This is a genomic window from Methylotuvimicrobium buryatense 5G, assembly GCF_000341735.1.
GTDB classification, from domain to species: domain Bacteria; phylum Pseudomonadota; class Gammaproteobacteria; order Methylococcales; family Methylomonadaceae; genus Methylotuvimicrobium; species Methylotuvimicrobium buryatense.
Map to the genome: position 1 here is coordinate 2692205 of NZ_KB455575.1, position 115343 is coordinate 2807547.

Annotated in this window: 106 protein-coding genes, 1 tRNA gene, 2 rRNA genes, 1 pseudogene and 1 riboswitch (1 of these 111 cut by a window edge); of the genes and pseudogenes, 61 read left to right on the plus strand and 49 right to left on the minus strand. The window is 48.4% G+C overall.

Features of this window, described 5'->3' with window-relative positions; genetic code table 11:
- Nucleotides 1–932, minus strand: the 5' portion of a protein-coding gene (locus METBU_RS0112010) for a leucyl aminopeptidase (protein ID WP_017840858.1). The gene continues 568 nt to the left of window position 1, outside the view; only the first 932 of its 1500 coding nucleotides appear in the window; its start codon is at nt 930–932; the stop codon falls past the left edge of the window.
- A gap of 208 nt (nt 933–1140) precedes the next feature.
- Between METBU_RS0112010 and lptF the strand changes: the two genes are divergently transcribed.
- Nucleotides 1141–2277, plus strand: coding sequence for an LPS export ABC transporter permease LptF (gene lptF / locus METBU_RS0112015; RefSeq protein ID WP_026130184.1), 1137 nt, complete (start codon nt 1141–1143; stop codon nt 2275–2277).
- Nucleotides 2274–3341 (plus strand): LPS export ABC transporter permease LptG, encoded by a 1068-nt coding sequence (gene lptG / locus METBU_RS0112020; RefSeq protein WP_017840860.1) that lies wholly within the window; start codon nt 2274–2276, stop codon nt 3339–3341. The genes lptF and lptG overlap by 4 nt, the downstream gene beginning before the upstream one ends.
- A 266-nt stretch (nt 3342–3607) precedes the next feature.
- On the opposite strand, the gene METBU_RS24030 is transcribed toward lptG, so the two are convergent.
- Both METBU_RS24030 and METBU_RS0112030 read right to left on the minus strand, forming a co-directional pair.
- Nucleotides 3608–4060 carry an RDD family protein gene (locus METBU_RS24030; RefSeq protein ID WP_026130185.1) on the minus strand — a complete coding sequence of 151 codons (453 nt, stop codon included), beginning with the start codon at nt 4058–4060 and terminating at the stop codon, nt 3608–3610.
- 4 nt (nt 4061–4064) lie between these two features.
- Nucleotides 4065–4244: a hypothetical protein gene (locus METBU_RS0112030; protein ID WP_017840862.1), complete on the minus strand. Its 180-nt coding sequence runs from the start codon at nt 4242–4244 to the stop codon at nt 4065–4067.
- 697 nt (nt 4245–4941) lie between these two features.
- On the opposite strand from METBU_RS0112030, the gene pcnB reads away from it, so the two are divergent.
- The 5 genes from pcnB (at nt 4942) to panD (ending at nt 9011) form a co-directional block, all read left to right on the plus strand.
- The gene (gene pcnB / locus METBU_RS0112035) at nt 4942–6186 is read left to right on the plus strand and encodes a polynucleotide adenylyltransferase PcnB (RefSeq protein WP_017840863.1); all 1245 of its coding nucleotides are present in this window, start codon (nt 4942–4944) and stop codon (nt 6184–6186) included.
- A gap of 14 nt (nt 6187–6200) precedes the next feature.
- Complete coding sequence (gene folK / locus METBU_RS0112040; RefSeq protein WP_017840864.1) at nt 6201–6701, plus strand: 2-amino-4-hydroxy-6-hydroxymethyldihydropteridine diphosphokinase; 501 nt, start codon at nt 6201–6203, stop codon at nt 6699–6701.
- Nucleotides 6702–7520 carry a 3-methyl-2-oxobutanoate hydroxymethyltransferase gene (gene panB, locus METBU_RS0112045; RefSeq protein ID WP_026130187.1) on the plus strand — a complete coding sequence of 273 codons (819 nt, stop codon included), beginning with the start codon at nt 6702–6704 and terminating at the stop codon, nt 7518–7520.
- Between the two features lie 2 nt (nt 7521–7522).
- Nucleotides 7523–8374 carry a pantoate--beta-alanine ligase gene (gene panC, locus METBU_RS0112050; protein ID WP_026130188.1) on the plus strand — a complete coding sequence of 284 codons (852 nt, stop codon included), beginning with the start codon at nt 7523–7525 and terminating at the stop codon, nt 8372–8374.
- Between the two features lie 256 nt (nt 8375–8630).
- Nucleotides 8631–9011, plus strand: a complete 381-nt coding sequence (panD, locus tag METBU_RS0112055; protein ID WP_026130189.1) for an aspartate 1-decarboxylase — start codon at nt 8631–8633, stop codon at nt 9009–9011.
- Between the two features lie 300 nt (nt 9012–9311).
- Here the strand turns inward: panD and fliW are convergent, their stop codons facing one another.
- The 4 genes from fliW to METBU_RS0112075 all read right to left on the minus strand — a co-directional run bounded on the left by fliW (nt 9312) and on the right by METBU_RS0112075 (nt 12221).
- Nucleotides 9312–9773 (minus strand): flagellar assembly protein FliW, encoded by a 462-nt coding sequence (fliW, locus tag METBU_RS0112060; RefSeq protein WP_017840868.1) that lies wholly within the window; start codon nt 9771–9773, stop codon nt 9312–9314.
- Nucleotides 9774–10140: 367 nt separating this feature from the next.
- On the minus strand, nt 10141–10392 hold the full coding sequence (locus tag METBU_RS0112065; protein ID WP_017840869.1) for a hypothetical protein: 252 nt from the start codon (nt 10390–10392) through the stop codon (nt 10141–10143).
- A gap of 375 nt (nt 10393–10767) precedes the next feature.
- Nucleotides 10768–11634 (minus strand): vWA domain-containing protein, encoded by an 867-nt coding sequence (locus METBU_RS0112070; RefSeq protein ID WP_017840870.1) that lies wholly within the window; start codon nt 11632–11634, stop codon nt 10768–10770.
- A complete protein-coding gene (locus METBU_RS0112075; protein WP_017840871.1) occupies nt 11634–12221 on the minus strand; it encodes a hypothetical protein in 588 nt (195 codons plus the stop codon). The genes METBU_RS0112070 and METBU_RS0112075 overlap by 1 nt, the downstream gene beginning before the upstream one ends.
- Nucleotides 12222–12608: 387 nt before the next feature.
- Here METBU_RS0112075 and METBU_RS28570 point away from each other — a divergent pair, with 387 nt between their 5' ends.
- From METBU_RS28570 to METBU_RS0112095, 4 genes are all read left to right on the plus strand, one after another.
- The gene (locus METBU_RS28570) at nt 12609–12770 is read left to right on the plus strand and encodes a hypothetical protein (RefSeq protein WP_017840872.1); all 162 of its coding nucleotides are present in this window, start codon (nt 12609–12611) and stop codon (nt 12768–12770) included.
- A complete protein-coding gene (locus METBU_RS0112085; RefSeq protein ID WP_017840873.1) occupies nt 12767–13636 on the plus strand; it encodes a 5-bromo-4-chloroindolyl phosphate hydrolysis family protein in 870 nt (289 codons plus the stop codon). The genes METBU_RS28570 and METBU_RS0112085 overlap by 4 nt, the downstream gene beginning before the upstream one ends.
- Nucleotides 13637–13663: 27 nt before the next feature.
- Nucleotides 13664–14794, plus strand: a complete 1131-nt coding sequence (locus METBU_RS0112090) for a toxic anion resistance protein (protein ID WP_017840874.1) — start codon at nt 13664–13666, stop codon at nt 14792–14794.
- Between the two features lie 205 nt (nt 14795–14999).
- Complete coding sequence (locus METBU_RS0112095; protein WP_017840875.1) at nt 15000–15200, plus strand: hypothetical protein; 201 nt, start codon at nt 15000–15002, stop codon at nt 15198–15200.
- A 732-nt stretch (nt 15201–15932) separates the two neighbouring features.
- Here the strand turns inward: METBU_RS0112095 and METBU_RS0112105 are convergent.
- Nucleotides 15933–16358 (minus strand): BLUF domain-containing protein, encoded by a 426-nt coding sequence (locus METBU_RS0112105; protein WP_017840877.1) that lies wholly within the window; start codon nt 16356–16358, stop codon nt 15933–15935.
- A gap of 261 nt (nt 16359–16619) precedes the next feature.
- A complete protein-coding gene (gene thiC, locus METBU_RS0112110) occupies nt 16620–18488 on the minus strand; it encodes a phosphomethylpyrimidine synthase ThiC (protein ID WP_017840878.1) in 1869 nt (622 codons plus the stop codon).
- 28 nt (nt 18489–18516) lie between these two features.
- Nucleotides 18517–18616: riboswitch (TPP riboswitch) on the minus strand.
- Nucleotides 18617–18962: 346 nt separating this feature from the next.
- Here thiC and METBU_RS0112115 point away from each other — a divergent pair.
- The 5 genes from METBU_RS0112115 (at nt 18963) to METBU_RS0112140 (ending at nt 22907) form a co-directional block, all read left to right on the plus strand.
- Nucleotides 18963–20540, plus strand: a complete 1578-nt coding sequence (locus tag METBU_RS0112115) for an inorganic phosphate transporter (protein WP_017840879.1) — start codon at nt 18963–18965, stop codon at nt 20538–20540.
- Nucleotides 20541–20834: 294 nt separating this feature from the next.
- Complete coding sequence (gene minC, locus METBU_RS0112125) at nt 20835–21578, plus strand: septum site-determining protein MinC (protein ID WP_026130191.1); 744 nt, start codon at nt 20835–20837, stop codon at nt 21576–21578.
- Between the two features lie 27 nt (nt 21579–21605).
- Nucleotides 21606–22418: a septum site-determining protein MinD gene (minD, locus tag METBU_RS0112130; RefSeq protein ID WP_026130192.1), complete on the plus strand. Its 813-nt coding sequence runs from the start codon at nt 21606–21608 to the stop codon at nt 22416–22418.
- Nucleotides 22418–22684 carry a cell division topological specificity factor MinE gene (gene minE, locus METBU_RS0112135; protein ID WP_017840883.1) on the plus strand — a complete coding sequence of 89 codons (267 nt, stop codon included), beginning with the start codon at nt 22418–22420 and terminating at the stop codon, nt 22682–22684. The genes minD and minE overlap by 1 nt, the downstream gene beginning before the upstream one ends.
- Before the next feature lie 19 nt (nt 22685–22703).
- The gene (locus METBU_RS0112140; RefSeq protein WP_017840884.1) at nt 22704–22907 is read left to right on the plus strand and encodes a winged helix-turn-helix domain-containing protein; all 204 of its coding nucleotides are present in this window, start codon (nt 22704–22706) and stop codon (nt 22905–22907) included.
- Between the two features lie 127 nt (nt 22908–23034).
- Here the strand turns inward: METBU_RS0112140 and rapZ are convergent, their stop codons facing one another.
- The 9 genes from rapZ to METBU_RS0112185 all read right to left on the minus strand — a co-directional run bounded on the left by rapZ (nt 23035) and on the right by METBU_RS0112185 (nt 30275).
- Nucleotides 23035–23892: an RNase adapter RapZ gene (gene rapZ / locus METBU_RS0112145; RefSeq protein ID WP_017840885.1), complete on the minus strand. Its 858-nt coding sequence runs from the start codon at nt 23890–23892 to the stop codon at nt 23035–23037.
- 94 nt (nt 23893–23986) lie between these two features.
- Nucleotides 23987–24277, minus strand: a complete 291-nt coding sequence (gene hpf, locus METBU_RS0112150; RefSeq protein WP_017840886.1) for a ribosome hibernation-promoting factor, HPF/YfiA family — start codon at nt 24275–24277, stop codon at nt 23987–23989.
- 40 nt (nt 24278–24317) lie between these two features.
- The gene (locus METBU_RS0112155) at nt 24318–25763 is read right to left on the minus strand and encodes an RNA polymerase factor sigma-54 (protein WP_017840887.1); all 1446 of its coding nucleotides are present in this window, start codon (nt 25761–25763) and stop codon (nt 24318–24320) included.
- Between the two features lie 196 nt (nt 25764–25959).
- Entirely contained in the window at nt 25960–26685 is a 726-nt protein-coding gene (gene lptB / locus METBU_RS0112160) for an LPS export ABC transporter ATP-binding protein (protein ID WP_017840888.1), read from the minus strand.
- 7 nt (nt 26686–26692) lie between these two features.
- Nucleotides 26693–27205, minus strand: coding sequence for a lipopolysaccharide transport periplasmic protein LptA (gene lptA / locus METBU_RS0112165; protein WP_017840889.1), 513 nt, complete (start codon nt 27203–27205; stop codon nt 26693–26695).
- Nucleotides 27192–27761 carry an LPS export ABC transporter periplasmic protein LptC gene (gene lptC, locus METBU_RS0112170; protein ID WP_017840890.1) on the minus strand — a complete coding sequence of 190 codons (570 nt, stop codon included), beginning with the start codon at nt 27759–27761 and terminating at the stop codon, nt 27192–27194. Before lptC ends, lptA begins: the two co-directional genes overlap by 14 nt.
- 3 nt (nt 27762–27764) lie before the next feature.
- Nucleotides 27765–28289: a 3-deoxy-manno-octulosonate-8-phosphatase KdsC gene (kdsC, locus tag METBU_RS0112175; RefSeq protein ID WP_017840891.1), complete on the minus strand. Its 525-nt coding sequence runs from the start codon at nt 28287–28289 to the stop codon at nt 27765–27767.
- A gap of 16 nt (nt 28290–28305) precedes the next feature.
- The gene (locus tag METBU_RS0112180; protein WP_017840892.1) at nt 28306–29283 is read right to left on the minus strand and encodes a KpsF/GutQ family sugar-phosphate isomerase; all 978 of its coding nucleotides are present in this window, start codon (nt 29281–29283) and stop codon (nt 28306–28308) included.
- Between the two features lie 26 nt (nt 29284–29309).
- Nucleotides 29310–30275, minus strand: coding sequence for a calcium/sodium antiporter (locus tag METBU_RS0112185; RefSeq protein ID WP_017840893.1), 966 nt, complete (start codon nt 30273–30275; stop codon nt 29310–29312).
- A 359-nt stretch (nt 30276–30634) separates the two neighbouring features.
- Here METBU_RS0112185 and METBU_RS0112190 point away from each other — a divergent pair.
- From METBU_RS0112190 to METBU_RS0112255, 13 genes and pseudogenes are all read left to right on the plus strand, one after another.
- Nucleotides 30635–31441, plus strand: a pseudogene (locus tag METBU_RS0112190) (ABC transporter ATP-binding protein); the annotation flags it as partial.
- A 154-nt stretch (nt 31442–31595) separates the two neighbouring features.
- Nucleotides 31596–32378, plus strand: coding sequence for a lipid asymmetry maintenance ABC transporter permease subunit MlaE (gene mlaE, locus METBU_RS0112195; protein WP_017840895.1), 783 nt, complete (start codon nt 31596–31598; stop codon nt 32376–32378).
- Between the two features lies 1 nt (nt 32379).
- On the plus strand, nt 32380–32841 hold the full coding sequence (gene mlaD, locus METBU_RS0112200; protein WP_014147141.1) for an outer membrane lipid asymmetry maintenance protein MlaD: 462 nt from the start codon (nt 32380–32382) through the stop codon (nt 32839–32841).
- Nucleotides 32842–32844: 3 nt separating this feature from the next.
- Nucleotides 32845–33159 carry an STAS domain-containing protein gene (locus METBU_RS0112205; RefSeq protein ID WP_017840896.1) on the plus strand — a complete coding sequence of 105 codons (315 nt, stop codon included), beginning with the start codon at nt 32845–32847 and terminating at the stop codon, nt 33157–33159.
- Nucleotides 33160–33192: 33 nt separating this feature from the next.
- Nucleotides 33193–34458 carry a UDP-N-acetylglucosamine 1-carboxyvinyltransferase gene (murA, locus tag METBU_RS0112210; RefSeq protein WP_017840897.1) on the plus strand — a complete coding sequence of 422 codons (1266 nt, stop codon included), beginning with the start codon at nt 33193–33195 and terminating at the stop codon, nt 34456–34458.
- 9 nt (nt 34459–34467) lie between these two features.
- On the plus strand, nt 34468–35094 hold the full coding sequence (gene hisG / locus METBU_RS0112215) for an ATP phosphoribosyltransferase (protein WP_017840898.1): 627 nt from the start codon (nt 34468–34470) through the stop codon (nt 35092–35094).
- Nucleotides 35095–35098: 4 nt separating this feature from the next.
- Nucleotides 35099–36406, plus strand: coding sequence for a histidinol dehydrogenase (gene hisD / locus METBU_RS0112220; RefSeq protein WP_017840899.1), 1308 nt, complete (start codon nt 35099–35101; stop codon nt 36404–36406).
- 310 nt (nt 36407–36716) lie between these two features.
- Nucleotides 36717–37814 carry a histidinol-phosphate transaminase gene (gene hisC / locus METBU_RS0112230; protein ID WP_017840900.1) on the plus strand — a complete coding sequence of 366 codons (1098 nt, stop codon included), beginning with the start codon at nt 36717–36719 and terminating at the stop codon, nt 37812–37814.
- A 351-nt stretch (nt 37815–38165) separates the two neighbouring features.
- Nucleotides 38166–38765, plus strand: coding sequence for a ubiquinol-cytochrome c reductase iron-sulfur subunit (petA, locus tag METBU_RS0112235; protein WP_017840901.1), 600 nt, complete (start codon nt 38166–38168; stop codon nt 38763–38765).
- Nucleotides 38762–40150, plus strand: coding sequence for a cytochrome b (locus METBU_RS0112240; RefSeq protein WP_017840902.1), 1389 nt, complete (start codon nt 38762–38764; stop codon nt 40148–40150). The genes petA and METBU_RS0112240 overlap by 4 nt, the downstream gene beginning before the upstream one ends.
- A gap of 2 nt (nt 40151–40152) precedes the next feature.
- Nucleotides 40153–40875: a cytochrome c1 gene (locus tag METBU_RS0112245; protein ID WP_017840903.1), complete on the plus strand. Its 723-nt coding sequence runs from the start codon at nt 40153–40155 to the stop codon at nt 40873–40875.
- 163 nt (nt 40876–41038) lie between these two features.
- Nucleotides 41039–41644, plus strand: a complete 606-nt coding sequence (locus METBU_RS0112250; RefSeq protein ID WP_083877712.1) for a glutathione S-transferase N-terminal domain-containing protein — start codon at nt 41039–41041, stop codon at nt 41642–41644.
- Nucleotides 41641–42018, plus strand: coding sequence for a ClpXP protease specificity-enhancing factor (locus METBU_RS0112255; protein WP_017840905.1), 378 nt, complete (start codon nt 41641–41643; stop codon nt 42016–42018). The genes METBU_RS0112250 and METBU_RS0112255 overlap by 4 nt, the downstream gene beginning before the upstream one ends.
- Nucleotides 42019–42617: 599 nt before the next feature.
- Here METBU_RS0112255 and METBU_RS0112260 read toward each other — a convergent pair.
- Nucleotides 42618–42947 carry a DUF1820 family protein gene (locus tag METBU_RS0112260; protein WP_017840906.1) on the minus strand — a complete coding sequence of 110 codons (330 nt, stop codon included), beginning with the start codon at nt 42945–42947 and terminating at the stop codon, nt 42618–42620.
- Between the two features lie 393 nt (nt 42948–43340).
- Between METBU_RS0112260 and METBU_RS0112270 the strand changes: the two genes are divergently transcribed.
- On the plus strand, nt 43341–43784 hold the full coding sequence (locus METBU_RS0112270; RefSeq protein ID WP_017840908.1) for a YtoQ family protein: 444 nt from the start codon (nt 43341–43343) through the stop codon (nt 43782–43784).
- A 70-nt stretch (nt 43785–43854) separates the two neighbouring features.
- On the opposite strand, the gene METBU_RS0112275 is transcribed toward METBU_RS0112270, so the two are convergent.
- The 6 genes from METBU_RS0112275 to METBU_RS0112300 form a co-directional block, all read right to left on the minus strand.
- On the minus strand, nt 43855–44649 hold the full coding sequence (locus tag METBU_RS0112275; protein WP_017840909.1) for an ABC transporter permease: 795 nt from the start codon (nt 44647–44649) through the stop codon (nt 43855–43857).
- Nucleotides 44636–45298 carry an ABC transporter ATP-binding protein gene (locus METBU_RS0112280; RefSeq protein ID WP_017840910.1) on the minus strand — a complete coding sequence of 221 codons (663 nt, stop codon included), beginning with the start codon at nt 45296–45298 and terminating at the stop codon, nt 44636–44638. Before METBU_RS0112280 ends, METBU_RS0112275 begins: the two co-directional genes overlap by 14 nt.
- Nucleotides 45299–45955: 657 nt before the next feature.
- Complete coding sequence (locus METBU_RS0112285) at nt 45956–47911, minus strand: alpha-amylase family glycosyl hydrolase (protein WP_017840911.1); 1956 nt, start codon at nt 47909–47911, stop codon at nt 45956–45958.
- Between the two features lie 251 nt (nt 47912–48162).
- On the minus strand, nt 48163–49050 hold the full coding sequence (locus METBU_RS0112290; RefSeq protein WP_017840912.1) for a PfkB family carbohydrate kinase: 888 nt from the start codon (nt 49048–49050) through the stop codon (nt 48163–48165).
- Nucleotides 49043–49891 (minus strand): HAD-IIB family hydrolase, encoded by an 849-nt coding sequence (locus tag METBU_RS0112295; protein WP_017840913.1) that lies wholly within the window; start codon nt 49889–49891, stop codon nt 49043–49045. Before METBU_RS0112295 ends, METBU_RS0112290 begins: the two co-directional genes overlap by 8 nt.
- 18 nt (nt 49892–49909) lie before the next feature.
- Nucleotides 49910–52030 (minus strand): HAD family hydrolase, encoded by a 2121-nt coding sequence (locus tag METBU_RS0112300; protein ID WP_017840914.1) that lies wholly within the window; start codon nt 52028–52030, stop codon nt 49910–49912.
- 268 nt (nt 52031–52298) lie between these two features.
- Here METBU_RS0112300 and METBU_RS0112305 point away from each other — a divergent pair, with 268 nt between their 5' ends.
- Nucleotides 52299–52688, plus strand: coding sequence for a hypothetical protein (locus METBU_RS0112305; RefSeq protein WP_017840915.1), 390 nt, complete (start codon nt 52299–52301; stop codon nt 52686–52688).
- A 229-nt stretch (nt 52689–52917) separates the two neighbouring features.
- Here the strand turns inward: METBU_RS0112305 and yidD are convergent, their stop codons facing one another.
- On the minus strand, nt 52918–53172 hold the full coding sequence (yidD, locus tag METBU_RS26340; RefSeq protein WP_175421656.1) for a membrane protein insertion efficiency factor YidD: 255 nt from the start codon (nt 53170–53172) through the stop codon (nt 52918–52920).
- Between the two features lie 117 nt (nt 53173–53289).
- On the minus strand, nt 53290–53979 hold the full coding sequence (locus METBU_RS0112310) for a Crp/Fnr family transcriptional regulator (protein WP_017840916.1): 690 nt from the start codon (nt 53977–53979) through the stop codon (nt 53290–53292).
- 94 nt (nt 53980–54073) lie between these two features.
- Here METBU_RS0112310 and hcp point away from each other — a divergent pair, with 94 nt between their 5' ends.
- Together hcp and METBU_RS0112320 are read left to right on the plus strand one after the other, a co-directional pair.
- Nucleotides 54074–55738 carry a hydroxylamine reductase gene (gene hcp / locus METBU_RS0112315; protein ID WP_017840917.1) on the plus strand — a complete coding sequence of 555 codons (1665 nt, stop codon included), beginning with the start codon at nt 54074–54076 and terminating at the stop codon, nt 55736–55738.
- Nucleotides 55739–55761: 23 nt separating this feature from the next.
- On the plus strand, nt 55762–56787 hold the full coding sequence (locus METBU_RS0112320; RefSeq protein ID WP_026130194.1) for a 2Fe-2S iron-sulfur cluster binding domain-containing protein: 1026 nt from the start codon (nt 55762–55764) through the stop codon (nt 56785–56787).
- A gap of 422 nt (nt 56788–57209) precedes the next feature.
- Here the strand turns inward: METBU_RS0112320 and METBU_RS0112325 are convergent, their stop codons facing one another.
- Both METBU_RS0112325 and METBU_RS0112330 read right to left on the minus strand, forming a co-directional pair.
- On the minus strand, nt 57210–58844 hold the full coding sequence (locus METBU_RS0112325) for an ABC-F family ATPase (protein ID WP_017840919.1): 1635 nt from the start codon (nt 58842–58844) through the stop codon (nt 57210–57212).
- A gap of 429 nt (nt 58845–59273) precedes the next feature.
- Nucleotides 59274–60203 carry an Rpn family recombination-promoting nuclease/putative transposase gene (locus METBU_RS0112330; RefSeq protein ID WP_017840920.1) on the minus strand — a complete coding sequence of 310 codons (930 nt, stop codon included), beginning with the start codon at nt 60201–60203 and terminating at the stop codon, nt 59274–59276.
- A 565-nt stretch (nt 60204–60768) separates the two neighbouring features.
- Between METBU_RS0112330 and METBU_RS0112335 the strand changes: the two genes are divergently transcribed.
- The gene (locus METBU_RS0112335) at nt 60769–61332 is read left to right on the plus strand and encodes a hypothetical protein (protein ID WP_017840921.1); all 564 of its coding nucleotides are present in this window, start codon (nt 60769–60771) and stop codon (nt 61330–61332) included.
- A gap of 319 nt (nt 61333–61651) precedes the next feature.
- On the opposite strand, the gene METBU_RS0112340 is transcribed toward METBU_RS0112335, so the two are convergent.
- The gene (locus tag METBU_RS0112340) at nt 61652–66817 is read right to left on the minus strand and encodes a RecQ family ATP-dependent DNA helicase (protein ID WP_017840922.1); all 5166 of its coding nucleotides are present in this window, start codon (nt 66815–66817) and stop codon (nt 61652–61654) included.
- Nucleotides 66818–67316: 499 nt separating this feature from the next.
- On the opposite strand from METBU_RS0112340, the gene METBU_RS0112350 reads away from it, so the two are divergent.
- Nucleotides 67317–68186, plus strand: a complete 870-nt coding sequence (locus tag METBU_RS0112350; protein ID WP_017840924.1) for an EamA family transporter — start codon at nt 67317–67319, stop codon at nt 68184–68186.
- 58 nt (nt 68187–68244) lie between these two features.
- Here METBU_RS0112350 and METBU_RS0112355 read toward each other — a convergent pair whose 3' ends face one another.
- The 3 genes from METBU_RS0112355 to METBU_RS0112365 all read right to left on the minus strand — a co-directional run bounded on the left by METBU_RS0112355 (nt 68245) and on the right by METBU_RS0112365 (nt 70470).
- On the minus strand, nt 68245–69258 hold the full coding sequence (locus tag METBU_RS0112355; protein ID WP_017840925.1) for a quinone-dependent dihydroorotate dehydrogenase: 1014 nt from the start codon (nt 69256–69258) through the stop codon (nt 68245–68247).
- Between the two features lie 119 nt (nt 69259–69377).
- A complete protein-coding gene (locus METBU_RS0112360) occupies nt 69378–69926 on the minus strand; it encodes a cytochrome b (RefSeq protein WP_017840926.1) in 549 nt (182 codons plus the stop codon).
- Between the two features lie 334 nt (nt 69927–70260).
- Entirely contained in the window at nt 70261–70470 is a 210-nt protein-coding gene (locus METBU_RS0112365) for a hypothetical protein (protein WP_014147102.1), read from the minus strand.
- Nucleotides 70471–70873: 403 nt separating this feature from the next.
- Between METBU_RS0112365 and pqqA the strand changes: the two genes are divergently transcribed.
- From pqqA to pqqE, 6 genes are all read left to right on the plus strand, one after another.
- Complete coding sequence (pqqA, locus tag METBU_RS26350; RefSeq protein WP_006892363.1) at nt 70874–70948, plus strand: pyrroloquinoline quinone precursor peptide PqqA; 75 nt, start codon at nt 70874–70876, stop codon at nt 70946–70948.
- 200 nt (nt 70949–71148) lie between these two features.
- The gene (pqqB, locus tag METBU_RS0112370; RefSeq protein WP_017840927.1) at nt 71149–72063 is read left to right on the plus strand and encodes a pyrroloquinoline quinone biosynthesis protein PqqB; all 915 of its coding nucleotides are present in this window, start codon (nt 71149–71151) and stop codon (nt 72061–72063) included.
- A gap of 22 nt (nt 72064–72085) precedes the next feature.
- The gene (gene pqqC / locus METBU_RS0112375) at nt 72086–72817 is read left to right on the plus strand and encodes a pyrroloquinoline-quinone synthase PqqC (protein WP_017840928.1); all 732 of its coding nucleotides are present in this window, start codon (nt 72086–72088) and stop codon (nt 72815–72817) included.
- 31 nt (nt 72818–72848) lie between these two features.
- Nucleotides 72849–73409: a Uma2 family endonuclease gene (locus METBU_RS24035; RefSeq protein ID WP_017840929.1), complete on the plus strand. Its 561-nt coding sequence runs from the start codon at nt 72849–72851 to the stop codon at nt 73407–73409.
- A gap of 85 nt (nt 73410–73494) precedes the next feature.
- Nucleotides 73495–73767 (plus strand): pyrroloquinoline quinone biosynthesis peptide chaperone PqqD, encoded by a 273-nt coding sequence (gene pqqD, locus METBU_RS0112385; RefSeq protein WP_014147097.1) that lies wholly within the window; start codon nt 73495–73497, stop codon nt 73765–73767.
- On the plus strand, nt 73745–74872 hold the full coding sequence (gene pqqE / locus METBU_RS0112390) for a pyrroloquinoline quinone biosynthesis protein PqqE (protein ID WP_017840930.1): 1128 nt from the start codon (nt 73745–73747) through the stop codon (nt 74870–74872). Before pqqD ends, pqqE begins: the two co-directional genes overlap by 23 nt.
- Before the next feature lie 277 nt (nt 74873–75149).
- Here pqqE and METBU_RS0112395 read toward each other — a convergent pair whose 3' ends face one another.
- From METBU_RS0112395 to METBU_RS0112410, 4 genes are all read right to left on the minus strand, one after another.
- Nucleotides 75150–75725, minus strand: a complete 576-nt coding sequence (locus METBU_RS0112395) for a UbiX family flavin prenyltransferase (RefSeq protein ID WP_017840931.1) — start codon at nt 75723–75725, stop codon at nt 75150–75152.
- Nucleotides 75726–75729: 4 nt separating this feature from the next.
- A complete protein-coding gene (pip, locus tag METBU_RS0112400; RefSeq protein WP_017840932.1) occupies nt 75730–76686 on the minus strand; it encodes a prolyl aminopeptidase in 957 nt (318 codons plus the stop codon).
- Nucleotides 76687–77120: 434 nt separating this feature from the next.
- Nucleotides 77121–77468, minus strand: a complete 348-nt coding sequence (locus tag METBU_RS24040) for a type II toxin-antitoxin system VapC family toxin (protein WP_017840935.1) — start codon at nt 77466–77468, stop codon at nt 77121–77123.
- Between the two features lie 140 nt (nt 77469–77608).
- The gene (locus tag METBU_RS0112410; RefSeq protein ID WP_017840936.1) at nt 77609–78487 is read right to left on the minus strand and encodes a porin family protein; all 879 of its coding nucleotides are present in this window, start codon (nt 78485–78487) and stop codon (nt 77609–77611) included.
- A 914-nt stretch (nt 78488–79401) separates the two neighbouring features.
- Here METBU_RS0112410 and METBU_RS0112415 point away from each other — a divergent pair.
- A complete protein-coding gene (locus METBU_RS0112415) occupies nt 79402–80496 on the plus strand; it encodes an NAD(P)/FAD-dependent oxidoreductase (protein ID WP_017840937.1) in 1095 nt (364 codons plus the stop codon).
- A 346-nt stretch (nt 80497–80842) separates the two neighbouring features.
- Here METBU_RS0112415 and dmeF read toward each other — a convergent pair whose 3' ends face one another.
- The 5 genes from dmeF to METBU_RS0112445 form a co-directional block, all read right to left on the minus strand.
- Complete coding sequence (gene dmeF, locus METBU_RS0112420) at nt 80843–81760, minus strand: CDF family Co(II)/Ni(II) efflux transporter DmeF (protein ID WP_017840938.1); 918 nt, start codon at nt 81758–81760, stop codon at nt 80843–80845.
- Nucleotides 81761–82007: 247 nt separating this feature from the next.
- Entirely contained in the window at nt 82008–82703 is a 696-nt protein-coding gene (locus tag METBU_RS0112425; protein ID WP_017840939.1) for an OmpA family protein, read from the minus strand.
- Nucleotides 82704–82776: 73 nt separating this feature from the next.
- Nucleotides 82777–83190: an exosortase system-associated protein, TIGR04073 family gene (locus tag METBU_RS0112430; protein ID WP_017840940.1), complete on the minus strand. Its 414-nt coding sequence runs from the start codon at nt 83188–83190 to the stop codon at nt 82777–82779.
- Nucleotides 83191–83736: 546 nt separating this feature from the next.
- Nucleotides 83737–84231 (minus strand): hypothetical protein, encoded by a 495-nt coding sequence (locus METBU_RS0112440; RefSeq protein WP_017840942.1) that lies wholly within the window; start codon nt 84229–84231, stop codon nt 83737–83739.
- A 29-nt stretch (nt 84232–84260) separates the two neighbouring features.
- Entirely contained in the window at nt 84261–85649 is a 1389-nt protein-coding gene (locus tag METBU_RS0112445) for a P-loop NTPase family protein (protein WP_017840943.1), read from the minus strand.
- 864 nt (nt 85650–86513) lie between these two features.
- Here METBU_RS0112445 and METBU_RS0112450 point away from each other — a divergent pair.
- A complete protein-coding gene (locus tag METBU_RS0112450) occupies nt 86514–86921 on the plus strand; it encodes a hypothetical protein (RefSeq protein ID WP_017840944.1) in 408 nt (135 codons plus the stop codon).
- A gap of 252 nt (nt 86922–87173) precedes the next feature.
- On the opposite strand, the gene nadB is transcribed toward METBU_RS0112450, so the two are convergent.
- Nucleotides 87174–88775 carry an L-aspartate oxidase gene (gene nadB / locus METBU_RS0112455; RefSeq protein ID WP_017840945.1) on the minus strand — a complete coding sequence of 534 codons (1602 nt, stop codon included), beginning with the start codon at nt 88773–88775 and terminating at the stop codon, nt 87174–87176.
- Between the two features lie 180 nt (nt 88776–88955).
- On the opposite strand from nadB, the gene rpoE reads away from it, so the two are divergent.
- From rpoE to METBU_RS0112515, 12 genes are all read left to right on the plus strand, one after another.
- Nucleotides 88956–89546 carry an RNA polymerase sigma factor RpoE gene (rpoE, locus tag METBU_RS0112460; protein ID WP_014147080.1) on the plus strand — a complete coding sequence of 197 codons (591 nt, stop codon included), beginning with the start codon at nt 88956–88958 and terminating at the stop codon, nt 89544–89546.
- 12 nt (nt 89547–89558) lie between these two features.
- On the plus strand, nt 89559–90113 hold the full coding sequence (locus METBU_RS0112465) for a sigma-E factor negative regulatory protein (RefSeq protein WP_017840946.1): 555 nt from the start codon (nt 89559–89561) through the stop codon (nt 90111–90113).
- 4 nt (nt 90114–90117) lie between these two features.
- Nucleotides 90118–91080, plus strand: a complete 963-nt coding sequence (locus METBU_RS0112470; RefSeq protein WP_017840947.1) for a MucB/RseB C-terminal domain-containing protein — start codon at nt 90118–90120, stop codon at nt 91078–91080.
- 244 nt (nt 91081–91324) lie between these two features.
- Complete coding sequence (locus tag METBU_RS0112475) at nt 91325–92722, plus strand: DegQ family serine endoprotease (RefSeq protein WP_017840948.1); 1398 nt, start codon at nt 91325–91327, stop codon at nt 92720–92722.
- 2 nt (nt 92723–92724) lie between these two features.
- Nucleotides 92725–94524: a translation elongation factor 4 gene (gene lepA, locus METBU_RS0112480; RefSeq protein WP_017840949.1), complete on the plus strand. Its 1800-nt coding sequence runs from the start codon at nt 92725–92727 to the stop codon at nt 94522–94524.
- Between the two features lie 48 nt (nt 94525–94572).
- Nucleotides 94573–95349: a signal peptidase I gene (gene lepB, locus METBU_RS0112485; protein WP_017840950.1), complete on the plus strand. Its 777-nt coding sequence runs from the start codon at nt 94573–94575 to the stop codon at nt 95347–95349.
- A 32-nt stretch (nt 95350–95381) separates the two neighbouring features.
- Nucleotides 95382–95759 carry a DUF4845 domain-containing protein gene (locus METBU_RS0112490; RefSeq protein ID WP_017840951.1) on the plus strand — a complete coding sequence of 126 codons (378 nt, stop codon included), beginning with the start codon at nt 95382–95384 and terminating at the stop codon, nt 95757–95759.
- Nucleotides 95756–96439 (plus strand): ribonuclease III, encoded by a 684-nt coding sequence (gene rnc / locus METBU_RS0112495; RefSeq protein ID WP_026130199.1) that lies wholly within the window; start codon nt 95756–95758, stop codon nt 96437–96439. Before METBU_RS0112490 ends, rnc begins: the two co-directional genes overlap by 4 nt.
- The gene (gene era / locus METBU_RS0112500; protein WP_017840953.1) at nt 96436–97317 is read left to right on the plus strand and encodes a GTPase Era; all 882 of its coding nucleotides are present in this window, start codon (nt 96436–96438) and stop codon (nt 97315–97317) included. Before rnc ends, era begins: the two co-directional genes overlap by 4 nt.
- Nucleotides 97310–98020 (plus strand): DNA repair protein RecO, encoded by a 711-nt coding sequence (gene recO / locus METBU_RS0112505; RefSeq protein ID WP_017840954.1) that lies wholly within the window; start codon nt 97310–97312, stop codon nt 98018–98020. Before era ends, recO begins: the two co-directional genes overlap by 8 nt.
- Nucleotides 98017–98772 (plus strand): pyridoxine 5'-phosphate synthase, encoded by a 756-nt coding sequence (gene pdxJ / locus METBU_RS0112510; protein ID WP_017840955.1) that lies wholly within the window; start codon nt 98017–98019, stop codon nt 98770–98772. The genes recO and pdxJ overlap by 4 nt, the downstream gene beginning before the upstream one ends.
- 3 nt (nt 98773–98775) lie before the next feature.
- Nucleotides 98776–99513, plus strand: coding sequence for a PP2C family protein-serine/threonine phosphatase (locus tag METBU_RS0112515; protein ID WP_017840956.1), 738 nt, complete (start codon nt 98776–98778; stop codon nt 99511–99513).
- 207 nt (nt 99514–99720) lie between these two features.
- Here the strand turns inward: METBU_RS0112515 and METBU_RS0112520 are convergent, their stop codons facing one another.
- The 3 genes from METBU_RS0112520 to pyrF all read right to left on the minus strand — a co-directional run bounded on the left by METBU_RS0112520 (nt 99721) and on the right by pyrF (nt 102565).
- On the minus strand, nt 99721–100695 hold the full coding sequence (locus METBU_RS0112520) for a sigma-54 interaction domain-containing protein (protein WP_026130200.1): 975 nt from the start codon (nt 100693–100695) through the stop codon (nt 99721–99723).
- A gap of 18 nt (nt 100696–100713) precedes the next feature.
- Nucleotides 100714–101430, minus strand: coding sequence for a sulfite exporter TauE/SafE family protein (locus METBU_RS0112525; RefSeq protein ID WP_026130201.1), 717 nt, complete (start codon nt 101428–101430; stop codon nt 100714–100716).
- 409 nt (nt 101431–101839) lie between these two features.
- On the minus strand, nt 101840–102565 hold the full coding sequence (pyrF, locus tag METBU_RS0112530; protein ID WP_017840959.1) for an orotidine-5'-phosphate decarboxylase: 726 nt from the start codon (nt 102563–102565) through the stop codon (nt 101840–101842).
- 152 nt (nt 102566–102717) lie between these two features.
- On the opposite strand from pyrF, the gene METBU_RS0112535 reads away from it, so the two are divergent.
- The 6 genes from METBU_RS0112535 (at nt 102718) to METBU_RS0112565 (ending at nt 110453) form a co-directional block, all read left to right on the plus strand.
- The gene (locus METBU_RS0112535; RefSeq protein WP_017840960.1) at nt 102718–103641 is read left to right on the plus strand and encodes an AEC family transporter; all 924 of its coding nucleotides are present in this window, start codon (nt 102718–102720) and stop codon (nt 103639–103641) included.
- An 8-nt stretch (nt 103642–103649) separates the two neighbouring features.
- A complete protein-coding gene (locus tag METBU_RS0112540) occupies nt 103650–104876 on the plus strand; it encodes a competence/damage-inducible protein A (protein ID WP_017840961.1) in 1227 nt (408 codons plus the stop codon).
- A 4-nt stretch (nt 104877–104880) separates the two neighbouring features.
- Nucleotides 104881–106773 (plus strand): ATP-binding cassette domain-containing protein, encoded by a 1893-nt coding sequence (locus METBU_RS0112545; protein WP_017840962.1) that lies wholly within the window; start codon nt 104881–104883, stop codon nt 106771–106773.
- 75 nt (nt 106774–106848) lie between these two features.
- A tRNA-Ser gene (locus tag METBU_RS0112550) sits at nt 106849–106936 on the plus strand.
- A gap of 514 nt (nt 106937–107450) precedes the next feature.
- Nucleotides 107451–109577, plus strand: a complete 2127-nt coding sequence (locus METBU_RS0112560) for an AAA family ATPase (RefSeq protein WP_017840963.1) — start codon at nt 107451–107453, stop codon at nt 109575–109577.
- Between the two features lie 135 nt (nt 109578–109712).
- Nucleotides 109713–110453, plus strand: coding sequence for a hypothetical protein (locus tag METBU_RS0112565; RefSeq protein ID WP_017840964.1), 741 nt, complete (start codon nt 109713–109715; stop codon nt 110451–110453).
- A 120-nt stretch (nt 110454–110573) separates the two neighbouring features.
- Here METBU_RS0112565 and METBU_RS0112570 read toward each other — a convergent pair whose 3' ends face one another.
- The 3 genes from METBU_RS0112570 to METBU_RS0112585 all read right to left on the minus strand — a co-directional run bounded on the left by METBU_RS0112570 (nt 110574) and on the right by METBU_RS0112585 (nt 115043).
- Nucleotides 110574–111335: a helix-turn-helix transcriptional regulator gene (locus tag METBU_RS0112570; protein WP_017840965.1), complete on the minus strand. Its 762-nt coding sequence runs from the start codon at nt 111333–111335 to the stop codon at nt 110574–110576.
- A 404-nt stretch (nt 111336–111739) separates the two neighbouring features.
- Nucleotides 111740–111855, minus strand: a 5S ribosomal RNA gene (gene rrf / locus METBU_RS0112575).
- Between the two features lie 292 nt (nt 111856–112147).
- Nucleotides 112148–115043, minus strand: a 23S ribosomal RNA gene (locus METBU_RS0112585).
- Nucleotides 115044–115343 lie beyond the last annotated feature (300 nt).

Sequence of the window (115343 nt, forward strand, 5' to 3'; positions counted from 1 at the left end):
TTCAACGGCAACTGCATTTCCGCGGCGGCCTGCAAGGTTGCTAGAACGCTCGCGCCTCCGCACATATCGTATTTCATTTCATCCATGCCGAGCCCCGGTTTCAACGAAATCCCGCCGGCATCGAAGGTCAAGCCTTTTCCTATTAACACGATCGGTTTTCCGTGTTTTTCGCCGCCCTGATAATTGAGCACGATTAACTTGGCCGGCTGACGACTCCCCCGAGACACGGACAACAATGCCCCCATGCCCAACTTTTCCATATCCGCTTCTTCCAATATTTCCACGCTCATCGAAGCAAATCGTTCGGCAATGCTTTGCGCTTGCTCGGCCAGATAAGTCGGCGTGCAAATATTTCCCGGCAAATCCGCTAGTTGTTTAGCCAATGAAACACCGCCGGCAATGGCTTGTCCTTGTTTTAAACCGGATTGGGCCTCAGCTTGTTGATTCTCGGAAACCACAATACTGATACGATCGGTTTTAAATTCGTTCTCGATAACCGTCTTGCAATGCTTGAATTGATATAAGGCATCGTCGAAAACTTCGATAATCTGACGCGTTTTCCAAGCCAAGTCTCTATCTTTGACATCGATTTCGACCAGCGTGCAGGCCGCCGATTTCAATCCCGAATCACGGATGGTTTTTATCGCGGCGGCCAGCGCATTACGATAATTCTTACCGTTCATTTCATCGGGCTTGCCAAGGCCGACCAACAGCACGCGCGCGAAAGAAGTATCCGGCAACCAGTTAATCAACGCGGTTTCGCCAATTTTTCCTTTGCAATCGCCTCGCTCGATGAATCGGCTGATCAGGCTTTGCGAGCACTCGTTTATATAAGACGCAGAAGGGGTAAGTGCTAGATTTTCATAAAGACCGACAATAACACAATCGGTTTGCAGCTTGTCTAACGGAAGGCTTTCTATAGAATAGTCCATAATGTGCGGTGTCTAGATTTAAGTGTCATAATTTTAATCCATAAGCTTAAAGCAGTTGAGAGCGCTTTCGAGCATATTTCGGTAATAATGGATTATACAGCAAGCAATTTTTCTACAAAGTGGAAAATGGCCTGAGTTACAAGGGTTTTGCCTATCTGCGTAAGAGTAGGTTTCGACCGGTATTTAGATATTTTTTGGAGCGGTTTTTTTGAATACAGATTGGAATAATGGATACAAGTCGCGTCATAGACCGATAATCACGGTATTGGACAAAATGATCGTGGCCGATTTAACGCGGACATTAACGGCGGTACTGTCGGTTATCGTGGTGATCATTGTCAGTCGACGTTTCATCAGAATACTTGAAAAGGCAATCGAAGGAGCCATTTCGAACAAAACGCTGCTGAATATTCTTGGCTTAAAAATGATCGAGGCCTCGATTGCCTTTTTACCGGCCGCTTTTTTTATGGCGGTATTGATGGTGGTTGGGCGGATGTACCGAGACCAGGAAATGTCGGCGATATTTTCCGCCGGCGGCGGAGCCGGATCTATTTATCGTTCGGTATTTATCATGGCATTTCCGCTTGCTGTGATCGCGACCGGCTTGTCTATGTATGTGGGACCCTGGGCCGAAACCCTCACTAAGGAAATGATGTTCGAGGACGAAAAATCGGCCGATATAAGAGGCATAGCTGCAGGACGTTTCAGCGAGTACCAACATGGCGACCTGGTTTTTTATGTCGAACAAATCGGCGACGACGACAAAATGCAGCAAGTTTTCGTGCAGCACCGAAAAGCCGGACAGACCGCCATCATCGGCTCAGAAACAGGGCGCTTCGATAACCTGGAAGGCGGACTGTATCTGATTCTGGAGCGGGGCCGAAGAGTCTTAGGAAAGCCTGGAGAAGCCAACTATACGATAGAAGAATTCGCCGAATATGCGGTCAGGTTGGAAGAAAGAAACCGTGCGCTTGTGCTAGACCTAGAAGCCATTCCGACCAAGGAACTGTGGAGAACCAAAGCCCCTAGTGAGTTGGCCGAATTACACCGGCGACTCAGCATACCTACCGGCATTGTTTTTTTAGCGCTTCTTGCGGTGCCTTTGGCACAAATCTCCCCGAGGGGCGGCGTTTACGGCAATATGTTCGTGGCATTTTTAATATATTTCAGTTACGGCAACCTAACTCGCATCAATCATAGTTGGCTGGTCAAAGAAAAAATACCGTTATGGTTCGGTGGAATTTGGGTCGATTTAGTCTTATCAATACTAGCTATTGCACTACTGGTTAGACTTTATAGTTGGCGTTATGTCCTTATCAAATTTCAGGAAAAGGTAAAATTGTGAATGTATTGACCGGCTATATCGTCAGAGAAGTATTGAAGGGTTCTTTCATCGCACTGATCTTGCTACTGACGCTATTTAATTTATTTACTTTTACCGACGAATTAAAATCCTTGGGCAAAGGCAGCTATGGGTTACAGGAGATTTTTAAGTATCTTGCGCTAACCAGCCCAAGAGTTCTCTACGAATTGATCCCCTCTTCGGCCTTATTGGGCAGCTTGTTTGTGTTAGGCGCGATGGGCAATAACCGCGAATTGATCGCGATGCGGGCATCCGGCGTTTCAGTGCTTGGCATCGTCAGATCGGTCATGCTGGCGGGTGCTATCCTGGCGGTTTTTGCCGTGGCGGTCGGCGAGTTTATCGCTCCTGCTTCCGAACGAAATGCACGCATACTGAAAATGAGCGCCCTAAACAGAGACTTCATCGTACAAAGCCGATACGGCTTATGGTTACGCGAAGGATCGAAATTCATCAATGTCCGCGAAATCAAGGATAATGGCGATCTTAGCGAAATCCATATTTACGACCTGGACGAACGGAATTTTTTGCAAACGGCCATAACTGCAAATAAAGCAGTTTTTCAACAAGATAAGCAATGGCTATTGAAGAACATCGAGCAAAGCAGCATTTCCACAGAACAAGTTTCGACAGCGCAAGTCGAAAGCCGTTCATGGAAGTCCTCGATCGATCCCAAGTTGTTAAATGTCGTCGTCGTTAAACCTGAGAATCTATCCCTATATGACCTTGCGCTTTATATCGATTTTTTAAAGGGTAATAAACAAAAATCCGAAACATTCGAATTAGCGTTTTGGGGTCGAGTCGTGAATCCGTTTGTGACTTTCGTGATGCTGCTGGTAGCAACGCCGTTTGTCATAGGCGTCAGGCGCGGCGTCAGCACCGGCAGTCGAATGATGATCGGTATTATTATCGGCATGAGTTTCAATATCATCGATAAAATTACCGGTCATGTAAGCTTGATCTACCATTTAAACCCGGCACTCATGTCGGTATTACCGAGTGCCGTAGTGTTTTCATTGGCGCTGTATGCGGTCAGAAAGGTAAGATAATGCGCTTTGGTCAAACGCAATCCTTACTGTGAAAGTTCGTAGATATAGACCCTTTATCTAATTTTTCGATATACGGCGCTCGACAGAGCGAATGCCGGTTCCGGAGAGGGTGCGGTTGCTCGACCGACAGGCGTCGGCGGCAGGGAAAGCCGCCGTCGAGCCTACAGGGATGTATTCACGGCGTCCTGTCGGGCGAGTGGCCGTACCCTCCCCACCAGAGAACTTTCATTTGCCGGGGCGATGGCCAGGCCTTCATGAACGTTAAGTTAAGGCTTCGGGGCGAAAAAAACCGCCGTTCGCGACAACCGGTCGTGCCATGCCCGGTTGTCTCTATCAAATATCACCCAAATATAACCCAACCCTAAAACACTCCAGGACAGTATTGCGCCAATGAATCGGATCGATGCCTGCGTCCAGGTGATGGGTTGACGGTCTTCGGCAAGGATTTTGAGCTTCCAGGCTTTAAGACCCAAGGTTTGCCCGCCATGCGTCCAAAACCAGCCGTAAAAAAAATAGCTAATCAGGACTAGATAGGCGTGAAAATAGAGATTATCCGAAGCGAATGCTTCGCCATGATTGAAAAGAAGACCTACGGCAGTAGCCGCAAAAAGAACCGCCAGTAAAAGCAAACCATCGTAAAGCAGCGCCGCGATGCGGCGAAAAAAACCGGCTGGACTTATCTCGGTGCAGCCGGTTTTTTGGACTGTGTCGCCGAAAATAACGTTATTCCTTGAACAGCGCTAGTTTTTGACCGAAATACATACTCATTGCAGTTAACGCACCGAGCATTAACAATGAAAATATAAAAGGCGGTCTGTGAAACAGCAAAATTGTCAAGTCCGTTACAAAAAGGCTGGTTAATAAAGGCCTGTCGATTAAGCCGCTGATGATCTTTTTGAACATGAAATACCTCAATGCTGTTTAAGTTTTGTGAACAAGAACTGTTTGTCTGGAAAAAGCGCCAATCCTAGTATTGCCGTTGTATTTACAACAAAATACTAACGCAACTCATTGTTGGTCGAAATTCTACTATATTCAAAAGGGGAAAGTAAAAAGAATCGTGTCGATTGAGCTTGAATTGCTTCAAATGATATGATTACGCCATAGATCTGTTTTCGTTCGGAAACGGCGAACAGTCTTCATAATAAAACACATAAAAACATGCCAGCAATTCCCAATTTGGGGATCAAAAAGGGTGTGGGGTATGCTTGGCGAGGATGTCGGCAGCAGGGGCAGATTTTTGCTCCTGTAAAATCTGCATTCACGCCATCCTTGGCGCTTAGCTGCCGCCAAGCCCCCATGGATGGGTTTTCGGCGTTCCTCGACAGACATACCTCACACCCTAAGATCGGCGAAAATGCTCAAACTGGGAATTGCTGAGAACATGCACTAACAGGACGACGGTTCCCGTAAAAAGTTAACTCGTTATAAGCTACCAAGGACAAAGGCCATTTTAAACTTTTTTAAAAAAATCATTTCCTCGAGCACCGGGACTCCATCAATACCGGCGAAGGATGACAATCCTTCACATCCGGAAGTACCCAGGATTTATTCTCGTTCCGAGCACAATATCTCAAGATCGCAAATCAGCGAGAATGCCTTGAAAGTGCTATACCGACTCAAAAAGTCCGGCTTCGAAGCTTATCTGGTTGGCGGTTGTGTACGAGACCTATTATTAGGCCGTGAGCCTAAGGACTTCGATGTTGTAACCGACGCCCATCCCGACCAAGTGCGTAAAATTTTCCGCAACTGCCGACTGATCGGCCGACGCTTTCGCTTGGCCCATGTGCATTTCGGGCGAGAAATCATTGAAGTTGCAACATTTCGAGGCAATGCCGGAGATGTACCGGACGACGACCTATTACTCAACGATGAAGGCAGATTGTTACGCGATAATATCTACGGCACGATTGAGGAGGATGTCTGGCGACGCGACTTTACGGTCAATTCGCTCTATTACAATATTCGGGATTTTTCGGTCACCGATTACGTCGGCGGCATGGCCGATCATACCACCGGGACGTTGCGCTTAATCGGCGACCCTGAAACCCGCTATCGGGAAGACCCGGTACGCATGTTAAGAGCGATTCGGTTTGCCGTTAAACTCGGCTTTACCTTGCATCGTGACTGTGAAAAGCCGATAGCCGACCTTGCCGAGCTTCTTTATAACATTCCTCCCGCTCGTTTATTCGACGAGTCAATGAAGCTTTTTCTATCAGGCCATGCCTTACAAACTTTTGAAATGCTTCGTCATTACGGCTTATTTCAAATCTTGTTCCCAGCGGTCGAACGCAGCTTGTCCGTCGAAGATCAAGGTTTTCCAAGGCTCTTTCTAATCAGAGCATTGGAAAACTCCGACGCCCGAGTCGCCGAAGGCAAAACCGTTACCGCCTACTTTTTATTTGCGGCATTTTTATGGGACGCGGTAAAAACGTATGCCGAAGAGCAAATGGAAAAAGGCGTTCCGGAAAATATCGCCTTTCAAGTCGCCGCCAACGAACTGATTGCCGAGCAAGTTAAGCGCGTTTCGTTACCGCGCCAGATTAGCTTAGCCATGCGCGAAGTATGGAGTCTACAGCCCAGATTTGCACGCAGACAAGGCTCAAGACCCTATCGCTTGTTAAGCCATCCAAGATTCAGAGCGGCTTACGATTTTTTATTGTTGCGCATTGAAACAGAAGGCGTAAACCCTGAGCTCGGCGAATGGTGGACTCAATTTCAAGCTGCCGGCGAAGCCGAACAAAAAAGAATGACACAGTCGGCACAAAAATCGGAGCGCAAACCGCTTAAGCGTCGACGACCTCGATCCAATAAACCGCGTAACGCCGACACCACCAAAGACTAAGATTTTTAGCCACTATGACCAATAACAACGACTTCGTAACGGCCTTTATCGGTCTGGGCAGCAATCTCGACCATCCTGCCGAGCAACTAATGACCGCTAGACAAACCATCGCGGCATTACCGAATATAAAGGAAACCGGCTTTTCGAGCCTTTACCGTAACCCGCCGATGGGCCCCCAGGATCAACCCGATTATGTCAACGCGGCGATGGCAATTGAAACAACATTGCCGGCCATCGATTTACTTCGCCAATTACAAGCCGTGGAACAGTCTCAAGGACGAACTCGAACAGGCAAACGCTGGGGAGCTAGAACACTGGATCTTGACCTTTTGCTTTATGGGGACCGGCAAATTGAAGTTCCCGACCTAACCGTTCCTCATATCGGTATCGCCGAACGCGCTTTTGTTTTATATCCCTTATATGAAATCGCGCCGGATCTATCGATTCCGGGACTCGGTAAACTGACCGATTTAGTCGCGAAATGCCCCAAAAACGACCTACATCGATTATCCTAAGTGAATAACTATTCTTCCGCTTCTCTAACCAAACCATTGACTATCACCGACCTTCAGTCGATGAAGCAGCGCGGCGAAAAAATCAGTTGCTTGACTGCTTACGATGCCAGCTTCAGCGCGCTGCTCGATAAAGCCGGCATCGATATCCTCCTGGTCGGAGACTCGTTGGGCATGGTCATACAAGGCCAATCGACGACAGTTCCGACCAGCATCGAAGACATGGTTTATCATGCCGCTTGCGTGGTTCGCGGTCGACAGCGGGCGTTCGTGATAGCCGATATGCCTTTTATGAGCTACGCCGGCAAGGAACAAGCAGCCGAAAACGCCGCTCGCTTAATGCAAACCGGCGGCGTGCAAATGGTCAAATTGGAGGGCCCGAAAATCGAACTGATCGAATTTTTATCCGAGAACGGAGTCCCCGTCTGCGGGCATTTGGGCTTGCTTCCGCAATCGATCAATCGCCTAGGCGGCTACAAAATACAAGGGCGCGAACGATCCGCGGCCGATCAAATGATCGCCGATGCCTGCCGCCTGGAAAAAGCCGGTGCGGCATTATTGGTGCTCGAATGCGTCCCGGCGATCCTGGCCGAAGAAATCGCCCGGCAACTGACGATTCCGGTAATCGGTATCGGCGCCGGAGCCGATTGCGACGGACAAGTCCTGGTACTTTACGATATTTTAGATATCGGCATCGCCAAGCGGCCTCGTTTTTCTAAAAACTTCATGCAAGATGCCTCCAGCATCGAAATGGCCATAAAAAATTTTCATGAAGCCGTCAAGCAAGGCACCTTTCCAAGCGAAGAGCACAGCTTCCAATGAGCCTGTCGACAGTCACAACAATCGAAGCATTACGCGACACACTAAAACCGTGGCGAAAAGCCGGCAACTCCGTGGCCTTTGTACCGACGATGGGCAATTTACACGATGGGCATTTACAATTGGTTGAAAAAGCCAAGGAATGCGCAGATAAGGTGGTAGTCAGCCTTTTTGTCAATCCGACGCAATTCGGTGTCGGCGAGGATTTTGACCACTATCCCAGAACCGAATCGGAAGACGCTAAAAAACTTGATGCCATCGGCACCGACCTGCTTTTTTTGCCTTCGGTCTCGGAAATTTATCCTATAAATCACAGAACTTCGATCTCCGTATCCGGGTTATCGGACTTACATTGCGGTAAAACAAGAGTCGGCCACTTCGACGGCGTCGCGACTATCGTTTGCAAGCTATTCAACATCGTGCAACCGGATCTGGCATTCTTCGGCGAAAAGGATTTTCAACAACTGACCTTAATCCGAGCATTGGTTAGAGACCTGAACATTCCGGTCGAAATTCGCGGCATCGAAACGGTTAGAGAAGACGACGGCTTGGCAATGAGTTCGCGCAACGGCTACCTATCAGCGGATGAAAGACTTGCCGCTCCTGCCCTTTATCGTTCATTATGCCAGGCGCGCGATCGGATTTTAGCGGGCGAACAAAACTACCCAGCACTGGAAAAAAGGGCTATGCTGTCATTGCGGGAAGCCGGCTTACAACCCGAGTATTTTTCGGTATGCCGCCAGTCGAGTTTAATGCCGGCCAGTACTAATGACATGGAGTTGGTGATACTTGCGGCAGCAAGACTGGGAAAAACCCGCCTGATCGATAATGTTTATTTTTCAAAAACGCCATTATGACCGCGGGCAATCTTCAAGCGATATTTTTATACTTCGCGCGGCCACATTTTCGGCTTTTATGGCAATGCTATTTTGTTCGGTAGCAAGGCGCGAAAACAGGCGCATAGCAAGCTATGTAACTGTTTTCGCAACGTAGGTACCGGACAAAAGAGCGCGTTAAAAAACCGAAAATGTGGCCGCGCGAAGTATAAGTTGAAGAGCACTCTCTATTAAGAGATAATGCCCGGTTTCTAAAAGAATTTATCTTGTAAATAGTATGCAAACTACAATGCTTAAAGCCAAGCTACACAGAGCGACCGTAACCTACTCCGAATTAGGTTACGAAGGTTCTTGCGCGATCGATAGCGATATTTTGGATCGAGCCGGCATTAGGGAGTATGAGCAGATTCAAATCTACAATATCAACAACGGCGAGCGCTTTACAACCTACGCAATCAAAGCGGAGGCCGGATCGCGCATTTTCTCGGTTAATGGTGCGGCGGCTCGTTTAGCCTGTCCAGGCGACATCATCATCGTTTGCGCCTATGCCATCCTGGACCAGCAAGAGCTAGCTGATTACAAGCCAACCTTGCTCTATTTCAACGATAAAAACGAAATTATTCGTTCCAGTCACATCATTCCTATTCAGTCGGCTTAAGTTTTTAGCCCTCGCCATCCGGCCGCCCCTATTAGGGCGCGACCGGACAAGACAACCCCGCAGCATAGCGTTGAACACTTCAAATGATTCTCTTTACCCTCCAACATTTCGCGCGAATGAAAATTCGATCATAGGCACAAATTATTGAAGTTGCTTTATCTTAAAAAGAGCAACTGGCATATGCTGTAAACCGTTCGTGCTAAGCTAAGTCGAAGCATGAAGGATCTACAACACTTTCACCAAATTAGTAAAGCCTCAAACCATCCTTTTTAGGTTTATAGCGACAGGTTAAAGCCTTATCTAGGCTTCCGAAAAGTCGATTTCATGATTTTTTTCGGTCAATGTGATAATTTGCTCGACCTGAACCAATACTTTTTGAATACCTTTTCTCGAATTGACATTGATCAGAATCGGCGATTTGATCGAACCTTTGATAGTAGGCTTACCCGACTCTTCGTCATTCTCGTCGGTGTGCAATAGAATCAATACCGCCAATTCGTCCGGATTACTCAACTCAAGCAAGGCTTGCTCTTCGTCAGTCAAAATAAAACTGTAATTGATATTGAAGTCGACAGGATTAGCCGCGGAAAACGTCAAATCTTCGTCATCGACGGATTGCAGCCAAAAAATAATCGGATTATCTTCCTGATGGAAAAGCTTAAACCGGGTTTGATCTTCAAAACCGGGAATGCCTTTGGGAAAAACAATGATAGTATCGGGATCGACGCGTTGTTCGCCGAGAAATTTTGATTTGATTTCCATGATTATTGCCTGTTGAATTTAAAATAGCTTTTTAAGTATAGACCGCTCTGTCGATTAACCGGTAATAAACGAAAACATCGCAGCAATTCCGAACCTAAAGATAAAAAAGGGTACGGGGTGTGCTTGGCGAGGATGTCGGCGACGGGACAGATTCTTGCTCCTCGGCAATTGCTGAGTTACATTGCTGTAATGAATGCAGAAAATGCAGGAGCATTTTTCTGCCCTGCATTGCCCTAATACACGCCATCCACTGGCGCTTAGTTGCCGCCCCCACAGGGAGGGTTTACGGCGTTCCTCGACAAACATACCCCGCACCCTGAATACGGCAAAATTTCTCAAACTGGGAATTGCCGAAAACTTCGCGCCTTTATTTTTGATAGTTTTCGTAATAGTCTTTTTGAGCATCATAAATAAAGCTGTCGGTTCCGTCGCGGATGCCATACATTAAATCATAAACGCCTCGCTCGGTATCCCTGATAAATGTATGGATATTGCTAAAAAACCCGACCGCCTGCTCCCGATCAGGCAAACTGCCTGCAGACTCGCCCCGATGATTACCGGTACAGCCGGAATTGACCGCGCTTAGCAAAATCATTATCAATCCGATTATGGGTTTCATACAATTCTCCGACAGTTTGTTATTACCAAGCAATAACAAAGCCAAATAAAAACAAACCTTATAACCTATTGATAAAAATAATAATCCTCATCACAAACAGAAAGAACGCCAACTTTTCGTCATCTGACTATCCCCGCTTTTTCTTTTTAGCTCCCGTCCGATACCGGCTGACGCCACCCCAAATGAGGCGCCGAACAGGTAAGGATTTGGTTATAAATAACTTCCCTATTATTTGATTTAGGGTAGGCGGGTTCGGTAACTCGATTGACAGGTGTCGGCGGCAGGGAAAGCCGCCGTCAAGCCTACAAGGATGTATTTACGGCGCCCTGTCAAGCGAGTTACCGAACCAGCCAGAAATCCCATGATTTCAATAAGTTATTTGTCACGAAATCCTAAATTAGGACCGCTAAAAATCATCAATGCGATGAGAGCCAAGATCCAGCTTAATTCGTAGCGAACCACTTGCTGTTGACGAAGATCGACGGCCCGCAATGCCCGGCTAAGCTGCTCCGGCGTTTCCAGATGATGATAGTGCAGGCCTGTAATTCCCGCCAAGCGCTGCAGAACCTGTTCTTGAACCGACGTCAAATACTCTCCCGATGAAACCTGCCCTTTGCGAATACGCCTATCTGCTTCATCGACTTGCCAATAGCCGGTTTGAATATTGTTTTGGTCGTATTTAGGAATCGGAACCGGCAATAGATTACCGACCCCGACCAACAAGCCTCTAACCTTGCCTCTCTCAAGCAGAAATCTCGGCTCTTTGACAGACTCAGGCGTTTGCTGCCCATCGGTAAAAAAAACCAGGCTGGGACTCGAGTCGATTTTTGCGGCTTCGCGAAGACTCGTATATAAGCCCCTAGCGATATGACTATCCGCAGCCCAAGCCATGCGCCAATCGATTTTCATTAAACTTTCTTCAATGACCGAGTAGTGCTCGCACACTTCGAGCGGCTCGAACAACAAAAAACTATTTTTTGTGGTAAACAGACCCAAACCCACATGCGATTGACAAGGCAAAGCCGAAATCACCGTTTTCAGGCTCTCCTTAACAAAGGAAAGACGGTCCGACGGCATGTCGTCGACATGGTAATCGCGCGCATTCATGCTTTGCGTGATATCAATGACAAAAATCAGATTATAGCTGTCCTTGCGAAGCGGAATAGTCGGTTTCAACAAAGCAAGTACCAGCAAGACAGCGGGCAACATCAACAACCAAAGGCGCTTATCCTTAAGCAGCATTAAGGCCCGCCTTCCGGTATACCCGGCATAATCGCATGCACGCTACTTTTATGACCTTGCCAGTCGGCTTTTTCCGCTTCCTTGGCAGGCGGACGAATGCGCAGAGCGAATTCAAGATTGTAGCGCGCCTGCCAATGCTCAGGCTCGACCGCTAATACCTGCTTAAAGGCCTGCTCGGCCAGATCCAGCAAAGTATTGATTTGTCCATATTCCCAAACGCCCTTGGCATTCCATAACTTGGCCGCCTGCTGCAAATAAATAGTGCCCATGTTATATTTAACGTCGACACGAAAATCGGTATCGACAAGCGGCTCTATTTGTAAATAAAGCCGCAAGGCTTGTTGAAAATCCCCTTCCCTATTGAGTTCAACGGCTTTGGCAAAAATCACTTCGGGCGGCAAATTGTCGCCGGCAAGGGCAATCGTGTCAGGTTGTCGAATCATCGCATTGAACTTCATCAGCTGTTGCAATTCAGTGAGTTCGCGCACAGACCATGCCGCTAACACAAGCAACAGCAACCAAGCACCTACCGGGTGATAGGAATTCCAAAGCGTTATTTTTTTCGGCCGTTTAAATATCTGCATCATTTGCTTGTCAATTCGATATCGGCGGTATGCATATCGTAGATCAAAATTCGGCACAGGGGTGCCCGTCAAAGGACGCCGTGAATACGTCCATGTAGATACTCTATGCCAGCTCCATGCTGGCAAAGCCTTTGCGAGCGCCACGGATGGCGTGTATTAGGGCAATGCAGGAGCAATTGCCGAGGAGCAAAATCGACCGAACACCCCGGCGCCTCCTTAGGCACTGCCGAAATTTGAAGTGCGAAAGGTATACCTTTTTTTCGGCATTCTACTGTACATTTAGGGTTTGAAAAACCGCTAAATCGGCGGACCGTCAAAAGCCTGGCAAAGACTCGCGGAAATCTAATATACCGCGGAGTTTGTCAGCAACTTACCGGCTAAGTTAAACTGATGCCGTTTACCCATGCGGAGTCGCTGTTCATGTCAGGTTTCTTCAGAAAATTACTCGGATTCGTGTTGCTGCTGACAACAATAGGCTTGGCAACGTGTCAATCGATGCTGAAAGCCGAACCGCTATTCGATCAACTGATGCTGTCGCAGTCCAAACAATGACGCAAAGCCAAAACTTTCGAAAGCCCAAGCGCTTTACCTCGGACTCCTTGCAAAAATATTCACCAAGGGGCTTGCTGCTCTATTTTTTGCCGATCGCACTGCTGCCGGCAGTCGTGATTGCGCTGGCCAAAGGCAATTTGACCGCGATCCTCGTTAACGCCACGGCTTATACCTTGTATCTATTCTCGGCCTGGTGCTTGCGCAAAGGATTTCAAGCCGAAGCGCGCCTTCGACAAAGACCGATGACCCCTCCGACGAAGTATCCATTAAAATTGCTTGCCGCTATCATTACAGCATTGACGACAGGCATGATTGCCTGGCTCGGCGCACGGCAAACCTTGCCGGTCGCAGCAGCATACGCAGGGGGAGCGTTTTTGGGCATGTTTTTAAGTTACGGTTTCGACCCCAAAGCCAAAAGCACACAAGGCGCTCAGGGCTATTCGGGCGAAGAACTCGGAAAAGCGCTTGCCGAATCCCACGCCATGATCCGGCGTATCGAGCAAGCCGGCAGTAAAATCCGCAATCACGAATTCAATAACCGCATCGAACGAATCTGCGAAATCGCCGACAACATAATCGCCCAAATCGAAGCCGATCCCCGCGATTTTCGAAGGGCCCGAAAGTTTCTCAATGTCTATCTCGACGGCACGATGCAAGTTACCGAAGGTTATGCCAAAACGCATAGTCAACTCCAACTCGGCCAACTAGAACCCGCCCAATTGGAACAAAGCTTTCGCAATGTTCTCGAAACGATCGAAACCTCGTTTCTGGAACAACAGCAAAAACTGCTTGAAGACGACATTTTCGATCTCGATGTCAAAATCGAGGTATTGACCGCGCAACTCAAACGGGAAGGCATACTGTAATGCTTTCTGACAACCCAGGTACCCCCCATGACTGATCAACCCTTATCTACAGCGACTGTAACAGAATCGAACGAGCCGATCCCCGGAATATCGACAGACATCATTTCCTATCAAGCCGCCCCGCCGGAAAAACGGGAACAAGTCGAACAATTGCTACAAGAAATCGACATAAACGACACGCATTCGATACTGTTCTTCGGCAGCAAGGCCCAAGAACAACTGACATCGATTTCCGACCGCATGCTCGACGGCGTCAAAAACAAAGACATCGGCCCGGCCGGCAACGACCTCAATGAAATGGTCGCGATCCTGCGTGGCTTCGATGTCGACGATCTCGATCCGAACAAAAAACCGAGTTTTATGGCAAAACTCTTCGGCAAAGCCAAGCCGGTCGTCAAGTTTTTGCAGCAATACGAAGAAGTCCGTAAACAAATCGATACGATCAGCGACAAGCTGGAAAGACATAAAACCGAACTACTCACCGACATCACATCGCTCGACCGGCTCTATCAAGCCAATCTGGAATACTTTCACACGCTCGAGGATTATATCGCCGCCGGCGGAGAACAATTACGCAGGCTCGATGAGGAAATCATTCCGCAGCGGCAACAACAAGCCGAAGCCGGACAAGAAATCATCGCCGCGCAACAACTGCGCGACCTGCGCTCGGCCCGCGACGATCTCGAACGCCGCGTTCACGACCTACGCCTAACCCGCCAGGTTTCGATGCAAAGCCTACCCAGCATCCGCCTGGTACAAGAGAACGATAAAGGCCTAGTCAGCAAAATCAGCTCGACGCTGGTCAACACAGTACCTTTATGGCGTCAACAATTGGCGACGGCCGTCACCATATTCCGCTCGTCTCAAGCCGCGCAGACCGTTAAAGCGGCGACCGATTTGACCAACGACTTACTAACCGCCAACGCCGAAACGCTCAAGCAAGCCAACGCCGAAACGCGCAAACAAATCGAACGCGGCGTATTCGATATTGAAACGATCAAACAAGCCAATCGCACGCTGATCGAGACGATCGAAGAAAGCCTACAAATTGCCGATCAAGGCAAAAAAATGCGCAGCGAAGCGGTCGTTCAACTGCAGGAATGCGAAGATGAACTACGCAAAACGCTCAGCTCTGCTCAGAGCAAGACGGCGAGTTGAGTATTTACACTTGGATTTAGTCATAAATATACCCGTCGTAGATCAAAATTCGGCGCCTGGGTGTCCGCCAAAGGACGCCGTGAATACGTATGTAGGCTCTATGCCAGCACCATGCTGGCAAAGCCTTTGTCGGACACCCAGGCGCCTCCTCTAGCACTGCCCTAATTTGAAATGCGAAAGGTATAACATCGCGGATTCAAGAAGAATGAATACGCAAAGCCCGATTATTATTGACCAGACTGAAAACGGACAACCCTGCATTGAAATCAGGTTCAATAAAAAAACTTTATGGTTAAGCTTATTGCAAATCGCTGAACTGTTTGAACGGGACAAATCGGTAATTTCTCGGCACTTTAAAAACATTTTCGATGCCGGCGAACTCGATAAAATTTCTGTTGGCCGATAACAAAACCCTTTCATCGCATTTTGACCGAAGGCGTCTATGCGTTTTATACCGCCGTCGTCAACAGCGCCTGGGAATTGATCAGCAATTCCCAATTTGGAGATCAAAAAGGGTGTGGGGTATGCTTGGCGAGGATGTCGGCAGCGGGACAGATCTTTGCTCCTGCAAAATCTGCATTCACGCCATCCTTGGCGCTTAGCTGCCGCCAAGCCCCCATGGATGGGTTTACGGCGTTCCTCGACAGGCATACCCCACACCCTAAAATCGGCGAAACTGCTCAAACTGGGAATTGCTGGGGACTTGATACGGCAAGACAAACTACTGGGAACGCCTCGATCGATTGAACGATCTAGGAAAGTATTCGAGCTAAACTAAAAGTGATCGTCAATCGGGCTTTAGCGGCAATACGACTATCAACCGGATATGCAATTATTAGCGACCGAAACGATGTTGAAGCAGGCGTAAATGGTTGCGAATGAGCTGTGCGCGCCTTGATCTATTTTTGAGCATCTGAACATATACCCTCGTAGATCAAAATTCGGCACCAGGTTGCTCGTCAAAGGACGCCTTGAAACGGCTATGTAGACTCTATGCCAGCGCCATGCTGGCAAAGCCTTTGCCGAGCACCCCAGCGCCTCCTAAGGCAATGCCGAAATTTGAAGTACGAAAGCTATAAAAGTGTGGCAACGAACCTGGTTCATGCGGGAAAAGTGTCTATCATTCTCAATAGATCCACTAGAACAAGGTTTCATTTTTGAACATTTCCAACAAGCGCTCAATCTCCCCGGATGCTCCTGCCAAGGAATTAGGCGTTGATTGTTCCCAAAAGTCGAAGCTGCCGTCAAGGCTTTCTATATCTTCATCGCTAACTTTATTAAAGCCCATCGTCCAATCTGAAAAAGCACGCTCTTTAATTTGCTTCTTGTAAATTAACGATACCTTTTGGTGCCTTGAATCTTCTTTAATGCGGTTAAACGAGTCCAGCACGACTTTTTCCTCGCCTTCCAATATTTGAATAAAGAAAGGATCAAGGTGAAGCAACATGCCGGTAATATTTAATTTTTTATTTTTTTCTCTTGATTTTTTTAGCAAGGCTTTCAAGTCTTCATCGGACATTTCCTGACTTGAAACGCTGGTATAAACCAAACAATAAAGCGGCATTAACAATTCTCGCTACAACTTAACGCATCAAACAAGTGGCGAGTTTAACCCAGGAATCTTCTCATTGCCAGGCATTCCCTTATTTAAAGTATGGATTGGTGTCTCAAAATCATTGACATATGCCGCTACCGCCCACGGTCCTCTGTGGGCTTCATACCTTTGTTGCCGAGAAAAGCTCGGCATGCATTCCTATGCTGGAGCGCGGGGGCGAGGAAACTTATACCGAACGCCATCCTTGGCGTTCGCATGTGTTTTCGACGCTTAAACTTCGTGATAGATAGCCGCGCCTTCTTCAAGAAACTCCTTGGATTTTTCTTCCATTCCCAATAAAAGGGCCTCCTCTTCTTTCACTCCTTTTTGAGCCGCGTAGTCGCGCACATCCTGACTGATTTTCATCGAACAAAAATGCGGTCCGCACATCGAACAGAAATGGGCAATCTTGGCCGACTGTTTCGGCAACGTTTCGTCATGGAACTCGCGCGCGCGCTCGGGATCAAGGCCTATGTTGAATTGATCTTCCCAGCGGAATTCGAAGCGGGCTTTCGACATTGCATTGTCGCGTGCTTGAGCGCCCGGATGCCCCTTAGCTAAATCAGCGGCGTGCGCGGCAATTTTGTAAGTCACGATACCTTCGCGGACATCCTGTTTGTTAGGCAAACCCAAATGTTCTTTTTGCGTAACGTAACATAGCATCGCACAACCGTACCAACCAATGTTCGCGGCACCGATCGCCGAGGTAATATGGTCGTAGCCTGGCGCGATATCGGTCGTTAGCGGTCCCAAGGTATAGAATGGGGCTTCATGACAGTCCTCAAGCTGTTTTTCCATATTGATCTTGACCATATGCAACGGCACATGGCCCGGCCCTTCGATCATCGTCTGTACGTCATGCTTCCATGCGACCTTAGTCAATTCGCCCAAGGTTTCCAATTCGGCGAACTGCGCTTCGTCGTTGGCGTCGTAAATCGACCCGGGGCGTAAACCGTCACCTAACGAAAAGGAAACATCGTAGGCTTTCATGATTTCGCAGATTTCCTCGAAGTTGGTATAGAGGAAGCTTTCGGTATGATGTGCCAAGCACCATTTGGCCATGATGGAACCGCCGCGAGACACAATCCCGGTCATACGTTTGGCGGTCAACGGCACATGCTGCAACCGCACGCCGGCATGTATCGTGAAATAATCGACACCTTGCTCGGCTTGCTCTATCAGCGTGTCGCGGTAAATTTCCCAAGTCAGCTCCTCTGCCTTGCCGTCAACTTTTTCCAGTGCCTGGTAAATCGGCACGGTACCGATCGGCACCGGCGAGTTACGCAAGATCCATTCGCGGGTTTCATGGATGTTCTTACCGGTCGACAAATCCATGATCGTGTCGCCGCCCCAGCGAATGCCCCAAAGCATTTTTTCGACCTCTTCCTCTATCGACGAAGTTACCGCCGAATTACCGAGGTTGCCATTGATCTTGACCAGGAAATTGCGTCCAATAATCATCGGCTCCAATTCCGGGTGGTTGATATTGGCTGGAATGATCGCCCGACCGCGCGCCACTTCGTCACGTACGAATTCCGGCGTAATCACATCGGGAATCGATGCACCGAAGGATTGACCTGGATGCTGGTCTTTCCATAGATCGCGCATTTCTTCCATTTTTTGGTTTTCGCGGATTGCGATGTACTCCATCTCCGGCGTAATGATGCCTTTTCTCGCATAATGCATCTGCGACACATTCGCACCGGCCTTGGCTCGTCTTGGCTGACGAATAAGCTCGAAACGCAAATGCGCGGTTTCGGGGTCATTCAATCTCTCATGTCCGAATTTTGATGTCGGGCCTGACAACAACTCGGTATCTCCACGCTCCTCAATCCAAGCGGAACGCACCACCGGCAGGCCTTTTCTTAAATCGACCGAGACCTTAGGGTCGGTATAGACACCTGAAGTATCGTAGACGTAAAGGGGGGTATTTTTTTCAGCGCCGAAATGCGCGGGGGTATCGGATAAAGTAATCTTCCGCATCGGGACTTTAATATCAGGCCGACTGCCTTGTATATACACTTTTTCCGATGCCGGATATGGATCGATTTTGACACTACTGACAGTAGTCGAAGGAATTTCTTGGCGGACTGCGCTCACGCTTTTCTCCTGAAATATTATCATCGAGGCGCAGGGAAGTTGGCTTCCCTACGCCGGTATTAGCCGGAGTCAGGTTCAAAGGGTTTTTCTCAGCCCCAATTCGCATCGGAGCACCCCTAGCCTTACGGTATGACGCCTAAACTAAAGGATAATTATCAAGATTGCAAGCCTGAAAAGTTCAACATAAAAACGAAATTTCCTTTTTATTAACAAGGTTTGAATTCAACCCGCATCCGGTTTAGATGATTATACCCTTTGCTGGTCAAATTTCGGCGCCGGGGGGGGCGTCAAAGGACGCCGTGAATACGTCCATTTAGGCTCTGTGACAGCATCAAGCCTTTGCCGAACACCCCGGCGCCTCCATGCGTCAATGCCGAAATTTGAAGTGTGATGGGTATAATTACATTTTGAAAAGCAGCAATGCCTCAACCAATAGGATAAAATGCACACTTTCTTTTGTTACGAAAACATTACATGGATCTTAACGACCTCAATCAAATCAACAAAGCCAGTTCGTCGGCTCGCAAAGACTTGATCCGCCTTAGCCTAGGCCTCGCTTTTATCCTCTTGGTTGTTCTCTATTTGATTAATAAAGAACACGTCCAAGGACATTTAATGCTGGTTATCGCCGCTGTTTTCGGCAGTTATATGGCATTGAACATCGGCGCTAACGATGTCGCCAATAATGTCGGCCCAGCAGTCGGCTCGAAAGCGCTAACAATGACCGGCGCCATTGCCATTGCCGCTATTTTCGAGGCATCCGGCACGCTAATAGCCGGCGGAGACGTGGTCACGACCATCAAGGACGGTATCATCAATCCTCAAATGATTCGCGACTCCGATACCTTTATCTGGTTAATGATGGCGGCACTGCTGGCTGCGGCGATTTGGTTGAACGTGGCGACCTCGCTCAATGCGCCGGTTTCGACGACCCATTCTATAGTCGGAGGCGTGCTAGGCGCAGGAGTCGCCGCCGGCGGACTTGAAATCGCCAATTGGCCGGTCATGGGAAAAATCGCAGCCAGCTGGGTCATTTCGCCGGTTTTGGGCGGCCTGTTCTCGGCCGGTTTTTTATATGTGGTCAAGCGAAAAATCACTTATCAACCGAATATGCTCATAGCGGCGCAAAAGGTCGTCCCGGTATTGATCGCATTGATGACCTGGGCTTTTTCGACCTATTTGATCATGAAAGGTCTGAAGCAAATCATTAAAATCGATTTCCCGATCGCCGCCTCGATCAGCCTCATTTTCGCCATTGTTATTTTTCTTATCGTCAAACCGCGTATTGTTAAAGCCTCTATTCATCTTGAGCCAAGCAAATCCAGCGTGAATAATTTATTCACGCTACCCTTGATATTTTCGGCCGCACTATTGAGTTTCGCGCATGGCGCCAACGATGTCGCCAACGCGGTCGGCCCCCTCGCGGCTATCAACGATGCCATTTTTCAGCAAGGCGTCAGCGATAAAGCCCATATTCCACTTTGGATCATGATACTTGGTGCCGCCGGCTTATCGATAGGTCTTGCCTTATACGGCCCTAAATTGATTCGCACCGTAGGCAGCGAAATTACCGAACTCGATAAAATGCGCGCATTTTGCATAGCGATGTCGGCTGCCATTACCGTAATATTCGCCAGCCAGATGGGGCTTCCCATTAGCTCCACCCATACTGCGGTTGGCGCGGTATTCGGCGTCGGTTTTTTACGGGAATATTTAAAACACAGCAACGCCAAAAGAATGGAAGAAATCCGCGCTCACCACGAGCATAACGACCCTGAAAAAATCGCCGAATTTTTGAATGCCTTTAAAAAAGCATCCATCGCCAAAAAAGGGCAAATGCTCAAGGAGCTTAAACGACAAGCCAAACTACAAATCGACACCAGCTTACTCACTAAAAAAGAACGTAAATCGTTAAAAAAAGTCTATCGTCAAGAACTTGTCAAACGCTCCCATCTCTATAAAATCGCCGCAGCATGGTTAGTTACCGTTCCTTTATCGGGAATGCTCGGCGGCTTATTGTTTTTTACGATCAGAGGAATCATGCTCCCTTAACACAACCACTGACCGGCGTTAGAGTAGACCTTGACGTCAAGTTTATATAGTTGTATTCGCAGAGTCCTATCCGGGAAGGTAGCCGTAACCTTGCCACCCCAAGCACTTTCATTTGCCGGGGCAATTGCCAGGCTTTCATGAACGTTGGGTTGTAAGCATCGATTTGAGGCTTTTTTACCGTGCACTTGATCACATTGCATAAAATTAAAATTAAAATTCTTGGAAAAATGCATTTTTTTGAAAGCAATGTTAAAATCCCCTCTGAAACCAGCGATTTAACAGCAGAGAGTACGGATGTCGACTGAGCCTCAGCACACACCTTATCAAAAACCTGCTCTGGAGTTTAAGAGCACTACATACTCAGTGCCTGTTCTTATTCCTTATACGCATGACCTGACTGTTATCGAGCATCAGCTTCAGCAAAAAATCAATCAAGCACCCGAGTTTTTCAGAAACTCACCGATACTCATCGACTTACAGGAACTGAATAAGCAATCGACTAGCCTAAACGTAGCCGAATGCATTGGCTTACTAAGGAAATTAGCGCTTCTTCCGATAGGTATTCGCGGCGGCCTAAATGATCAGAATGAAGCCGCGCTGGCATTAGATATTCCAAAAATTTCAGCCCAGCAAAATATTAGCCATCAAGAAACCGCTCAAAAACTCGAAAAAATAACACCTGAACCTGAATCTGAACCGGAGACACCGGAACAGCCCATTACTCGGCTTGTTACGCAACCGGTCCGCTCCGGCCAACGAGTTTACGCGCACGGCGACTTGATCGTGCTGGCCCAGGTCAGCGCAGGCGCCGAAATCATGGCCGAGGGTAATATTCATGTTTATGGGATTTTACGCGGCAGAGCATTAGCGGGGATTCAAGGTAATACCGAAGCCAGAATCTTTTGCTCTGATTTACAAGCCGAACTCATCTCCATTGCCGGCAATTATAAAATCAGCGAGGATTTGGATGAGTCGGTGCGCAACAAACCGGTCCAAATCTATCTCAATGATTTGGCGTTAATCATTCAGGATTTATAATTTTACGTCTCGTTGGAGGACAATCAGTTGGCTAGAATCATCGTCGTAACATCCGGAAAAGGCGGAGTCGGTAAGACAACAACCAGCGCGGCCATCGCTATGGGACTCGCTAAAAAAGGCCACAAAACAGCGGTTATCGATTTCGACGTAGGCTTGAGAAACCTTGACTTAATAATGGGCTGCGAGCGCCGTGTTGTCTATGACTTAGTTAATGTTATCAATGGCGAGGCAACGCTTAATCAGGCATTAATTCGCGACAAGCGTTGCAATCAACTGTATATATTGCCGGCTTCACAAACCCGCGACAAGGATGCATTAACCATCGAAGGCGTCGGCAAGGTTCTCGAAGAACTTGCCAAGGACTTCAAATATGTCGTTTGCGACTCGCCCGCCGGCATCGAAAAAGGCGCCACCCTTGCGATGTATTTCGCCGATGATGCCTTCGTCGTAACAAACCCGGAAGTTTCATCGGTCCGCGACTCAGACCGCATGCTCGGCATTTTGGCCAGCAAATCGAAACGAGCCGAAAACAACGAAGAGCCGATCAAAGAATATTTATTACTGACACGTTACTCTCCTGATCGCGTAAAATTAGGCGAAATGCTCAGTGTCGAAGACGTACAAGAAATCCTGTCCCTGCATCTATTAGGCGTCATACCGGAATCTAAATCGGTACTAAACGCATCAAACTCGGGCATTCCAGTCATTTTGGACGAAAAAAGCGATGCCGGCCAAGCCTATGACGATGTCGTTGCCCGTTATTTAGGCGAAGACAGACCGCATCGCTTTATCGATGAAGAGAAAAAGGGCCTTTTTGGAAAGCTGTTCAGGAGTAAATAATGAGTTTACTGAATTACTTTAGAACTACTAAGCCAAGTTCGGCATCCATTGCCAAGGAAAGATTGCAAATTTTGGTTGCGCACGAACGCTCCTCAAAAACGCAACCCTCTTATCTCCCTCAGCTGCAAAAGGAACTTCTCGAAGTGATTCGAAAGTATGTCAACGTCGAACAAGATGCGATATCGGTTAATTTTGAGCAAGACGACGACCAGGAAATTCTCGAACTCAATATCGTGCTACCCGACGAGCACGACAAGGTTTCTTAAACTAAATAAGGTGAAAAAAATGACTGATACGATTGGACAATCCGCCGGCAAAATCTGGCAATTTTTGAATGATAACGGTGCGACCAGCGTCAGCAAAATCTCTACCGAAACCGGGCTAAATAAGAATGATGTTCAGCGCGCGCTCGGCTGGCTTGCTAGAGAGGAAAAAATCAGCATAGAACTCAAAAACGGGCGTACCGAAAGCATTTCACTGATTGAATAAAAATTTAATTGCCAAATTATCGGCAACTACACATGTAACCGGCAGTCGCCTGTCGGTTTTTTTAAGGTTAAGTTCGCGTTAATAGTTGAAGCTATACTACACCGATGTCGAAACTTGAAGGCCTTTTTTAATGCAACTCCCTATGCCGAATAATGATATTGAGCGCTTGAGACTTATATTGCTTAGCCAATAAATCGGCCAAATATACCGAACGATGCTGCCCTCCGGTGCAACCGATAGCGATAGTCAAATAACTGCGCCCCTCTTCTTCGAAGCGAGGAATCCAGCGTTCGAGAAATGCGCTCACGTCTTGAAAATATTCCAGCACATTAGGTTCTCGGTCAAGAAATTCGATTATCGCTTGATCCTTACCGGTCAACCCCCTCAATTCAGGCACCCAATAAGGATTGGGCAGACATCTAACATCGAAAATAAAATCGGCATCGAGCGGTACTCCATGCTTGAAACCGAAGGATTGAAATTGAATGGAAATATGCCGAACATTGCGTTCACCGACCTGATCCCTAATTAGATCGCGCAATTGATGATAATGCGTGCGACTGGTATCGATCACAAAATCCGCGAGCCGCGCTATCGGTTTGAGTATTTCTTTTTCGATAACCAGCGCTTCTTTAAGCGGCAAATTATAGTCGGTCAAAGGATGCCGACGCCGAGTCTCGCTGTAACGCTTTAATAATACCGCCTCTTCGGCCTGCATGAACATCACCTCACACTCGATCCCCTTCGATCGAATCAGCTTGATTATGCTGGCAAAATTCAACAAACTATCGCTTTGATTACGAGCATCGATGCCGATCGCCGTTTTTTCATAGGTTTTCCTATCGGCTAACATGACATCATTGATAAAGTCCTCGAGCAAGGTCACCGGCAAGTTATCGATACAATAAAACCCGCAATCCTCCAGGGTGGTTAAAGCAATACTTTTGCCGGACCCGGAAAGCCCGCTAACGATAAGCAATTTCATGATAAAAGTTCTAACGAACTGTTTTGTTGGTCGCGAAGGCACCGGAATATCTTCCCGCGCCCTCGTTGTTAAATCGTTGAAGGCAATCTTTCAACTAGCGATGACTGCCGGTTTTCTCTTTATGTTTGATGATTTGACGATCTAATTTATCAACTAATTTATCGATAGCAACATACATATCTTCCTGAGTATCCTCGGCGAATAATTTGGCGCCGCTGATTTGAACTGTCGCCTCCGCTTTTTGATTCAGTTTTTCGACCGTCAAAACGACGTGCACATCGGTAACATGATCAAAATGACGCTCGAGTTTTTCAAACTTCGACTCGACAAACGTTTTTAACGATTCCGTTACTTCGATGTGGTGGCCGGATACACTGATTTGCATGGAATAAACTCCTTATTGTTGGTGTGGTATAAATTCTACGTTATAAAAGACGCTTACGTTGACTGGATGAAGCAATATTCATCGCCTCACGATATTTGGCAATCGTTCTTCTTGCGACATTGATGCCTTTTTCTTTTAACAGATCGGCTATTTTACTATCACTGAGCGGTTTTGTTTGATTTTCGTTCTCGACCAACTCTTTAATCAACGCCCGAATAGCCGTAGAAGAACACTCGCCGCCCGTCGCAGTCGATACATGACTGGAGAAAAAATATTTAAATTCGACGATGCCGTTCGGCGTATGCATGTATTTTTGCGTGGTCACGCGTGATATCGTTGACTCATGCAATTGCAACTCTTCTGCGACATCGCGAAGGACCATCGGTTTCATCGAAATGGAACCGTGCTCCAAAAAATCCTGCTGCTTTCCAACAATACAGCGCGCCACCCGTAACAAAGTTTCGTTTCGACTATGCAAACTCTTGATAAACCAACGAGCTTCCTGTAGATGATCCTTCATGCAGGAATTATCCTTGCTGCTATCCGCGCGCTTGATCATGCTCGAATAAAACGGATTGATTCTGAGCTTCGGCGCGATATCGGGATTGAGTTCAACTTGCCACTGACCATTAATCTTGACCACATAAACATCGGGAATCACATATTCGGAGTCGGTATTTTCAATCCTCGTTCCGGGCTTTGGATCCAATGTTCTGATCAACGCAATCACCCTATTCAGCTGCGACTCGGTTAACCCAAGCTTGCGCATCAATTTGGCTTGATCTTGAGCCGCCAACAAACCTAAATAGCGACTTACCAACTCTATCGCTTCTTTTTTATACGGAATATCGTCGGATAATTGCTGTAATTGTAACAAGAGGCAATCGCTCAAATCCCTGGCGGCAACACCGGGAGGATCGAAATTTTGCACTTGATGCAACACCGCCTTAACTTCATCAAACTCGAGATCGTCCATTTGCTCCAACAATCCATGGAAAATATCTTCCAATGAACTGACTAAGTAACCGTCTTCATTGATCGAGTCTATGATCGTCTCAGCAATCTCATGATCTCGGTCGGAAAAGTGCGCCACGTCCAATTGCCACAACAAATGATCCAATAACGTTTCAGATTTGCTGCGTTGGCTTTCGAACTCAACCGACTCGCCTACCCCGCTGATAGCTGCCTGGGCATTGTCAAAAACATCTTCCCACGAAGTGTCGATAGGCAGCTCATCGGGTATGTCGGTTTGCGAACCTTCACTCGTAGCCTGATCGGAATATTCGGTTTTCTTGTCTACTGGCTCACGATCGGCAACGCCTGTGCCTTCATCATCGGCGACTTCCAACATCATATTCGATTCCAACGCGCTTTGGATTTCCTGCTGCAAATCGAGCGTCGAAAGTTGCAGCAGCTTTATCGCCTGCTGCAACTGTGGGGTCATCGTAAGCTGTTGACCAAGACGAAGTTGAAGTGACTGTTTCATCGTATAAGTTTGAACATTATTAATCCATGCATCAAGCGATCATTTTGGATGTTTTGGTCAGGAATATGATTCTCGAACAATATAGGGCGCGTTTCTGGCTCCCGGCTCTAATTCCCGCAGACCAATATAAACACCGTCGTTAACGACTCCAAAAAATATAGCAGCAATCGGTCTTGCACTTGCTTGAAGTATAACGCTAAAGGCTGAAGTTCTCACCCAAATAAACTTTTCTTACTTCTTGATTACGGACTATAGCCTCAGCATCGCCTTCAGCAATAACTTTACCTTCGTTAAGAATATAAGCACGGTCGCAAATCCCTAGAGTTTCCCTGACATTATGTTCGGTGATGACAACACCAATACCTCTATCCTTTAGATGAATAATAATCTGCTTGATATCCTCAACCGAAATCGGATCGACTCCGGCAAACGGTTCGTCAAGCAAGATAAATTTCGGCTCGCTGGCCAAAGCCCTAGCAATTTCGACTCTCCGACGCTCGCCACCCGACAAGCCGACGGCAATTTGATTACGCAAATGCTCGACATGAAACTCCGCCAGCAACTCCTCGATCATCAACTCAACCTGCCCTTTAGTCAAATCGGCGCGAATTTGCAGCACGGCCCGCAAATTATCGGCAACGCTCAACTTACGAAATACCGACGGCTCCTGAGGCAAATAGCCAAGCCCCATTTGCGCGCGAACATGCATCGGATAATGCGTGATCGGAAGATCGTCCAGCATTATTTCGCCGGCATCGGCCTTAACCAGACCGACCAGCATATAAAAGCTCGTGGTCTTACCTGCGCCGTTAGGCCCCAGCAATCCCACAATTTCCCCGGTATTAACGTTCAACGAAACGCCGTTGACGACATTACGTTTATTGTAGTGTTTAATCAATCCTTGAGCCGCCAGTTTCGTCATATTTTAATCATTTTTCCGTTTTAGGTTTTAATATGACGCGAACCCGTTTGGCATCGGATTCCTGGTCGCCCGCTTTGACAATCGAGTTTCGGCTGTCATAACGAATGATGTCGCTTGCATAGGTATTACCTTCTTGCCAAACCACGGCTTCCTTGATCAATATCAATAAATTCTGCTTGGGATAATATTCGCCGGTCAACGCCTTGCCGGTGATATCGCCGCCGCTATCGGGGGTTTGCTGAAAACGGGCGGGCTTTCCGGTCGCAACCAACTTATCGACATCGCCGTCTTTAAAATACACAACCAATTTATCAGACCAAACCTTAAGGCTACCCTGAGTAGAAATAACATTCCCGGTGTAAATACTGACCCCGGCATTATCGTCGTAGGTTGCCGCGTTCGAGTCGATATAAATCGGTTGATCGGCATCGCTTTTTAACGCTAGACCGGACGAACTGTAAGCGATTAAAATCGAAAAAACGACCCCGCAACAGGTTTTTTTATGGTTATTTTGTCTCATATTTCCCTCTAACCTTGGAAAACAACTCTATCCGTATAGGCGTACTGTAATAGAGCTTCATCCCTATACCTTCCGTCCTGTTCGGAGGACTGAGTAACTCAGCCCATTCATCGGTTTCCGCGTAATTAATCTCCGGCTGAACACGTAAATTCGAACTATTGATTTTCATCGCCCTCCCCCCCGGCCCTGCCTCTCTTGCAACGACAGCTTTTCCATTCATTAGAATAAGTTTCCTATCGCTCGAAACAATTCCGGTTTCCGATTGGATCACCCAAGGCGGAACATCCGGATTCATAATGGTCATAACCGGCCGCTGCAAGTGCGTGGTTCCATCATCATTATAGTGCGTCAAACTATCGGCAACCAGTTTGCTCTTGAGCCGTCCTGTAACATCCATCTCCCATTTAACATAGCCGGTACTGAAATAATCGACCGTATGAGGAGACTTCTCGAGCGCTATGACTTCTTCATCAACTGCCGTCAACTGCGATAACCACCAGCTTACGATCGCCAGCAACACACCATAAATATAGAGTCGAAGATTGCTTTCCGGCATGACTTAAGACAAATACCCTTCAAGAACGCCTGCAAAAGTCCCCTGCGCCTGCATGATTAAATCGCACACCTCCCTGACCGCACCTTGACCGCCCGGCAGAGTCGTACACCAGTGGGCGCGTTGCTTGACGGCAAAATTCGCGTCCTCGACGGCGATCGCCAAGCCAACTCGTGACATGATCGGTAAATCCAGCAAGTCGTCGCCAACATGCCCCGCTTGAACCGGATCGATAGCCAACGTTTGAATTAGCTCTTCAAAGGCCATAATTTTATTCTCATGACCTTGATAAACGTGCGTTATTCCGAGATTTTTCATCCGCAAAGCCACCGAATTCGATTTTCGCCCGGAAATCACGGCCACTTCGACGCCGGTTTGACGCAGTAATTTTATCCCGTGACCATCTCGGGCATGAAAACATTTATATTCAACGCCTTGGTTATCGAAAAACAAGCGGCCATCGGTCAGTACGCCGTCGACATCGAGAATCAGCAATTTCAGCCGGGCGGCTTTGGCCAATATGTTTTGCATTGTTAGGCTCCTGGTATTAGACAATTCCGGCATGGATCAAGTCATGCATACTCAATGCACCAACCGGCCTGTGAGACTCGTCATTAACGATCAAAGCATTGATTTTTTTTTGCTGCATGATCTGCATCGCTTCGGCAGCCAGAATATCGGCATCGATCGAGGTGAAGTTTCGAGTCATTGCTTCACCGATACGAGTACCATGTACATCGTGACTTTTTTCCAAAAATCGCCTCAAATCGCCATCGGTAAAGATGCCGGCACTCTTACCGAAGCGATCGACGATCACGGTCATACCCATTTTTTTCTCTGTCATTTCCAATAATGCTTCAGTAATCAAAGCCGTTTCCGGAACAATCGGAATTTCATTACCGGTATGCATGATATCGCTGACCATCAACAACAAACGCTTCCCTAAACTCCCCCCTGGATGCGATAACGCAAAATCATCCCGGGTAAATCCTTTTGCCTCCAGCAGAGAAACCGCAAGAGCATCGCCCATCACCAACGCCGCGGTCGTGCTGGAAGTCGGCGCCAACCCTAAAGGACAGGCCTCTTGACGAACACTAACATCGATATGCGCCGTGGCGAATTTCGCCAATGTGGATTCTCGATTGCCGGTCATCGCAATCAAAGGCACGCCTATACGTTTGATGATCGGTAAAATAGTAATGACTTCGCCGGTTTCTCCCGAGTTCGAGAGGGCTAAGACTACATCCTGAGAAGTTATCATGCCTAAATCTCCATGACTAGCCTCACCGGGATGCACAAAAAAAGCCGGCGTTCCGGTACTCGCCAAAGTGGCGGCAATTTTACCGGCAATATGGCCGGATTTGCCCATGCCGGTCACAACGACTCGCCCTTTGCAATTAAACATTAAACGGCAAGCCGAAATAAAATCGTCATCGATCCGTTCCGCCAAGGCAGTAATGGCTTCGCCCTCGACCTGAATAACCGCCAAGGCCAGTTTTCGCAACTCGGGTTCGTGAATCATCATATTATTTGCTCTAACTGTTATGCGCTCTAACCTGCGATTGTACTTTTAAATACCAGCCATTGATAAGCGCTGTAGCTTGATAACAAAAACAGCCCCTCCCATCGATTGATTCTTCCCGATTTGAAAAAACCGAATCCGAATACAAAAAGCACCAATGTCGATGCCAACATCATCGGAAAATCCCGAAACAAAACACTCTCATTTACAGGCCCTGGGGCAATCAATCCCGGCAACGAGTAAACTGCCAGCAAATTATACATATTCGAACCAATCACATTGCCGACCGCCATATCAGCCTGACGCTTTAATACGCTTGCCGCTGATGCCGCTAATTCCGGCAAACTAGTTCCCATAGCGACTAGTGTCAAGCCTATAACCAAATCGCTGACACCTATCGTATTCGCAATATTGACTGATGCCCACACCAATAGCCTCGCACTGATTAACAACCCCAATAAACTGATGATGGTAAAAAACCAAACCAAACTCATAGAATACTTCGGCAATGGCATTGCCACTGTATCGCTAAAACTGCCGTTTCTTGATTGATCAAGCCCATTTCGAATCAACCAAGCAATAAAAAATACCAGTCCGGCTAATAAAATAACACCGTCACTCAGCGTCAAACCGTCAAAAGCAAGGCCAAAGCACAATAAACTTGTTATTAATAAAAGCGGCAACTCCCGACTTAATAGTTTTGCCCGAAAAGTCAACGGCATGATTAGTGCGCAACAACCTAATATTAGCCCGATATTCGCGATATTCGACCCCAATGCATTGCCGACGGCAAGACCGGCATTGCTCTGCAATGACGCTAAAGCTGAAACTAATATTTCGGGAATTGAAGTTCCAAAACCGACCACAGTCAAACCGATTAATAATGTCGAAACGCCCCAATTTTGTGCAATTGCCGCCGCGCCATCGACAAAAGTATCCGCCGAATACACCATTAACGCCAGACTTGCAATCAAAACGATAGAATCGCACCACATAAGATATAAAGAGGGCAAAATTGGCGCATTATGACACGATTAAGCCGCCGCTGTCCTTAGCGTACTCACCTCTGTGAGCATAAACCATAAAATATTCGGCACCCTAAAGGTAGCTCATCGTTTATCAAGAAAGCGGTAAACAGTAAGCCGGCTGCAGAGAATCGTTTACAGAGGTATCTCGATCACATGACCTCCCGAGACTTTCGAAATCGCACTTTCCGATCCATTCCCTATTGTCCGCTCACTGTTTACTGTTTACTGCTCACACCTCACTAATAAATCCTGCAATTAGTTGACTTAACCTTCGCTTCTCGGCCAAAATACTCGGTTTAGATTTTCCGACAGGGTTATCATCAGGCATGGATAACAGCGATATCTCGGCCGACAGTTTAATATCCGTCCGTAACCTTTCATTCTCACGCGGCAACAGAAAAATATTCGACGATATTTCTCTCGATATTGCGCGCGGCAAAATTACCGCGATCATGGGCCCTAGCGGCACGGGTAAAACCACGCTGCTCAAATTGATTGGCGGACAGCTTTTCCCTGAACAAGGCTCTATCGTCGTCGACGGACTCGACGTCCATCAATTGCGACGCAAGGAATTATTCAATTTACGCAAACGCATCGGCATGCTGTTTCAAAGCGGCGCATTATTAACCGATATCAATGTCTACGACAATGTCGCGTTTCCGCTTCGCGAACACACGCATTTAACCGAGTCGATGATCCGTACCTTGGTATTAATGAAACTCCAGGCTGTCGGCCTGCGCGGCGCCCGAAACCTGATGCCGAACGAGCTATCCGGCGGCATGGCCAGACGCGTGGCACTCGCTCGTGCGATCGCGCTGGATCCGATGATGATCCTCTACGACGAACCGTTTACCGGACAAGATCCGATTTCGATGGGTGCACTCGTTCACTTGATCAAATCACTTAATACCACGTTAGGACTGACCAGCATCATCGTCTCCCACGACGTTGCTGAAACCTCGGCAATCGCAGATTATGTCTACGTTATTTCCGACGGAAAAATCGCGGGACAAGGCACCCCTAAGGAAATCGAAGTATCGGAATCGGCATGGGTTCAGCAATTTATGAAAGGTGATCCGGACGGTCCCGTGCATTTCCATTATCCTGCACCGAATTACATCGAAGACCTGCTGGTTTCCTCTCAACCAACTGCTCGAATTGCTGCTAAACAAGAAGCCATTAAAACAGACGAATCCTTGAACACTAGTGGATTGAAGAACGCTAAGGGATTGAAAAAAACGCCTTCCCGTAAACACGGACGTTCGCGCTATCGCCGCGAGGATTAACATGCTGCATTTTATACAACAATTGGGCTCATCGACCCGTACCGGTTTCGCCAAACTCGGCCGAGCCACATACTTCCTCGGGCACACGTTGACCGGTATTGTCGATGTTGCAAAAAGACCCAGGCTGCTGCTTAACCAACTTCATTCAGTCGGCGTGCTGACATTTTTGATCATAACGATATCCGGCCTTTTCGTCGGCATGGTCTTAGGGCTTCAGGGTTACAACATACTCTCGGATTTCGGCTCGGAGGAAGCGCTTGGCATTATGGTCGCAGCATCCCTAGTTAGAGAACTCGGACCTGTGGTTACCGCATTGCTGTTCGCCGGGCGCGCCGGTTCGGCACTGACTGCCGAAATCGGCCTGATGAAAGCGACCGAACAGTTATCCGGCATGGAAATGATGGCGGTCGACCCGGTCAACCGCATCATTTCACCACGTTTTTTCGCGGGTTTCCTGTCGATGCCCCTGTTGGCTGCGTTATTCAGCATGGTCGGCATTCTTGGCGGGCATATTGTCGGCGTCGGGTTGCTTGGCGTCGATGACGGCTCTTATTGGTCGCAAATGCAAGCGAACCTGGACTTTTATGACGACATCGTCAACGGCGTCATTAAAAGCATCGTTTTCGGCTTTGTCACTACCTGGATCGCATTATTCGAAGGTTACGATTCCGTACCGACCGCCGAAGGGGTTAGCCGCGCAACGACACGCACCGTAGTCAACTCCGCATTCGCCATACTCGGCCTGGACTTTATTTTAACCGCCATGATGTTTGGAGACATTTAGCATGCAGCATACCCGCACCCAGGATACATTGGTCGGACTGTTCGTCGCGGCCGGTATCGTCGCCCTATTTTTTCTATCCTTGCAAGTCAGCAATATACGATCCTTCATGCCCGCGGATACTTATGTCATTACCGCGCGTTTTAGCAATTCAGGCGGCCTTAAAGTAAAATCTCCGGTCTCGGTCGCGGGCGTAAGAATCGGTCGCGTTAGCAACATTTATATCGATAAAGAGACTTACGAATCGGTCGTTGAAATGAGCATCGAATCGAAATACGACACTTTACCCGATGACACCTCGGCCACGATCTATACCGCGGGGCTTTTAGGCGAACAATACATCAACCTCGATCCAGGCGGCTCTTTCGATTATCTAAAAAACGGCGGCCGGATTGAAATCACGCAGTCCGCAATCGTTCTGGAGGAAGTGATAGGCCGATTCTTGTTCCAAAAAGCGGAAGAATAAACGGTGAGCGCGATCAATATCACCCAACAAAGCCCCGGCATATTTTCTGTAGCAGGCGATCTAACCTTCGTCAGCATCGACAAAAAAACCGTCGAATCGTTAGCATTTTTAAAGTCAGCGCATTCGGTAACCATCGATCTTGCGCAGGTAACGAATACCGACAGCGGCGGCTTGGCATTATTAATCGAGTGGATTAAATTCGCCCGCGGCAACCGGGTTGAACTTAAATTCCGAAATATCCCCGAACAACTTTTGACACTGGCAAAATTAAGCGGTCTGGAAACAACCGAATACTTTGCCGCCGCCCTGCCCGAATAGGCGATTAACCTGCTATATGAGAACACACAGTCCATGGATAAATTACTGATCAAAGGCGGGGTTCGACTCTCCGGAGAACTGCGCATTTCCGGCGCTAAAAACGCAGCCCTGCCGATCATGGCCGCCACGCTGCTTGCCGACCAACCGGTTAACCTTGGCAATATCCCTCATTTGCATGACATCACCACCACGATGGAATTGCTCGGGCGCATGGGCGTCCAATTGATGGTCGATGAAAAAATGAATATTGAAATCGACAGCCGTTCGATTACCAATTTCGAGGCCCCCTACGAACTGGTTAGAACGATGCGGGCATCGATTTTGGTGCTCGGCCCCCTGCTGTCAAGGTTCGGCGAGGCACATGTCTCGCTTCCCGGGGGATGTGCGATTGGTACGCGTCCGGTCGATATACACCTGGACGGTCTTGCCAAAATGGGCGCCGACATAAAAGTCGAAGCCGGTTTTATTCATGCCAAAGTCGATCGTCTAAAAGGCTGCCGACTGGTACTCGAGCAAGTCACCGTGACCGGCACTGAAAACTTATTGATGGCGGCAACGCTAGCCGAGGGTACGACGATTATCGAAAATGCGGCGAGAGAACCCGAAGTTTCCGACCTTGCTCACTTTTTGAATGCGCTGGGCGCACGCATTAAGGGTATCGGCACCGATATCCTTGAAATCGAAGGCGTCGATAGACTGGGTAAAAAAGACCTTCACTACACCATCATGCCGGACCGTATCGAAACCGGCACTTACCTGATCGCTGCCGCCATTACCGGCGGCAAAGTGAAATTAAAAAGCACCCGTACAGACATTCTTGACGCCGTACTTGCCAAGCTAACCGAAGCCGGCGCCGAAATCACTTCAGGTCCCGACTGGATCGCATTGGACATGCACGGCAAACGGCCGAAAGCCGTCTCTGTGCGCACGGCACCTTATCCGGCATTTCCAACCGATATGCAGGCGCAATTCACCGCGATGAATACGATTGCCGAAGGCGTCGGCATCGTGACCGAAACGATCTTCGAAAACCGTTACATGCATATCCAAGAAATGCAGCGCATGGGCGCCAATATCAAATTGGAATCCAATACTGCAATTTGCACCGGCGTCGACAAACTAACCGGAGCCCCAGTCATGGCCACCGACCTGCGCGCATCGGCCGGCTTGGTCTTAGCCGCATTAGCCGCCGAAGGCGAAACTCTGGTCGACCGAATCTATCATATCGACCGTGGCTACGACCACATCGAAGAAAAATTGTCACAACTCGGCGCGATCATCCGCCGTGTCCCAAGCTAAGGTTTCAACATGTTAACAATCGCCGTATCGAAAGGCCGAATCTACGAAGAAGCACTACCCTTACTGGAAGAGGCCGGCATCCGCCCGGTCGACGACCCGAAAACCAGCCGCAAATTAATTTTACAAACGACCCGTGACGATGTGCAATTAGTCATCATTCGTGCCACCGATGTCCCGACCTTTGTCGAATACGGCGCAGCCGACATGGGTATCGCCGGCAAGGATGTCCTGCTCGAACACGGTGCAGAAAGCCTTTACGAGCCATTAGACTTGAATATTGCAACCTGCCGTCTGATGACAGCGGCCCATAAAGACGCGCCGGATATTACCCGCCGCGTGCGCGTTGCGACTAAGTATGTCAAAACCGCCAAGAAATATTTCGCGGAGTTGGGCATACAGGCCGACATCATCAAACTTTACGGCTCGATGGAACTTGCGCCATTGGTCGGTCTCGCCGACTGCATCGTCGACTTGGTCGATACCGGCAACACTCTAAAAGCCAACGGACTCGAGCCGCGCGACTTGATAATGAACATCAGCTCGAGACTAGTCGTCAATAAAGCTGCAATGAAAATGAAACATCATGCCATTCAATCGCTGATCGACCAATTCGAAAAAACTTTGGCTAAGAGGTGACTTCATGACCGATTTTTCAATCAACCGTCTCGATACCGTCGACTCGGATTTCGAACGCCGACTGAAATCCCTGCTGGATTGGAACGAACAAGACGACTTCGAGATTCAAAAGCAGGTCTTAGACATCATTGCCGCCGTCAAAAAATCGGGCGATCAGGCCGTCATCGATTACACGAACCGCTTCGACCGACGCAGCATTCAGACAGCGAACGATCTGGAAATCAGCAAAGAATCGCTTAAAGCCGCCTGGGACAACCTACCAAGTGCTCAAGCCGAAGCCCTCGATACCGCCGCACGGCGAATTCGTGCTTATGCCGAAAAACAAACCATGACATCCTGGCAATTCAGCGAGGAAGACGGCACGCTACTCGGTCAAAAAATCACCCCGCTGGACCGAGTCGGCCTATATGTTCCGGGCGGCAAAGCCGCTTATCCGTCCTCGGTGCTGATGAATGCGATACCGGCTAAAGTTGCCGGCGTTCCTGAATTAATCATGGTCGTGCCGACGCCTCAAGGCGAAATCAATCAGTTAGTATTGGCGGCAGCTTATCTGGCCGGCGTCGACCGGGCTTTTTCAATAGGCGGCGCGCAAGCGGTCGCAGCGCTCGCATACGGCACCGAAACCGTCCCAGCCGTCTGCAAGATCGTCGGCCCCGGCAATATCTATGTTGCTACTGCGAAAAAAATGGTATTCGGTCAAGTCGGCATCGACATGATCGCGGGACCGTCTGAGATATTAATCATTTGCGACGGCCATACGGACCCGGACTGGATCGCGATGGACTTGTTTTCACAAGCCGAACACGACGAAAATGCGCAATCGATCTTATTATCCGACAGCGCCGATTATTTAGACGCCGTCGAGCGCAGCATCTTAAAATTATTGCCTGAAATGGAACGCGCAGAAGTCATTAAAGCCTCACTGTCCGGCCGTGGCGCACTCATCAAGACCGCCAACCTCGATGAAGCCGCCGAAATCGCCAATCGTATCGCACCGGAACATCTCGAACTTTCGGTTGCCGATCCAGACTCGCTGTGTGCGAAAATCCGCAATGCCGGCGCTATTTTCATGGGCCGCTATACCGCAGAAGCCTTAGGCGATTATTGCGCGGGACCTAATCATGTATTACCGACATCCGGCACGGCAAAGTTTTCATCGCCGCTCGGCGTCTACGACTTCCAAAAACGCTCGAGTCTAATCAATTGTTCGGAAGCCGGCGCCGATACGCTAGGCAAAACCGCCTCGATTTTAGCTCGCGGAGAAAGTTTAACCGCGCATGCTCGATCGGCGGAATATAGAATCAAATCGTAACGGCTCGGAATTGTCACATAGACCCCGTAGATCAAAATTCGGCGCCGAGGACCGTCAAAGGACGCCGTGAATACCTCCATGTAGGCTCTATGACAGCATCCATGCCGACCCCCTCACCTAGCGTTAGGTGAGGGATCGAGCACCCCGGCGCCTTCTTAGGTAATGCCGAAATTTGAAGCATGGAAGGTATAGATCCCCCGGATTCATATAATAATCCGGAGCAATCCGTTAGATCGACATTGCCCTGATTCTTTTATCGATTAACCGCGACAAGCCCCAGCCATCACCCTGAATACCGTTGACCCAACTCATGCCACAATCTCATTTTATTAGCTCTATTTTCCGTAAAGAAGTGCTGGATCTATCGGCCTATAAAGTCGCCGATGCCGGCGGACTGATCAAACTCGACGCAATGGAAAATCCTTATCGCTGGCCGGAACCGGTCATAAAAGAATGGCTCGACGTTATCAAAGAGGCCGAAATCAATCGCTACCCGGACCCCGAAGCACGAAGGCTAAGCGCTACCCTGAAAAAAATCGATGGTATTTCCGGGGACTTAGAGATACTGCTCGGCAATGGCTCGGACGAAATCATACAATTATTACTAATGGCCTTGCCGACACACGCAAAAGTACTATCGCCATCGCCGGGCTTCGTAATGTATCGGCAACTGAGCAGGTGCCTTGGGCTCGATTATATCGACATTCCGCTACAATCCAGTGATTTCGACCTGGACTTGCCGGCCATGCTAGAGGCAATCGACAAACACCAGCCTTCACTTATTTTTCTGGCCTACCCGAATAACCCCACCGGCAACCTGTTCAGCGAAACTTCTATTAGAAAAATCATCGACGCCGCACCGGGACTGGTCATTGTTGACGAAGCCTATGCGCCATTCACCGATCAAAGCTTTATCGACGTACTCGGCGAATATAGTAACTTGCTAGTGATGCGCACTCTCTCGAAACTCGGTTTGGCCGGACTTCGTCTTGGCTACATAATCGGAGAAGCCGCTATTATCGGTGAATTAAACAAAATCAGACTGCCTTACAACATCAATACATTGACTCAAATAACGGCCGAATTCGCGCTGAACAACAGCGACTTATTCAAGCAACAAACCTCACAAATTCGAAGTGAAAGAAGCCGGGTATTGCATGAACTACGTTTAATCGATGGCCTCGACACCTACCCGAGCGAAGCTAACTTCATTCTATTTAGAACGCAGCCCGATAAAGCCGTAGCGCTCTTCGAAATACTCAAGAGTAAAGGTATCTTAATCAAAAACCTGTCGCCTCAAGGCGGCCTCTTACGGGATTGCCTACGCGTCACGATCGGAACGCCCGATGAAAATGACGCCTTTTTACAAGCGTTATCGTCAAGCTCCGAACAACTAAGGGTTTCGTGACAAATATACCTTTTGCACTTCAAATTTCGGCAGTGCCAGAGGAGGCGCCTGGGTGTCCGATAAAGGCTTTGCCTACATATACGTATTCACGGCGTCCTTTAGCGGACACCCAGGCGCCGAATTTTGATCTACGACGGGTATACTTGATTTCAAGGATTTAAATACAAAGCCTTAAACAAGATAAGATGCATAAACACTGCTCATACAAAGAAAGCGGTTGAAAAACTCGAAAAGCGAGTTCATCAACCGTTATAACTGCTTCAAATTCGGCTAACTATAATGGTATATTGCCATGTCAAAAACTATAAAAATCAAGTCTACGAGGCTCAGCCTTTACCAGGAGTGCAATAAATGAATATTGAAGGCGTCGATAAATCCAAGCGACAGTTTCTAACCTCGGCGTTGACCGTGGTCGGTGCTGTCGGTACCGGCTATATTGCGGTTCCCTTTCTCGCGCAAATGCAACCCAGCACAAAAGCCATGGCAGCAGGCGCACCGGTCACCGTCGATATCAGTAAAATGGAACCGGGACAGCTGATCCGCGTAGCTTGGCGCGGCAAACCGGTTTGGCTGCTTAACCGCACTCCGGAGGTTCTGGAAACATTGAAAACACTGGACGATCAACTCAGAGACCCACAGTCGTCAGAATCCATACAACCGGTGTACACCAAAAATTCCACTCGCGCATTGAAACAGGAAATTTTTGTTGCAATCGGCTTATGCACGCATCTGGGCTGTTCGCCCACCTTCCGACCTGAAATCGCACCGGCCGACCTGGGGCCCGATTGGAAAGGCGGTTTTTTCTGCCCTTGCCACGGCTCATGGTTCGATCTGGCCGGCCGGGTTTACCGCGGCGTTCCGGCTCCGACCAACCTTGAAATTCCACCTTATCGATATATTACCGATACCCAAATCATCATTGGTGAAGACACCGTGGAGACAAGCGCATGAAAACGAATCGCTGGACTGATTGTGGCAACTGGATACTGGATCGTTTTCCGCTAACAAAGTTCTGGAACGAACACATGGCGCATTATTATGCGCCCAAGAATTTTAACTTTTGGTATTTTTTCGGCTCGCTTGCCTTGCTAGTATTGGTCAATCAATTCGTTACCGGCATTCTGCTGACGATGAACTACAAACCGGACGCCAAATTGGCCTTCGATTCGGTCGAATACATCATGCGCGAGGTTAATTGGGGCTGGTTGATCCGTTACATGCACTCGACCGGTGCTTCGGCTTTTTTCATCGTGATCTATCTACATATGTTCAGAGGCTTACTATACGGTTCTTTTAAACAGCCTCGAGAACTGATCTGGATTTTCGGCATGCTGCTGTTTGTCGCTTTGATGGCTGAGGCGTTCATGGGCTATTTGCTTCCTTGGGGACAAATGTCCTACTGGGGGGCTCAGGTCATCATTTCGCTATTCAGCGCCATCCCTGTCGTCGGAGAAGAACTGTCATTGTGGATCAGGGGTGATTATGTAGTATCCGATGCAACTTTGAACCGATTCTTTGCCTTTCACGTCATCGCAGTCCCTTTGGTGCTGGTATTGCTGGTATTGCTGCATATCATCGCGTTACACGAAGTCGGCTCGAACAACCCGGACGGCATCGATATCAAAAAAAATAAGGATGCCAACGGCATACCTCTGGACGGCATTCCATTCCACCCTTACTACACTGTCAAGGATCTGGTCGGCTTCGCGGTCTTTATGTTCTTTTTCGCGGTCGTTATTTTCTATATGCCCGAAATGGGTGGCTTCTTCCTCGAACACGCCAACTTCATCCCGGCAGACCCATTGAAAACACCGGAACATATCGCTCCGGTCTGGTACTTCACCCCCTTCTACGCGATCTTGCGCGCGGTTCCGGATAAATTCGCCGGCGTCATTGCGATGGGCGGCTCCATAGTCGTGCTGTTCCTTCTGCCGTGGCTTGATCGCAGCAAAGTACGCTCAATCCGTTATCGCGGCGGTATCTATAAAAAAGCGCTCCTACTTTTCGTAATCAGCTTTATCGGCCTAGGCTATCTGGGCACACAACCCGCAACGCCTGGTGCTACCGCTGTCGCACGCGTTTTGACGGCGGTTTATTTCGGCTTTTTCTTACTGATGCCGATCTACACCCGCTGGGAAAAAACCAAGCCTGTACCGGACCGCCTAACAGAACAACCCAGCCTTGAGGATCGAATACCGGATTTCGTTGAAACTTTCAATGAGGTCACGATAAAAACCGAGGGTAAATCCGGCTTATTCAGCAGAAAACTCAATTACCAAGGGTTGTCCGCTGTTAGCATCCGTTTTTTAAAAAAAATTAAAGGCAGCTTGGATTAATTATGAAAAGACTACTCAATACCTTGATACTGTTGTCGCTGCCTTTCGGCGTTTTCGCCGGAGGCGGTGTCGAGCTTCAACGCGCCGACTTCGACCTTAGCGACAAAGATTCGTTACAACGCGGCGCAAAACATTTTGTGACTTATTGTTTAGGATGCCATTCCGCGAAACACATTCGTTATCTCAGGATAGCGCTCGACTTTGATATTGAAAAAGATAAAGTACTGAAAGATATCGCGCCGGAAGGCGCCAATATCTACGATAAGATGAATTCAGCAATGAACGCCCATGACGCCGAAAAATGGTTCGGCATCATGCCGCCCGACTTATCACTGATTTCACGGTCACGCGGACCGGATTGGCTTTACAGTTATTTGAAAGGCTTTTATTCCGACTCAACCAAGCCTCTCGGCGTCAATAATGTCGTTTTCCCGGATGTTGGCATGCCGAACGTTTTATGGCAATTGCAAGGTGAGCAAAAACCGGTATTCAAAAAAGTCGGCGGCCAGCAAGTCATTGACAAACTAGTTACCGAAATCCCCGGACAACTTCCGGAACAAGACTTCGACCGCATGATTAACGACCTGGTCAATTTCCTCGTTTATGTCGGAGAGCCCGGACAACTGGAACGGCGAAGCATGGGAAAATATGTTTTGTTTTTCATTTTCATGATTTTCATACTTGCCTATTTATTGAAACGAGAGTACTGGAAGGACATTCATTAACCCCTCATTCGTAAAACAGGGACGTTTTACCCGTATCATCTACCTTCATACGGATACAAGCGAATAAAATGTCGAATTTTTCATGATATAATCGCCTCTTTAGACACCGTGTATCCTAATGAGGTTATGATTCGTGGCACAACCAACAACTCGTAAATCCGCTATGACTCTTTTTTCATCACCGACATGCGCGATGAGCCACGGCGCCCGATTGGTTCTTCATGAGAAAGCCATTGCGGCGGACATAGAATATTATGACATCAATCAACCGCCCGAGGACTTATTAGAGTTTAATCCGACCGGAACTTCGCCAACGTTGCTAGAGCGCGGACTGGTCCTCTATGACGCGCGCATCATAATGGAGTACCTGGATGAGCGTTTCCCGCATCCCCCACTCCATCAAATGGACCCCGTATCCAGAGCCAATGCCCGAATGATCATTAGACGTATCGACCAAGATTGGTACGAACTGATGAATGAAATCATTCATTCCGGCGAAAAAAAATCGGCTCGCGCCAAGAAGCTCCTCAAGGAAAGCCTGCTTTCTGCAGCCCCGGTATTCGAAGCTCGCCCTTTTTTCATGAGCGACGAATTTTCATTAATCGATTGCGTAATGGCCCCGCTTTTATGGCGCCTACCTATTCTCGGCATTGAAACCGCAACGACCGGCGAAGGATTAAAAAACTACGCCAATCGTTTATTCCGCAGGCCGGCTTTCGCCGCTAGCTTGAGTAGTGCCGAAAAAGAAATGAACGACATCCCGAAATGACATCCTTAAAACCCTACTTAATCCGCTCGATCTATGAATGGATCTTAGACAACGAGCTGACCCCGCACTTATTAGTCGATGCAGAGTACGAAGGCACGGTTTTGCCAGGTAATTTTGTCGAGGACGGCAGAATCGTACTCAACATTAATCCGCCGGCAATACAAGGACTTACCCTGGGGAATGAAGACATAGAATTCAATGCCCGTTTCAGCGGCAAACCCATGCATATTCTCGTGCCGATCAAAGCGGTGATGGCGATTTACGCTAAGGAAAACGGCAAAGGGATGATTTTCGACCGCGAGGAAGACTCAGGCGATGATGAACCGCCACCGGAAAAAAAACCGGCTCGCCCGCAATTGCGCGTTGTTAAATAGTAAAAGCCCTCGACAATCGAAGCTTAACAGTAGTCAGCTCAAGTATTCGAAATAGACGATAAGCAACATGAAGATTCAGCTTATTGACTCGCTTTTCTTAATTATATTCATGGTCAGCATTGCTTGCTACTCCCTTTATACTCAAAAAATGGTTAACTTTATGAAGGTATGGGGTGTGGCTAGCGAGGATGTCGGCAGCAGGGCAGATTTTTGCTCCATGCAAAATCTGCATTCACGCCATCCTTGGCGTTCGATTGCTGCCGTCAAGCCCCCATGGATAGGTTCACGGCGGTCCTCGATAGACACATCCCATACCTTTTATTCTTAGACGGTTTTTCAATCAAAAGAGAGTAAAACAGACTCTGATAGTCTCTTCCACCTGGTAATCAGGCGGAAGACTTAGCCGCTTTTCCAAATTCGAGCTGTTATCCTAAAAAGAGCAGTTGAGAGCTTCAAACTACCGTTCGCCCTGAGCCCTGTCGAAGGGTGAACGGTAGTTTGAGGCTTCACCAATCCGGTGTAAGTGTTGTAGACCCTTCATGCTTCGACTTGGCTCAGCACGAACGGTCTACAACACTTACCAACTGCTCTTTTTAGGGTTATTTTTTATCCGGTGAATATAGCGACGAAACTTTTCCCGAGGACTTCCCGAAGTCCGTTTGCGCAATGATCTTAGCCTCCCCCCGCTTTTTGACTTGATCGATTCTGATAATTTCGTGCATAGGAATAAATGAGCGATTAACACCCTCGAATTCCACTCTCAGCCTCTCCTCTGCAGGATCGATCACAATCGCGCTTTTTTCGCCAAACACAAAGTCCTCGACGACGATGAAACCGTAAAGATCTCCTTGGTATACGTTTTTAGCATATATCTCATAAACTTGATCCTGATTGACAAACACGACTTTATAAATAAGTTTTTCTGACATTGAATATACTTGCCTACATTAAAATAAACGTTTATGGTTCGTCATTCTAACGCGAAACCATGGCTTTAACATTTTTGCTAAGGAACGAGCATGAAATAACTTCGACAACTGTTGGAAGGGGGATTCGGCGGCTCGATTGACAGGTGTCGGCGGCAAGGCAGATTTTTGCTCCTGCAAAATCTGCATTCATGCCATCCATGGCAATCAGATTCCGCCGTCAAGCCTACATGGACGTATTCACGGCGTCCTGTCAAGCGAGTCACCGAACCGCCGTAAAGCCTACTACTTGTAGAAGTTATTTTGTGCATATTCCTAGCGATCTATCAGCATCATTCAAAAAAGCCAGTTGTTTATTAATCGAACGCTCCTACACGACAAAAAGAAGGTAACCCTATGGCTTATACAATTTATTTATCCGGCGAAACGCATACCGATTGGCGCGACCAAATCCTTCAAGGCATCGAGAACAACGATCTGGATATCGAAGTACTCGGACCGATTACCGATCTGAACATTAGCGAAAATATCGGCTCTGAAATCCTGGGACCTGAAGAAAATAATTTCTGGCGCGATCACAAAAGCGCCAAGATCAACGCGCTACGCAATAATCATTACCTCGGTCAAGCCGACCTTGTCGTCGTCCGTTTCGGGGAAAAATACAAACAATGGGAAACCGCATTCGATGCAGGACTTGCGATAGGCATGGGCATTCCTATCGTCGTGATGCATGATCCCGAACAGACCCATGCTCTGAAAGAAATCGACGCGGCCGCCCTTGCCGTTACACAAGATTCCCTTCAAGTCATCGAAATTCTTAAATACATCTCACAACAGTAATAAGATGCGTTGGATTGCGTACTTTACGCAATCCAACGCCATCCTTCGACCGTAACTCTTCAGCTAAAAGTCAAGACTGCTTATCAATCACCTCGTCCCGCAACACATCGAAATCATTAAATGCACTATTCAAGCTGAGCTTCAAATTGATAATCGTCGCGAGCGTGGTGCTGGTAAAAATACAGATCATAATAGCGATTTGATATTTTACCGCCACCCAGGGCTCGCTACCGCCGAGAATTTGCCCGGTCATCATGCCGGGCAAAGAAACCAGTCCCATCGTCGCCATGCCGGCTATCGTCGGATTGATCGCAGCTTTTATCGCATCCCGGAAGTATGTCCGGACAGCCTCTATCCGCGTTGCGCCTAACATCAGAAAGGTCGCGTACTCATTCTCGTTCTTGCTTAATGACGAATAAAATCGCTCTAATGCGATCACGTTACCCTGTAAGCAGTTACCAAGAATCATGCCTGACAATGGCACTATGTAACGCGCATCGTAAAAAAGTGCCGGCCGTATCACCCAAAGCACCAAGAAGGCCGTAGAAAACAGAATACTGAAAGCAATCGCGATAAACGTCGCCAAGGCGAAATAACGAGCCTTGAGGCCTGCCCGCCGCAAAATACTAAAATCGGCGACCAGCAGCATCATCAGTATCCATAAGCCATTGAACCAAGGATTGTTGAGCTCGAACAACCATTTCAAATAAAACCCGACCAAGGCCAACTGCACGCTCATCCGTAAAACGCTAATGCCGATATCCCGGCTCAGCAGCAAGCCAAGCATTCGCAGCAACAGCCAAGGCAGCAGACAAAGGCCGTATAGCAGCGTCATTCGCGGCAATTCGATATCAAGCGTTTCCATGTGTCCTTTCCCCAACCAACCGGCCCGCTTCCAGTTCTAAAATACGATCGCAGCGCACCAACCACTCCTTATCGTGAGCGACCGAAAGCACCGTTAATTGAGAGTCGGAAAACACATCGAATACGGCTTGTTTGCTTTCCGCATCCAATGCACTGGTAATCTCATCCAACAAATACAAGCTTTTACCTAGCAGCAAGCCTCGCGCCAATGCAATCCGTTGTTTTTCGCCACCGGAAATATGGCTGCTTTTTTGATTTAAAATATCGGCAGTCAGATGCAACCGATTCAATACCTCAATAAGTCGTGCATCCGAAGGCCTTTGATTCCGATGGGCTTTAAATTGAAAAGGTAATAATAAAGCTTCACGCACCGTCTCGGCGCCGAGCACCGGTTCTTGGCCGATATAAGCCGTCGCGTTTCGAATCGAATGGACCGATGCAGCAGTCAATTGCATTTGCTGAAAATAGACGTCGCCGGCTGCGACGGCATGAAGCCCGATAAAAGTTCTTAACACGCTACTTTTACCGGACCCCGACTTACCGCATAAAACAACTTTTTCGCCGGGGAACAGGGCAAAACTAATATTGGACAGAATGACTTTTTCTCGAACCGCTACCGATACTTGATCGAATCGAATAATTGGACTCATTGAGTTAGGAACGAGCATGAAATAAGTTAGACAACTGTTGGAAGGGGGTTCGGTCAGCAATTCCCAGTTTGAGCCTTTTCGCCGATCTTAGGGTGTGGGGTATGCCTGTCGAGGAACGCCGTAAACCCATCCATGGGGCTTGGCGGCAGCTCGAACGCCAAGGATGGCGTGAATGCAGATTTTGCAGGAGCAAAAATCTGCCCTGCTGCCGACATCCTCGCCAAGCACACCCCAAACCCTTTTTGATCCCCAAATTGGGAATTGCTGGGACTCGGTGGCTCGATTGACAGGTGTCGGCGGCAGGGATAGCCGCCGTCAAGCCTACACGGACGTATTCACGGCGTCCTGTCAAGCGAGTTACCGAACCGCCACAAAGCCTACTACTTGTAGAAGTTATTTTGTGCATATTCCTTAATCCTAAAAAGAGTAGTTGGTAAGTGTTGTAGACCGTTCGTGCTGAGCCAAGTCGAAGCATGAAGGGCCTACAACACTTACACCGGATTGGTGAAGCCTCAAACTACCGTTCACCCTTCGACAGGGCTCAGGCCGAACGGTAGTTTGAAGCTCTCAACTGCTCTTTTTAGGTTAATGATTTAAAGGAACAAACGCCCGAACAAAAATCCCCCTATTCACCATTCACTGCTCACTATTTTCCACTCAATACTCAGTCAACCAATAAAAGCGGCACGGCTGAATGACCAGTTGTTGATCGAATTCCGTCGGCCGTTTGCCGGTGAACAAATCGCTGACTTGTCCGTGAATTCTAAACCCTGCCGCATTGAATTTTTCCATATCGATGCGCTGCGCTTGCTCGCTGAAATTACAAATCACCAGCACTTGCTCCGAAGGCCGGTTATGATCGTAACGGATAAATGAAAAAATATGCGGGTTTTCGCAATCGATCAACTGTCGATTATTGAAATCGGCAAATGCCGTGGTTTCCTTGCGAATCGCGATCATTTTTTTCAATGCGCTGAACACCGCATGCTCGACCGTGCCTTGTTTTTTGCGTTGCTCGGCCCGTTCCCAGTCGATCTTGGGCCGGTGAATCCAGCGGCTATCGTTGGCCTTATCGGGTTGATCGAGATAGCTGTGGTCATTGAAGGTCGCTATCTCATCACCATAATACAGCAGCGGAAGACCGCCGAATGAAAATATAACGCTATGCATCAAGATGATCTTGTTCAATGCGATATCGATCGCATACTCGTCATCGGACTGAATAGCCGTTTCAAGGCCGGCAAGCGAAGCCAGCGACCCGGCAATCCTCGCATCGCCGGTTTTGTCGTTACGCATGAACGGCACGCCGCTCGCAATCGAATCTTCATACGCCCCGGTATAGAAATCGACCAGAAAACGACGATGCGCGACCGGATCGTAACCGACATGCCGCACATCGTTATCATCGAAACCTAGCCCGATATCGTCATGACAACGCACATAATTCAACCAAGTCGCCCGCTCCAATTTATCAGGCAGGCTTTTTAGCCCCTGGTACAACAACTTGCTGTTGCGTGTCGCCAAGGCATCCCACAGCAATGCCATCAGCGTGGCGTTATAGGCGATTTCGCATTCCTTGGCGATAATCGCGTCCTCACCGAAATATTTAGTAATCTCGACCGGCGCGACAATCGCTTCGGCAATGAATAGGGATCCCGGCGCGGTGACTTGGCAACAGTCCTTCATCAATTGCAGCAACAGATGCGCTTCACGCTCGTTTTGGCAGCTCGTACCCATCTTCTTCCAAATAAAGGCAACCGCATCGAGCCGGATGATATCAGCACCTTGGTTAATCCAAAAGAGAATCACATCGAGCATTTCGATAAATACCGAAGGATTACTGTAATTGAGATCCCATTGATAATCATTGAAGACAGTCATCACCCACTTCTGCAGGGTCTCGTCCCAAGTAAAATTTCCCGGAGCGGTTTCCGGAAAAATTTCCGGCATGCTTTGCTCGAACATATCAGGAATTTCACGGTCGTCGAAGATGTAATAATAATCTTGGTATTTTTGCTCCCCTCCCCTCGCCCGCTGCGCCCATTCATGCTCGTCTGAGGTGTGATTCAACACCACGTCCAAGGTCAACAGAATATCGCGCTTTCTGAACTCGCTTGAAACCCGCTGCAAATCCTCTAATGTACCGACACGGCTATCGATCTGCCTAAAATCACTGACCGCATAACCGCCGTCGCTTTTGCCGGTCGGACATTCGAGAATCGGCATGATATGCACCAAATTGACGCCAAGCTCTTGGAAATAAGACGTATTATCCGCCACTCCGGCTAAATCGTCGGCAAATCCGGCACTGTACAAAGCCATGCCGACCCATTTTTGATTCAAAAACCAGTTATGATCGTTTTCCCGCGCGATATCGAGTTTTTCCAACTCATCCGGCCGCTGTATATATTGCCGGGCCAAGGTTTCGACCAACTTGAGCATTTGTTCCTTGAAATCGTCGCGGCGACCGTACAGATGATGAAACAAATTGTGAATCGCATAAAAATTCGCGCCGAGACGGGTATAAAAATGCCGTAGATCCTGCCGGCGGATTTCCGGTTTGAGATCATCCAAAATTTCATTTAATAAGGAATGTGAAATTTGCTCGTACATAATTCTAATTGAAGTAAATGTGATGGGTCATAACCCGGCAGCGGAGAAGCTAAGGATTTGGTCATAAATAACGTCCCTATTTCCTGTAGGGTTCGGCTGCTCGATTGACAGGTGTCGGCGCCGTCAAGCCTACAAGAACGTATTCACGGCGTCCTGTCAGGCGAGTAACCGAACCCTCGACAATGCTAATAGCACCAGGAAGTTATTTTTCGCGAAATCCTAAGCCCGGTAACTACAAAGAAATAGATAGCTTAATCTAGATCCCAAGCCTCAATGAAAGGCTGATAAAAGACATGATCCCTAACCGTCGCGCCTCGTTGGGTGACCATGGCCGATGCAAACGCTTGCGCACGCTCCATCGTCATTTGCAGCGGCCAATCGAGATTGAGCCCGAGCAGCATCACCGACGCGAACGCATCGCCGGCACCGACCGTATCGATGACTTGGGCGATCTCGCCCGGCGTCACCCGGCACGATACACCGTGACGATCAATTGCAAACGCGCCTTGCTTGCCGCTCGTGACAATCAAACCTTGCAGTCGGTAAAGCTCGACAAATCGCTGCATATCGGCCTCAAGATCGCCGGAGACCGTGTAAAGCGCCGCCAATTCATGATGATTTAGCTTAACCCAATCGGCTTGACCGAGCCATTCGAGTACCTGGTCTTTTTGCCACCAAGGTTCGCGTAAATTGACATCCATGAATACACGCCCCTTGTGCGCGTCTTTTAGAGCGCCCAAGGTCGACCTCGAAACCGGCTGACGCAAGGCCAGCGTGCCGTGATAAAGCAAACCGGGATGTTGCGTTTCTTGAAACTCGGCCGCATCGATATAATCGTAGGCTTGTTCCGGCACGATCGTATAGGCGGGCTCGCCCTGCTCGATGACGATATCGACGACACCGGTCGGATGCCGGATATCCCGTTGCAAACCCGACAAATCCATGCCCCATTTATGCATCGCAGCCATGACCGAGTCTCCGGTCGCATCCTGGCCGATCCGACTGATGAAATGCGGGGCTTGACAAAAGGCCTGCAAATGCCAGGCGACATTGAACGGAGCGCCGCCGAGCACACGGCTGCCGTCGGGAAAATGATCGAACAGAACCTCGCCGAAAATAGTGATCGGATTGTTATTCATCGCTAATGATCCAGTATTTGATTTCGGGTAAATAATGCACAACGCCTTCTAAAATACCGGCACTGTAATTACCGTTCATGCCGAGATAATCGCCTTCGGCCAAATACAACGACCGTTCGGTCGATTGCTCTCGAGCCAACTGCAGCGCCTGCTTGCGTACCTCGTCGGTCGCATTGGCGACCAACACCGAGTTTATTGGGCTGGTTAACACCGGAAGATCGTTACCGCTATCGCCGGCGAAAACCGTGTTATCCAAATCGAATCCGAGTTGTTTCATTAAAAATTCGACCGCATGAAACTTGGTCGCGCACGCCGGCAAAACATCCAACAATCCAGTGTGCGTAGTTTCATCGACACTGTAGACGAGTGCCGCTCGAACCGAGTGCGACGCCAAGCGTTTTCTCATTTCGATTAACAAAGGCTCCGGATCGATCGACTCCGAAACATAATAACTGAGTTTGAAACGATTCTGCTTCGTGCTTTCTTGTAGCGTCAATTCGGACAGCTCGCTGAACAAACGATGCAACTCGGCATGTTCGAATCCGGCCCAATCCGGCGCGATTTCATGACGCCATTGCGACCATTCTTGCCATTCATGATCGACGACTTGGTAAATCGTCGTGCCAACATCGCCGATCACGTAATCCGGCAAAGGCAAATCGTACTCGGCTATCGCTTGCTGCACCAAGGCTTGATGCCTGCCGGTCACATATGCCAGCGTACATCCGGGATGCCGCGCCAAGGCCTTGAAATAAACCCTCGCCATCGCCGATTCCGGCACATTGCCGTTCGGCAATAAGGTTCGATCGAGGTCGGTACAAAGCAAAAGCCGATCAGTCATAATTCTGCTCTCAGTCACTTAAAAATCATAATGTTCTATTGCCTCGATGATACCGAGTGCAAAGGGTTGCGCCGCAAAATAAATCCTCTCAGGCTCGCGCAAACCCGACAATTCCTCGCGATGCCGATTGGCGACGACGACCGCTAGCGTATTGCCCTGCATCATATCTTCATCGGCACCGGACCCCCCGGCAACCAGAATCCGCTCCAACGACAACCTCCACTGCTGAGCGAAATAGCGCAAAGCCAAACCTTTCGAAGCCCGCACCGGAACGATGTCGAAAAACTGACCGAAAGATAAATACACATTGACCGCCTGCTCTTCCTGACGCAACAGCGTTTGAATTTCTTCCACCGTCGGTGCTTGCTCGGCATCGTAATGATAGGAAATCTTGAAGCGACTTTGCTCGCTTTTGGACTGCAAAGTCAACCCGGGCAAATCGCCGATGATGCGTCGTATCGCCTTGGGATTCCAATGATAATCGATATGCCTTGCCCAGGCGCTGTCCGGCGTCATCTGCGGCGAATAGACAATTTCGGTACCCAAGCTGGTGATTAAAACATCCGGTGTCGGCAGGCCGTTTCTCTTTAAAATCGCTATGGCCGAATCGAGTCTTCGGCCGGTCGCGACACCGAAAAAAACTTTTTTTCGATTCTCGGCCAAATAAGCGGCGAACGCTTTCAAGCCATCGGGACTGCCCAATAAACTTTGATCGATATCGGAAAAAACGGCACGGTCGCGATAACTCAAATCGCCTCGCACGCGCGGTATTTTCGGAAACTCCGGATGATGCTCCAATAAAGGCCGTATCGTTTCAAGATACTTTTGCGCATGGGCATCCCAGGAATACAATTTCCGAACATTTTTAAGGCCTTTTTCGGAAAATTTTTCCCATTTTTTCGGGCTGTTCAAAACTTCCAGCAATGCTCTCGCTATCTCGCCGCTATCCAGCGGGTCGACCAAAATACCGTTATGGCAAGCACCGATAATATCGACCGGCCCGCCGTTTTCGGTCGCGACCAGCGGCAATCCGCATGCCGCCGCCTCCAGCAGCGTCAAGCCGAAGGGTTCGGTCAAGGCCGGATTGACGAAAACGCCTTTCGATTGTGCGGCCAAACGGTAAATATCCGGAACTTCTTCCTGTTTATGGTGCTTTGGAATCGCGATACGGCCATATAAATCATAGTAATCGGTCAACAACAGAATTTCAGTCAACACCGCTTGCGCGCCTTCGTCCATTTCGCGGATGTCGTCGCGATTACCGGCCACGATCACTAAATTCGCCAATTTCTGCAATTCGGGGGATTCACCGTAGGCCTGTATCAACGAAACAATGTTTTTGCGTTCGTCAGGACGCGACAACGCCAGAATCATCGGTTTTTTAGGGTGGGTCAAAAAAGACTCCAGCGTTTTGGCGAAAGCTATTTTTATTTTGTTTTCAGCAGGATAGAATTGCTCCAGATCGGTACCCGGCGGAATCACGACCATTCGATCCGGCTGATAATAATCATAGAGTTCGTATTGCTCGGCAATTTCGTTGCGGGTGCTGGTCACGACCAATTCGGCATTGGCCAGCACATCCTCTTCAGCGCTAATTCTTTTGGAAATATGATAACGCTGCTCGATCAAATCACTCGATAAGCCCATTGCAAGCAAACGACCGAGCTTGTCTCTGCCCAGAGAATGTCCTGTATGCACCAATGGGATACCGGTCAAAAGCGACAACCGTACGCCAATATAGCCGGCGTCGGCATAATGGCTATGAATCACATCAGGCATGCGCGGCTGCAGACGCAACCACTCCAATAAGTTGTCGGCGAAAATATCGAGATAATCCCAAAGCTCTTCCTTTTTGATATAGCCTTCGGGGCCGGCCGGTATTCGGACGATTTGCGCGTTTTTATCCAGCGGCTCAAGCGCTTCGCGGTAATCGGCATCGACATCGGGATCATCAATTAAACGGGTCGCTAAATCAATCCGACCTACCGAAGGTTGACACGCCAAAGCCCTCGCTAAATCAACGACATACTTGGTCTGACCGCCGGTATCGGCATCGCGGCCCAGTTCTAAATTTCGTCCGCGTATTAGACCATGAACACTGATCAAAAGAATGTAGTGCTCAACCTTTTTGCTTGTCATGATCGTACTCACTTCAGCTGGATATAGCCTTTATTCTCTCATTCACGAACAACTATCTCAAGCGACTCTAACGCTAGAATTATACCGATCCACTTTACCCTTCCGAATTTTTACCCATGAACGCAATCAGGACTCCTACCGATAATCACGAGAACACCCACCATAAACCTATGAATATACTAGGTTATTATTTATTTACCCTACTCATAGAAAGGCCTTTCCATGCTACAATGCTCGCCTCTAAAAACGACCCCAAAAGGTTTCAATCATGCAATTCATTAAATTTTCTGCTTTAGCAATCCTATTCTTCTCTTTTTCCGTGAATGCCGATGTCCAATTGACTCAAGCGGACCTAATCGGCTCCTGGCAAATCGATAAGGAATCTGTCGACCGCGAAGGCACTAAATCAAGAAGCTTGAATACGATTTGGACATTCCGAGAAGACGGTACGATGGAAGGAAAATCTCAAGAATCAGACGCTCACGCCAGAATCGATCAACTGCGAGCAGTACTGAACTATTCGGTCGAGGACGGCAAATTAGTCAAACAAGCAGCACCGGGCCGCTCCAGAATGGAAACCTGTGCCGCAATCGAAAAAGAGAACGACAAAATGATTCTTAAATGCCCATCAAATTATTTTTTCATGACCAAAAAATAAAACGCCGAAATTTACCGATTTTCAGGTCAGAAAGAATGACTGTTTTATGGATTTAGAGATAGTAACTGGCGCTTTATAACTTATGAACACCAACAATTTCCAAGGTATTTAGAGCAGCGTAGGGTGCGCATCGCGCACCTTTCCACAGCACCGAACCGACGACCGGTCCAGACCCAGGTACCATCATATATGGGTGTTGAGTATCGATTTGCCGGAAAGTAGCGAATAATCAAGACTTCTTGGCCGTACCCGACTCTTTGGGCGGAACCGGATCATAGCCGTGACCGCCCCACGGATGACATCGACCGAGTCTTTTTAACGTCAACCACAAGCCTACAAATGGACCATGTCGAGTGATCGCTTCTATCGCATATTCGGAACAAGTGGGCTGATACCGGCACGAAGGAGGTAAAAGCGGAGAAATGACAAGCCGATAAAATCGAACAATTCCAAGCAACAAAAATTGCAACCCTTTAGTCAACATCGTCGAATTCTCCAAAAACCAACACAAACTGCGCTTAAGTTTAACCCAACGCCAAACATAATTAAGCCTATTAGGGCATCCAATGCCGGCATTCCCTCGAAGAGCGTGGAAATGATCTTAATTGGTCCAATCCAATTCACGCTGCAAGGCATTCACATTCAGCACTTCCACCGTTTTGCCTTGGACCGAGATCAAGCCTTTTCGGCTCAATTGTTGCAAAATACGGGAAAAAGTCTCGGGCCGAACCGACAAGCGGGAAGCCAAAACTTGTTTGGGTGTTTCCCATTCTAGATTGTAATGGCTAGCTGAGCCGTCGGGAGCCGAATTCAGCAATAACTGAATAACGCGCATGCTGGCATTTTGCAGCGTTAACTGATCAATGTCTTGAATAGCACCGTGCAGGCGCCGGCTCATACCGCCCAGCAAGCGTAAACACAGCTCATTGGATTCCTGAAGCATACCGATGACTATCGCCATGTCGATCCGATATAACTCGCTGTGCAACACGGCTTTGGCGCTCACCGGATAAGCATGGATTTTGAAAAACATCACCGCTTCGGCAAAGGTTTGCCCTGGCGCAATGATCTCAATCACTTTTTCCTCGCCGCCGGCTGAAAGCCGGTAAAGCTGAATTTGCCCGCGAATTAGAAAATAAAAATAGCGGGCCTGATCGCCGAAATGAAACAAGTGACCGCCTTCCTGCACGTTTAGCCCCTGCACTCCGCAAAGCACCCGGTCGAATTGCTCGTCATCCAAACTGGCAAATAAATAATGCCGGCATAACTGCTCTCGTATTTCGTCCCGCATAAAAATCCTCTTGATGTAAGTCAAGGACACTGTAATAGCTGAGCGCTTATCCTGGCAACCACTTCAATTCACCAACGTCCAATCAGGAGAAATTATGTTTTGCTATCAATGCGAACAAACCACCCGTTCCGAAACCGGTAGCGGCTGCCAGGAAGTCAAAGGCGTATGCGGTAAAGATGAAACGACCGCCGATTTACAAGACTTGATGATATACGGCCTGCAAGGCATCGCTCAATATGCGACCCGCTTACGGAAATTGGGCGAGGCGCAACCTAAAGCCGATGAATTCATGCTCTATGCCTTATTCACCACGCTGACCAATGTTAATTTCAATGCCAACCGATTTGCGCAATTGATCAAAGAAACCGCTCAATGGCGTGACCAACTCAAATCACACTATCAAGAACTGGCCGCACAGCAAGGCGAGGCGGTTGAAGATTTGGGCGGTCCGGCCCAGTGGCAGCCCGCCGGCACTATGCCGGGCTTGTTGATACAGGCGAAAGAGGCGGCGATCAATGTGGAATTAGCGCAAGTAGGCGAGGACATCATCGGTTTGCGGGCCATGCTGTTGTATGGTATCAAAGGCGCTGCCGCTTATGCTTATCACGCCTTGATGCTAGGCTATCGCGACGATGACATTTACGCCGGCTTTGAACAAGCGCTGGAATTTCTGGCGACTCATCCGACCGATGCCGATGCGCTATTGGCGTGGGCATTACGCATCGGTGAATTGAACTATCGGGTTATGGCCATGTTGGATGCCGCCAATACCGGCAGTTTCGGCGCCCAGCAACCCGGCACGGTCAATCTGGCGCCGGTCAAAGGTAAAGCCATCTTGGTCAGCGGTCACGACCTGCATGACCTGGCGCAATTGCTGGAGCAGACTCAAGGACTGGGGATCAATGTCTACACCCACGGTGAAATGCTGCCGGCGCACGCCTATCCCAAATTAAAAGCCTATCCGCATCTGTCGGGTAATTACGGGTCGGCCTGGCAAAATCAGCATAACGATTTTACCGCGTTTCCGGGACCTATCTTGATGACCTCCAATTGTCTAGTCGAGCCGGCCCATGCCTATCGGCAACGGATCTTTACCGCGGGACCGGTGGGTTGGCCAGGCGTCAGACATATTCAAAACGGGGATTTTGCGCCGGTGATAGCCGCCGCTCACGCGCTGCCCGGATTTACCAAAGATGAACCGGAACACTTGATTAACGTCGGTTTCGGTCGCGATGCCGTAATGGGAGTTGCCGATAAAGTCATTGACGCGGTCAAAACCGGAGCGATTCAACATTTCTTTTTGATCGGCGGTTGCGACGGCGCGGCGCCGGGCCGGAATTATTTTACCGAAGTGGCCGAACAAGCTCCCGACGATAGCGTGATTCTAACCCTCGGTTGCGGCAAATACCGCTTCAACAGCCACGATTTCGGTGCCATAGGCGGCATTCCTCGTTTGCTGGACATGGGCCAATGCAACGACGCCTATTCAGCCATTCAAGTCGCGTCCGCATTAGCCAAGGCTTTCGATTGCGGCGTCAACGATTTACCGTTGTCAATGATGATCTCCTGGTTTGAACAAAAAGCCGTTGCGGTGCTATTGACCTTGCTGGCGCTGGGCATTCGCGGCATTCGTCTCGGCCCGACCCTGCCGGCATTCTTGACCCCGGCCTTATTGGCTAAACTGAGCGAGGCATTCGACTTAAAAGCCACCGGCACGGCTACCGACGATATTCGCGATGCGCTACAAAAAGCCGCCTAATGAATCAAGTAACGGAGGTAATTATGCCGGAACATCACATAACATTGACCACGCGTGACGGACAGCGTTTGGACTTTAGCTGCCCGGATCAAAGCGATATCATCAGCGCCGCCGAAAACACCGGCGTTCTCTTGCCGTCTTTATGCAGAGACGGCGGTTGCGGCGCTTGTTTAGGACATTGCGCGGAGGGGGATTACGACTTGGGTCATTACAACGCAAGCATGTTACCCGATGAATCCGTACAGCGGCGCGATGTTTTGTTGTGCAGAACCTACCCTAAAACCGATCTGCAAATCACCGCGCCGTATGACTATGCGCACATCAATTTCGGCCGGAATGAAGCCCGGCAAGCCGTCATTAGCCAGCTGGAAACCATCGCCGAAAGAACGATGCGCTTGCGGTTATCGTGGCAAGACGAGCAAAATGGCCTCGCTGTTGAATTCGAGCCGGGCCAGTGCATGGAGTTGGAGATTCCGGGAAGCGGTATTCGGCGCGCTTATTCGCTAGCCAATACCGGAAACTGGCAAGGAGAAATGGAGTTTTTAATTCGCTTGCAACCCGAAGGCCGGTTTTCCGGCTATCTAAGCCAGCGCGCGAATGTAGGACAGGTGCTGAATGTTTACGGTCCCGGCGGCGCTTTCGGCCTGCAAGCCGATAGCATCAATCCGGCGATTTTTATTGCAGGCGGGACCGGCTTGGCGCCGTTTCTATCTATTCTGCGCCGAATGGCCGAATGGGGAGAAGACCGGGTTATTCATTTGATATTCGGTGTTAACCGCGAAAGCGAGTTGTTTTGTGTCGATGAGCTGCAAGGCTTGCAGCAGCAATTGCCCGGTTTGACCGTGACTGTTTGCGTCTGGCAACCGGAAACCGACTGGGCAGGTTCTAGCGGAACACCGGCCGACGCATTGCAGTACTATTTACAGCAGCAGTCGGGCGATTACGACATTTACTTATGCGGCCCGCCTTTATTGGTTACAGCGGCCACGCAAATCGCTATGGATTCAGGCATTGCCGAAACGCGGATTTTTTCGGAAAAGTTCGGCTGATAATGGACTTACGTTCCCACCGCTCCAGCGTGGGAACCAGAAAGTCTTAATCCTATCGGTTAATAAGAAACGGTCGAAAACTGGATCGCCTTGTTGTCCGGCAAGACCCTTGGTGCTTGTGCATTACTCCCTTTTGATTGAAAAACCGTCTGAGAATAAAAGGAGTAATCGCTTCGATAATCGCGACGAAGGCGCGCTCCCACAAGGGGGTAGATTTCTCTGTGGGAGCGATCCCCAGATCGCGATTTCGAAGCAGGGTACGTAAGGTAACAATAAATGGTATCGAGGTCACATTGGCTAAAATGGCAAGGCTGTAACTACGATTTATATATAACGAAGAACCGAGGACCGTGGGTACCAGAAAAGCAAACCCTACACTAAGTCATAGGTCCGGGAAGTTATTTGTCGCGAAATCCTTAGCCTCAATTCAAACTTTGGCTGGCTAAATAATCTTCATAATTGCCGTTAAAATCGACGATGCCCTGCGGAGTCAATTCAATAATCCGCGTTGCCAACGAGGACACGAACTCGCGGTCATGGCTGACGAAAATCAGCGTTCCGGGGTAATTTTCCAGCGCGGTATTCAAAGATTCGATCGATTCCATATCCAAGTGGTTGGTCGGTTCGTCCATGACCATGATATTGTTTTTTTGCAAAATCAATTTGCCGAACAGCATCCGGCCTTTTTCGCCGCCGGACAGCACTTTGACAGATTTGTGAATGTCGTCCTGCGAAAACAACAAGCGGCCTAAAGTGCCGCGAATAGTTTGATCGTCATCGCCAGGCTGCCTCCATTGCCCCATCCATTCCGTTAGGGTAATGTCTTCGGCAAAATCGCCGCCATGATCCTGCGCATAATAACCGACGCTGGAATTTTCGGACCATTTTATTACCCCTTCATCGGCAATCAAATCGCGCACCAGTGTGCGGAGCAAGGTGGTTTTACCAATGCCGTTAGGACCGATCACGGCGACGCGTTCGCCGACCGAAACCACGAGCTTGAGATTTTTGAACAAGGGTTCGGCACCGTAGCCTTTGCTCAAACCTTCCACTTCCAACGCCAAGCGATGCAGCTTTTTATCTTGATCGAAACGAATGAAGGGATTGACTCGACTAGACGGCTTCACTTCGTCCAGCTTGATTTTTTCCAATTGTCTGGCGCGTGAAGTGGCTTGCTTGGCTTTAGAGGCATTGGCCGAAAACCGGCTGACGAAGGTTTGCAACTCGGCAATTTGGGCTTTCTTTTTAGCATTGCCGGCCAGCAGACGTTCGCGCACTTCGGTGACCGCGGTCATGTATTCGTCGTAATTCCCCGGATAAATACGCAGTTCGCCATAATCCAAATCCGCCATGTGCGTACAGACGCTATTTAAAAAGTGGCGGTCATGCGAAATAATAATCATCGTCGAGTCGCGCTCGTTCAAAATGTTTTCCAGCCAGCGAATCGTGTTGATATCAAGGTTGTTAGTCGGCTCATCCAACAGCAGAATATCGGGATCGGCGAATAAGGCTTGCGCTAACAAGACGCGCAATTTCCAGCCGGGCGCAACGGCACTCATCAATCCGGCATGTTGTTCCTGCGGAATATCCAAGCCCAGCAGCAATTCGCCGGCGCGGGATTCGGCAGTATAACCGTCCAGTTCCGCGAACTCCACTTCCAGCTCGGCAACTTGCATTCCTTCTTCTTCGCTCATTTCCGGCAGCGAATAAATGCGGTCGCGCTCCTGTTTAATGCGCCATAGCTCTTCATGGCCCATAATAACAGTATCCAGTACCGTAAACGTCTCGAACGCAAATTGATCCTGCCGCAAATTGCCCAAACGTTCATTAGGACCGATACTAACGTTACCGCCGGAAGGTTCCAGTTCGCCGCTTAAAATCTTCATGAGGGTCGATTTACCGCAGCCGTTAGCGCCGATCAGGCCGTAACGGTTGCCCTCACCGAATTTGACGGAAATATTTTCAAACAGGGGTTTTGCCCCGAATTGCATGGTGATATTAGCTGTTGAAATCAAGATTTTGTTCCGGATGTATAAGTGTTGTAAAAAACCGCCCATTTTAACCGGTTTAGCAGGGTAAAAGAGAGTTAATTAAAATTACGCCCATCCGAGCGAAAAAACATCTAGTTTTCAAAAAGAGCCGATCGGCTTGGAATAACGAGACTGCCCATAAGCGACAATTTAAGAAAGGAACGCATCATTCCGCCAAGGATTCACTCCGGGCTATCCTGCCCGGAGCCCTTCGGATAAATGCAAATCCGTTCCATACGGATTTGTGGCGGAATCCAGTGCCACGGATGGCAATGCGTAGCTTCACATCCATATAACCTGGATATCGACAGTCCATACCGATATGACAAATAAGGCCATAAACGCACCATAGAATAGACAACAAATTGGGCTTATGCCTATTCCGTTCATGGTATCAAATGAAGAACTGGCCTCAATCTCATGATGATAGGCCAAGCAGAGTTTAGGGGTGAGGCATTATTGATCGGCAAATAATTGCGCTAACGTGTCTGCGGTCAGGATGCGTTCAGACCAACGCCTTAACTGCACGGTATCCGCCTGTGCCAATTTCAAGACAATATCTTCAGGTAATGCACCGTATTTGAGTGTTATCAGGCGGTGAAGCAAGGCACGCTGGCCTTCCTCTCGCCCCTCTTCCCTACCTTCTTCCCTACCTTCTTCCCGTCCCTCTTCTCGTGCTGTATCAATCACATTTTTCAAATCGCGATAATATTTCAGGCTGGACTCATACGCCTGACGCTCTTCGGGCTCAAAACGGGCAATGCTCGCTTTTTCAAACAAACTCAAAAAGACTTTTTCACGCAAACGCGGCGGGATGTCGTCCAGTTCATGCAAATGGCGGAACAAAAAGAACCATTTGTCTTGCAGGGTGTCGAGTTGGTCTTCCGTTTTCCTGAAGTTGGGCAAGGTCAAGTAGATAAAGGTCAGCTTGTCGTAAAACACCTGATGATGCTGGTTTTTCAATTGCACCCGATGGATGACTTCATCGCGCTGGGCATTGTCCTCATCATCAAACACAAAGTCCAGGATGCCGATGGTGTAGACAGCCGATAGTCTAAAATCCCAGTCGCCACGTTGGGCTTGCTGTTGAATCGGGAAGGTGGAGTAAAAAACGCTGCGGTCTTTCAAGAAGTTCTGTTTGGCTTTTTGCAGCTCGACAATAAAATATTCACCGGTCGCGCTGACGCAATTCAGATCAAAGATGGCTTTGCGGTCCAGCGCCGTCGCGCCTTGATATTCGTTATTACAGAATTGTAATTCGTGAATTTGGTGGTGTTCCGGCAGTAAGGTATTCAGAAAGCTGATCAAATGCTCTTTACTTGCCTCTTCGCCAAAGGCTTTTTTAAAGCCAAAATCGGTGAATAGATTGATGTACTTTTCTTTCATGAGTTAGGACAAAGACAATACAACATGAGGCCAAGTTTAGCATGATTCAGCTTGTGCCTTTTATTTCCTACTCCGTTTATACTCAAAAATTAGCTAACTTCATGAAGGTATGGGGAGTGGCTAGCGAGGATGTCGGCAGCAGGGAAGATTTTTGCTCCTGCAAAATCTGCATTCACGCCATCCTTGGCGCTCGAGATGCCGCCAAGCCCCCATGGATGGGTTCGCGGCGGTCCTCGATAGACACATCCCATGCCTTTTATTCTTTGACGGTTTTTCAATCAAAAGGGAGTAAATAATTTGTATCTGACCTCAGTTTTTATGACCCCAGTTTTTGATACTCGAATGGTTTCCGGCAATGTCGTTAAGCTTGACATCGAAAATATTACCATCTAGCATCTAGAGTCAATCATAATTTTAAGAATAAGCAAACAGCCTATTCAACTTGGCAGACGGATTTGCCTGAGAATCAGTAGGAATGATTCTATGACTGCGGGTTTCGGTCATATTCCGACAGGAGCGCAGGTCACTATCACACAACCAATCGAACCAAATTGTTGGATAAATCATGACTCAACCAAAACCTCAAAACCCGCTCGATAAATTCTTGCTGTTTTCCGTCTGTATCGCGACTTTCTCAATTTCCGCGTGCACGAATACCACAACGAAACCCGAACAGATATCCGAAGCCCAAGCCTGCACTCATTTGAAAGCGCTGATAGCGGACCATCCGAACCATTTCAACAATACCAAAAAAGCTCTGACACCCAGCAAGCGTCTTTCCGTCTGGGAAGCCGACAAACTTTTCCCAAGAGCCGACAGTTGTCAGGTTTGGGAATGGGCGGCCGGATTATTCGACTATGCTTGCGAATGGAGAACGGGTAAGGACGAAGAAAAGGCTATCAACAACTACCAATACGGCATCGACACGATTCAAAATTGCCTCGGTGAACAATGGACCGCTCAAACCAACGCAACTCAAAGCGGAGGCAAGCACACGACTTTCAGTAATGCAGACATCCCAACCATCGTATCGATACGCTATTTCAAAGAACAGCGAGGCTGGCCGACATCGTGGCTAAACACATTCGTTGTCGGCGATCGGAGCAATTTGCAAACACCCATGCAATAAATCCAAGAAAAAAAAGCGGGGGGTGGCCGCGAATCAAGGAAAATAAGAACGGCGATTGAGGTTATTGTTCACAAGAATAAGAGCTCTTTACTCTAGACCTGACTCTATTCCTTTTGAGATCTGCTGCGCGAGCGGCCGCATGGTACAGCGCTTCTGGAAATTCAACACAAAAAAAGGGCGGGTACTTTCTTACAATTATTTAGGACTGGATTTATGGCGTTTTTGTCGGGCATAGGCCGCCGTCTTCAAACTTGCTAGAAAAAAGTAGAAAAAAGGGTCTAGAAAAAAGGGTCAGGTTACATTTCAGAGTCACTGTTTTCTACCCCCGGCACACGACTTCGACGAAAGGCACTTCCCAAACCGGGCATTGACAGCGCTTGCGGTATTGCTCCTCCCCGTCTTCGGCATGGCGGCGGATCATCGCAAGCACAGTCGTTTTTTCCGCATTGACGTATTTGTCCGCCCATTCGTGTTGGGCTTTTTGCGACAACGCGGCTACGGTTTCGCCGCCGGATTGCAAAACCAATTTACCGTTGATACGGGCGAAATTCGGTTCGCTGCCCGGTTTTAATTCCGCGAGACGCCGGTGTATCGAGTGTTGTTCGGGAAATGAACCGGCATAGCCGATGTTGAAGTCTTTTAAGCCTAGGATTTCGTAATCGCGAAGAATGATTGGCCGATCTTGCGCATCGAGCTCCGGCGCTTCGGTCATCAGCAAATGATCGCCTCGTATCTCGGATAGATAGGGGTTGCGAAGATCCTTACGATGCATAAGGCAAAGCGTTTCTCGCGCGCGGGTCATTGCAACATAGAGCAGACGGCGCTGCTCTTCTCCCTCTCGCGAATTCCAACCGCCGTCGATTATCACGACATGATCGAATTCGAGACCTTTGACCGAATGTACAGTGCCGAGCAAGACGCCCTGTCCGAAGGTTCGGTCGAGACGTTGTTCGGCGAGCATTTCGGCGATGAAATCGAGAGTCTGACTGTTGGCCGTTTCGCCGTCTCCGGTTTCATTCCGCCAGTCGAGGAGAAGTTCTTTGAGCTGGAGCAGCCAGGGGTTACCCGGTTGCTCGCCATAATGTTCGCCCAGCCAATCGAGCCAATACGACGGGCGCGTCAGCGGTTCCGCATGATTTTTTAGCGCATCGAGTAAGCCCGCGTTTTCGCGGATACGAAACGGAGGCGGCCTTCGATCGGCCGGCAGCACGATGCTGACCGGAATGCCTTGCGCCTCCAAAACGGACCGGACCGGACTTAAATAGCGCCATTCGCGCGCAAGTACCGCGCAGTTCGGCCATTGCAGGCGAACGTCTAATTGCCGCATCCGCTTGAGTTCTTCGGCAACCTGCAAGGCTTGCATCGACTCGCCTACGGTATCGATTTGCCTGACTCTGCCGCGCGTTAAAGTATCGAGCGCTTGCCAGCGCCCGCCGGGTTCGAGGTTGCCGCGCTGTTTGTTGATTCGTATCGGATGCTGTTGTTTCATCCGATCCCGGTTATGTCCGATCAAGGCGTTCGCGGCGGCGATGATATGAGCGCTCGAGCGGTAATTTTCGACTAAGTAATGAACATGCGCTTGATAGTCTTGCTGAAATTGCCGGATGAACTCGACATTCGCGCCGCGAAATTGGTAAATATTTTGATCGTCGTCGCCGACCGCGAGGATCGTCAATTTACTGTCTTCGTCGAGACTGCGCCCGGCAATCGCGGAAATGAGCCGGTATTGCTCCGCGTCGATATCCTGGTATTCGTCGACCAGGATGAAACGATAGCCTGCCAGTAAGCGGTCTCGAGCCGCGTCCGGCTCGACGCCGAGCAAATTTTTTTCGCCTTTCAAAAGTGCTATCGCCTCGCCGATCATTTCGGCGAACGACTCAGCAGAGGCTTCGCCGTCGCCGTACAAACCGCTTAAGGCATGTCCGGTCAAGCGCAAGCTGAAACCGTGATAGGTTTGCACGGTCACGTAGCGCGCTTCGTCGCCGGCCAGTTCGATCAGCCGCCGACGAATTTCGTTTGCGGCGGAACGGTTGAAACACAGCACTAAAATCGCCTGAGCCGGGACTTGCTTGACGCGCAACAAATACGCGCAGCGGTGCACGACGACGCGCGTCTTGCCGGAACCGGGGCCCGCCAGAATCAGCGCATTGTCGTCTTCCGGCGCCGAGACCAGCGCGATTTGTTCGGGATTATTTAGATCGGAGGCGATGCGCTGAAAGGCTTGTTGGCTGGCCGCGCGTTCGAGTATTTCCTTGCGCCCGGCAAAATAGCGCTGCACGAATTCGGCCTTATCGAGCGAAAAATAGGCGACGACGAAAGCCAGCGCCTGACCGATTTTTTCGAGTCCGCGCCGCGCATATTCATTCATCACATGCACCTGAAACACCCGTTCGCCGTAATGCTGGGACAGCGGCTCGTAATCGCCCTTGCGGTAGCGGCGCGACTTTGCTTCCGGCAAGACATTGATGGTCATCGCCTGCCGGAAAACCGCAAGGCCTTTTTGCAAGGTAATGATTTTTTGTTCGTGCAAAAAATTCAGCGCCCGCTCGACCGCCGCGAGCGGGTCCTTCACCTCCGCCAATGCGACCGCATCCTGCCGCAAAGCCGACAGCAAATCTTCGGCGGCAAATTCGACCAGCACATCGGCGGCCGGCGGCGCGCCTTCCGGTACCCGGCCGACGATGCAATCCAACACGATCTTGGCGATGCCTTGCCGTTTTTCGGCAGTCGCAATCAGCGCGGGCCAGCCGCGGTTTAGTTTGACCGCATATTGATCGAGCCCGCGATGACGCACAAATAGACTGCCTTTGTTACCGGCCAAACCCAAACCGTCCCGGCTTAGACTATTCAACAATAGGCGCAGCGCTTCCAAATGGCTTTGTTCGTAACCTTGATCCAGCAAATGTTGGTTTAAATGCCGAAGCGACAAGACCTGCCAATCGTCGCCTGCGGCATCGGGGGCTAATTCGCGCATTGCGGCGATCATCGCGCGCTCCAGTTTGCAGACGGCAGTTAATTGAGCCTGCGATGATTGAGCCACCTTGTAGCGAATGAATGCAGTCAGCAGCAGACTTTTTTGAATCAGCCCCTGCTCGGCCATGTCGTATAAAGTTCGAATCACACGTTGGCTGGCCGTTTCCCCGGGCTTGTCTTCGTCATTTTCGGCAAACGCACCGAGCATCGCCAATTGATCGGCGCTGAAGCCTTCGTCGCTGTCGGCATTGAACAATTCTTCGAGAATCGCGAGCCAGCGTTTTTTCTGACGTTGCGAAAGCGGTAATTTATCGATCTTAGCTTCGGCTTCGTCGAGACTTTTGACCTTCGGTCGACCCTGGAAAACTTGCGTACGGTTTTCGTTGCGCTCGACGAAACCGGCCCGCTCCAACCAAGAAACCGCCGTGACGACCTTGGTCGCGGCGTTATAATCGTCGCTGCCGAACGACGTGTCGACCGCATCGTTTTGCAATAGCTCGCCGGCCGTCAAGATGACATTGCCGAACTTGTCTTTTTTGCATCGCCTGATTCCGCGAAGCAACTGCGCGATATCGCGTTGCGTAATTTGCGAATGCGCCGATAGTTTAAATTGCGTGTCGATATCGTTCTCATCGAATAACAAAACGCATTCGGCATCCTGACGGTCGCGACCGGCGCGCCCCGCTTCCTGCAAATAGTTTTCGAGCGAGCCTGGAATGTCGGCATGAATCACCAAGCGTACGTCTTCCTTGTCGATACCCATGCCGAACGCATTGGTCGCGCTAATCACGCGGGTGATGCCGCCGACGAAGTTTTCCTGGATATGCTTTTTCTCGGCCGCATCCTTGCCGGCGTGAAAGGCCTCGGCTTGCCATCCCGCTTGTTGCAGAAACTCGGCCACCGCTTCGGTGTTTTTTTGGGTCGAGCAATAAACGATCGCGCTGCCGGTCTCGCCGGTCAAGCGCTCGGTCAATAGGGCGTGGATGCGCGGGTATTTGTCGGCGGCATTGACGGTCTGCACTTCGAAATGCAAATTGCTGCGTTCGACGCCGCCCTCGAAAACCTCCAATTCCTGACCCAAATGAGCGCGAAAATAGTCGATGATTTCATCCTTGACGTCTTGCTTCGCGGTCGCGGTGAAGCACTGCACCGGCGGCTGCGGCGCGCGGTGCTTCGCGGCAAATTCCTTGATGAAGCGCGCGGCATAGAGATAATCTGGCCGAAAATCATGCCCCCACTTAGATAAACAATGCGCTTCGTCGAACACCCAGCAGCCGATTTCCCGTTGTGCGATCGCATTTTGAAAACCGGTATTGCGCAATTGCTCGGGAGAGACATAGAGTATCGCGATGTCGCCCATTTGGATTGCCCTGAGCACTTCGCCGCGCTCGGGTGCGGTCAACAGACCGTAGAGCGCTGCAACATTCGGCGCGCCGGTCTTGTTGCGCAAATTATCGACCTGATCCTTCATCAAGGCCTGCAGCGGCGAAATCACGACCGTCAACACGCCGCGCCGCTGATAGCGCACCAATGCCGGCAATTGAAAACACAGCGACTTGCCGCCGCCGGTCGGCAGCACCGCAAACAACGGCCGGTCGCTCATCGCGGCCTGCACGATCGCTTGCTGTAAGCTGCCGCCGTCATCGCTTGCCGGTTCCTCCCGGAATGCCGGAAAGCCGAAATAGCGCGTCAATTGGCTCACCGGATCGTGCACGCCGGCACAATAGCGGCAAGCCGGATTGCCGCACGGAATATCGCGCAATTGACTCAAGGCCGGGCCGACGTCGTGAAAACGTTGCCGGACCCATGGCGGCAGCACCGAATTTCCGCCCGCGACCCGCAGCCAGGCTAGGCAATAAGCCAACGCTTGACGCAAGCGAGGGTCGGGCAGATATGACAACACGACTTTGTTGAACGCAGTCTCGCAGACTTTTCCAGACGACGTTTGCTTGAATATATCGAAGGCTTGCGAGGCGCCCGGTAACACGGCCCCGACAGCCTCCATCATCCGGCAGATTCCGCTGAAACCAGGATCGCCGGAAAAGGCGTAATGATAAAACGACACGGTGCCGAAGGCTTGCTGCTGTTCATGCAATACACTCCATTGATCCTGAAACAGCGACTCGGCCAACTTGGCGTCGAGCAAAGGATCGCTCAGGCCGTCGCGCACCAATTTGTAATTCTTAACGAGGCGATGATAGGGATTTTCGGGAAAGGCCAGCGGCGACAGATAAAGCGTATCGACGACCGGTTTATTCAAAAAGGCATGATTCGGTGCTATTGCGCGGCAAACCGGCAAATCGTGACCGAGCAGGTTATGGCCCAGGAGACATCCGGCCTCGGCGGCAAAGCGGTCGAACTCGGCCAAGACGCTTCGAATATCGAAAGGCGCTTTGCGAATAAACTCCCGGCCTCGAAAACGCCCGCCGAGCGCGAAAATCTCGCCGTTTTCGTTAGTTTCGAGATCGAGGCTACAACAGTCGTTTTGAAAGGCTTGCCAGTCCGTTGTCATAATTATCTATTTCTCGCGCTGAGGCGCGGAGTTATTTAACGATTGATTGTAAACTATTCTTATGTTCGGCTCATTCCCAAGCTCTTTGCTTGGGAATGCAGTCTCGGAAGCTCTGCTTCCCGTGACGGCAAGCGGAGCTTGGGAAACAGTGAAAAACTTATTTTTGTTTAACGATGGGTATAAAATGGGCGGCTTTGCCGATAATCGCGATATCCTGTGTGTTGAGAAAATTGTTCCTGCCTCGATAAAGCTTTTATCCTAGAAAAAGCATTTCACCATGAAGATTATGAAGAATAAGAATTTAATTCAATAGCTTGCCATGGTCGTGCAAAACAATTTTGCTCTACTGAAAGGTTACTCAAAATTAACGAATATCCTTTTGAAATACTTCATGTGCTTCATGGTAAAACTGCCGAATTTAGGTTTATGACAGGACACCACGCGTGTCATTTGCGCCACACTCAGTCTTATATACGTAGGAAAAGTATTCTTGGAAATTATGTTCGTTTTTGGACGCCTGATGTTGTCATCGATGTCCAATGTTTTTCAAAAGCAGCTCGCCCATCAAGGCTTGCACCCGTTTTACATCGTTGCGGCAACCTATATCGTATTGTCCGTATTATCCTCGCCCTTTCTGTTTGATTTCGCCTTTTCGGGATTGAGTCCGTCATTTTGGCTGAATGTGTTTCTGGCCGCCTTGCTCGATGTCGGCGGTTGGATGTTTTTGGTGATGTCGCTGTCTAAAACCGACTTATCGGTATTCGGACCGCTCAACGCCTACAAAGTTATTTTTTCGATGTTGTTGGCGTTCCTTTTTCTTGGCGAGGTACCCTCGACTCAGGGTTTTTTCGGAGTCTTGGTCATCATCGGCGGCAGTTTTTTGCTGATGCCCCCGTCGAGCGACGCGACAGGAAGCCGGATTGGACAATTGCTGCTCGACCGGGGCGTTCAAGCCAGGTTTCTCTCTATCTTGTTGTTTTCGATCGGCACGGTTTTCCTGAAAGGCTCGCTCGAGCATTCGACGCCGCTGGAAACCTTGATTTTTTGGTCATTGTTCGGCTTGCCGCTGATTTTGGCGGCCAATGCTTATCTCAATCAAGAACCGTTGATGAAAAGCCTTAAGCAATCGCGAACGCATCTATCATTGATTTCCGCCACCGGCGCTTCGGTTTTCGTGATGCAATATCTGACGCTGGTGTTGATGTCGCATATGCTCGTGGCTTACGCGCTGGCGCTGTTTCAATTGGGCATGCTTTTACAAGTTTTTCTCGGGCACCGCATTTTCAATGAACCTCACTTGCTCCGCCGCTTGATGGCAAGCTTGGTCATGGTGCTCGGCAGCCTGATCGTGTTGCAAGTGAGGCATTAAACCATTGAAAACCAGGCACAACGTTTCCGCGCGGAGTTTTTCCACTCATACCCCCGAATTAAATTCGTTGCAAAATATCCGCGACCAATTCCGGCCCGCTATAGATCAAGCCGCTGTAAACCTGGACTAGACTCGCGCCGGCCTGTATTTTCTCTAATGCGTCGTCCCCGCTCAGTATGCCGCCGGCTGCGATGATCGGTAATTTGCCGTTCAATTCTGCAGCCAAGGCAGCGACGACTTCGGTCGATTTTTGCTTGACCGGCCCGCCGCTCAAGCCGCCGGCCTCTTCGGCCAATTTATGGCCCGCGATTACATCCCTTGCGATCGTCGTGTTGGTTGCAATAACCGCGTCGATTTCAAACTCGAGCAATAGCGCTGCGATATGGCGGATTTCATCCGGCGTCAAGTCCGGCGCGATCTTGAGCGCCAGCGGCGTGTATTTGCCGTGTTCTCGTTGCAATTTGACCTGCTCTTCCTTCAATGCCGCAATCAGGCCCTTGATTTCGTTGCCCTGCTGTAATTGCCGAAGATTTTTCGTATTCGGCGAGGAAATATTGATCGTGATATAGCCGGCCGCGCGGTAGGCCTTGCGCAAGCCGATCAAATAATCCTCGGCCGCCTTTTCGATCGGCGTGTCGAAATTCTTGCCGATGTTGATGCCGAGCACACCTTTGTATTGACAGTGTTCGACGCGGTTCAACAGATGATCGATGCCTTTATTATTGAAGCCCATGCGATTGATGATCGCCTGATGCTCGGGCAGACGGAACAGGCGCGGTTTCGGATTACCCGGTTGCGAACGCGGCGTGACCGTGCCGATTTCGATAAAGCCGAAACCTATGGCAGCCAGCGCATCGATATAATCGCCGTTTTTGTCGAGCCCGGCGGCCAAGCCGACCGGATTCTTGAATTCGAGCCCCATGATGTTGACAGGCTTGACAGGCAATTTAGGATACAGCATCGATGACAATCCCGATCGATACGCGGCTTGCAGCGCCTTCAAGGTTAGATTGTGGCTGACTTCGGGGTCGAGGGAAAATAATAACGGGCGAATTAATGGATAGAGGTTCATTAGAAAAAGAGTGAAAATAATTGATCGTTTTCGCCGGAAAATCGTGACAACGAAGCGTCACCGGCGCATTTCGGGAAAAGCGTGGGAATCTTGACTCATAACGTCAAGACTGCTGTGTGTCATTTTATGAACGGCAACATTCGAACCAGCGCATCATCCTTCGCGAGATAATGATGATACAGCGCGGCCAAGACATGCAAGCCAATTACGAAATATCCGACCGTGCCGACCGTCGCATGGACTTCCTTGATTGTTTTGGCGAGCTCCGGATCTTTGCCGATCAACGCCGGAAGTTCCCACCCGAAAAACGGTATCGGTTTACCGGCTGCGCTCAGCATGAACCATCCGGCCAAAGGCATGCCGACCATCAACAGGTACAGACTCCAATGAACGGCAACAGACAAATATTTTTGCCATGCGGCTATGGCGGGTTCAATCGCCGGCTTGACATTACTCAGGCGCACTGCCAGACGCAGCCATACCAAAAAACCGACCGACAGCCCCAGCATGAAATGCCACATTTTCAACGCTTCGCGCGGATCGCTGCCTTTAGGGTACAGTACGCGCAATTCGATGCAGGCATACAGCCCGACCATCAGCATAAACATTAGCCAATGCAGACCGGTCGCCAGCGAACCGTAACGTCGAGGCGTGTTTTTCCAACTCATTTTTTTGTTCCCTCGCTCCGGAGACTGTGAAGGTTTTCATTGCTTCGAAATAACCATGAAAAATTAGACTGTTGATTTTATAGTATTTTTCTTCATTGTCTTCATGGTGAATAAATTTTTTAATGCCGTCTTCGCCAATTTATAATTCGGCACGTCTTATAAGCCGGGTTCACACAGGGAAACCCGTCATTCCGCCATGGACTGGCGGAATCTAGTGCCATGGATGGCAGGCTTTTAAAACACATTCGAGCCTGAATGCCAAAATTACTTATTCTGTGACGGTTTAACTTAATGGTTCCCACGCAGAGCGCGGGAACCCTCTACAATTAAAGCATTATTGCTTAGACATCAGACCTTTCGCGAACGCGATCGCCTTTTCCGCCAGATCGTTGACCAAAGACGGACTATCGCCATGCGGTTCGATTTCACCGAACGGCTTGCCGTTTTCTTGCGTAAATTTCAATATAAAATACCCCAGTGGCGCAAAAGCCACCAAAGCAATAACTAACATTGCCACGACCAATTGAATAAGATCACCGGACATGATTTCCTCCTCGTTTTTATAACATTATTTTTTTTATTGGAATCAGGAATATAACGCTGTCATTCCGATGGCTCAAGCAAAAAATGCAAATTGCGATACGAATCTTGATTTGTCGCGACTTATACCCCTCTTAGATCAAAATTCGACGCCGGGCTGTCCGTCAAAGGGCGCCGTGAATACATCCCTATAGGCTCTATGCCGGCTCTATGCTGGCAAAGCCTTTGCCGAAAACCCCTGCGCCTCCTCAGGCGCTGCCGAAATTTGAAGTCCGAAAGGTATAAAGCCCAGCCCGATCGCTAAACCAATCGGTTGCTTTGCCTAAATTATCGTCGTATACTTCCGACCTAGCTTACTTGATCAAGCTGGCATAACACTTATAAACATACTTCTGGAGGTATTGATTATGAAATGGGAAACACCTAGCTACACAGACCTGCGTTTCGGTTTTGAAGTAACAATGTATATCTACAACCGTTAATTATTACGGTCGGATAAAAAAGGGGCTTGTAAGAGCCCCTTTTTTTTGCATCGAATTCCTATTTCGAATAAGAAATTTTCCCGGCTTGACATAAAATGACGCTGCCAGCCTTTCAGCGCCCCGCAACAAAGCCCTAGCCGTTTGCGGACAACCTTTAATTGACGTATGATTCAGCTCTTTTAATCATTCGAAACAATGCCATGAAAATCAGAGTACTCGGCTCGGCAGCCGGCGGGGGATTTCCGCAATGGAACTGCAACTGCCACAATTGTCATCGTATTCGCCGCAACGAAATGAACGGCAAGCCCCGCACTCAGTCATCGATCGCGGTCAGTACCGACGACCGGAATTGGTTGTTGTTCAACACATCTCCGGACATTCTGACACAGCTCCATGCATTCCCTGCGATACAGCCGCGCGAAGGCGTGCGCGACACCGGCATCAAGGCGATCCTGCTGATCGACAGCCAAATCGATCATACGACCGGTTTATTGATGCTGCGCGAAAGCCGGCAGCCGCTCGATATTTATTGCAGTGACATGGTCAAACAGGATCTCAGCACCGGCTTCCCGACCTTCAAAATGCTCGAAGATTACTGCACCGTCAATCATCATCCGGTTCCGCTAGACGGCAGCAGCTTTACGATTCCAAGCATCGAAGATTTGAAATTTTATACGCAATCGCTGAAAAGCAAGGCGCCGCCCTATTCACCGCACCGAAACGACCCGCATGACGGCGACAATATCGGCGTCATCATCGAACAAATTTCGACCGGAAAAAAAGTCTTCTACGCGCCGGGCCTCGGCGAGATTGAACCGCATGTGATGGATGCAATGCAACTTGTTGATTGCGTGATGGTCGACGGCACATTTTGGACCGACGACGAAATGGTCACGCAAAACATCAGTCACAAACGCGCCCGCGAAATCGGCCATTTACCGCAATCGGGCCCAGGCGGCATGATCGAAGTGCTAAACGGGGTGCCGAATACTCGTAAAATATTAATCCATATTAATAACACCAATCCAATTTTGGACGAAGATTCCGAGCAGCGTAAAACACTCGATGCCGCCGGCATCGAAGTATCTTACGACGGCATGGAAATCGATTTATAAAAGAGACCTCCCGGTAAATCCTATGAGCAACAGCGAATCAAAACCCTGGACCCGTGAAGAATTCGAAGCCCAGCTTCGCGGGATGGAAAAGTATTACCATATCCACCATCCGTATCACACGCTGATGAACGAAGGCAAGCTGACCAAGGAACAAATCCAAGGCTGGGTCGCGAACCGCTATTATTATCAGGTCATGATTCCGATCAAGGATGCTAACATCCTGGCCAATTGTCCGGATCGCAAGACCCGCGCGATCTGGATTCAACGCATAATGGATCATGACGGCCATCCGAACGATCCGGGCGGCATCGAAGCCTGGATTCGGCTCGGCATTGCGGTCGGCCTAACGCGCGATGAAATCACCTCATTGCAATATGTACTACCCGGCGTGCGTTTCGCGGTCGACGCCTATGTCAACTTCGCGCGCCGCGCCGATTGGCACGAGGCCGCCAGTTCGTCGTTGACCGAACTGTTCGCGCCGAAAATTCATCAGCAACGCCTCGACAACTGGCCGACGCATTACCCATGGGTCGAAAAAGAAGGTTACATTTATTTTCGCAAGCGTCTCTCCGAAGCACGCCGCGATGTCGAACACGGACTGGAATTGACGCTGGACTGGTTCAAAACCCGCGAACAACAAGAACGCATGGTCGAAATCCTGCAATTTAAGCTAAATGTGCTCTGGACGATGGCCGATGCGATGTACATGGCGTATATCAATGAGATGCCACCGTATTTCAATGTCAAACCTTGACCGACAACGAATCCTGTGATGGGAGAATGTCATGCAAACGGCGATACAAAAACATTTGTTCAGCATTTCCGATTACGATCGCATGGCGGAACGCGGCCTGTTCGATGAAGACTCCCGCATTGAATTGATTGATGGAGAGTTTTTCGATATGGCGCCGATTGGCAGCAGGCATGCAAGCATCGTCAGTTTTTTGGCCAGTGCCTTGATAAAACAACTGAGCGACCGAGCAATCGTGCGCATTCAAGACCCGGTGCGGCTCGGCGATTTTTCCGTGCCGCAACCCGACTTGGCGGCCGTCGAACCTAAAACCGATTTTTATCGAACACGACATCCGGAAGCGAACGAAATTCTGTTGCTGATTGAGGTGTCCGACTCGACCGCCAGTTACGACTTGAACACCAAAATACCGCTCTATGCCAAATATGCGATTCCCGAGTGCTGGCTAATCGATATCGACAAAAAAACGGTGGCCTGCTTTACCGAACCGCTTGAAAACAGCTATAAAATGCAGCACATTTACCATGCCGATGAATCCGTGCAATCGATTCAATTCGATTGCCTTTCAATCAACTTAGGCAGCCTACTTGATTGAAAAAGCAAAACCGGAACCTCACCGCAACCTGCATACTTGAAAATTTTTCGGCATTACCATTAGCCATTATTCGAATCAAAGCACTATGACCATCGACCCGGACAAAAACATCCGCTTCTCGCCGACGCACCGGCTGCAATGGGAAGAAGCGCAACAAAAAGACGTGATCCTGTACCCCGAAGGCATGGTCGAGCTCAATCAAAGCTCCGCCGAAATCCTAAAGCTTTGCGACGGCAACCGTAAACCGCAGCAAATCGTCGACGAATTGGAACGAAAGTTCGAAACCACGGGTCTTCGTAACGACATCATCGCATTTCTGGAAGTAGCACTACAAAATGGCTGGATCAGACAAGATTAACATTACCCCTCCGCGCTGGCTGCTGGCCGAGCTGACCTACGCATGCCCGCTGCAGTGTCCTTATTGCTCGAATCCGCTCGATTACGCGAAACATTCATCGGAACTTTCGACCGAAGACTGGAAGCGCGTCTTGTTACAGGCCCGCAAGATGGGCGCGGTGCAACTGGGCTTGTCCGGCGGCGAACCTCTGGTCCGCCGCGATTTGTCCGAACTGGTCAGGCACGCGCGCGAATTGGGTTATTATTCGAACCTGATCACCTCGGGTTACGGCCTCACCGAAGAGCGCATCGTCGAACTGAAACAAGCCGGGCTCGACCACATTCAAGTCAGCATTCAGGCCAGCACGCAGGAATTGAACGACCATATCGCCGGCACCGTTTCTTACGAGCATAAGAGAGAAGTCGCTCATCTAGTCAAGAAACACGGCTACCCGATGGTCCTGTGCGTCGTGATTCACCGCGAAAACATTCATCAAATGCAACAGATTCTCGAAATGGCCGAAGAACTCGGCGCCGATTATCTGGAGCTCGCGAACACGCAATATTACGGCTGGGCGCATGCCAACCGGGACCTGTTGCTACCGACCCGGGAACAATTCGAACAGGCCGAAGCGATCGCTCAGGCCTATAAAGAAAAAGTCGCCGGCAAAATGAAAATTTATTATGTCGTGCCGGATTATTACGAAGACCGCCCGAAAGCCTGCATGAACGGCTGGGGCACGACTTTTCTGACGATCGCGCCGGACGGCGTCGCTCTGCCTTGCCATTCGGCGCGCGAATTGCCGGGGCTGGATTGCCCGAACGTGAACGATTACAGCATCGAGGAAATCTGGAACGAGTCGAAGGCCTTCAATTTTTTCCGCGGTTTCGACTGGATGAAGGAACCCTGCCGCAGTTGCGACGAAAAGGAAAAAGACTTCGGCGGCTGCCGCTGCCAAGCCTATTTGTTGACCGGCGATATGTACAACACCGACCCGGTCTGCAGTAAATCGCCAAACCGATATGTCGTACAAGAAGCCATCGACTCGGCGAAGTCCGCATCATTGGCGCCAGGCGAAAAGCCGCTGATTTTCCGAAACAGCAAAAATTCGCGGGATTTTGCGTAGGGTACGCACATTCATAAGCCCCAACTTAAGGAAGAAACTCGTCATTCCGCCAGGGATTGGCGGAATCCAGGGCCACGGATGGCAATGCGTAGCACCACATCCATACAACATGGATATCGACAACCCATACCGATATGACGAGTAAAGCCATAAACGCACCATAGAATAGGCACTAAGTTGGCGCTTATGGGGTACACACTGCATACCTTTTCCCGAGGACTACGCTTCGATTACATCTCACAAAAGGTGCGCGATGCGGCACCCTACATCGATTCTCTTACAAACCCTCCCAAGGCGTGAACAATCCCTCGGTTTCGACGCCGAACATCGCCAGAATCCGACCTACTCCGTCGTCGACCATCGCTTCGATCGAGTTCGATTTATTGTAGAAAGCCGGCATCGGCGGATAGATGATGCCGCCCATTTCGGTCACGGCCGCCATGTTGCGGATATGCGCGAGATTCAACGGCGTTTCGCGCGGCATGATCACCAAACACCGACGCTCCTTCAGCACGACGTCGGCCGCGCGCGAAATCAAGTTATCGCCGAAACCGTGCGCAACCGCCGCCAAGGTTTTCATCGAACACGGCGCGATGATCATGCCTTCGGTCTTGAAACCGCCGCTCGCGATTGTCGCAGCGACGTCGTTTATCTCATGCGTCACATCCGCCCATTCATAGAGCTGTTTGCGCGACATAGCCATCTCATGCTTCAGATTGACCAAACCGGCCGATGAAATGACTAAATGCGTTTCCCAGTCCGTCTTTTCTCGCAACACTTGCAGAAATCGAAGTCCGTAAATCGCGCCGGTCGCGCCGGTAATGCCGATGACGAGTCGTTTTTTTGTATTCATGACTTTATTGATTCCAAGGAAGCTTATCGGCCATTTTGTCGGTCGCCGACACCAAGGCGTCGATCATATCCTTGCCTTGTGCGATATGCCCGGCATTCGGCAATACGATGAATTCGGCATGCGGCATCGCTTTATGCAATCGCCAACCGGCCTCTATCGGACAGACCAAATCGTTGCGGCCGTGGATGATTATCGTCGGAATAGCCTTTAAGCAGGCGCAATTGTCGAGAATCTGATTTTCTTCGATGAAATAAGCATTTCTCGCATAATGCAGTTCCATGCGGACTTGTTCGAGCATCTTATGCGTCGCGTGTTTCTCATGCGGCACCGGTTTGAAATCGGAACCCAAAGCGACTTGCCCACCCCAAGCGGTCCATTCTTTCGCCGCGCGCAGACGCGCCAACTCGTCTTCGCCCCATAATGCATCGCACAAACCTTGCACCGGGTCCTGCTCAAATTCGGCGGAAATGCAATCGGCCAAGCGCGACCATTGTTCCGGATAGATGCGCCCCGCTCCGTTCTTGATAAACCAATCCAAATCTTTTTGCCGAGCCAGAAAGACACCGCGAATGAGCAAACCGAGCACCCGTTCGGTATGCTGCTGGGCATACAACAAGGCAAGCGCGCCACCCCATGAACCGCCGAAGACCAGCCATTGCTCGATACCCAATTGAATACGGATACGCTCCATATCATCGATCAAGCCAGCTGTATCATTACCTTCCAATTCACCAAACGGCAGCGACTGCCCGCAGCCTCGCTGGTCGAATAGAATGATGCGGTATCTTTCGGGGTCGAAAAAACGCCGATGATCGGGCTTGATGCCGGAACACGGCCCGCCGTGCAAAAACACCACGGGCAGACCGTCCGGATTGCCGCATTGCTCGACATAGACCGAGTGCTTGCCGGCGTTCAGAAAGAACGTATCGAATGGGGATATTTCGGGATAGAGGGTTTTCATTAAATTATATAGGGGCGAAGGTAATTCAGCCTGAATCAAAACATTGATAAAGGAGTGCTTATGCCATCAGAGTCGCGGCAAACCCCGGCCCGCATGAACGCCCAATGCTGTAGAATGAATGCAATGAAGCCCATCGGATCGGTCTTGGTGATGGGCTTTGCTTCGCTCACCCCCTACTCCTGGATTCTCGAAGCGCTTCCAAAATATCGTCGGTTGTTGCTTTGGTTTTGATTCCCGACACGTCAAAAGGGGACGAGTATTTTTCGCTTTTCGCTTTTAACGAAAAGACCGCTCCGTCTTTTCTGTGTATTTCGACTTCCTCTGTTTGAGCATTAACCAATAACTCAGCTAGATGCCGTCTCGCTTCAGAATAAGTAACAACTTTCACTCTGCTTACCTCACTACCTCAATACCCAGATCTTGTGCAACTTGCTTCATTTTTTGTCGAGTGTCATCAAAGGACAAGACAATAATCTTGCGCATTGCAAAAAATAGGCATCATAAGCATAAATATTAAAGTCAATCGCTAATTGTAATGCCTCATAAATATCTACTTTAATAAGCCGTACTGGTATTTTGCTCGTGGTATTTTGAGCGATCAAAGCTTCCGCCCGGGTTAACCGCTTTCGCTTGATCATCGCGGATAAAGCATTACCGATTTCATATGGTAATATTTCAGGAGCATAGATACTGGCCCCCGAAGTATGTTGGATGATACTCTCTCTTTCCGGCTCATCAAGAACCACCGCTAAAAATATACTGGTGTCGGATACAATGTTCACAAGCTGAATTTTACAGCCTTGTCATCATTTGACAAGCGACCAAAAGCAAAAAGGTGCGCGATGCGCAGCCTACGCGGACATAAAAAAAGGAGGGGTTTGACGCCCTCCTTTTTGCTTAGCTTGGAATTTAAGCGTTTTGCTTAGAAGCCAAGACCGATATAACCACCGGCGGTGACAGTATTGGTGTCGACGCCATCCAAAGAATCGGCGGCCCAGTGATAACGCACGTCGGCACCAACGTAAATGTTCTCGTAAATACGATAATCGGCACCGGCGCCGAATACAGCACCCGGACTAAATACGGTTACCGCGCCGGACGGCGGACTGATGATGTTGATATCGAAACCGATCGGAATCAACCAAGGCCTAAAATCACTTCCTTTCATGAATTTGATTTTAGGCGAAGCACTCAGGTTGACTTGATTGATCGTAACATTTTGGCCCGTTAAAGCACTAAATGTAGCATCGTCAAACTCCTTGTATTCGACCATCAACTCAGCCAAGACTTCGGCGCCATCCCACAAGCCAAATAAGTCGTCGCTGGTACTGAAATCAAAACCGCCGGCAAAATACCACGCATTTCGGCTTCCTTCATTAGGACCGACAAGGCCGCTGGCCAACGGATCACCATTCGGACCATTTACACCCAAAGCCAATCCAAGCGCAGAAGGATTACCGTCGAGATCAAACCCGCCTCGCGAACCATTATTTCTCGCCCAACCGCCTCTCAACAAGACCATATGATCCTTGCTTTTTGCTTCAGCAGGAGCCGATTTCACCGACGCCGCCCATTCATCCAATTCCATGACTTTTGCGGTGTTTTCTGAAGCCGCGCGGCTTGCCGAGTCGCGTACGCGATTCAATTCGCCTTGCATTTCTTGCAACATTTGCGACATTTGATTAACTTGCGCTTCCAGCGCTTCGACTCTGGCATCGGCCGATGCGGTCGGTGCAACCAGCGCGCCTGCCGCCAATACTGCTGCCACGCCCAGAGCGGTTTGAGTTTTGTTCAGTTTCATCGGTTCCCCCTCGTAAGAGATTTTTTTGTTTATGTTTTTTTTTGCCTTAAAACAACAAGACTTTTTCACGAAAAGGATAATAGCAGCTAAAATTCATCCTTACAAGTTCCTTACAGCAATTAAGGATTTTTATTATTTATTGGATAATCATTATTTATCAAACACTAATAAAAACAACATCAACACATGTTCGTTCTGTATGCTAAAAACAACAATCTATTAAAATTCGGCCGAGCTCAGACCATTCGGTATTTAGTAACGCTCTTTTGCAGTTTTTAGGCACCTTATATTACGCATCACTGCCATTAAGCTATACCCATCGAAGATCAAAATCCGGCGCTGGGGTGCCCTGGAAAAGCCCGGAGTCGATAAGTTAAGCCGACCATGGTTCGACAGGCTCACCACGAACGGCTTAACTTAATGGCCTTAACGGAGGACCTTTTTGGAACGAGGAAAATTATGTAATTCTTGCTTTAGGCTCTAATGCAACTTAAAACTTGCCATCCATGACACCGGATTACATCAATCAATGGCGGAATAACGGGTTTCCCTTTACTTAATGGCGGTGTGTATTACTCATCAATAAAAACCGCTTCAAACATCAGAAACTTTCGTTTTTCGCTTCATCTAATGGTCGCACCGGTTAAAGCCGCGTAAAATAGCGCCTATTTGAATCCTTCGCGAAAAGACATCCGATGATTTACTCGGCCTCAAAGCATTTTATACCCATCGTAGATCAAAATTCGGCACCGGGGTGTCCGCCAAAGGACGCCGTGAAACGTCCATGGCTCTTTGCCAGCTCCATACTGGCAAAGCCTTTGTCGGACACTCCGGCGCCTCCTCGGGTACTGCCCTAATTTGAAGTGTGATAGGTATACTTCGCGCCGAAACGTCAAAACGTAATTAAACCAAACATGACCACCATTCCTGACATAACGATTATCGGCGGCGGCATTATCGGCCTCTTGACCGCCCGCGAACTCACCATGGCCGGCGCCCGCGTGAGTATTCTGGAAAAAAACGCAATCGGCCAAGAGTCTTCATGGGCCGGCGGCGGCATTTTATTGCCGATTTATCCGTGGCGACAGCCTAGCGCGATTTCCGAATTAGTCCGGCACAGCCTGGACATTTACCCCACGCTGGCGACGGAACTAAAAGAATCGACCGGCATCGACCCCGAATGGAGTCCATGCGGCTTGTTTATCAGCCGTAATCCCGATATCGAACAGGCTATCGATTGGTGCGATCGCTATAGCATCAATTATCGAACCGAGCAAACGCCGAGTTTGGATAACCTGAATTGCGATCCGCTCAATCCGCTCTGGCTTCCCGCTATTGCTCATGCCCGCAATCCTCGTTTATTGAAGTCGGCCCGCCGGGATGCGGAAAACCGAAACGTCGAGTTAATCGAACATTGCGATGTGCAAAACGTCACCGTTAAAAACGGCAGAATCGTTTCGTTGACTACCGATCGAGGCGAGCGTCCGGTCGGTCATCTAACGGTCTGCGCCGGTGCCTGGACGAAAACGCTATTCGAGCGTTTCTTTTCCGAATTCGCGGCACCTGAAATCCAACCTATCAAAGGCCAAATGCTGCTTTACGACGCGCCACCCAACCTCTTGCCGGGCATGATTCTCGAGAACGATCACTATTTGATTCCGCGCCTCGACGGTAAAATACTGGTCGGCAGTAGCGTCGAGCATTGCGGCTTCGATAAATCGATCTCGGAAGCGACTTATCGCCGGCTTAAGTCTTTCGCCGAACATTTATGCCCTACATTGAAAACGGCGCCGATCATGACGCATTGGGCCGGCCTGCGCCCCGGAACCGAGCATGGCGTCCCTTATATTTTTCGGCATCCCGACCTTGACAATTTGAGCATTAACGCCGGCCATTTTCGTAACGGCCTGGTCATGGCGCCCGCGTCGGCTCGCTTGATGGCCGATTTGATTCTAGGTGAGACACCTTTGATCAAACAGGAACCTTATAGCTTATTCGCCCCTCATTAAACCGAAATCACTATTCCGGCTATTCGGAGGTATACCTTTCGCACTTCAAATTTCGGCATTGCCTATGGAGGTGCCGGGGTGTTCGGCAAAGGCTTTGATAGCATGGATGCTATCATAGAGCCTACATGGACGTATTTACGGCGTCCTTTGACGGGCACCCCGGCACCGAAATTTGACAAGCAAAGGGTATACCTTGGCAGGACGGGGTTTGCAACCCCGTCCTAAACGTTTCGACCGTGACCGAAGCAAGCCTAAACGTTTAGGGCAAAACGAAACGTTGGGGGCGGGCTAAATAACCCGTCCCGCAGAAGAATTTAGGATTGTTATACGAATTGAATGCGAAGCTTCATTGCGATGCCAAGCCCTGCACTTCGACCGTGATGTGTTTGATTCGGCGAAAATCGCCGAGCAAGGCTTTGTAATAGTCCGGAGGCTTCGGAAAACGAGTCGTCACGGCAACGATCGCGGCGTATTGGTTAGGGCCGATTTGCCAGACATGAAGATCGGAAACCCGATTATCCGAATCGTTTTCCAGCGTCATCTTAATCGCGACCGTGTAATTTTCTTCGATACTGCCGTCCAGCAATATTGGCCCGGTTTTCTTCAACAAGGTCATCGACCAACGCAAGATGATCAATGCGCCCAATATCCCCATCGCGGGATCCAGCCAATTCAATCCGTAATATTTTCCGCTCAGTAATGCGGCAATCGCTAAAACCGAGGTCAATGCATCGGCCAACACATGAAAAAATGCCGCCTCGAGATTATGATCGTGGTGATGATCGTGCTCGTCGCCGTGCCCGTGATCATGCCGATCAATCAGTATTAGCGCGCACAACAAGTTGATTAACAAGCCGATGCCGGCCACCACGATCGCTTCGTCGAAACGAATGTTTTGCGGCTCGAACAGATATTTGACCGACTCCATCGCCATGACTGCGGCAACGACAGCCAACGTAACCGCACTGGCAAAGCCGCCCAACACGCCGACTTTACCGGTGCCGAATGAAAACCTAGGATTACGGGCGTTTTTTCTGGCGTAACGATAAGCAAATACCGTGATCATGAACGCCGCGACATGGGTACCCATGTGCCAACCATCGGCCAATAAGGCCATCGAACCATAAAAGATTCCGGCCGTTATTTCGGCCACCATGGTTACCGCGGTCAAAAAAAGTACGAAACTTGTCTTTTTCTCGGCTTTTTTATGTTGTTCGATATCCCGATGCAAATTGCAACTCAGTTTTGAATCCGCGTCGCGCATACGATCCTTTCCGGTATTAAAACGATGAAATTGGCAATAACGACCGTTATCGCTTTATACGGTCCTATTTTCGGGGCAGTTAGGGAGACATTTTGAAACCATGCTAATTGGAAGTCAATTAGACAGAAGCAATCGGATTACAACGAGGCGAGTGAGGTTTGAAGAGAGATGGCCGGAAATAACCAGGCTACTTCGATGCGTAGCCTGGTATTCCGATCAATTGAGAACGGAATTAAAAGCCGCGTGTTTATTTCAGTTTAGGGCAGTCGACATATTCGGCATGCACTGTACTGATTTTAACGACGCGATGTTTCTGATTGGGACTGTTGTTAGGTCCATCCGCTTCGCCAACCGCCGATATCCTCAATTGATTCGGTCTAGCGCCCGCTTGTCTCAGCATATTCGCGATAGATGCCGCTCTGCGCTCAGCCAGCCTTTTGTTGCTTTCCGCGCTGCCGACCGTATCCGTATATGCCACAACATCGGCGGTTGCATTCGGGTGAGTTTGCAGGTATTGTCCGATCACATTGATATCATGATGATTGGTATTGTAAGGCGTTGCGCTACCGGTGCTAAAAAATGCGCCGGTTCTTTGAACTTGACCAGCCTTATCGTGATTATCGCTATGAACTTCGGTCAACCATGCGCACATAGCCTTTTCCGCTTCCAGACGATGACTGGCCGCATCGCGAGCCGCATTCATCGCTTTTTGCCGCTGATCGATATTCCAATAATGGTCGTTTTGCCAATGCCCTAGTATATGATTGGCCTCTTCGAATCTTTCTTCCGAAGCTTCCCAATGGTACAGCGCTTGCCCAAGGTTTCCGGCTACCGCTGCGTCCATTTCCGATCTTAAAGCGGGAATGTCCTTCGCGGGGGGGGTACAGGCCGTTAATGCCGGAGCCAATATAGCAAGCGACAGGTATACAAGTTTTCTGTTCATGATTTTTATCCTCTTAAATCAAAAGCGATCCCTACCGGGAAATCAGTGGAGAGTCATTAATCCAAATGATGGATTATTCGCCGTCATCCAATGGACCGTAAGTCGTCCAAAAACCCGGATAATGGGCGCCGAAATAACGCGTATCTTCACTGAAACGGTCCCACACATAAGGCGGAGTAATATAGTCGCTTGTAGGAATCGGGGAGGTAACCAGCTCAGCCACACCAATGACTGTCCGACTCACACCATGACCCACGCCACGTAACAACCCCCAGCTCATGCCGAGAAATATATTAGAATCGCTGCTGATATTGACGATATTTTTTGGTATTTCGATCCACCCTGTCGTCGTGTTAAAAAAACCCTGACTAACTTTCTTAGTAAAGCCGGACAAATACCCGTGATCGTGATCATCGGCATATCCCGGACTTGCTGTTACGAGTGTGCCGACTAACAGGCCGGCGGTGATTAATTTATTTTTATTCATTGTAGATTCCTCCCGAAACGTTAAAGGTATCAGGTCCACTATAACAATCATTTAAGTTGCTATAACTCCGACCCAAAGAGTTTTCACATGACCGAAACAGCATCAACCCACGGTTTATTCGACTGCCATACAGGCCAAAGCCTCCTTGCTTAAGCATCAAACAATTCCCCCTACATGTATCGGTTTAATGCAAAATTGATATTTAAATCGAAGGGACGCCGCTCTCCTTTATCCCTCGAGAAAGACAATAGCCTAAAGGTTGAATGTTGTCAAACCGGCACCCTGCCTGTATTCGTAGTGATTTTCATTATTACCTACAGGTTTAAAAGATGAAAATCGTAATTCGACGCAAACCAGTTAATACTATCTTCACCGATGCGCACCACCGGCCATCTTTTTTGAAAACCGGCCGCCGAAAACGCTATTATCGACTTGGGATTCACCCCTGTCTTTACAGAAAAAACGCCCGCCTAGAATTGATGAGCATTAGCGTCACGAAGTACGAACCGATTAAGATTCAGCCTCAGTGGCTTTCTTGAGCATGAACTAGATCAGTAGCATCAACATAAATGAACCGCCATGCGTGACACTAAAATAAACAATCGATAAAACAAATGCCCAAGCGGGTGTGATCAATAAAATACGCATGATCAAATAGGCAATAACCGCAACACCCCAGACCATCAAGCCGAATAAAATATAGTAGCTCAACAAATCGTCGGTCGTCGTTAGCCACACGATCACAGGAAGACCCGCCGTGGCAATGATGTTCTCACATACCAAAAAACTGGTCGCGGCCGAAATAAACCCCGCACTCGCTTTTTTAAAAAACAAAAGCATTTCTACAAACAGCAAAGTCAATCCTGTTTCCAGAATAGCTTCGATCAGAGCATCTAACGGATCGGTGATATTAGCCAGAATAAATAACTCGATTAACAAGTAGTAATATAAATTTTTTTGAAAAAAACTAACCGAGCGCGGCAATTCTAGCGGACAATGCCTGAACCAGCATAATGGAACGTAGGCTTTTATAAGTTCCATTCCTTCCCCCTGATTGTTATTCAAAAAAACTACGCGTCCGGACTTTCGGATTCCAAAATTTTGCTGGCGTTTTCTAATCGCTCTTCATAAACATTGAACCCGTCGTTCAATGCGATGACCAATTCTTTGGCTTTTTCGCTTAATTTAGCCAAACGAAGCTTTGTTTTTTTATTCCAGCCCACCGGCGTATTGATCGGCAATAGCATGTGAGTATTCGTCAAGCTTTTTTCGAACAAGTCCGCTAGATTTTCCAGCAAATGGAGTTCCTTTTGCCGTTCTTCCAATCTTCCGATAATTAGCTTGGCCTGCAATTTACTGATTGCGATATGCAGCGGCGCCATGAATGCGATCAGACCGACTAACGCCAATGGCCCCACGATGGGATCGAATAATATCGCAAAGAAGCCCATTTGAATTTCGGCAAACAACATCAACATAACGATGAAACCTAAAATCAGAAGGCTGGAAAAATGCGCGCGTTCTTTCCAAAGTTCGATTGCCTGCTTGACTTCCGGCATGACGACCTCGCGGATATCACGAATATTCTGTTCGAGCGCTTGCAGAATTCGGTAGGACCGGTAGTGATTTAAGTTTTCGATACGCTCATCGATAATTCCCATCGACTCTTTGTTCTGGGGATCGGCTAGATTTGCCTGGCTGGATAACACAACGAACTGTCCGGTTTTGATGCCCAGTTCCGCCAATCTTTTTTGCCACGATTTAATAATTTCCGCATTTGCGGCCGCATGATCGATGATATAGACGAATTTATTGGAGTCCTGCTGTTCGGCAATACTTTGGCTTAGCCCCGTCAACGAATGCAGTTCGCTATCGAAAACATCGCAAAACACCAGCACCAAATCGGAAATCTCGACAATATGCCGGGTGAGCAGCTTTGTAATCGGATTAACCGGGGCTTCTATGCCGAAATTAGGCGACTCGATAATCAACTTACCTTTCAAGCGCTCGTTATTGACGGTTTTCAGCTCTAAATACGCATTAACATTATTGCCTTCGCCCGGCATTTCTCGTTCTATCTTTCGGCTTATCTGGTAAAAAGGCAAGCGGTGATCCAAATCCAACGCCGAACCGGGTAAGGTTACCGCATGGTTTTGACTATTGTGCTGCAGAACCGTGAATTTATGATTGGACGATTGTATTCCCGCCAAGCTCTGATTCGCGTTCAGGTATTGATTGATAAACCGCGAACTCGCCTGGGAAGATCCGCCGATCACGCTGATAATAGGCCACCAGGAATGTTGACTGGCCGTGGTTTCGTCCTCACCGATCAAGCCCAGATCGAATTCGAGCTGATCAAGTTCGTGAAAAACCTTGGCCGCATCAAGCAAAACCGGATTATTATCGACAAAGTGCTTCTCAATATTGAGTAATTGTTTACCGGGTGTTTTTTTTGTCATCAGTTTGACCCTTAATTGTTATTTATTGTTATTACCACGCCTGAGCCGGACGTCATGGGTCACTGCCATTACGTTAACGAAAACGCGTCTCCGGCGTAGATTGCCGGAATCCAGTCGTCAAGGATAGCGGAGTTACCGACATAGCAGTTTAACTATACATCGCTGGTGTCGCTACCCTACCTCGCCAACCGACGGGCGCGGCACGACAATAGACCGGGTAACTACGCTGAATTCCATGATTATTAAGCAGGATTTCAAGTATACACCCAGTTAAAACGCAATCAAAAAATGATCTTATCCGCATCAGCCATTCCCAATTTGAGGGTAAAAAGGGTGTCGAAATATGCCGGCCCGGAACGAATGCTGAATTAATTGATGCAACTCGCCAATCCTGAGAAATAATGGGTATTCAAGCCTTTGCCTTTGTCATTGACAGCCCGTATATTAGTCGGTTTTGTTATCTTAATCATGGGGCTATAAGAAAAGACGAGCACTGTAGGGCGCGCATCGCTCATCTTTCCACGGTTTCGAACCGACGCCCCCCCCCCCCATAAGCACCAACTTAAGAAAGGAACGCGTTATTCCGCCATGGAAGGCAATGCTTAGCACCACATCCATGTAACATGAATATTGACAACCCATACCGATATGACAAATAAAACCATAAACGCGCTATAGAATAGGCACTAAGTTGGCGCTTATGAGGCCCCGCCCCAGGTGCGTGATGCGCACCTTACACCTGGCACTTTATAGCCTATGATCACCAGCAAATTCCAAGATATTTTGAGATTATAAAAAGCGGCAACACAAAAATTAGCTAAAATGGCTTTTTTCGACAGCCTAGACTATAAAACGAGTCGTTAGATGGAAAAAACAAATACTATCCCTCCTGTCGCTTGGGCCTCAATGGTCATGATACTTGTTATCGCTTTATCGGGATGCGCAAAACCTTTTTGGGGAGGTTACGGGGGCACCGGCCTGAGTAGGGAAGCTTTTGAAGCCTATGTCGAACAAGTCTTCCGATTTCAAAACCGACTAACCAACGAAGTGATGCTCTTGTCTCTACGAAGCGACGACTTGAATCAATATAACGACATCTTCCTGGCCGAGCATGAAATGCATGAAATATGCCGCCCTTTAAATGAATATGCGACCAAGAGCATGGACGACCAAAATGCCGGCCTGCTGTTGATGCGGCGAGTGGAAAGATCGGTCGTGCCTTGCGAACAAGCCGCCCAATATGTCGATTTGCTGCTAAGGCATTTGTATTAGTCCTATGCACACTTGCTGCAAGACGAATCGACGCCGGTGGAGCCTACCAAAGGGCGTCTAAAGGATTTGGTCGTAAATAACTTCCCTTTTTAGGGAGGGTTCGGTAACTGAATTGGCAGGTGTCGGCGGCAGTGAGCTGCCGCCAAGCCCCCCCCATGGATGGGTTTACGGCGTTCCTCGACAGGCATACCCCACACCCTAAAATCGGCGAAACTGCTCAAACTGGGAATTGCTGGTACAAAGGGATTAGGCTCAAACTTTCTTTAAAGGCGTTAAAACTGTATTGACCGCCGGTTTACTTTTATCGATTTCCGGATAATCGAGCGTGTAATGCAAGCCTCTGCTTTCCTTACGGAGCTGAGCACAACGCACGATCAATTCGGCAACTATCACCAAGTTACGAAGCTCCAATAAATCGCTGGTCACTCTAAAGTGGCTATAATATTCAGCGATTTCGCTTTTCAGTAACTCGATTCGGCGCATCGCGCGACTCAATCGTTTATCGGTCCGTACGATACCGACATAGTCCCACATAAAGTGCCTAAGCTCGCTCCAGTTGTGAGAAACGACCACCTCTTCGTCGGAATCGCTGACCTTGGACTCATCCCATTCAGGAACCTCGGAAGGCAACGGAATATCGGGCAGTATTCGCAGAATGTCCTGACAAGCCCGCTCAGCGAAAACCAGGCATTCAAGCAACGAGTTGCTGGCCATGCGATTCGCGCCATGCAATCCGGTACAGGCAACTTCGCCGACCGCATAGAGATTCGACAAATCGGTACGCGCATTGCGATCGGCTAAAATACCGCCGCAGGTGTAATGAGCGGCCGGCACAACCGGAATAGGTTGTTTAGTAATATCGATATCCAGTTTTAAACAACGCTCATAAATATTCGGAAAATGCTCTCGTACAAAGGCTTCCGGTTTATGGCTGATATCCAGATAAACGCAATCGATCCCGCGTTTTTTCATTTCATGATCGATAGCTCTGGCAACGATATCCCGCGGCGCCAGTTCCTCCCGAGGATCATAGCGATGCATGAACGCAGTCCCGTCCGGCAAAATGAGACGCCCGCCCTCTCCCCGGACCGCCTCGCTGATCAAAAACGAATGCCCATGCGGATGATAAAGACAAGTGGGGTGAAACTGCATGAATTCCATATTAGCAACTCGACAACCGGCACGCCAAGCCAAAGCGATACCATCGCCTGTCGCAATTTGGGGGTTAGTGCTGTACAAATACACTTTACTGGCACCGCCTGTCGCAAGCGCGACGGCTCTAGCCGCGATAGATTTAACACGGTGTGAGCGGATATCGAGCACATAAGCCCCCGTGACCCTGTCATTGGCTTCTTTGCTCAAAATTAAATCGATGACATTATGATGCTCGTATATCTTGATGTTAGGATGTGCCCTGGCCCTTTCGATTAATATTTCCGAAACGGCCTTACCTGTGGCGTCGGCCGTATGCACAATGCGGCGATGAGAATGACCGCCTTCGCGGTTAAGATGCAGTTGCGTTTCGCCGGTTTCGGTCTGCTCTTCCGTGAACGCAACCCCTTGATGCCTTAACCAATCGATTGACTCCTTACCATGCTTGACCGTTAATTCGACAATATCGGGATCACATAATCCGGCGCCGGCATCCAGCGTATCGGCAATATGCGACTCGAGCGAGTCTTGTTCATCCAAAACCGCGGATATTCCGCCTTGTGCATAATAAGTACTGCCTTCGAAGATCACGCACTTTGACAATACGGCGACTCGGACTCGATCGGCAAGCTTGAGAGCCAGGCTCAATCCAGCCGCGCCACTGCCGGCAATAAGGACATCATAAGTTTCAGGTTGGTTCATGTAGGGCGATTGTCGGCATTTATTTGTTTTTGTTTTTAGGTATGAACACAGCAATACTTTAATATGGCTTCATAAGCCTTGTTTGTGGATAATAACGTTTTTTTATACGTTAGCAATTTTTTTTGAAGCTTAAGAACTTGTGCGGTTTAATTCTGTCTATCGAAACACATTGGAAAAATTGTGAAAGTTAAAACAGGGACCAGCGAACAACTGGATAAAGACTTAGTGTTGCGCGTGCAGCAGGGCGACAAGTCTGCCTTTGATCTATTGGTCATAAAATATCAGTATAAAATAGTTCAACTGGTAAACCGCTATGTCAAGGACCCCAGTGAAGCTCAAGATGTGGCGCAGGAATCTTTTATCAAGGCTTACCGAGCGATTGGTAATTTCAGAGGCGACAGCGCTTTTTATACCTGGCTCTATCGTATTGCCATTAATACCGCAAAAAACTATCTGGTTGCCCGTTCGCGGCGTAGTAGCGATTATGAAATCGATATCGACGATGCGGAACAAATACAAAATGCGCCGGAGCTAAAGGGTATGGACACGCCGGAACAGCATTTGTTGAACGAAGAAATCCTAGAAACGATCAAAGCCGCAATAGAAAAATTACCGGAGGAAATGCGTATAGCCATTACCTTGCGGGAGTTCGAAGGAATGAGTTATGAAGAAATTGCCGAGGCAATGGAATGCCCGGTGGGAACTGTTCGATCGCGCATTTTTAGAGCGCGAGAAGCGATCGATAATAAATTAACCCCTTTGCTTAAATGACGGTAACTTTTGATGGTCGATGAACTAAATCAAAAAATTTCTCAACTCCTTGATGACGATCTCTCTTATCAAGAATCCTTGAGTTTGCTAAAAAAAATGCATGCCCAGCCGGAGTTACAGCAACAATTGCACCGCTATGAAGCGATCAGCCATGTGCTTAAATCCGACAACTTCGTACCAGTCGATGCGGGGTTTGCCCAACGGATCAGTCGGAGTTTGCAAACCGAGCCCGTTTATCTAGCAACGCGACGCAAAACTTTTAAAAAATCTTACGCCTCGATATCGGCTTTAGCCGCCTCAGCAGCAGCAGTCGCGCTACTTGTTTCTCAAGGGATTAATCAATCCTCGCAACCGCATATGATGCCATTATCTCAATCGCAATCGGTAACGATGGCGGCGAATGTCGATCTGCAGGAGCCTCAGCCGACCCTTGATCATTCATCCGAGAAGGAATTGACGAGAAACCGCTTTATTGAATACCTTCAAGCTCATAACAGCAGCCGCTACATAGACGGGTCAGTCAATCTTCGGCCTTATGCGCGGACCGTTCAGTATCATCAGGAATAATCGCGTGTTGAAAGTTTTAAGTTTTGTTTTGTCGCTGACAGCTGCATCCGCTTTTGCCGCTGAGTCCGATGTCAAGCAGACGCCTGGGCATTCGCTATTGAAAATGCAGCAAGCAATGAAACACCTTAATTACCAGGGTACAGTGGCTTTTTTAAGAAACGGCAAACTTAATGTCTTAAAATATTCGCATGCCTCGACCAATGGCATAGGACAAGAACGCTTAGTTTCGCTAAACTCTCCACTACGAGAAACCATTAGAGATGCCGATAAAGTCAGCTGTTTCTTCCCGGAAACCTCTAAAGTCATCGTCGATCACAGACCCGCCGCACGGTCTTTTTTAATCGACTTACCCGAGCAATTAAATGACCTGGAAAACTATTATCAATTTACGTTTTCCGGCGAAGAGCAAGTAGCCATGCTGCCTGCAAGAATCTTGGATATTTCTCCGAAAGACCGGTATCGATATGCACGCCGAATCTGGATAGACAACCAACAATATCTACCGTTAAAGGTCGAAGTTTACGACCGCTCGGGCAATACCATCGAGCAGGTTGTATTTACCGAACTTGAAGTCAAATCTAGCTTGCCGTTTATCGATGTCGACTCTGCTCTCTTGGATAAAGAGGTAGAACGCATTCATAACCGGCAACCTATGCCTTTTAAAACCGCCGGATTTGTTTTGAAACAAGTCCCCGGCGGCTTTCATAAGCAGTTTTTCGTACAAATGACGATGCAGGGCGGTAATCGCCCCGTGGAACACTTACTCTTATCTGATGGATTTTCGTCTGTATCGGTTTATCTTGAAAATAAAAGTGCTAATATTGAGCTGGGCGCTCGCTCGACCGACTCGGTAAATGCGTACAGCCGAATCATCGACGACCATTTGGTCACCGTAATGGGCGAAGTACCCGAAGAAACCGTCAGGTATATCGCGGAAGGCGTTGAGCTTCGCACGAATACCCAATAGACTTGCCATTGATCAACGCATCTATACAATGAACCGGCGTGCATTGAAATAATTTCACAACCCAATTCATTCACCGATTAACGGGTTTCCCGACACCGATGTCGTTCGGCCAATTAATCGGTCCGGTATGCTTTCTTTTACGAAAGCGAACAGTAAAATCACCCATCCCCTGTCTAAAAACCGCTATCTAATGACCTTTAATTCCCGACGATCTATCATGAGTTTACCAGGAGGCTATCGCTCTATGAAAATTTATGGACCCTTATTATTAAGCTTGTTGTTAATTCAAAACGCTGCAGCGCAATTGCCCGACTTTACCGGGATGGTCCGGGATAATGGCAAAGCCGTGGTCAATATCAGCACCTCCCAGAAAGCGCCGGACAATGAAGAGGCAGGCTTTACCGGCGAGCCTCAATTACCGGAAGGCATACCCCCTGAACTGGAAGAGTTGTTCAAACATTTCTTCCAAGGACCGGGAGGCGGTATGGTACCCAGAGAAACCAATTCGTTAGGATCGGGGTTTATCATTTCCGGCGACGGCTATGTATTGACTAACCATCATGTCGTCAAGGATGCCGATGAAATCGTCGTCAAACTAACCGACAGACGCGAATTAGTGGCTAAATTGATCGGATCGGACTCACGAACCGATGTCGCACTGTTAAAAATCGAGGCTGAAGACTTACCTTCGGTTGCCATCGGCTCCCCTGAAAAATTACAGGTCGGCGAATGGGTACTTGCGATCGGTTCGCCATTCGGCTTCGAACAGTCGGTCACCGCCGGCATCGTAAGCGCAAAAGGACGCAGTCTGCCTGGTGGAAATTATATTCCGTTCATTCAAACCGATGTCGCAATTAATCCGGGCAATTCGGGCGGCCCATTATTCAACATGGAAGGCAAAGTGGTCGGCATCAACTCCCAAATCTACAGCCGGACCGGCGGTTTTATGGGGCTTTCGTTCGCGATCCCAATGGATGTCGTCATGAACGTCGTCGACCAACTCAAAACCAAAGGTAGCGTATCGCGCGGTTGGCTGGGCGTGCAAATTCAGGACGTTACCCGAGAACTGGCCGAATCCTTCGGCATGAAACGTCCTGTCGGCGCCTTGGTCGCCAAGATTATCGCCCAAAGCCCAGCAGAAGCTGCCGATCTTCAAATAGGCGATATCATTATCGAGTTCAATGGTCAAAAAATTGAAACATCCGGAGACCTGCCGCCACTGGTAGGGATGAGCCCGATCAATGAAAAATCAAAATTAACCGTGATTCGCCAAGGCGATAAAAAAGCGATTAGCGTTAAAATCGGACTACTACCGGAGGAAGACGCTCAACAAGCCGCCACAAAAGCCGCACCGAAGCCGGACAACCGTCTCGGCATCAGCGTCAGCAATCTGAACGAAGAACAACGCGAACAAACGCAAGTCATGAAAAACGGCGTGTTAGTTCAGAATGTCGGCAAAGGACCTGCTGCACAAGTCGGAATCCAACGCGGCGACGTCATTTTAAGGATCGCTAATAATGTCATTCGCGATGTGGCTGATTTTGATAGAATAGTCAAAAATCTTCCGGCCGGCCAATCGATTGCCGTTTTAATACAGCGGCGTGGCAGCCCGGTCTTTTTGGCCATTAAACTAGATAAATAAACGTGGATTTAAAAAATATTAGAAATTTTTCCATCATCGCTCATATCGACCATGGCAAATCGACACTGGCCGACCGCTTTATTCAACTATGCGGCGGCCTGAGTGATCGGGAAATGGAAGCCCAGGTACTCGATTCGATGGATATCGAGAGGGAACGCGGCATTACGATTAAGGCGCAAAGCGTCACATTGAACTACCAAGCCAAGGACGGCATTATCTATCAACTGAACTTCATCGACACTCCGGGGCATGTCGATTTTTCTTACGAGGTTTCAAGGTCCCTAGCCGCTTGTGAAGGAGCATTATTGGTGGTCGACGCGGCTCAAGGCGTAGAGGCGCAAAGTGTCGCGAATTGCTATACCGCAATCGAGCAAGGCCTGGAAGTCGTCCCGGTATTGAATAAAATCGATCTGCCGTCTGCCGAACCCGAGCGCGTGATGGCTGAAATCGAAGACGTCATCGGCATTCCCGCCGATAATGCCCTCAAAATCAGCGCTAAAACCGGCCTCGGCGTCGAGGACGTACTGGAGCAATTGGTTCAATTGGTCCCGCCGCCTTCCGGCGACGAAAAGGGACCGTTGCAAGCACTGATCATCGATTCCTGGTTCGACAGCTATCTAGGTGTCGTATCGCTAATCCGAATCGTCAACGGCAGTATTCGCCGCAAACAAAAGATCATGATCATGTCGACCGGCAAGTCTTTTCTTGTCGACAAAGTCGGCGTGTTTACACCGAAGCGACTGGAAAAAGACGTCCTTAATACCGGCGAAGTCGGCTACATGGTGGCGTCGATCAAAGATATTTTCGGCGCTCCGGTCGGCGATACCATCACCTCGACCGATAACCCTGCCGATAAGCCTTTGGCCGGATTTCAAAAAGTCCAGCCGCGCGTATTCGCCGGCTTATACCCGGTATCTTCAGACGATTATGAAGACTTGCGTGAAGCGCTAAACAAATTACAATTAAACGACGCATCGCTGCAATTCGAACCTGAAACGTCGCAAGCACTGGGCTTCGGTTTCCGCTGCGGATTTCTCGGCATGCTACACATGGAAATCATTCAGGAACGTCTCGAGCGCGAATACGATATCGACCTGATCACGACCGCTCCGACCGTAATCTATGAAGTCACCACCCACAACGGCGAAGTCCTGATGGTGGACAATCCGGCTAAATTACCCGATATCGGCACGATCGCATCGATTAAGGAACCGATTATCCGTGCCAATATTTTAGTTCCTCAAGATTATTTGGGTAACGTTATCAATTTATGTATCGAAAAACGCGGCATTCAAAAAGACATGCAATACGCCGGCCGACAAGTCTCATTGAATTATGAATTGCCGTTAAGCGAAGTCGTGTTGGATTTTTTCGATCGTTTGAAATCGGCCAGTCGCGGCTTTGCTTCATTCGATTACGAGTTCTTGCGTTTTCAAGAAGCTTCCCTGATTAAACTGGATATCTTGATCAACGGCGAAAAAGTCGACGCTCTGTCGATCATCGTTCACCGAGACATCAGCCAAAACCGCGGCCGCGATTTGGTCGAAAAAATGAAGGACCTGATTCCCCGCCAGATGTATGAAGTCGCCATTCAAGCCGCGATAGGCTCCAAAATCATTGCCCGGTCGACAGTAAAAGCGATGCGCAAAAACGTAACGGCTAAATGTTATGGTGGAGACATCACTCGTAAGAAAAAACTTCTGGAAAAACAAAAGGCCGGTAAAAAACGCATGAAACAAGTCGGCAAGATAGAAATTCCGCAAGACGCTTTTCTCGCCGTGCTTCAAGTCAACAAAGACTAACTTGTATTCTTATACTCCGACCAATTTTCACTTTATCCATCTCTATCCATGAATTTCGATTTTTCATTTTTTTTAGTGATCGCCACTGTGTTGACCGGCGCGATTTGGGGCGGTTATTTAGCCTACCTTAAATTCGCCGGCATCGACCCGCCACCGGAAAACGAGCCTATTTTGGTCGAGTATGCCCGTTCGTTTTTTCCGATCGTGTTAATCGTTTTGCTGCTCAGATCGTTTTTGGTTGAGCCGTTTAGAATCCCTTCCGGGTCGATGATGCCGACCTTGCTGATCGGTGATTTTATTTTGGTGAACAAATTCACCTATGGCATACGATTACCGGTCATTAACCAAAAAATCGTCGAAATGAACACCCCTCAACGAGGCGATATCGTCGTGTTTCGCTACCCTAAACAACCTTCGGTCGATTACATCAAGCGCATCATTGGTTTACCGGGCGACCGTATCGCTTACGATAAAAAAAACCTCTATATCAATGGTCATCCTGTTAAGCGCGTTTCACTCGGCGTTTATCAGGGCGTCGGCCAAGGCGAAAGCATGACAGGCACTGAACATTTCTTAGAGGATTTAAAGGGTATCGAACATAGCATCTTAATCAGTCCCGGCGCGCCCTCGATTGACGGCGTTTATGTTGTACCCGAAGGACATTTTTTTGTAATGGGCGATAATCGCGACAATAGCAACGACAGCCGATATTGGGGTACCGTACCCGAACAAAATCTAGTAGGGAAAGCTTTTTTTATATGGATGAATTGGGACTGGCAACATAAAGGCGTCGGCTTCGATCGTATCGGTACAATCATTCAATGAAATCCTATTCCTTTCTTTAATAGGGGACGACCATGACAGCTTCCTTGCAACGCCAAACCGGATTGACGCTCATTTCGACTATCTTACTTCTGGGCTTAATCGCGTTTTTTACGCTGTTAATTTTGAAAATCGCGCCAATCTATATAGATCATAGCAAAGTGGTTAATTCACTAGCGGGTTTAAAACAAACTGTCGACATTCAAACGAAAAGTAAAAACGAAGTTTGGGATGCGCTGGACAAACGTTTTAACCTCAATTACGTTTATAACGTTACGAAGGATGATGTCAAAATAACCAAACAAGGCAATTATTTGAAAGTTGAAATCGATTATGAAGTCGTCGAAAAGATTGTCGGTAATTTGAGCGTGCTCGTCGAGTTTAATGAAGTCATTGAGGTGGGTGTAGAGTGACGAGAGACCCTGAGACTCTTTGCAAAAAACTGGGTTTGCACTTCAATAATATGCAGTTGTTTAAAATGGCACTGACCCATCGCAGTATGGGCGCGCACAATAACGAGCGCTTGGAGTTTCTAGGAGACTCGATACTCGGATTCGTGGTCGCCGAAAAACTGCATGAAATGTTTCCGGAAGCCAGCGAAGGGGTTTTAAGCAGACTCAGAGCCAGCCTAGTCAATCAGGGCACGCTCGCTGACTTGGCAAGAAAGCTTAACATCGGCGATTATTTAATCCTTGGCTCCGGTGAACTGAAAAGCGGCGGTTATCGACGCGACTCGATCCTATCCGATGCTATCGAAGCGATTATCGGCGCCTTGTTTAAGGACCAAGGCATTGAAATTTGTCGGCAATGGGTTCTGGATATGCTTCAGGACAAACTCGACAGCTTATCGCTTGATAATTGGCAAAAAGACCCAAAAACACAATTACAGGAATTGATGCAATCAAAAAAACTGGACTTACCCGACTACACCTTAATGACAATGTCCGGCCTCCCGCATGAACAAACTTTTAAAGTGAAATGCACGATTCCGTTATCGGACAAATCGTGTATCGGTTCCGGCGTATCAAGAAAAAAAGCCGAACAAGACGCCGCCGAGCAAATGCTGGCACTATTGAAGCGAGAACAATCATGAAATGCGGCTATGTTGCGCTAATCGGCCGACCCAATGTCGGCAAATCGACGCTGATGAATCATTTATTAGGCCAAAAAATCAGCATTACATCACGAAAGCCGCAAACGACAAGACACCGCATTATCGGCATCAATACAACCGAAGCCGGCCAAGCGATCTATGTCGACACGCCCGGAATGCACGATAACGAAAAACGTGCACTGAATCGTTACCTCAACCGGACCGCCGAAACCACTTTGGTCGGCGTCGAGGTCATCGTTTGGTTAATCGACGGACTTTCCTGGCAGCCTTATGACGATTTGATTTTCAAAAAACTGGAGCAAGCCGGCTTACCTGTCATTCTAGCGGTCAATAAAGTCGATAAGATCAAGGACCGGGAGACCCTGTTGGCATTTTTTGCCGAAGCCCAACAGCGCTTTGCTTTCGAACATATCATCCCGATTTCCGCGTTGAAAAAGACCAATCTGCAACAACTGGAAGCACTGGTGATGGAATTATTACCGGAACGCGACCTCATTTACCCTGAGGATCAAATTACCGACCGCCCGGAACGCTTCTTAACTGCGGAAATCATTCGTGAAAAATTGACCCGCAGACTCGGCGACGAATTGCCTTATGCGTTGACGGTCGAAATCGAACGCTATGAAGAAAACCCCGAAATCACCAAAATCTATGCCGTGATTTGGGTCGAGCGTAGCTCGCAAAAAAGCATTGTGATCGGCAAACAAGGCGAAATGCTGAAAAAAATCGGTTCCGATGCCCGGCTCGATATCGAAAGACTAATCGATCAAAAAGTTTATTTACAGTTATGGGTAAAAGTCAAACAAGGTTGGTCCGACAACGAACGAGCATTGCGAAGCTTGGGCTTTAATGATTGAGACTGTTGTTTCGTTACAACCGGCTTTTATTCTACACCACAGGAACTTCCGAGAAAGCAGCCTGATCGCCGAAATATTGACTCGGGATTTCGGCCGATTCACGGTTATAGCAAAAGGTGTCAGAACACCGAAATCGAAACTAGGTCCCTTTATTCGTCCGTTTGTTCCTGTACTATTGTCGATTGCCGGCAAGTCGGAATTAAAAACACTGACACACATCGAACCCTGGCAATCGGCACCGAAACTGCATGACCTCGCACTGTACAGCGGATTTTATATCAATGAACTGGTCACTTATTTTCTGCACCCTTTCGATCCACACCCTGAAGTGTTTCTACTTTATCAAAACGCCTTAAGCGAGCTATCGAATACCTTAGAACTGGAACCCGTACTCCGGGTTTTTGAACTTAACCTGCTGACCCAAGTCGGTTATGGCTTGCAGTTCGATGTAGACAATCTTCAGCATCCGGTTTCGCCCGGTAAGAAATACTGCTTCAATGCCGAGTCGGGACCGGTCGAATCTGAGCAAGGAGATTTTGCGGGAAGCACTTTCCTCGCACTGGAAGCACGCTCATTCCCGGATAGGACCACTCTGACCGAGGCTAAAAAAATCATGCGCTCGGCAATTAATTTTCATTTGAATGGGAAGCCGCTCAAAAGCCGAGAGGTTATTTCCAAAATCCTTAAACACTCGCATTCATGAACCACAACGATATTCTACTTGGCGTCAACATCGACCATATTGCCACGTTAAGGCAAGCTAGAGGCACTCAATACCCTGACCCGATCCAAGCTGCACTGATCGCCGAACAAGCCGGCGCGGACGGCATTACCGCTCATTTGCGCGAGGATCGCAGACATATTCAGGACCGGGATATTTATTTACTGCGCGATATCATCCATAGCCGCCTGAATCTGGAAATGGCCGTAACCGATGAAATGATTGCAATCGCACTCGAAGTCAAACCTTACGCTTGCTGTCTCGTTCCGGAAAAGCGCGAAGAACTGACTACCGAGGGCGGTCTTAACGTGGCCGAAAATCAAGCACGCATGAACGATGTCTGTCTTCGGCTCGGGGAGGCCGGAATCGAAGTCTCCTTATTCATCGACCCGGATCAAGGTCAAATCGATGCTGCTGTAAAAGCAGGCGCGCCAGTCGTCGAATTGCATACCGGACGCTATGCCGATGCGGAAACATCGAGCATTCGCTCCGACGAGCTAAAGCGCATTCAATCGGCCGCGCAATATGCAAACAGCGCCGGACTACAGGTCAATGCCGGGCACGGACTCAATTTCCACAACGTCGAAGCAATTTGCAAAATCCCTGAAATTGTCGAATTAAATATCGGCCATGCCATTATCGCCCAAGCGGTTTTCTCCGGTTTAGCCAAAACTATCGGCGATCTTAAACAATTGATGCGGCAAGCCCGATTACAGTGCTTGATCTCCAAATAACCGATGAAATTACAATGCTTTCAATTAACCTCGGCCGGTGACAGAGAGGTTAATCAAGATTCGATGGGACGCATTATTCAAGACGATTATGCCTTGTTTATTGTTGCCGACGGACTAGGAGGCCATCAATCGGGTGAAAAAGCTTCCCGATATTTTTGCCAAGGCTTATTAAAATTAGTCAATCAGTACCGGGGGCATCTTGCCCAAGCTCCCGACGAAACCATGATTGCCTGGTTTAACTCGGCTATCGAAGAAATGAAAAAGCTTTTCGGCAACGATCCATCCGCATCGGAAGCACACACCACCTGCGCATTGCTCTATATCGACCCGAATCAAACCATCACTGCACATTGCGGCGACTCCCGAATTTACCGGATGAATGCGAATAAAGTTCTATGGCGTACGAAAGATCATTCGATCACGCAGCAACTGTTGGACGAGGGATCAATAACCGAACAAGAAATGGGCTTGCACCCTGAACAAAACCAACTGACGCGTAGTGTAAATATCTTGAAAACCCATCTTCCCGAAATCCATGTTTATCCTCCAATAAAACTAGGCGAGACATTTCTCTTATGTACAGACGGCTTCTGGGAATACGTTAAATCCGCCGAATTACTCGACTTAGCGCAACCCGAAAGCGGTAAAAACGAACTGGGAAAATTCGCCCGATTGACGGTACTTAGGGCAAGAGGGCACAGCGACAATGTGACGGTGCAATGGATAAGATGCCTTGGATAAAGCGATTAAATAGCCGCATTACTGACATCAAGACTGATGTTTGCGCGTGCACTCTGTATCAAAGCGACACGCTAGCATCGAAAAGGGGTCTATTGATTTAACACAACAACCCCTATCACTCAAATCTCGGAATACATAATGCGACACCGAGTGTGATGCGCAAAAGAGGATAATCAGTACTTAGAGTAGATTTTCTCTGAATTAAAACTAGGCTGCCAATCCGTGTTTTTGTATCCGATATAGCAAGGTATCTCGGGTAATGCCTAATAACCGGGCTGACTTGCTGCGATTACCGTTAGTTCTAGTCAGCGCTTGATTGATCAAGTCAGCCTCCAGCGAGTCCAATTGGATACCGAAATCAGGTAGTTTAAAACTCGGAACAATGCCCGCATCCGCTGCAGGGGTCTTTTCATCAATATATTCAGCAAACTCATGGGGCAAATTATCGGGCTCGATAACCTTTCCCGCCAACAAAATCGACAGTCTTTCGCACAAATTGCGGAGTTCTCTAATATTACCCGGCCATCGATAGCGAGTTAAAACTCGAATCGACTGTTTACTGAATTGCGGGGCTTCGAGCGAATGGGCCTGTGCAAAATGCCGAACAAAATGAGTAACCAGCGGCTCGATATCTTCGGTTCTTTTCGATAAAGGCGGCAACTCCAGCGGCACGACATTTAAACGAAAGTACAAATCCTGCCTAAACTGTCCTACGTCGATTTGCTTAACCAAATCTTGGTTACTAGCCGCGATGACTCTAACATCGACACGGTAGGGCTTGGTTTCTCCAACGGCCAGGCATTCGCCCAATTCCAAAAAACGCAATAATTTTGCTTGAATCGACAGAGGTAACGAATTAATTTCGTCCAAAAATAAAGTACCGCCATCAGCGGCTTGAAAGATGCCTTGCTTGTTAACGTTAGCTCCGGTGAATGCACCTTTTTTATGTCCAAATAATTCAGACTCTACTAAACTTTCGGGCAAGGCGGCGCAGTTCAACTTGATAAACGGTTTGTTAGAACGCGCGCTTTCTTTTTGAATAGCGGAAGCCAGTATTTCTTTACCGGTACCGGTTTCTCCTTTGATGAAGACGGTCACATCGGTACAAGCAACCATTCTAGCGCTACGGAGTAGAGAATCGAGTGCGGGAGATTTCCCAATTATCGAATTAAAATGATCCACAGGAGCCTCTCCTAGTATTTATAAGTGTTGTAATCGCATGGGATTAAGCCATGGCAGAGCGGCCAATAATGCGAGTGCAATCATCAATAAGCCGACCGTCTGCTTAAAGTACTGCATTCTGGATAACCTCGTTAGTGCACTGGTTATTATACCGACACTTATCACGGCAGGTAAAGTCCCAAAACCGAAAGCCAACATAGTCAACCCGCTACGAATTATATCACCGGTCGTCGCCGCAAGCGCCAATGCCGCATAGACAAGACCGCAGGGCAACCAACCCCAAATCATACCGAATAAAAAAGCTTGCTTGCGCGTTTTCACCGGAATTAAGCGGCGGCCATACGGCTCGATTAATTTCCAAAAACGGGCACCGGCTTTTTCGATATAAGCAAAACGCGGAAACCATCCCGCGATATAAAGTCCGGCACTGGTCATGATCACAGCCGAAAGTACCTGCAACACCCTATGCCCCTGACCTTCTCCAAAAGGCATCGTCAATATCGCCTCGATAAAGCCTACCAACATCCCGGCCAAAGCATAGCTACTGATGCGGCCCAAATTATAATTCAGCACATAAGGAAAAAGCCTAGCCTTGGAAGTACGGACCTCGGGCTTAAGACTCAGCGTAAGCGTCCCAATAATCGACCCGCACATGCCGATGCAATGCATGCTACTAAACAACCCCATCGCAAAAGCGACAAAATAGGAGGCATTAAAGGGGATAGTATGTTCCATAGGGGGAGAACATTAGCATATTTATTAACTTAAACAATATTTAGTTTTGAAAAATCGAGGGTTTTGACTCATCTTTTTGCGTGTAATAACACAGATCAATTACTTATGCCGTATTATTGAATAACTAGATAAAATCTCATGCGACTATTTTGCGTATTTGCCCAGGAACATTGCCAACCGCAATATCTTGTGCCATCTAATCAGCTTGATATAACCATCGTAGATCAAAATTCGGCACCGGGGTGTCCGTCAAAGGACGCCGTGAATACGCCCATGTAGGCTCTATGCCAGCGCCATGCTGGCAAAGCCTTTGTCGGACACCCGGCACCACCTCGAGCACTGCCGAAATTTGAAGTGCGAAAGGTATACCTTAAGATCCACGCATCATTCAGACTAAATAGTTAAAATCTCATTTAAAAACCGACTGAATTTGCATCTGGATTTTTTCCGCCATCGATTTACGATCTTCGGCATCTCGAATCGGACGACCGACCACGATATAGTCGGCTCCGTTAAGGAAAGCTTGCTCGACACTGACCACGCGCTTCTGATCGTCCTCTTCCCTATTGTCGACCGGCCTAATACCCGGCGTGACAACCAACAAACGATGATCTAACTCCTGTCTTAACATAGACACTTCCAGCCCAGATGAAACAATACCATCGCAGCCGATTTGCAAGGCGCGCTTAGCTCGCGATAAAACCAAATCGCGTATATCGCATTGAAAGCCCAGATCATCGAGATCGCCTCTATCCAAGCTAGTTAAAGCGGTCACCGCCAGTACTTTTAATTGTCCTTTTTCCTTCGCGGCCGCTTCCATAATGGCATCGTTACCGTGAATTGTCGCCAGGTCGACGCCTTTACTACTTAGCGCGCGAATCGCACGCCCCACCGTTGCCGGCACATCAAAAAATTTTAAATCGACGAAAATCTTTTTGTTCTGTTTTTTCAACCATTCGATAAAGCCAAAATAATCCCCTGACATGAAAAGCTCCATGCCGACTTTATAGAAAATCACCGAATCGCCCAATTCTTCGACCAAGGCTTGGGCTTCGGGGATACTCGGTACATCCAACGCCATGATTAAGCGCTCGCGGACAGGAATGGATTTTTCGGAAATAAAAGTTTCGGTCATGAGCAAGTATCGATATGCAATAAGAAAAGCCACTATATTACCGAAACTTAATTCAACAGTGAATGTTAAAATAGCATTCAACTATTCCACCCTGCCAAATGCGCATATCAAACGCGTCTTAACCGCATCTCAACCAAGCATTCAACGCATCTATGATCTTCACTCTGTTGCAAATGGCCGTATTGATCGCTTGCGGCATCGGTTGGCGCTGGCTTTGCCCAGGCGGACTTAGCTCCGAACAAGTTCGACCGGTTTTGACATCGGTAGTCTATTATTTGTTTTTACCTGCAATGGTACTAGAAGTCCTGTGGCGTTCGGACATAGGCGTACAATCTCTACAATATACTTTTCTTGGCACTTCAAGTATCGCTTTTGCAATGATTTGCATTTGGTTAATCGGGCGAGCCCTTAACATTCAACATAAAAAACTTGGCGCGATTATTCTGGTCACTGCATTCCCCAATGTCACCTATCTTGGACTGCCCGTTTTAGAAGAAACTTTCGGTCATTGGGCTCGTTCGGTCGCCATACAGATCGACTTATTTGCTACCGCGCCTTTTTTATTTACTGCTGGCATCATGACTGCCCGCCATTTTGGCGAAAACCATAGCCACAAACACAAACCGATCTGGCTCAATCTCAACGCTCCGCCTTTTTGGGCAGCCTTATTGGCGGTGATTTTAAATCTGAACCAGATTACTGCTCCCGAGTGGTTACTGGGGGTTTTGCAGAAACTTTCGGCCGGCGTCGTGCCGATAATGCTTTTTTCATTGGGTTTGGCATTAAGCTGGCAAAGCATCACTTTGCGTAATCTACCTTATGCTCTGCCGATTATTTTGATTAAACTATTTTTAATGCCGTGGTTTGCCTTGCAAGTATCGGTATTTTCAACGCTGGATGAGGCGCATAAGGCCGCATCTGTCTTGGAAATGGCCATGCCCAGCATGGTATTGGGCATTGTTTTTTGCGACCGCTACCGGCTAGATAGCGCCCTCTATGCCATGGCGGTAACGCTCACCACCGTCTTGAGCATGGTCACTCTACCTTTTTGGTACCGCATCATTACTACAACTTAAGTTCATTTATGAATCCGACCCTAGAAATTTTCTCGCAAGGCGAAGAGATCGTCACCGGACAAACTGTCGATACCAATGCGGCCTGGCTTTCTCAAGCCTGCGTAAATATGGGTTTTACGGTTACCCGACATACCGCCGTCGGCGACCGACTCGATGAGCTCATAGCTCTCTTAAAAGAAATCTCGTCTCGCGCCGATTGCTGTATCTGTACCGGAGGGCTGGGCCCTACATCCGATGATTTAACCGCTCAAGCCGCCTCTTTGGCTTTCTCTATGCCCTTGCATTTCGACACGAAAGCTTTCGAGCAAATTTCCAGCTTCTTTAGAAATAGAGGGCGAACCATGCCGGAAAGTAATCGAAAGCAAGCTTATCTTCCTAGCGGAGCCATACGCATAGATAATCAATGGGGAACCGCTCCCGGGTTTACCTTACAATACAATCGTTGTCGATTTGTCTTTTTACCGGGCGTGCCGTTCGAAATGCAACATCTATTTAATGAATTTGTTAAATGTTTTTTTGAACGTCATTACACTCTCAACCCTAAGCAATTGATCACTCTAAAAACTATCGGTATCGGCGAATCCGACATACAGACGGCTATCGCAGATATTACGATACCTCCGGAAATTCAACTCGGCTTTCGTGCCGGTCCGGATCATATCGAAACAAAATTACTCGCCCCCGCTCAATATCCTCGCCAGAAACTCGACGTGTATATTGATACAATAAAAAGCCGACTAGGTGATTTTATTTTCGGAATCGCTGACGATTGCAACCATTGCGACGATTTGCCTAGCACGATCGATAAAATGATGCGGGACCAACAACGAACGGCGATCTTCATTGAAACCATAAGTCAAGGTCTCATGGCAGCGAAATGCGCGATTGCCAATGACTGGCTTTTAGAGACTCATTATCAACGAAGCCCCGCACATTTCGCCGACCGATTTTCGGTCGCTTTTGACGATATTATGGACCTACCAAGCCAAGCAAAAAGCATCGCAAATGCGGCAAGAAATCAAAGCGGCGCGGATCTTGCCCTTATACAACTCTACAGTGAAGACAACGCAATAGACAAACAAGACTGCACTATTACAATTTACAACGCTTTGTTAAGCCCCGAAGGCTTGCGGCATTCGACTCATACGATCGGCGGCTCCGTTAAGCGAAAACAAAACCAAGCCGCATTGCTGGCATTGGATTTACTACGACGCTATTTACAAAACACAAATTAACATCATGCCTTTAATTCGACTAACCAATGTTTCAATCGCCTACGGAACCCATGCATTGCTGAATAATGCCAATTTTCAACTGGACCCAGGGGAGCGCGTCGGGCTTCTTGGTAGAAACGGCGAAGGAAAATCCACGTTAATGAAAATTATCGCAGGAAACATCCAGCCCGATCACGGCGAAATCTGGCGCCAACCCGAACTGAAACTCGCCTGGTTAGAACAGGCTCCGGAATTGGTTGGAGAATCTACCATTTACGATGCCGTAGCCGCTGGACTGGGCGAATTAGGCCAATGGATAACCCGTTACCATGCCCTGTCTACACAGTTAGATAATGCTGACGACAAAACACTGCAGGAACTTGGCGATCTACAGCATAAACTGGAATCCAAAAACGGCTGGCATTTTCAACAACAAGTCGAATCGACGTTAAGCCGACTAAATCTGCCGGGAGAACTCCCGGTAAAAAGCTTATCGGGCGGATGGAAGCGTCGAGTCGCACTCGCGAGGGCATTAGTCCTCGAACCTGAATTACTCCTTTTAGATGAACCGACCAACCATCTGGATTTAGACAGCATCACATGGCTGGAAGAGCAATTATTAAATTTTCAAGGGGCCGTTTTATTCGTTACTCATGATAGATTCTTTCTACAAAAATTGGCAACCCGTATTGTCGATCTCGATCGCGGCAATCTAACATCCTGGCAAGGGACTTATGACGACTACCTTCGACGTAAGGCATCCGCACTGGAAGATGAAGCCAATCAAAACGCCGAATTCGACAAAAAACTGGCTCAAGAGGAGGTTTGGATTCGCCAGGGCGTAAAAGCGCGGCGCACCCGTAACGAAGGACGTGTTCGAGCACTCAAGAAATTACGCGACGAACGCGCGCAACGCCGCAATGTTCAAGGAACGACCAAATTATCTTTGGATCGCGGAGACACATCGGGTAAAAAAGTCATCGAAGCGACCGATCTTTGCAAAGCTTTCGACGAGAAACCGGTGGTAAAAGATTTTTCAACACTCATTCAGCGCGGCGACAAAATCGGGTTGATCGGTCCCAATGGCGCAGGAAAATCGACACTGTTGAAACTGTTGCTCAAGCAATTAGAACCGGACAGCGGCACTGTCGAACAAGGCACTCGCCTGCAAGTCGCCTACTTCGACCAACTGAGAGAACAACTCGATCCGGAAATGACTGTCGCCGATTCGATTGCCGACGGCAATGATTATGTCGAAATTGCCGGAAACAAACGCCATGTCATGTCATACCTTGGTGACTTTTTATTCGCGCCGGCGCGTGCACGCTCGCCGGTCAAAAGCCTATCCGGCGGAGAAAAAAACCGCTTACTCCTTGCTCGATTGTTCACGAAACCGGCCAACCTGATCATCATGGACGAACCCACCAATGACCTGGACCTGGAAACCTTGGAGTTATTGGAAGAAAAACTGGTCGATTATGACGGTACTTTATTATTAGTCAGCCATGACCGGAGCTTCCTGGATAATGTCGTTACCAGTGTACTGGTTTTCGAAGGCGGCGGCGTCATAAGCGAGCATATCGGCGGCTATAGCGACTGGTTAGCAAACTATCAAAACACCAAAGCCGCAGAAATTGCTGTCAAAAAAACCGAAAGCATTGAAAAAAAAACCAGCAATGACACGCCAAAAAAGAAAAAACTCTCTTATAAAGAACAAAAAGAATTAGATGAACTTCCGGACCTGATCGACCGCCTTGAGTCTGATCACTCAGCCATTAACGAAAAAATCAATTCCCCTGATTTTTATAAAAACGACCCTACAATGATCGCCGACACCCTTGAGAAACTGAAAACTATCGATAAAGAGATGGAACATGCCTTTCAACGCTGGCATGATCTCGAAGCCATGACTCATTAAAAATTAAAATTCATTGCATCATAAGCAATAGTACCTTATCATTGCCCGTTTCCATTCGCTGATGGATTAAATACCGGAGAGATGGCCGAGTGGTCGAAGGCGCACGCCTGGAAAGTGTGTATACGGCAACGTATCGAGGGTTCGAATCCCTCTCTCTCCGCCATCTGATCGATACAAATTCCTTAAAACCCGAAAACTACACGCTATAGTTTTCGGGTTTTTTTATGCCTATTATTCCCTTCTGATTAAAAAACCGTCTAAGAGTAAACCTAAATTCGTCAGCTCAACCATGAACGACATGAAGCTAATGAAGCATTTCAAGAGATTACCTAACGCTCATGAATGCCTGCAATCGCCCCCTCTTCGGAAACGGCATTTTTGTTGCTGAGTTTTTACATATCGAAAAATTAGATAAAAAGTCTCGATCTACGAACTTTCACAATAACATTGCAGCTAACTTTTCGGATGAGGAAAGCTGCACACAAACGAATGACAAGTTATTGAATTAACGTCTTATTCTTCATGGTGAAATGCTTTTTCTAAGTTAAACTTTGTTCAAAAAAACCATAGAATAGGCAGGTTAAACAAATCAAAATAAGCGACACAGTCTGTCGTATAGACCCGCATAATATTTTTCAAATAGTCGATTAACCGTTGAACCATTCTGGAGAAATATCATGCTCACTCCCAAAAAACATCGCATTCCCAGGCAGCGGCAAGCCAAAAACAGCCTGGATCAAAGTTGCTCCCTCACACAATTGAAACAAACTTGGTTCAGCCGGGCTTTATTGATGGGGCAAAACCTCAGGCTACTGGCGAAATCCATTGAAATATATGATGAAATAGTAAACTTGCTAGAACTGGACGAAGTAGACTTCGAGGAGCACAAAACCTCGGAGATACAACGAATCATTAAGAAACAAGCAAGCCATTTCGCCAATCCGATAAGCGAGAATCAGGAAACAGCATTCGTCAATATTGTTCGAATGAAACAGGCTTTCGGTTTCTCCGAGGTGGAAATTCAATTGTTATTATTCGCCAGCATACTGGATCTCGATGGCGAATTTTCCGAGTGTTTCGAAATCCTAGAACGCGTCAGTAATCGGCAGTTCTATCGGACTTTACATAAAATACTCAACGCGCCGGAGAACGATATTATGCAGGCTTTCGATAAACAAGGATTGCTAGCGAAAAGCGGCCTTTTGAAAATCAATCCTGCGGTTGACACCATCCCGGATAAACTCCGTCTATTAAAAGGCATTTCCACGACATTGTTGGACAACCCTAATAAACCGATTGCTGATTTATTCGCTGATTATGTCAGACCGGTAAAAGCAGTAGAATTATCGGCGCGAGATTTTGAACATATAGCACCATCTTATCAACGCTTGAGGAAGTATCTAAGAGATGCGATCGACCAGCAACTAACCGGATGTAATGTCTTGCTCTATGGACCACCGGGCACTGGTAAAACGCAAATGGTACGTAGCCTTTCGGCTGAATTGAAAATCGATCTTTACGAAATCAGCGCAGAAGATGCCGAAGGAGAAACTTTGTCGGGAAAAGAGCGTATATCCGCCTGCCAATTAGCACAATTTTTATTGCAAGGAAAAGCCAATCATTGTCTGCTTTTCGATGAAATCGAGGATATTTTTTCCACTCCGTGGCCAATGTTCTTAGAGCCCGAAAATCAATCAACCGGACGAGAAAAAGCGTGGGTCAACCAATTGCTGGAAAACAACCCAGTGCCCACCTTTTGGCTGAGCAACGACATCACAAGTATCGATCCCGCCTTTATCCGTCGCTTCGACATCGTCCGGCAACTGGATATACCGCCCGCCCCGATACGAAAAAAACTGCTATCCAAGGCATTACGCGGCATAAAAGTGAGTGAAAAATGGCTGAATAACATGGCAAACCTGGAACAGCTATCACCCGCAATTATCGAACGGGCGGCTAAAGTCACACGAGCAATAGGGGAAAACAAAGCCTCTACCAATGAATCTCATTTGCAAGACTTGATCGAGGGCACGCTGAAAGCCATGACTGGTGAGGTGAAAATCAGTCGTCGCCAGGCAGCTGAATTTTACGATCCTGGATTGCTGAATACGGTAATAGATATAGACACAATTAGTGCGGGACTGAAACGATCAAAACAAGCTCGCCTCTGTCTATTCGGCCCACCCGGAACCGGAAAAAGCGCTTACGCTGGATTTTTGGCCGATTATCTGGCGATACCGTTGTTAGCTAAACACGCCTCCGACATTATCGATTGCTATGTCGGCAATACTGAAAAGAACATAGCGCGCATGTTTGAGCAGGCCAAAGACGAAAATGCCTTATTGCTACTGGACGAAGCGGATAGCTTCTTACAGAACCGAAATCATAGTCAACATAACTGGGAAACTACCCAAGTCAATGAGTTGCTGGTTCAGATGGAGCATTTCGACGGACTATTCATTTGTTCGACCAATATGATGGAAAATCTCGATAACGCAGTTTTACGCCGTTTCGATTTCAAAATTAAATTCGATTATTTGAAAACGGAGCAAAGCTGGACGCTATTGCAACATTACCTGGGAACGGCACTGAGCCGGAAGTCGCTAAGCCAAAAACAACGCTATCAACAACAATTGGGGGCGATGTCATGTTTGACACCGGGCGATTTCGCCGCAGTAAAACGTAAGCTGACGGTATTGAATGAAACGAAAAATGTAGAGAAATTTCTGCAAAGCTTGCGTGATGAACTATCATTCAAGCCCGGTGGCCTTAAACGTTCTATCGGGTTTGGGGCTGTGATTTGATGTATGGGTAGGAAATATCCACTTAAGAATAGTAAAAAATAAAGAACCAAATAACGACAATATTTAAAAGTAGAACTTGAACCCAAAGATTAAATTCTATCAATCAAATTCATATAAATAATCACGGAGTCTTAGATGAGTGACGTAGCATTATTAGTAGCAGAATCTCCTTGGTTTATGCCAAAAGATAATTTCGGCCAAGCCTCTGGCTTACCTTTTTTTGAAGGAGTCAAGAAAATCCTTAATTCAAAGTTAGATGATTCACACTTTAATATTTATCATAGCAACTTTTACGACGATACCTCATTAGAACAAGCACTTGATTTTTTAGTGCAAACTAGAGAAAACAAGCAAATCCTCTATTTAGGAGGGCATGGAGATGGGGAATATATTGCTGATGCATCTATCGATAAAGCTTCTGATCTAATCCGCGATCGCGGCAATAATATTAAGGGACTTATTCTTAGCTCTTGTTGGGGAGGAAAAAATGACAAAGTGGCGGCTGCAACGCAATTTGGTTTAAATTCAAAGAGCAATCGAGTGAATTGGGTGAACGGCCCTAATTGGGTACTCGCCTATAGATATCCCGTGTTATGGTTTGAATCCGCTATGATAGAAACCTCGATAGTTTACACCATGGCGAACGCCTATATGAATGGCCGTTTAAATTCTAGGCAGGACATTTTAAATAAATTTATTGACGCGCTCCGCCCTTTTTCAATTGAGGACATAATTGGCCAAGATGATGAGACAAATAAGTGGGATGTCTCAGTAAAAGATACCATTCGTGTTTGGATTAGACCCCAAGGCTCGGATATTCCCAGTGAGGTTACGGAGAGTCTATTTTCAGAATTATCGGAGATCCAAAATTACTAATTGATATTACGCACGGAATAAGATCCATTAACTTACCACAATCTTTTAATCTGTAAGTTATTGGTTATTACTAGTTAGAATCAGTTATGAGAAATCTTAGAAAACCGAATTATTGCCCATCTAATTCAACTGATAACGCTTCATTAAAGATTTTGTTTCCTGGATAAAATACGCCCTTAACCCAATTGGTTCCACAACCTCAACCCGACTTCCAAAACTGCTCAGCCACCAGCGTAATTCCTGGGTATCCAGAATGGTGGCTTGCAGCAAGACTCGCCCATCTTCTTCGGGTGTTAGAATTTGATCTTCCGTTAATGGTGTTTCGTATAAATGAATCACTGCACGCGGTTCGAATAAAGCTTGTAATTGAATCGGTGCATCGCTATGTGGATAAGCAAATTGTTGATCTTTTTCAATGTACTCCTGTAAATTGAATGATTCAGGTCGCATGATCTCATTTTCGAGTAGCTCAGATTTTTGGAAGCGGTGTAAGGCCAATTGTTTAACATCATGATAATTCCATAGCGTACAAACAAGATAAATCACGTTCTGACGATTAACGATCCCCAATGGATTGATGATGTAATCGACGCAGTCTTTGTTCCGTGGAGTATAAGTCGCATGAACTTGCCTGTCTTTCAATAAGCCTTCGTAAATTGTTTGTTGAATCAAAGGGTCGATTGACGGCTTTAATAACTCCGGCCCACGGCTTATGACGGCGACTTTATCTGGCCAACTATGAAGACGGGATTGATTACACGTCGCCAGAACTTCATTCGCACGTTCGAAGTAAGGGTTTAACAGATCCAGTGTAGTCTGCGGCAATATATTATGCAGATAGGACTCCGCCATCCCAAAGGCGAGAGCCGTCACAATATCCATATTCGGTAGATCCTGGATTCGGGCCGACTCTTGCCAGCACCACAAATTTCTCCTACCGTCGATGTCACAGGACAAAGGAAAGGCAATCGAAAGCTTTTCTAGATCACGTTGAATTGTGCGCACATGGATATCGTATCCTTCGCTTGAAAGCACGGCCTTTAGCTCTGGAGTAGTAATTCGACGAGGAAAACGTGGAATCCTGGAAAGCATCAACCATTGTCGATATAAAGTGTCATACGTGCGCGGCATGGGTTAGGTTTCTTATAAAAATTCTAAGTAAATCTTAGCCAATCGAGTAGCATCAAACGGCAATGAATACGTTTTATTGGCGATGCCATTCTATGACAAACCTTAAGGCAAAAAAAAGCCCGTGTTGAGTGATCAACACGGGCTTTAGGATAAGAGCCTGGCAATTCCCTACTTTCACATGGCAAACTGCCACACTATCATCGGCGCTAAGCGGTTTCACTGCCGAGTTCGGGATGGGATCGGGTGGGACACGCTCGCTATGGTCACCAGGCAAACTGGTTACAGCAGGTTCAACGCTAAGCCGTAAGGAATAAGTTGGTATTCTTTAACTCACTCGATACGCTCTCGGCTTCTTGCTTTGAGCCTACTCAAAACTCTTTACTTCAGGTGTTTTCGGTTTTATCAGGGTTTTCGGTCTCTGCCGCTTAGCCTTTCGCCTTGCGCCTTTTACCTTGCTCTTTTCACCTGTTTTTTTGGAAATCTGTACACGTTTTTCGCTCTCTCGCTTTAGCGATTGTCGGCCGTTGTATAACACTCTGGTTTTCAAACCGATTGGGTGTTATATGGTCAAGCCTCACGGGCAATTAGTATCAGTTAGCTTCATGTGTTACCACACTTCCACACCTGACCTATCAACCTGATCGTCTCTCAGGGCCCTTCAGGGGACTCATGGTCCCAGTGAGATCTCATCTTGGGAGAGGCTTCCCGCTTAGATGCTTTCAGCGGTTATCCCGTCCGAACATAGCTACCCGGCAATGCCATTGGCATGACAACCGGAACACCAGAGGTTCGTCCACTCCGGTCCTCTCGTACTAGGAGCAGCTTCCCTCAAATCTCAAACGCCCACGGCAGATAGGGACCGAACTGTCTCACGACGTTCTGAACCCAGCTCGCGTACCACTTTAAATGGCGAACAGCCATACCCTTAGGACCTGCTTCAGCCCTAGGATGTGATGAGCCGACATCGAGGTGCCAAACACCGCCGTCGATATGAACTCTTGGGCGGTATCAGCCTGTTATCCCCGGAGTACCTTTTATCCGTTGAGCGATGGCCCTTCCATTCAGAACCACCGGATCACTAAGACCTACTTTCGTACCTGCTCGACTTGTCCGTCTCGCAGTCAAGCGTGCTTTTGCCTTTACACTCATCGCATGATTTCCGACCATGCTGAGCACACCTTCGTGCTCCTCCGTTACTCTTTGGGAGGAGACCGCCCCAGTCAAACTACCCACCAGACACTGTCCCCAATCCAGATTATGGACCTAGGTTAGAACTTCAAACATACCAGGGTGGTATTTCAAGGTTGGCTCCACACCAACTGGCGTTGATGCTTCACAGCCTCCCACCTATCCTACACAAATAGGTTCAAAGTCCAGTGTCAAGCTATAGTAAAGGTTCACGGGGTCTTTCCGTCTAGCCGCGGGTACACTGCATCTTCACAGCGATTTCAATTTCACTGAGTCTCGGGTGGAGACAGTGTGGCCATCGTTACGCCATTCGTGCAGGTCGGAACTTACCCGACAAGGAATTTCGCTACCTTAGGACCGTTATAGTTACGGCCGCCGTTTACCGGGGCTTCGATCAAGAGCTTCTCCGAAGATAACCCCATCAATTAACCTTCCGGCACCGGGCAGGCGTCACACCCTATACGTCCACTTTCGTGTTTGCAGAGTGCTATGTTTTTGCTAAACAGTCGCAGCCACCAGTTTAATGCTACCCTCTTGGGCTCCATCCGCAAGGGACTTCACCTACCAAGGGCGTACCTTCTCCCGAAGTTACGGTACCATTTTGCCTAGTTCCTTCACCCGAGTTCTCTCAAGCGCCTTAGAATTCTCATCCCACCCACCTGTGTCGGTTTAGGGTACGGCCGCAGATAACCTGAAGCTTAGAGGTTTTTCTTGGAAGCAGGGCATCAATCACTTCGTCTCCCCAAGGGGACACTCGTCATCACGTCTCAGAATTATGGAACCGGATTTGCCTAATTCCACTCCCTACTCGCTTAAACTGCCTATTCCAACAGACAGCTGACCTAGCCTTCTCCGTCACCCCATCGCAGTTACCTCCGGTACAGGAATATTAACCTGTTTTCCATCGACTACGCCTTTCGGCCTCGCCTTAGGTGCCGACTAACCCTGCGTCGATTAGCGTTGCGCAGGAAACCTTGGGTTTTCGGCGTGGGGGNTTTTCACCCCCATTATCGTTACTCATGTCAGCATTCGCACTTCTGATACCTCCAGCCGACTTCTCAATCGACCTTCGCAGGCGTACAGAACGCTCCTCTACCACCTTACTTACGTAAGATCCGTAGCTTCGGTACTATGCTTAGCCCCGGTGAATCTTCCGCGCAAGCCGACTCGACCAGTGAGCTATTACGCTTTCTTTAAAGGATGGCTGCTTCTAAGCCAACCTCCTGGCTGTCTGGGCCTTCTCACATCGTTTCCCACTGAGCATAGATTTGGGGACCTTAGCTGACGGTCTGGGCTGTTTCCCTTTTCACGACGGACCTTATCACCCGCCGTGTGTCTCCCGTGCTCGCACTTGTTGGTATTCGGAGTTTGCATCGGGTTGGTAAGTCGAGATGACCCCCTAGCCGAAACAGTGCTCTACCCCCAACAGTGATACACGAGGCGCTACCTAAATAGCTTTCGAGGAGAACCAGCTATCTCCGAGCTTGATTAGCCTTTCACTCCGATCCACAACTCATCCGAATCCTTTTCAACGGATCCCGGTTCGGCCCTCCAGTTAGTATTACCCAACCTTCAGCCTGGTCATGGATAGATCGCCCGGTTTCGGGTCTAATCCCAGCGACTATGACGCCCTATTCAGACTCGCTTTCGCTACGCCTCCCCTATTCGGTTAAGCTTGCCACTGAGATTAAGTCGCTGACCCATTATACAAAAGGTACGCAGTCACCCATCCGAAGACAGGCTCCTACTGCTTGTACGCATACGGTTTCAGGTTCTATTTCACTCCCCTCTCCGGGGTTCTTTTCGCCTTTCCCTCACGGTACTGGTTCACTATCGGTCGATAAGGAGTATTTAGCCTTGGAGGATGGTCCCCCCATATTCAGACAAGGTTTCACGTGCCCCGTCCTACTCGTTTTCACACTCAGCAAATTTTCGTATACGCGGCTATCACGCTGTATCGCCAGACTTTCCAGACTGTTCTACTAATTTGCTCAATGCTTAAGGGCTGCTCCCCGTTCGCTCGCCGCTACTAAGGGAATCTCGGTTGATTTCTTTTCCTCCGGGTACTTAGATGTTTCAGTTCCCCGGGTTCGCCTCCTTAAGCTATGTATTCACTTAAGGATAATCAGGTTGTCCTGATTGGGTTGCCCCATTCGGAAATCCGCGGATCAAAGTTAGTTTGCAAACTCCCCGCGGCTTATCGCATGCTACTACGTCCTTCCTCGCCTCTTATCGCCTAGGCATCCACCGTATGCGCTTATTCACTTGACCATATAACCCCAATAAGTCTGACGTTATACGGATCAGCTGACATTTTCGCTTTCTGCTTGAGAACTCATTCAGTTCACGTTCGGTTCCGCCTATTTTAATCGCTCCCCTTGCCTTTCGACACGGGCGCTTCTAAACTCGACTTCTCCGTCTGTGTACATGAACTTGTTATTTGTATCTTCTTAGTTTAAATTGCTTTAAACGCTGAATTTACAGTGTACAGATTTCCAAATTGTTAAAGAGCTATTACTGACGTTGTTGTTTCGTCACCAATGCTATACAGTCTTTTCGGGTGTTCGCCGT

What these genes read in the sequence shown, in the direction of transcription:
- panD (WP_026130189.1), top strand. Translation starts at nt 8,631, where the DNA reads ATGCAAACTACAATGCTTAAAGCCAAGCTACACAGAGCGACCGTAACC.
- hpf (WP_017840886.1), bottom strand. Translation starts at nt 24,277, where the DNA reads ATGCAAATCAGTGTATCCGGCCACCACATCGAAGTAACGGAATCGTTA.
- METBU_RS0112070 (WP_017840870.1), bottom strand. Translation starts at nt 11,634, where the DNA reads ATGCTGCTTAAGGATAAGCGCCTTTGGTTGTTGATGTTGCCCGCTGTC.
- METBU_RS0112340 (WP_017840922.1), bottom strand. Translation starts at nt 66,817, where the DNA reads ATGACAACGGACTGGCAAGCCTTTCAAAACGACTGTTGTAGCCTCGAT.
- mlaD (WP_014147141.1), top strand. Translation starts at nt 32,380, where the DNA reads ATGCAGCATACCCGCACCCAGGATACATTGGTCGGACTGTTCGTCGCG.
- METBU_RS0112085 (WP_017840873.1), top strand. Translation starts at nt 12,767, where the DNA reads ATGACGCAAAGCCAAAACTTTCGAAAGCCCAAGCGCTTTACCTCGGAC.
- METBU_RS0112425 (WP_017840939.1), bottom strand. Translation starts at nt 82,703, where the DNA reads ATGAACAGAAAACTTGTATACCTGTCGCTTGCTATATTGGCTCCGGCA.
- METBU_RS0112255 (WP_017840905.1), top strand. Translation starts at nt 41,641, where the DNA reads ATGACATCCTTAAAACCCTACTTAATCCGCTCGATCTATGAATGGATC.
- recO (WP_017840954.1), top strand. Translation starts at nt 97,310, where the DNA reads ATGATTGAGACTGTTGTTTCGTTACAACCGGCTTTTATTCTACACCAC.
- METBU_RS0112490 (WP_017840951.1), top strand. Translation starts at nt 95,382, where the DNA reads ATGACAGCTTCCTTGCAACGCCAAACCGGATTGACGCTCATTTCGACT.
- petA (WP_017840901.1), top strand. Translation starts at nt 38,166, where the DNA reads ATGAATATTGAAGGCGTCGATAAATCCAAGCGACAGTTTCTAACCTCG.
- METBU_RS0112515 (WP_017840956.1), top strand. Translation starts at nt 98,776, where the DNA reads ATGAAATTACAATGCTTTCAATTAACCTCGGCCGGTGACAGAGAGGTT.
- METBU_RS0112090 (WP_017840874.1), top strand. Translation starts at nt 13,664, where the DNA reads ATGACTGATCAACCCTTATCTACAGCGACTGTAACAGAATCGAACGAG.
- METBU_RS0112415 (WP_017840937.1), top strand. Translation starts at nt 79,402, where the DNA reads ATGACCACCATTCCTGACATAACGATTATCGGCGGCGGCATTATCGGC.
- METBU_RS0112395 (WP_017840931.1), bottom strand. Translation starts at nt 75,725, where the DNA reads ATGAATACAAAAAAACGACTCGTCATCGGCATTACCGGCGCGACCGGC.
- METBU_RS0112570 (WP_017840965.1), bottom strand. Translation starts at nt 111,335, where the DNA reads ATGGATATTGTGACGGCTCTCGCCTTTGGGATGGCGGAGTCCTATCTG.
- METBU_RS0112290 (WP_017840912.1), bottom strand. Translation starts at nt 49,050, where the DNA reads ATGAATAACAATCCGATCACTATTTTCGGCGAGGTTCTGTTCGATCAT.
- lptB (WP_017840888.1), bottom strand. Translation starts at nt 26,685, where the DNA reads ATGACGAAACTGGCGGCTCAAGGATTGATTAAACACTACAATAAACGT.
- yidD (WP_175421656.1), bottom strand. Translation starts at nt 53,172, where the DNA reads ATGTTGACTAAAGGGTTGCAATTTTTGTTGCTTGGAATTGTTCGATTT.
- METBU_RS0112350 (WP_017840924.1), top strand. Translation starts at nt 67,317, where the DNA reads ATGTTCGTTTTTGGACGCCTGATGTTGTCATCGATGTCCAATGTTTTT.
- METBU_RS0112545 (WP_017840962.1), top strand. Translation starts at nt 104,881, where the DNA reads ATGCCTTTAATTCGACTAACCAATGTTTCAATCGCCTACGGAACCCAT.
- pqqE (WP_017840930.1), top strand. Translation starts at nt 73,745, where the DNA reads ATGGCTGGATCAGACAAGATTAACATTACCCCTCCGCGCTGGCTGCTG.
- METBU_RS0112305 (WP_017840915.1), top strand. Translation starts at nt 52,299, where the DNA reads ATGCAATTCATTAAATTTTCTGCTTTAGCAATCCTATTCTTCTCTTTT.
- hcp (WP_017840917.1), top strand. Translation starts at nt 54,074, where the DNA reads ATGTTTTGCTATCAATGCGAACAAACCACCCGTTCCGAAACCGGTAGC.
- METBU_RS0112360 (WP_017840926.1), bottom strand. Translation starts at nt 69,926, where the DNA reads ATGAGTTGGAAAAACACGCCTCGACGTTACGGTTCGCTGGCGACCGGT.
- METBU_RS0112445 (WP_017840943.1), bottom strand. Translation starts at nt 85,649, where the DNA reads ATGACAAAAAAAACACCCGGTAAACAATTACTCAATATTGAGAAGCAC.
- METBU_RS0112105 (WP_017840877.1), bottom strand. Translation starts at nt 16,358, where the DNA reads ATGCCGCTTTATTGTTTGGTTTATACCAGCGTTTCAAGTCAGGAAATG.
- METBU_RS0112300 (WP_017840914.1), bottom strand. Translation starts at nt 52,030, where the DNA reads ATGACAAGCAAAAAGGTTGAGCACTACATTCTTTTGATCAGTGTTCAT.
- fliW (WP_017840868.1), bottom strand. Translation starts at nt 9,773, where the DNA reads ATGGAAATCAAATCAAAATTTCTCGGCGAACAACGCGTCGATCCCGAT.
- pyrF (WP_017840959.1), bottom strand. Translation starts at nt 102,565, where the DNA reads ATGACCGAAACTTTTATTTCCGAAAAATCCATTCCTGTCCGCGAGCGC.
- METBU_RS28570 (WP_017840872.1), top strand. Translation starts at nt 12,609, where the DNA reads ATGCCGTTTACCCATGCGGAGTCGCTGTTCATGTCAGGTTTCTTCAGA.
- METBU_RS0112275 (WP_017840909.1), bottom strand. Translation starts at nt 44,649, where the DNA reads ATGGAAACGCTTGATATCGAATTGCCGCGAATGACGCTGCTATACGGC.
- hisD (WP_017840899.1), top strand. Translation starts at nt 35,099, where the DNA reads ATGACCGATTTTTCAATCAACCGTCTCGATACCGTCGACTCGGATTTC.
- METBU_RS0112250 (WP_083877712.1), top strand. Translation starts at nt 41,039, where the DNA reads ATGACTCTTTTTTCATCACCGACATGCGCGATGAGCCACGGCGCCCGA.
- METBU_RS0112430 (WP_017840940.1), bottom strand. Translation starts at nt 83,190, where the DNA reads ATGAATAAAAATAAATTAATCACCGCCGGCCTGTTAGTCGGCACACTC.
- METBU_RS0112475 (WP_017840948.1), top strand. Translation starts at nt 91,325, where the DNA reads ATGAAAATTTATGGACCCTTATTATTAAGCTTGTTGTTAATTCAAAAC.
- METBU_RS0112030 (WP_017840862.1), bottom strand. Translation starts at nt 4,244, where the DNA reads ATGTTCAAAAAGATCATCAGCGGCTTAATCGACAGGCCTTTATTAACC.
- kdsC (WP_017840891.1), bottom strand. Translation starts at nt 28,289, where the DNA reads ATGCAAAACATATTGGCCAAAGCCGCCCGGCTGAAATTGCTGATTCTC.
- lptC (WP_017840890.1), bottom strand. Translation starts at nt 27,761, where the DNA reads ATGCCGGAAAGCAATCTTCGACTCTATATTTATGGTGTGTTGCTGGCG.
- lptA (WP_017840889.1), bottom strand. Translation starts at nt 27,205, where the DNA reads ATGAGACAAAATAACCATAAAAAAACCTGTTGCGGGGTCGTTTTTTCG.
- rapZ (WP_017840885.1), bottom strand. Translation starts at nt 23,892, where the DNA reads ATGAAATTGCTTATCGTTAGCGGGCTTTCCGGGTCCGGCAAAAGTATT.
- hisG (WP_017840898.1), top strand. Translation starts at nt 34,468, where the DNA reads ATGTTAACAATCGCCGTATCGAAAGGCCGAATCTACGAAGAAGCACTA.
- METBU_RS0112155 (WP_017840887.1), bottom strand. Translation starts at nt 25,763, where the DNA reads ATGAAACAGTCACTTCAACTTCGTCTTGGTCAACAGCTTACGATGACC.
- METBU_RS0112180 (WP_017840892.1), bottom strand. Translation starts at nt 29,283, where the DNA reads ATGATGATTCACGAACCCGAGTTGCGAAAACTGGCCTTGGCGGTTATT.
- METBU_RS24035 (WP_017840929.1), top strand. Translation starts at nt 72,849, where the DNA reads ATGCAAACGGCGATACAAAAACATTTGTTCAGCATTTCCGATTACGAT.
- METBU_RS0112320 (WP_026130194.1), top strand. Translation starts at nt 55,762, where the DNA reads ATGCCGGAACATCACATAACATTGACCACGCGTGACGGACAGCGTTTG.
- nadB (WP_017840945.1), bottom strand. Translation starts at nt 88,775, where the DNA reads ATGAACCAACCTGAAACTTATGATGTCCTTATTGCCGGCAGTGGCGCG.
- METBU_RS0112095 (WP_017840875.1), top strand. Translation starts at nt 15,000, where the DNA reads ATGAATACGCAAAGCCCGATTATTATTGACCAGACTGAAAACGGACAA.
- minE (WP_017840883.1), top strand. Translation starts at nt 22,418, where the DNA reads ATGAGTTTACTGAATTACTTTAGAACTACTAAGCCAAGTTCGGCATCC.
- METBU_RS0112295 (WP_017840913.1), bottom strand. Translation starts at nt 49,891, where the DNA reads ATGACTGATCGGCTTTTGCTTTGTACCGACCTCGATCGAACCTTATTG.
- mlaE (WP_017840895.1), top strand. Translation starts at nt 31,596, where the DNA reads ATGCTGCATTTTATACAACAATTGGGCTCATCGACCCGTACCGGTTTC.
- METBU_RS0112330 (WP_017840920.1), bottom strand. Translation starts at nt 60,203, where the DNA reads ATGAAAGAAAAGTACATCAATCTATTCACCGATTTTGGCTTTAAAAAA.
- METBU_RS0112535 (WP_017840960.1), top strand. Translation starts at nt 102,718, where the DNA reads ATGATCTTCACTCTGTTGCAAATGGCCGTATTGATCGCTTGCGGCATC.
- METBU_RS0112335 (WP_017840921.1), top strand. Translation starts at nt 60,769, where the DNA reads ATGACTCAACCAAAACCTCAAAACCCGCTCGATAAATTCTTGCTGTTT.
- pqqD (WP_014147097.1), top strand. Translation starts at nt 73,495, where the DNA reads ATGACCATCGACCCGGACAAAAACATCCGCTTCTCGCCGACGCACCGG.
- METBU_RS0112270 (WP_017840908.1), top strand. Translation starts at nt 43,341, where the DNA reads ATGGCTTATACAATTTATTTATCCGGCGAAACGCATACCGATTGGCGC.
- era (WP_017840953.1), top strand. Translation starts at nt 96,436, where the DNA reads ATGAAATGCGGCTATGTTGCGCTAATCGGCCGACCCAATGTCGGCAAA.
- folK (WP_017840864.1), top strand. Translation starts at nt 6,201, where the DNA reads ATGACCAATAACAACGACTTCGTAACGGCCTTTATCGGTCTGGGCAGC.
- METBU_RS0112245 (WP_017840903.1), top strand. Translation starts at nt 40,153, where the DNA reads ATGAAAAGACTACTCAATACCTTGATACTGTTGTCGCTGCCTTTCGGC.
- METBU_RS0112280 (WP_017840910.1), bottom strand. Translation starts at nt 45,298, where the DNA reads ATGAGTCCAATTATTCGATTCGATCAAGTATCGGTAGCGGTTCGAGAA.
- METBU_RS0112260 (WP_017840906.1), bottom strand. Translation starts at nt 42,947, where the DNA reads ATGTCAGAAAAACTTATTTATAAAGTCGTGTTTGTCAATCAGGATCAA.
- METBU_RS0112440 (WP_017840942.1), bottom strand. Translation starts at nt 84,231, where the DNA reads ATGGAACTTATAAAAGCCTACGTTCCATTATGCTGGTTCAGGCATTGT.
- dmeF (WP_017840938.1), bottom strand. Translation starts at nt 81,760, where the DNA reads ATGCGCGACGCGGATTCAAAACTGAGTTGCAATTTGCATCGGGATATC.
- METBU_RS0112185 (WP_017840893.1), bottom strand. Translation starts at nt 30,275, where the DNA reads ATGTGGTGCGATTCTATCGTTTTGATTGCAAGTCTGGCGTTAATGGTG.
- METBU_RS0112310 (WP_017840916.1), bottom strand. Translation starts at nt 53,979, where the DNA reads ATGCGGGACGAAATACGAGAGCAGTTATGCCGGCATTATTTATTTGCC.
- murA (WP_017840897.1), top strand. Translation starts at nt 33,193, where the DNA reads ATGGATAAATTACTGATCAAAGGCGGGGTTCGACTCTCCGGAGAACTG.
- hisC (WP_017840900.1), top strand. Translation starts at nt 36,717, where the DNA reads ATGCCACAATCTCATTTTATTAGCTCTATTTTCCGTAAAGAAGTGCTG.
- METBU_RS0112115 (WP_017840879.1), top strand. Translation starts at nt 18,963, where the DNA reads ATGGATCTTAACGACCTCAATCAAATCAACAAAGCCAGTTCGTCGGCT.
- METBU_RS0112410 (WP_017840936.1), bottom strand. Translation starts at nt 78,487, where the DNA reads ATGAAACTGAACAAAACTCAAACCGCTCTGGGCGTGGCAGCAGTATTG.
- METBU_RS0112075 (WP_017840871.1), bottom strand. Translation starts at nt 12,221, where the DNA reads ATGATGCAGATATTTAAACGGCCGAAAAAAATAACGCTTTGGAATTCC.
- METBU_RS0112355 (WP_017840925.1), bottom strand. Translation starts at nt 69,258, where the DNA reads ATGAACCTCTATCCATTAATTCGCCCGTTATTATTTTCCCTCGACCCC.
- METBU_RS0112450 (WP_017840944.1), top strand. Translation starts at nt 86,514, where the DNA reads ATGGAAAAAACAAATACTATCCCTCCTGTCGCTTGGGCCTCAATGGTC.
- METBU_RS0112325 (WP_017840919.1), bottom strand. Translation starts at nt 58,844, where the DNA reads ATGGGCGGTTTTTTACAACACTTATACATCCGGAACAAAATCTTGATT.
- METBU_RS0112140 (WP_017840884.1), top strand. Translation starts at nt 22,704, where the DNA reads ATGACTGATACGATTGGACAATCCGCCGGCAAAATCTGGCAATTTTTG.
- METBU_RS0112565 (WP_017840964.1), top strand. Translation starts at nt 109,713, where the DNA reads ATGAGTGACGTAGCATTATTAGTAGCAGAATCTCCTTGGTTTATGCCA.
- lepB (WP_017840950.1), top strand. Translation starts at nt 94,573, where the DNA reads ATGAATTTCGATTTTTCATTTTTTTTAGTGATCGCCACTGTGTTGACC.
- pqqC (WP_017840928.1), top strand. Translation starts at nt 72,086, where the DNA reads ATGAGCAACAGCGAATCAAAACCCTGGACCCGTGAAGAATTCGAAGCC.
- pip (WP_017840932.1), bottom strand. Translation starts at nt 76,686, where the DNA reads ATGAAAACCCTCTATCCCGAAATATCCCCATTCGATACGTTCTTTCTG.
- METBU_RS0112285 (WP_017840911.1), bottom strand. Translation starts at nt 47,911, where the DNA reads ATGTACGAGCAAATTTCACATTCCTTATTAAATGAAATTTTGGATGAT.
- METBU_RS0112540 (WP_017840961.1), top strand. Translation starts at nt 103,650, where the DNA reads ATGAATCCGACCCTAGAAATTTTCTCGCAAGGCGAAGAGATCGTCACC.
- METBU_RS0112065 (WP_017840869.1), bottom strand. Translation starts at nt 10,392, where the DNA reads ATGAAACCCATAATCGGATTGATAATGATTTTGCTAAGCGCGGTCAAT.
- METBU_RS0112560 (WP_017840963.1), top strand. Translation starts at nt 107,451, where the DNA reads ATGCTCACTCCCAAAAAACATCGCATTCCCAGGCAGCGGCAAGCCAAA.
- METBU_RS0112525 (WP_026130201.1), bottom strand. Translation starts at nt 101,430, where the DNA reads ATGGAACATACTATCCCCTTTAATGCCTCCTATTTTGTCGCTTTTGCG.
- pdxJ (WP_017840955.1), top strand. Translation starts at nt 98,017, where the DNA reads ATGAACCACAACGATATTCTACTTGGCGTCAACATCGACCATATTGCC.
- METBU_RS0112465 (WP_017840946.1), top strand. Translation starts at nt 89,559, where the DNA reads ATGGTCGATGAACTAAATCAAAAAATTTCTCAACTCCTTGATGACGAT.
- METBU_RS0112365 (WP_014147102.1), bottom strand. Translation starts at nt 70,470, where the DNA reads ATGTCCGGTGATCTTATTCAATTGGTCGTGGCAATGTTAGTTATTGCT.
- minC (WP_026130191.1), top strand. Translation starts at nt 20,835, where the DNA reads ATGTCGACTGAGCCTCAGCACACACCTTATCAAAAACCTGCTCTGGAG.
- METBU_RS0112240 (WP_017840902.1), top strand. Translation starts at nt 38,762, where the DNA reads ATGAAAACGAATCGCTGGACTGATTGTGGCAACTGGATACTGGATCGT.
- pqqB (WP_017840927.1), top strand. Translation starts at nt 71,149, where the DNA reads ATGAAAATCAGAGTACTCGGCTCGGCAGCCGGCGGGGGATTTCCGCAA.